General features: G+C 33.7%; 83 protein-coding genes. 48 read left to right on the top strand and 35 right to left on the bottom strand.

Features of this window, described 5'->3' with window-relative positions:
* The first annotated feature begins 85 nt into the window (after positions 1-85).
* The 3 genes from CSW08_RS10525 (at position 86) to CSW08_RS10515 (ending at position 3,095) form a co-directional block, all read left to right on the top strand.
* Positions 86-964 (top strand): IS982 family transposase, encoded by an 879-nt coding sequence (locus CSW08_RS10525; protein ID WP_106658080.1) that lies wholly within the window; start codon positions 86-88, stop codon positions 962-964.
* Positions 965-1,118: 154 nt separating this feature from the next.
* Positions 1,119-2,024, top strand: coding sequence for a T9SS type A sorting domain-containing protein (locus tag CSW08_RS10520; RefSeq protein ID WP_106659841.1), 906 nt, complete (start codon positions 1,119-1,121; stop codon positions 2,022-2,024).
* Positions 2,025-2,186: 162 nt separating this feature from the next.
* On the top strand, positions 2,187-3,095 hold the full coding sequence (locus CSW08_RS10515; RefSeq protein ID WP_106659840.1) for an ABC transporter ATP-binding protein: 909 nt from the start codon (positions 2,187-2,189) through the stop codon (positions 3,093-3,095).
* Here CSW08_RS10515 and CSW08_RS10510 read toward each other — a convergent pair.
* The 9 genes from CSW08_RS10510 to pdxA form a co-directional block, all read right to left on the bottom strand.
* A complete protein-coding gene (locus CSW08_RS10510) occupies positions 3,092-3,553 on the bottom strand; it encodes a 3-oxoacyl-ACP synthase (protein ID WP_394337029.1) in 462 nt (153 codons plus the stop codon). The two genes, CSW08_RS10515 and CSW08_RS10510, sit on opposite strands and share 4 nt — an antisense overlap.
* Positions 3,543-4,241, bottom strand: a complete 699-nt coding sequence (gene mtgA / locus CSW08_RS10505; RefSeq protein ID WP_106659838.1) for a monofunctional biosynthetic peptidoglycan transglycosylase — start codon at positions 4,239-4,241, stop codon at positions 3,543-3,545. Before mtgA ends, CSW08_RS10510 begins: the two co-directional genes overlap by 11 nt.
* 2 nt (positions 4,242-4,243) lie before the next feature.
* The gene (locus tag CSW08_RS10500) at positions 4,244-5,359 is read right to left on the bottom strand and encodes an NAD(P)/FAD-dependent oxidoreductase (protein WP_106659837.1); all 1,116 of its coding nucleotides are present in this window, start codon (positions 5,357-5,359) and stop codon (positions 4,244-4,246) included.
* 174 nt (positions 5,360-5,533) lie between these two features.
* Positions 5,534-6,889, bottom strand: coding sequence for an acetyl-CoA carboxylase biotin carboxylase subunit (gene accC / locus CSW08_RS10495; protein ID WP_106659836.1), 1,356 nt, complete (start codon positions 6,887-6,889; stop codon positions 5,534-5,536).
* A 95-nt stretch (positions 6,890-6,984) separates the two neighbouring features.
* The gene (gene accB, locus CSW08_RS10490; protein ID WP_106659835.1) at positions 6,985-7,470 is read right to left on the bottom strand and encodes an acetyl-CoA carboxylase biotin carboxyl carrier protein; all 486 of its coding nucleotides are present in this window, start codon (positions 7,468-7,470) and stop codon (positions 6,985-6,987) included.
* 30 nt (positions 7,471-7,500) lie between these two features.
* The gene (locus CSW08_RS10485) at positions 7,501-8,502 is read right to left on the bottom strand and encodes a beta-ketoacyl-ACP synthase III (RefSeq protein ID WP_106659834.1); all 1,002 of its coding nucleotides are present in this window, start codon (positions 8,500-8,502) and stop codon (positions 7,501-7,503) included.
* A gap of 181 nt (positions 8,503-8,683) precedes the next feature.
* Positions 8,684-8,887, bottom strand: a complete 204-nt coding sequence (rpmF, locus tag CSW08_RS10480) for a 50S ribosomal protein L32 (RefSeq protein WP_106659833.1) — start codon at positions 8,885-8,887, stop codon at positions 8,684-8,686.
* Between the two features lie 9 nt (positions 8,888-8,896).
* Positions 8,897-9,439 (bottom strand): YceD family protein, encoded by a 543-nt coding sequence (locus CSW08_RS10475; protein WP_106659832.1) that lies wholly within the window; start codon positions 9,437-9,439, stop codon positions 8,897-8,899.
* 142 nt (positions 9,440-9,581) lie between these two features.
* The gene (pdxA, locus tag CSW08_RS10470; protein WP_106659831.1) at positions 9,582-10,637 is read right to left on the bottom strand and encodes a 4-hydroxythreonine-4-phosphate dehydrogenase PdxA; all 1,056 of its coding nucleotides are present in this window, start codon (positions 10,635-10,637) and stop codon (positions 9,582-9,584) included.
* A gap of 61 nt (positions 10,638-10,698) precedes the next feature.
* Between pdxA and CSW08_RS10465 the strand changes: the two genes are divergently transcribed.
* Positions 10,699-11,298 carry a riboflavin synthase gene (locus CSW08_RS10465; protein WP_106659830.1) on the top strand — a complete coding sequence of 200 codons (600 nt, stop codon included), beginning with the start codon at positions 10,699-10,701 and terminating at the stop codon, positions 11,296-11,298.
* A 1-nt stretch (position 11,299) separates the two neighbouring features.
* Here CSW08_RS10465 and CSW08_RS18510 read toward each other — a convergent pair whose 3' ends face one another.
* Both CSW08_RS18510 and dinB read right to left on the bottom strand, forming a co-directional pair.
* Entirely contained in the window at positions 11,300-11,485 is a 186-nt protein-coding gene (locus CSW08_RS18510) for a PID-CTERM protein-sorting domain-containing protein (RefSeq protein ID WP_394337030.1), read from the bottom strand.
* A gap of 319 nt (positions 11,486-11,804) precedes the next feature.
* Positions 11,805-12,902, bottom strand: a complete 1,098-nt coding sequence (gene dinB / locus CSW08_RS10455; RefSeq protein ID WP_106659828.1) for a DNA polymerase IV — start codon at positions 12,900-12,902, stop codon at positions 11,805-11,807.
* 95 nt (positions 12,903-12,997) lie between these two features.
* Here dinB and CSW08_RS10450 point away from each other — a divergent pair, with 95 nt between their 5' ends.
* From CSW08_RS10450 to CSW08_RS10440, 3 genes are read left to right on the top strand one after another with little or no spacing between them, the layout of a single operon-like run.
* Positions 12,998-13,465, top strand: a complete 468-nt coding sequence (locus CSW08_RS10450) for a CYTH domain-containing protein (protein ID WP_106659849.1) — start codon at positions 12,998-13,000, stop codon at positions 13,463-13,465.
* Between the two features lie 17 nt (positions 13,466-13,482).
* Positions 13,483-14,022, top strand: coding sequence for a YciI family protein (locus tag CSW08_RS10445; protein ID WP_106659827.1), 540 nt, complete (start codon positions 13,483-13,485; stop codon positions 14,020-14,022).
* Positions 14,022-14,897 carry an endonuclease/exonuclease/phosphatase family protein gene (locus CSW08_RS10440; RefSeq protein ID WP_106659826.1) on the top strand — a complete coding sequence of 292 codons (876 nt, stop codon included), beginning with the start codon at positions 14,022-14,024 and terminating at the stop codon, positions 14,895-14,897. The genes CSW08_RS10445 and CSW08_RS10440 overlap by 1 nt, the downstream gene beginning before the upstream one ends.
* Here CSW08_RS10440 and CSW08_RS10435 read toward each other — a convergent pair.
* Positions 14,887-15,210 (bottom strand): antibiotic biosynthesis monooxygenase family protein, encoded by a 324-nt coding sequence (locus CSW08_RS10435; protein WP_106659825.1) that lies wholly within the window; start codon positions 15,208-15,210, stop codon positions 14,887-14,889. The genes CSW08_RS10440 and CSW08_RS10435 overlap by 11 nt on opposite strands.
* A 163-nt stretch (positions 15,211-15,373) precedes the next feature.
* On the opposite strand from CSW08_RS10435, the gene amaB reads away from it, so the two are divergent.
* Complete coding sequence (amaB, locus tag CSW08_RS10430; RefSeq protein ID WP_106659824.1) at positions 15,374-16,927, top strand: L-piperidine-6-carboxylate dehydrogenase; 1,554 nt, start codon at positions 15,374-15,376, stop codon at positions 16,925-16,927.
* Positions 16,928-16,992: 65 nt separating this feature from the next.
* Positions 16,993-19,425, top strand: a complete 2,433-nt coding sequence (locus CSW08_RS10425; RefSeq protein WP_106659823.1) for a helix-turn-helix domain-containing protein — start codon at positions 16,993-16,995, stop codon at positions 19,423-19,425.
* A gap of 160 nt (positions 19,426-19,585) precedes the next feature.
* On the opposite strand, the gene CSW08_RS10420 is transcribed toward CSW08_RS10425, so the two are convergent.
* From CSW08_RS10420 to CSW08_RS10410, 3 genes are read right to left on the bottom strand one after another with little or no spacing between them, the layout of a single operon-like run.
* A complete protein-coding gene (locus CSW08_RS10420; protein ID WP_106659822.1) occupies positions 19,586-20,719 on the bottom strand; it encodes an ATP-binding protein in 1,134 nt (377 codons plus the stop codon).
* Between the two features lie 41 nt (positions 20,720-20,760).
* Positions 20,761-21,150 (bottom strand): four helix bundle protein, encoded by a 390-nt coding sequence (locus CSW08_RS10415; RefSeq protein WP_106659848.1) that lies wholly within the window; start codon positions 21,148-21,150, stop codon positions 20,761-20,763.
* A 42-nt stretch (positions 21,151-21,192) separates the two neighbouring features.
* The gene (locus tag CSW08_RS10410) at positions 21,193-21,945 is read right to left on the bottom strand and encodes an SDR family NAD(P)-dependent oxidoreductase (RefSeq protein ID WP_106659821.1); all 753 of its coding nucleotides are present in this window, start codon (positions 21,943-21,945) and stop codon (positions 21,193-21,195) included.
* Positions 21,946-22,233: 288 nt separating this feature from the next.
* Here CSW08_RS10410 and CSW08_RS10405 point away from each other — a divergent pair, with 288 nt between their 5' ends.
* The 11 genes from CSW08_RS10405 (at position 22,234) to CSW08_RS10355 (ending at position 33,927) form a co-directional block, all read left to right on the top strand.
* Positions 22,234-23,340 (top strand): DUF4382 domain-containing protein, encoded by a 1,107-nt coding sequence (locus CSW08_RS10405; RefSeq protein WP_106659820.1) that lies wholly within the window; start codon positions 22,234-22,236, stop codon positions 23,338-23,340.
* Positions 23,341-23,525: 185 nt separating this feature from the next.
* The gene (locus CSW08_RS10400; RefSeq protein ID WP_106659847.1) at positions 23,526-24,527 is read left to right on the top strand and encodes an AAA family ATPase; all 1,002 of its coding nucleotides are present in this window, start codon (positions 23,526-23,528) and stop codon (positions 24,525-24,527) included.
* Between the two features lie 102 nt (positions 24,528-24,629).
* Positions 24,630-25,496 carry a DUF58 domain-containing protein gene (locus CSW08_RS10395; RefSeq protein WP_106659819.1) on the top strand — a complete coding sequence of 289 codons (867 nt, stop codon included), beginning with the start codon at positions 24,630-24,632 and terminating at the stop codon, positions 25,494-25,496.
* 36 nt (positions 25,497-25,532) lie between these two features.
* Positions 25,533-27,221, top strand: a complete 1,689-nt coding sequence (locus CSW08_RS10390; protein ID WP_238987244.1) for a BatD family protein — start codon at positions 25,533-25,535, stop codon at positions 27,219-27,221.
* Complete coding sequence (locus CSW08_RS10385; protein WP_106659818.1) at positions 27,221-28,228, top strand: vWA domain-containing protein; 1,008 nt, start codon at positions 27,221-27,223, stop codon at positions 28,226-28,228. The genes CSW08_RS10390 and CSW08_RS10385 overlap by 1 nt, the downstream gene beginning before the upstream one ends.
* Before the next feature lie 102 nt (positions 28,229-28,330).
* On the top strand, positions 28,331-29,368 hold the full coding sequence (locus CSW08_RS10380; RefSeq protein WP_106659817.1) for a vWA domain-containing protein: 1,038 nt from the start codon (positions 28,331-28,333) through the stop codon (positions 29,366-29,368).
* Between the two features lie 84 nt (positions 29,369-29,452).
* Positions 29,453-30,253, top strand: a complete 801-nt coding sequence (locus CSW08_RS10375; RefSeq protein ID WP_106659845.1) for a tetratricopeptide repeat protein — start codon at positions 29,453-29,455, stop codon at positions 30,251-30,253.
* Between the two features lie 28 nt (positions 30,254-30,281).
* The gene (locus CSW08_RS10370) at positions 30,282-30,584 is read left to right on the top strand and encodes a four helix bundle protein (RefSeq protein ID WP_238987243.1); all 303 of its coding nucleotides are present in this window, start codon (positions 30,282-30,284) and stop codon (positions 30,582-30,584) included.
* 111 nt (positions 30,585-30,695) lie between these two features.
* Positions 30,696-32,462 carry a BatD family protein gene (locus CSW08_RS10365; protein WP_106659816.1) on the top strand — a complete coding sequence of 589 codons (1,767 nt, stop codon included), beginning with the start codon at positions 30,696-30,698 and terminating at the stop codon, positions 32,460-32,462.
* 51 nt (positions 32,463-32,513) lie between these two features.
* Complete coding sequence (locus CSW08_RS10360) at positions 32,514-33,266, top strand: tetratricopeptide repeat protein (RefSeq protein WP_106659815.1); 753 nt, start codon at positions 32,514-32,516, stop codon at positions 33,264-33,266.
* A gap of 34 nt (positions 33,267-33,300) precedes the next feature.
* A complete protein-coding gene (locus tag CSW08_RS10355; protein ID WP_106659814.1) occupies positions 33,301-33,927 on the top strand; it encodes a carbonic anhydrase in 627 nt (208 codons plus the stop codon).
* A 17-nt stretch (positions 33,928-33,944) separates the two neighbouring features.
* Here the strand turns inward: CSW08_RS10355 and CSW08_RS10350 are convergent, their stop codons facing one another.
* Positions 33,945-34,475: a CvpA family protein gene (locus CSW08_RS10350; protein ID WP_106659813.1), complete on the bottom strand. Its 531-nt coding sequence runs from the start codon at positions 34,473-34,475 to the stop codon at positions 33,945-33,947.
* An 87-nt stretch (positions 34,476-34,562) separates the two neighbouring features.
* Between CSW08_RS10350 and CSW08_RS10345 the strand changes: the two genes are divergently transcribed.
* The 5 genes from CSW08_RS10345 to CSW08_RS10325 all read left to right on the top strand — a co-directional run bounded on the left by CSW08_RS10345 (position 34,563) and on the right by CSW08_RS10325 (position 40,938).
* Positions 34,563-34,919: a hypothetical protein gene (locus tag CSW08_RS10345; RefSeq protein WP_106659812.1), complete on the top strand. Its 357-nt coding sequence runs from the start codon at positions 34,563-34,565 to the stop codon at positions 34,917-34,919.
* Between the two features lie 178 nt (positions 34,920-35,097).
* The gene (pheS, locus tag CSW08_RS10340; protein ID WP_106659811.1) at positions 35,098-36,117 is read left to right on the top strand and encodes a phenylalanine--tRNA ligase subunit alpha; all 1,020 of its coding nucleotides are present in this window, start codon (positions 35,098-35,100) and stop codon (positions 36,115-36,117) included.
* A gap of 428 nt (positions 36,118-36,545) precedes the next feature.
* Positions 36,546-40,004 carry a PAS domain S-box protein gene (locus CSW08_RS10335; RefSeq protein WP_106659810.1) on the top strand — a complete coding sequence of 1,153 codons (3,459 nt, stop codon included), beginning with the start codon at positions 36,546-36,548 and terminating at the stop codon, positions 40,002-40,004.
* Entirely contained in the window at positions 39,994-40,392 is a 399-nt protein-coding gene (locus tag CSW08_RS10330; RefSeq protein ID WP_106659809.1) for a response regulator, read from the top strand. Before CSW08_RS10335 ends, CSW08_RS10330 begins: the two co-directional genes overlap by 11 nt.
* A gap of 150 nt (positions 40,393-40,542) precedes the next feature.
* On the top strand, positions 40,543-40,938 hold the full coding sequence (locus CSW08_RS10325) for a hypothetical protein (RefSeq protein WP_106659808.1): 396 nt from the start codon (positions 40,543-40,545) through the stop codon (positions 40,936-40,938).
* 84 nt (positions 40,939-41,022) lie between these two features.
* Here CSW08_RS10325 and CSW08_RS10320 read toward each other — a convergent pair whose 3' ends face one another.
* Positions 41,023-42,024 carry an NAD(P)H-dependent glycerol-3-phosphate dehydrogenase gene (locus CSW08_RS10320; protein ID WP_106659807.1) on the bottom strand — a complete coding sequence of 334 codons (1,002 nt, stop codon included), beginning with the start codon at positions 42,022-42,024 and terminating at the stop codon, positions 41,023-41,025.
* 131 nt (positions 42,025-42,155) lie between these two features.
* Between CSW08_RS10320 and CSW08_RS10315 the strand changes: the two genes are divergently transcribed.
* The 4 genes from CSW08_RS10315 (at position 42,156) to CSW08_RS10300 (ending at position 44,934) form a co-directional block, all read left to right on the top strand.
* The gene (locus tag CSW08_RS10315; protein WP_106659806.1) at positions 42,156-43,106 is read left to right on the top strand and encodes a nicotinic acid mononucleotide adenyltransferase; all 951 of its coding nucleotides are present in this window, start codon (positions 42,156-42,158) and stop codon (positions 43,104-43,106) included.
* Positions 43,107-43,278: 172 nt separating this feature from the next.
* A complete protein-coding gene (locus tag CSW08_RS10310; protein ID WP_106659805.1) occupies positions 43,279-43,737 on the top strand; it encodes a DUF1801 domain-containing protein in 459 nt (152 codons plus the stop codon).
* 9 nt (positions 43,738-43,746) lie between these two features.
* Positions 43,747-44,508, top strand: coding sequence for a sulfite exporter TauE/SafE family protein (locus tag CSW08_RS10305; protein ID WP_106659804.1), 762 nt, complete (start codon positions 43,747-43,749; stop codon positions 44,506-44,508).
* Positions 44,509-44,574: 66 nt separating this feature from the next.
* Complete coding sequence (locus CSW08_RS10300; protein ID WP_106659803.1) at positions 44,575-44,934, top strand: TM2 domain-containing protein; 360 nt, start codon at positions 44,575-44,577, stop codon at positions 44,932-44,934.
* Between the two features lie 313 nt (positions 44,935-45,247).
* Here CSW08_RS10300 and CSW08_RS10295 read toward each other — a convergent pair whose 3' ends face one another.
* The 3 genes from CSW08_RS10295 to CSW08_RS10285 form a co-directional block, all read right to left on the bottom strand.
* Complete coding sequence (locus tag CSW08_RS10295) at positions 45,248-47,077, bottom strand: GNAT family N-acyltransferase (RefSeq protein WP_106659802.1); 1,830 nt, start codon at positions 47,075-47,077, stop codon at positions 45,248-45,250.
* 112 nt (positions 47,078-47,189) lie between these two features.
* The gene (locus CSW08_RS10290) at positions 47,190-48,440 is read right to left on the bottom strand and encodes an aspartate kinase (protein WP_106659801.1); all 1,251 of its coding nucleotides are present in this window, start codon (positions 48,438-48,440) and stop codon (positions 47,190-47,192) included.
* A gap of 1 nt (position 48,441) precedes the next feature.
* Positions 48,442-48,921: a GNAT family N-acetyltransferase gene (locus CSW08_RS10285; protein WP_106659800.1), complete on the bottom strand. Its 480-nt coding sequence runs from the start codon at positions 48,919-48,921 to the stop codon at positions 48,442-48,444.
* A 120-nt stretch (positions 48,922-49,041) separates the two neighbouring features.
* Between CSW08_RS10285 and fbp the strand changes: the two genes are divergently transcribed.
* Positions 49,042-50,049 carry a class 1 fructose-bisphosphatase gene (gene fbp / locus CSW08_RS10280; RefSeq protein ID WP_106659844.1) on the top strand — a complete coding sequence of 336 codons (1,008 nt, stop codon included), beginning with the start codon at positions 49,042-49,044 and terminating at the stop codon, positions 50,047-50,049.
* A 35-nt stretch (positions 50,050-50,084) separates the two neighbouring features.
* Here fbp and CSW08_RS10275 read toward each other — a convergent pair whose 3' ends face one another.
* The 8 genes from CSW08_RS10275 to gltB form a co-directional block, all read right to left on the bottom strand.
* Entirely contained in the window at positions 50,085-51,950 is a 1,866-nt protein-coding gene (locus CSW08_RS10275; protein ID WP_106659799.1) for a SulP family inorganic anion transporter, read from the bottom strand.
* Between the two features lie 79 nt (positions 51,951-52,029).
* Positions 52,030-52,686: a DUF2490 domain-containing protein gene (locus CSW08_RS10270; RefSeq protein ID WP_106659798.1), complete on the bottom strand. Its 657-nt coding sequence runs from the start codon at positions 52,684-52,686 to the stop codon at positions 52,030-52,032.
* 25 nt (positions 52,687-52,711) lie between these two features.
* On the bottom strand, positions 52,712-53,341 hold the full coding sequence (locus tag CSW08_RS10265; protein WP_106659797.1) for a carbonic anhydrase family protein: 630 nt from the start codon (positions 53,339-53,341) through the stop codon (positions 52,712-52,714).
* 44 nt (positions 53,342-53,385) lie between these two features.
* Entirely contained in the window at positions 53,386-54,219 is an 834-nt protein-coding gene (locus CSW08_RS10260; RefSeq protein WP_106659796.1) for a universal stress protein, read from the bottom strand.
* Positions 54,220-54,232: 13 nt separating this feature from the next.
* Positions 54,233-55,825 carry a SulP family inorganic anion transporter gene (locus CSW08_RS10255; RefSeq protein ID WP_106659795.1) on the bottom strand — a complete coding sequence of 531 codons (1,593 nt, stop codon included), beginning with the start codon at positions 55,823-55,825 and terminating at the stop codon, positions 54,233-54,235.
* Between the two features lie 91 nt (positions 55,826-55,916).
* The gene (locus tag CSW08_RS10250; protein WP_106659794.1) at positions 55,917-56,210 is read right to left on the bottom strand and encodes a hypothetical protein; all 294 of its coding nucleotides are present in this window, start codon (positions 56,208-56,210) and stop codon (positions 55,917-55,919) included.
* Between the two features lie 106 nt (positions 56,211-56,316).
* On the bottom strand, positions 56,317-57,783 hold the full coding sequence (locus tag CSW08_RS10245; protein WP_106659793.1) for a glutamate synthase subunit beta: 1,467 nt from the start codon (positions 57,781-57,783) through the stop codon (positions 56,317-56,319).
* A 6-nt stretch (positions 57,784-57,789) separates the two neighbouring features.
* Positions 57,790-62,289 carry a glutamate synthase large subunit gene (gene gltB / locus CSW08_RS10240; protein ID WP_106659792.1) on the bottom strand — a complete coding sequence of 1,500 codons (4,500 nt, stop codon included), beginning with the start codon at positions 62,287-62,289 and terminating at the stop codon, positions 57,790-57,792.
* A 474-nt stretch (positions 62,290-62,763) separates the two neighbouring features.
* Here gltB and CSW08_RS10235 point away from each other — a divergent pair, with 474 nt between their 5' ends.
* From CSW08_RS10235 to CSW08_RS10220, 4 genes are all read left to right on the top strand, one after another.
* The gene (locus tag CSW08_RS10235; protein WP_106659791.1) at positions 62,764-63,783 is read left to right on the top strand and encodes a porin; all 1,020 of its coding nucleotides are present in this window, start codon (positions 62,764-62,766) and stop codon (positions 63,781-63,783) included.
* Positions 63,784-63,867: 84 nt separating this feature from the next.
* Positions 63,868-65,151, top strand: a complete 1,284-nt coding sequence (locus CSW08_RS10230; protein ID WP_106659790.1) for an ammonium transporter — start codon at positions 63,868-63,870, stop codon at positions 65,149-65,151.
* Positions 65,152-65,500: 349 nt separating this feature from the next.
* Complete coding sequence (locus CSW08_RS10225) at positions 65,501-65,839, top strand: P-II family nitrogen regulator (RefSeq protein ID WP_106659789.1); 339 nt, start codon at positions 65,501-65,503, stop codon at positions 65,837-65,839.
* Positions 65,840-65,862: 23 nt separating this feature from the next.
* Complete coding sequence (locus CSW08_RS10220; protein ID WP_106659788.1) at positions 65,863-67,086, top strand: ammonium transporter; 1,224 nt, start codon at positions 65,863-65,865, stop codon at positions 67,084-67,086.
* An 84-nt stretch (positions 67,087-67,170) separates the two neighbouring features.
* Here CSW08_RS10220 and CSW08_RS10215 read toward each other — a convergent pair whose 3' ends face one another.
* Positions 67,171-69,762 carry a phosphoenolpyruvate carboxylase gene (locus CSW08_RS10215; protein ID WP_106659787.1) on the bottom strand — a complete coding sequence of 864 codons (2,592 nt, stop codon included), beginning with the start codon at positions 69,760-69,762 and terminating at the stop codon, positions 67,171-67,173.
* A gap of 304 nt (positions 69,763-70,066) precedes the next feature.
* Here CSW08_RS10215 and CSW08_RS10210 point away from each other — a divergent pair, with 304 nt between their 5' ends.
* The 3 genes from CSW08_RS10210 to nadB all read left to right on the top strand — a co-directional run bounded on the left by CSW08_RS10210 (position 70,067) and on the right by nadB (position 74,574).
* Complete coding sequence (locus CSW08_RS10210; RefSeq protein ID WP_106659786.1) at positions 70,067-71,872, top strand: hypothetical protein; 1,806 nt, start codon at positions 70,067-70,069, stop codon at positions 71,870-71,872.
* A 199-nt stretch (positions 71,873-72,071) separates the two neighbouring features.
* Positions 72,072-72,998, top strand: coding sequence for a quinolinate synthase NadA (gene nadA, locus CSW08_RS10205; protein ID WP_106659785.1), 927 nt, complete (start codon positions 72,072-72,074; stop codon positions 72,996-72,998).
* A gap of 1 nt (position 72,999) precedes the next feature.
* Positions 73,000-74,574 carry an L-aspartate oxidase gene (gene nadB / locus CSW08_RS10200; RefSeq protein WP_203226876.1) on the top strand — a complete coding sequence of 525 codons (1,575 nt, stop codon included), beginning with the start codon at positions 73,000-73,002 and terminating at the stop codon, positions 74,572-74,574.
* A gap of 41 nt (positions 74,575-74,615) precedes the next feature.
* Here the strand turns inward: nadB and CSW08_RS10195 are convergent, their stop codons facing one another.
* Positions 74,616-74,948 carry a single-stranded DNA-binding protein gene (locus tag CSW08_RS10195; RefSeq protein ID WP_106659784.1) on the bottom strand — a complete coding sequence of 111 codons (333 nt, stop codon included), beginning with the start codon at positions 74,946-74,948 and terminating at the stop codon, positions 74,616-74,618.
* A gap of 184 nt (positions 74,949-75,132) precedes the next feature.
* Between CSW08_RS10195 and CSW08_RS10190 the strand changes: the two genes are divergently transcribed.
* Together CSW08_RS10190 and CSW08_RS10185 are read left to right on the top strand one after the other, a co-directional pair.
* Entirely contained in the window at positions 75,133-75,642 is a 510-nt protein-coding gene (locus tag CSW08_RS10190; RefSeq protein ID WP_106659783.1) for a DinB family protein, read from the top strand.
* A gap of 16 nt (positions 75,643-75,658) precedes the next feature.
* Positions 75,659-76,009: a DUF2116 family Zn-ribbon domain-containing protein gene (locus CSW08_RS10185; protein ID WP_106659842.1), complete on the top strand. Its 351-nt coding sequence runs from the start codon at positions 75,659-75,661 to the stop codon at positions 76,007-76,009.
* Between the two features lies 1 nt (position 76,010).
* On the opposite strand, the gene CSW08_RS10180 is transcribed toward CSW08_RS10185, so the two are convergent.
* Entirely contained in the window at positions 76,011-76,478 is a 468-nt protein-coding gene (locus CSW08_RS10180; protein WP_106659782.1) for a CBS domain-containing protein, read from the bottom strand.
* A gap of 274 nt (positions 76,479-76,752) precedes the next feature.
* Between CSW08_RS10180 and CSW08_RS10175 the strand changes: the two genes are divergently transcribed.
* Complete coding sequence (locus tag CSW08_RS10175; protein ID WP_106659781.1) at positions 76,753-77,463, top strand: hypothetical protein; 711 nt, start codon at positions 76,753-76,755, stop codon at positions 77,461-77,463.
* A 65-nt stretch (positions 77,464-77,528) separates the two neighbouring features.
* Here the strand turns inward: CSW08_RS10175 and CSW08_RS10170 are convergent, their stop codons facing one another.
* A complete protein-coding gene (locus CSW08_RS10170; protein ID WP_157831468.1) occupies positions 77,529-78,053 on the bottom strand; it encodes a hypothetical protein in 525 nt (174 codons plus the stop codon).
* A 104-nt stretch (positions 78,054-78,157) separates the two neighbouring features.
* Here CSW08_RS10170 and CSW08_RS10165 point away from each other — a divergent pair, with 104 nt between their 5' ends.
* From CSW08_RS10165 to CSW08_RS10150, 4 genes are all read left to right on the top strand, one after another.
* Entirely contained in the window at positions 78,158-78,748 is a 591-nt protein-coding gene (locus tag CSW08_RS10165) for a HupE/UreJ family protein (RefSeq protein WP_106659779.1), read from the top strand.
* A 117-nt stretch (positions 78,749-78,865) separates the two neighbouring features.
* A complete protein-coding gene (locus CSW08_RS10160; RefSeq protein WP_106659778.1) occupies positions 78,866-79,297 on the top strand; it encodes a deoxycytidylate deaminase in 432 nt (143 codons plus the stop codon).
* Positions 79,297-80,886: a S41 family peptidase gene (locus CSW08_RS10155; RefSeq protein ID WP_106659777.1), complete on the top strand. Its 1,590-nt coding sequence runs from the start codon at positions 79,297-79,299 to the stop codon at positions 80,884-80,886. The genes CSW08_RS10160 and CSW08_RS10155 overlap by 1 nt, the downstream gene beginning before the upstream one ends.
* An 86-nt stretch (positions 80,887-80,972) precedes the next feature.
* Positions 80,973-84,173, top strand: a complete 3,201-nt coding sequence (locus CSW08_RS10150) for a T9SS type B sorting domain-containing protein (RefSeq protein ID WP_162495552.1) — start codon at positions 80,973-80,975, stop codon at positions 84,171-84,173.
* A 113-nt stretch (positions 84,174-84,286) separates the two neighbouring features.
* Here the strand turns inward: CSW08_RS10150 and CSW08_RS10145 are convergent, their stop codons facing one another.
* Entirely contained in the window at positions 84,287-84,490 is a 204-nt protein-coding gene (locus tag CSW08_RS10145) for a hypothetical protein (RefSeq protein ID WP_106659775.1), read from the bottom strand.
* 16 nt (positions 84,491-84,506) lie between these two features.
* On the bottom strand, positions 84,507-85,094 hold the full coding sequence (locus tag CSW08_RS10140; protein ID WP_106659774.1) for a MarC family protein: 588 nt from the start codon (positions 85,092-85,094) through the stop codon (positions 84,507-84,509).
* Between the two features lie 107 nt (positions 85,095-85,201).
* Between CSW08_RS10140 and CSW08_RS10135 the strand changes: the two genes are divergently transcribed.
* From CSW08_RS10135 to CSW08_RS10120, 4 genes are all read left to right on the top strand, one after another.
* Complete coding sequence (locus tag CSW08_RS10135) at positions 85,202-85,768, top strand: DUF3109 family protein (RefSeq protein WP_106659773.1); 567 nt, start codon at positions 85,202-85,204, stop codon at positions 85,766-85,768.
* A 301-nt stretch (positions 85,769-86,069) separates the two neighbouring features.
* Complete coding sequence (locus CSW08_RS10130; protein ID WP_106659772.1) at positions 86,070-87,050, top strand: ribonucleotide-diphosphate reductase subunit beta; 981 nt, start codon at positions 86,070-86,072, stop codon at positions 87,048-87,050.
* Positions 87,051-87,321: 271 nt separating this feature from the next.
* The gene (locus tag CSW08_RS10125) at positions 87,322-89,793 is read left to right on the top strand and encodes a ribonucleoside-diphosphate reductase subunit alpha (protein ID WP_106659771.1); all 2,472 of its coding nucleotides are present in this window, start codon (positions 87,322-87,324) and stop codon (positions 89,791-89,793) included.
* Between the two features lie 95 nt (positions 89,794-89,888).
* A complete protein-coding gene (locus CSW08_RS10120) occupies positions 89,889-90,416 on the top strand; it encodes an RDD family protein (protein WP_157831467.1) in 528 nt (175 codons plus the stop codon).
* Between the two features lie 11 nt (positions 90,417-90,427).
* Here CSW08_RS10120 and ppnP read toward each other — a convergent pair whose 3' ends face one another.
* Positions 90,428-90,709, bottom strand: coding sequence for a pyrimidine/purine nucleoside phosphorylase (gene ppnP, locus CSW08_RS10115; RefSeq protein WP_106659769.1), 282 nt, complete (start codon positions 90,707-90,709; stop codon positions 90,428-90,430).
* Positions 90,710-90,931 lie beyond the last annotated feature (222 nt).

The following is a 90,931-nucleotide window of genomic DNA, read 5'->3' as shown; positions in this document are numbered from 1 at the left end:
ACCCGTTGTGCATTATGATTTAAAAGAAAAAAGTTGTCCATATTACTGATAATCAGTAAATTGTTTTAGCGATAAAACATTAATTATGAACAACTTAAATGCAAATTACGAAAGAATATTGGAAGTATTACAAAAAATATCAAAAGAACAACTTTTGGACTATCAAAGACGTCGACCGAAGCTGAGTGATTTGGAACTGATTTGTTTAAGCTTAACAGCTGAATTTATGGGAATAGATAGTGAGAATGATTTATTTAGAAAGCTCCCTGTCATTATTGCCTCAAAAATAGACAGGAGCGTCTACAATCGAAGAAGACGGAAATTAGTAGGTTACATGGATGATATCCGATTAAGATTAGCCTCTCATTTTAATGAATTTGAAGATTATTTTATAGTGGACAGTATGCCTTTAGAGGTTTGTAAATTATCACGAAGTTCCCGTTCGAGAGTCTGTAAAGAGGATGCCTATGCTTTTCCTGACAAAGGCTATTGTGCCTCCCAAGGTTCCAATTATTATGGTTATAAGCTGCACGCCGTCTGTTCTATTAAAGGTGTTTTTCAAAGTGTCGATTTGAGCCCTGCATCGGTACACGATGTCAATTACCTTAAGGACATTAAAGCACAAATGGGCGATTGCACTTTAATTGGAGATAGAGGGTATCTATCAGCAGAAATACAGCTCAATTTGTTTGAAACCTGTAACATAAAGCTAAATACACCTATGAGAAGCAATCAAAAAGATTATAAAAAACAACCTTACATTTTCAGAAAAAAGAGAAAAAGAATAGAGACATTGTTCTCACAATTATGTGACCAATTTATGATAAGACGTAATTATGCCAAGTCTTTTCGAGGATTTAAGACTAGGATCCTATCTAAAATAGCGGCCCTTACAACAATTCAATATATCAATAAGTTTATTTTTGATAGAAACATCAACAATATTAAAATTAGCATTATTTAAAATGCACAACGAGTTAATTCATTATTTTTGACATGTATTTGTTTAAAAACCAAATATTTTATTGTACTTTCGTATTAAATCTAGTACATTCAATTTAAAATCAATTAAAAAAACAAGTTTCAACAAATTTTCTAATCCTTAAATCAATTAAAATATGAAAAAAATTACTCTATTTTTACTTTTTATAGCACTTGGCTCGTTTTGCTTTGGCCAAGAAATTACCTTGTTTGATTTTGGGCAGAGTACCAATACTACTGCTGGTAATTGGAATAATGTCACAGACCCTGGAACAGTAAGTTCTACTACAAATCTAATTGATGATATGGGGGTAGCTACAGGCGAAGTATTATCCTTGACAGATGCTTTTGATCCCACTCCAAACAGTACAGGAACAGTAACTCCAGATCCAAGCTTGCCGTTTCCTGTTACTGCAACCGAAGATAATTTTTATGGTGATGATACTACGCCAACAGGAGGATTTACACTTTCTGGTTTAGAAGCAGGAAAGTATTACTCGTTTCAAATTTTTGCATCAAGAGAAAATCCAACCCCTGTTGATAATAGAGAAACATTATATACTATCACAGGTCTCGCTGCACCGCAAACAGCAACTTTAAACGCTACAAACAATACTGCTAATGTGGCTACCATACTTAATGTTCAACCTAATGGAAGTAACGAAATTACTATTCAGGTTCAAAAAGGACCTGCTAATGTTAACACTAATGGATTTTACTATATAGGTGCTATGGAGATGACGAAATCTGATACGACCTTATCCAACAAAAGAATTGGAATTAATGGAACTGTAAGTGTTTATCCTAATCCTTCATCAGATTCTGAATTTGTGAAAATAAACTTAAATCTTAATACCGCAGCTAGAGTTAAAATGGATGTTTACGATATCACAGGGAAACTGATTAAAACGTTGTTAAATGAAGAAAAATCAGCTGGATCTTTTGTTCAAACATGGGACAGATCTAATGTGGCTTCAGGGCTATACATACTTAAGATTGACGCTGATGGTAGAAATCAAAATTCAAAATTAATATTGAAATAGACTTTTTATTCGGTAGACTTTATAATTCCATTTACTGTTTAGAGATTTGATTTAAGAAAAGTCCTTTGGAAGGTTACTTCAAAGGACTTTTTTCATTTTCCAAATCAAAATATTAAAAAATCGCTTGAATTTTAACCGATTTTTTTATGCTATTTTTGCATCATGCTTCAAGTAAAAAACATATCCTTTCGTTATACCAAACAAGCGGTTCTTAATACTATTAGTTTTTCGGTTGACGCGGGCGGACATGTTTCTATTATTGGTGAAAGCGGTTCTGGAAAAAGTACTCTTTTGAAATTACTTTACGGGACTTACGATTTAAACCAAGGACATATATTTTGGAAGAACCATGAGATTTTGGGACCTAAACACAATCTTGTTGTTGGACCTGAATTCATGAAATACGTGGCACAAGAATTTGACTTGATGCCTTTTATATCCGTTTCAGAAAACGTTGGTGCTTTCTTATCTAATTTTTATCCCGAAGAAAAACAAGTACGTATTAATGAGCTTTTAGAGGTTGTAGAATTAATGGGTGACGCCAACACAAAGGTCAAGAATTTGAGTGGCGGACAAAAACAACGTGTAGCCTTAGCTAGAGCCATAGCAAAACAACCAGAGATTCTTCTTCTAGATGAACCTTTTAGCCACATAGATAATTTTAAAAAGCAATCATTAAGACGAAATTTGTTTAAGTATCTAAAAGAGAAAAATATCACCTGCATTGTTGCTACGCACGATAAAGATGATGTTTTGTCTTTTTCAGACCAGATGATTGTGTTGCATGAGACTAAAATCATGGCTAATAACACGCCGAAGCATTTATATGAAAACCCACAAAATAAATTAATTGCTTCTTTTTTTGGGGAATTCAACAGCCTTAAATCCCATGGCATTCTATACGCACATCAACTAAAAGTGGTAGATGCATCAGATTTAAAAGCCATTGTAAAAACATCTTATTATAAAGGAAACTACTATTTGATTGAAGCTGATTTGGATGGGGAAACGGTGTTTTTTGAACATCCAAACAAAATCGAAAACGGTGAGCAAATTTATCTTGCTATTTAGAAAATGGTTTCAACTTTAAACCTTTGCTCTCTAAAAGCAACCTCATTACCAACTGTTTTACCCAAAAGTAATTGCCCAATGGGTGTGCTAGGTGAAATAGCATAATATTTTTCGTTTTCAACAGTAAATTCACCTGCACTTATAGCAATAAAATAATTGTTTTGGGATGTGATTACAAGGCTTCCCAAACCAATCGTTTCAGAGGTTTTAAATATATCAATTTTAGAAAACGATTCTTTTAATTTTTGGATGTCTACTAATTGATTGCCCGCTTTTTCACGTTCCAATTGTAACATGGCTCTACCTGTTTCATGCTTGTCGCCCGCACTACTTTTGGTTTCAGATAGTAGTGATTTCTGAATATCGTTTATAGTGTTTTGAATGGTTTGAAATCTGTTTTCAATAAAGTTTAAGCATTGATTATATAAGGCTGCTTTGAGTTTTAAATTACTCATCATCTTTTTTATTATAATCTAATTTCCCAAAGAAACCCATTTGTCTCACGATCCAAACCTGTCGCCCTTGAATATAAGCAGAAGCAGGATTTGCTCTGTATCTCATTGGGCTTGGTAATACAGCTGCGATGGCCGCTGCTTGGTAGCTTGTTAATTTGGCAGCTGGTTTTTTAAACCAATGTTGAGCTGCCGCTTCTGCTCCATAAATGCCGTTACCCATTTCAATACTATTCAGATACACTTCCATAATGCGTTCTTTAGACCAAAAAAGTTCTATTAAAAAAGTAAAATAGGTTTCCAAACCTTTGCGTAACCAACTGCGCTGTGGCCATAAAAAAACATTTTTTGCGGTTTGTTGGCTAATGGTACTAGCACCTCTGGTGCGTTGGCTTTTTTTGTTATGTTCTATAGCTTTTTCTATGGCTTTCATATCAAAACCATAATGGTTTAAAAAGTTTTGATCTTCACTACAAATAACGGCTAATTGTAAATTTTTTGAAATATTGTCTATTGATTCCCAATCATGTTTCCAAACAATGTCTTCGCCACTTGTAGCTTGTTGAACGGTTCGGATTACCATTAAAGGGGTTGCAGGAACAGGAATCCATTTAAATACTATAACCAAAGCAATGGAAATGGCAAAAAACCATCCCATCATTTTTAATAAAAATTTAAATACTTTTTTAATCATAATCAATCTAATAATTGCACTAATTCTTTACCTATTAAACTCCCAATAGCAATACCCATACCACCAAGGCGTACACCGCAATATACATGATTTCCCAATGGTTTTACTATGGCTTTTTTTTGATTACCCAAACCCATAATACCACTCCACCGATGCTCTATTTCAAATGGGGTTTCTGGTAAAATAGTCGTTTTCAAAAGGGTTTCCAAAGCATTTTGGATACGTTCGGTTTCATTGAATTCGGTAGTTTCCTCACCTTTAAAATCTAAGTTTCTACCACCACCAAACAAAATCCGGTCATCAATATTCCTAAAATAATAATAGCCTTTATCTAAATGAAATGTGCCTTTTATATGTAAATGTTTTATTGGTTTTGTAATAAGAACTTGTGCCCGAGCCGGTTTTACATCTTCATTGATTAATTGCGAAGCAAATCCATTGGTCGCAATAAATAGCTTACAAGTTGAAAATTCTAATAAACTAGTTTTTATTTTTACTGAATTATTGGTTTCTTCAAAATGTTCAACGGTGATGTTATTAAGGATTTTTACGCCTTTTGATTGCACTTTTTTAAGTAAGGCCTCCAACATCCTCCCCGTATCAATTTGACCTTCAAACGGATTGAAAATATATTGATTTTTGATATTCTTAAAATTGAAAATATTGTTTTTTAAACTAAACACATCTGTTTTAAAAATGGGTTTAAGGAATTTATTAATCTCGCTTTTTTGAGCCAGGCAGGTTTCATAAAGTGTATCATCTGTGTTGTTGAACAATTCGAAACCACCATGATTTTTGTAGCCAATTGCTTTGTCTCCCAAAGTTTTTCGCAATAAATGCAATCCATGAAAGCGTTTTTCCACGAATTCTAAAACCTCATTTTCGGAATGTGATTTTAAGTCTTCAAGGGTTTCACTTAAACTACCAAAACAAGCAAAACCAGCATTTTTGGTGCTGGCGCCTTGTGGAAGTATGCCTTTTTCCAATATTAATATTTTTGATTTTGGAAAGCGTTCTTTTAAATGCCATGCACAACTCAAGCCTACAATGCCACTACCAACAATAGTGTAATCTATGTTAGTGAACCAGCTTTTTATTTCCCAATATGATAGGTTCAAGGTTATGTTTGTTAGTGGTTTGTAAAAGTAGTGAAATTGTACTTTGGTTGTTGTGTTAAGGATGGAAGTGACATCCTTTTTGTTTTTCACAAAAAGATATAGCGTACAGCCTGACCGCAGTAGCGGTAACACCCATAAAAAAAGTCCCAACTATTAATTGAGACTTTTCATTTGTTATTCTTCAGTTTTTGGTTTTTCAATGACAAAATCTTCCATAAACTTCGTGGTATAATTACCAGCTAAATAATCGGGGTGTTCCATCAATTGTCTGTGGAAAGGGATTGTGGTTTTTACACCTTCTATAACAAATTCATCTAAGGCCCGTTTCATTTTGCTAATAGCCTCATCTCTGGTTTGAGCGGTGGTTATTAACTTGGCAATCATAGAATCGTAATTTGGCGGAATGGTATATCCTGCATACACATGTGTATCTAAACGGACGCCATGGCCTCCTGGGGCATGTAATGTGGTAATCGTTCCGGGCGATGGTCTAAATCCATTAAATGGATCTTCAGCATTTATGCGGCACTCTATAGAATGTAACTTAGGGGTATAATTTTTACCAGAAATTGGCACACCAGCGGCTACCAATATTTGTTCGCGTATTAAATCGAAATCAATCACTTGTTCTGTAATGGGATGTTCTACTTGGATACGGGTATTCATTTCCATGAAGTAGAAATTACGGTGTTTATCTACCAAAAATTCAATAGTTCCGGCACCTTCGTATTTGATATATTCAGCAGCTTTTACAGCGGCATTCCCCATTTTTTCCCTAAGTTCATCTGTCATAAATGGCGAAGGGGTTTCTTCTGTTAATTTTTGATGACGACGTTGGATTGAGCAATCTCTTTCTGATAAATGACATGCTCTTCCTGTAGAATCTCCCACTATTTGAATTTCAATATGTCTTGGTTCTTCAATAAGTTTTTCCATGTACATATCGTCATTTCCAAAGGCGGCCTTACTTTCCTGTCTGGCAGAATCCCAAGCATCTTTAAGTTTTTCTGGTTTCCAAACGGCACGCATGCCCTTTCCACCACCACCAGCCGAAGCTTTAAGCATGACCGGGTATCCTGTTTTTTTAGCCACTTTTTCGCATTCTTCATAGGTAAGTATAATTCCATCACTACCGGGAACACAAGGAACCCCAGCTTCTTTCATGGTTGCCTTGGCATTGGATTTATCACCCATCCTATCAATCATTTCTGCCGTAGCACCTATGAATTTGATATTGTGTTCTTCACATATTTTTGAAAACCGGGCATTTTCAGATAAAAAGCCATAACCAGGATGAATGGCATCTGCGTTGGTAATTTCGGCAGCTGCGATAATATTCGAAATTTTAAGGTAAGAGTCTTTACTTGCTGCAGGGCCAATACATACGGCTTCGTCTGCAAATTTAACGTGTAAACTTTCTGCATCAACTGTAGAATACACAGCAACGGTTTTAATGCCCATTTCTTTACAAGTTCTAATAACACGTAGTGCTATTTCGCCTCTGTTGGCAACTAATATTTTTTTAAACATAACTTTTAAAATTAAAAATTACAAATTCCAATCTCCAGATATTGGATTTAGAGTCCCGAAAACTATCGGGAGGCGGTATTGGAATTTTTAACTGGTTATGATGGGTCTACTAAAAATAAAGGTTGATCAAATTCTACAGGTGAAGAATCATCAACTAATATTTTTACTACTTTTCCAGAAACTTCAGATTCTATTTCGTTGAAAAGCTTCATAGCTTCTATAATACAAAGTACATCACCTTCTGAAATAGTTTGCCCAACCTCAACAAACAAAGGTTTGTCTGGTGATGGTTTTCTATAGAAAGTTCCAATTATTGGCGATTTGATTGTTATGTATTTTGAATTTTCTGCTGGTGCGGTAGTTGCAGGAGCAGGAACATCAGTAACTGGTTTTACGTCACTTACTGAAGCAGCTGTTGCTTGAGGTGTTTGAGTTGGTACTGGAGCATAATGCACTGCAGCAGTATCTGGATCTGGTCCGGTTTTAATGGTGATTTTGATATCATCCATCTCCAATTTAACCTCACTTGCACCAGATTTGGCAACAAACTTGATTAAGTTTTGAATCTCTTTTATATCCATAATTTGCTAATTAATTAATTTTTGGTTTGGTTAGTTTACAGAATTATATGCCCATTTTAAATAAATAGATCCCCAATTAAATCCACCACCAAAGGCGGCAAATATTAAATTATCTCCTTTTTTTAGTTTTGATTCGTAATCGTGTAATAATAGAGGCAGCGTAGCAGAGGTCGTATTACCATATTTTTCTATATTGGTCATTACCTTTTCATCTTCTAATTCTATACGTTGAGCTGTAGCATCAACAATGCGTTTGTTTGCTTGATGTGCCACCAACCAAGTTAGATCATTTTTAGTCAAACCATTTCTTTCCATTATTTTTACTGTAGCATCCGCCATATTAAAAACAGCATTTTTAAAAACAGTTCGTCCTTCTTGAAAGGCATATTGCCCTCCTTTTTCTATAGCTTCAACAGATATAGGATATGATGATCCACCATAAGTAGCTTGCAAAAATTCCCTTCCTGTTCCATCACTTCTTAAATATTCGTCTTGTAAACCAAGCCCTTCTGTGTTGGGTTCAAATAAAACAGCACCAGCACCATCTCCAAAGATAATACAAGTTGCTCGATCTTTATAATTAATTATTGAAGACATTTTATCAGCTCCAATTAATAAGATGCTTTTATATCTGCCAGATTCTATATAACTAGCTGCAACAGACATGCCATATAAAAAACTTGAACATGCCGCATCCATATCAAAAGTAAACGCGTTTGTGGCTCCAATTTCTGAAGCGGTATATGACGCCGTAGATGCAGCTTTCATATCTGGTGTTGCAGTGGCAACAATAACAAGTTCTATTTCTTTGGGGTCTAAGCCTTTTTTGTCAATGAGATTTTGGGCGGCTTTTATAGCCAAATAGGAGGTTCCTTTGCCATCATCTTTAAGAATTCGACGCTCTTTAATTCCGGTTCGGGAAGTTATCCACTCGTCGTTTGTGTCAACCATGGTTTCAAGTATCTGATTGGTTAACACATATTCTGGCACATAAGCACCTACAGCTGTAATTGCCGCAGAGATTTTACTCATAACTTTATAGTTAATTTGACCAAAAAATCATAAGAAATTCATGAAAATGCTCAAAATTTCTTCAAATTAGTGAATTTTGGTCTAATATTATACAAATTAAGTGGTTTTTGAATTGCTATGAAAACATATCATAAAAAAAACGCTCACATGTGAGCGTTTTTTTTATATGCGCGCATAATAATTATGCTAAATTTTCTACAGTTTCAGAGTTGTCAATCAAAACTTGACCTCTATAATATAGTTTTCCTTCATGCCAATGTGCTCTGTGGTATAAGTGAACTTCGCCTGTTGTTGGGCATGTAGCAATTGTTGGCGCAGTTGCTTTGTAATGAGTTCTTCTTTTGTCTCTTCTTGTTTTAGAGATTTTTCTCTTAGGATGTGCCATTTTATATATTTATTTATCCGTTAATAGTTTTTTTAATGTATTCCAACGAGGATCTATATCCTCTTCTTTTATTTCTTTTTCTGGGTCCATTTTAGGACTCAATTCTTCTAATTTTTTAAGTATGTCCGAGTTTAATGTTCCATCTTTTACGCCTGGATGTACTCGTTTAATTGGTACAGTAAGCACAATTAATTCATAGATGTATTGTTGTATATTAATTTCATAAGCACCATGTGGAAGGATTAGAATATCTGTATCTTCATCATTATATTCATCTCCAAACTTAACCACTAAATCAAATTCATTTTTAATTTTTTGGTCGTAAGGCTCGTTAGTTAAATCACAATTTATATTAACTGTTCCAGAAATTTTAAAATGTAATTCCATTAAGGTTGTCTTTTTATTAAGATCAACTTTAACCTTAATAGCTACATCATTAAAATCTTCATACTCAAAATATTCAAAGAACGTTTTCTCAATATCATAATCAAAGTGATGTGAGGCTATTTTTAATCCAACAAATGGGATTGTGAACTCTTTTAATGGCTTCATTATCACATCTAATTTGAGCCTGCAAATATATAAATTTTTATTTAAGTGGCATTACTTGTAAACTTTTTTTTGTTTATAAGTTTTGTTAGATGATATTAGACCTTTTTAATAGTCTTAATTATCGCTTAAAGCTAGTGGTAAATTAATTGTCGTAGTCTTTTCTTTCTCCTTTTTTCAATGGATTTGAAGTGAGCTCCTTATAATCTAATCTGTTTTTAAATATTTGAATGGCCATAAAAACCGCTTCTTTAAATGAGTTCTCGTCTGCAATGCCTTTTCCTGCAATTTCATAAGCAGTGCCATGATCTGGTGAGGTTCTTACTTTGCTTAATCCAGCAGTATAATTAACACCTTGTCCAAATGACAAAGTTTTAAAAGGGATTAAACCTTGGTCGTGGTAAGAGGCTATTATGGCGTCGAAATTTTTATAGTTATTGGAGCCAAAAAAGCTATCGGCCGCATAGGGACCATAAACGAGTTTGCCACTTTCTTTAAGTTTATTAAGAGTGGGCCTCATAACGGTGTCGTCTTCATGGCCAATAACGCCATTGTCTCCTGTATGCGGATTGATACCCAAAACAGCAATTTTTGGCCTATTGATATTAAAATCTTTTTCAAGGGAATGATATACCGTGTTTATTTTTTTTTCAATCAATTGGGACGTAATGTGCTCTACGATGTCTTTAACAGGAACATGGTCTGTTAATAATCCTATTCTTAATGAGTCCGATACCATAAACATGAGGCTTTCACCTTCTAATTCTTTTGCTAGATAATCGGTATGACCAGGGAAATTAAAATCTTTAGATTGAATGTTATGTTTATTAATGGGTGCTGTTACTAAAACATCAACGTCTCCATGTTTTAAAGCTTTTGTGGCTGCTTGTAGCGATTTTATGGCGTATTCACCAATTTTTAAGTCTTCTTTTCCAAAATCGATGGTTACTGTTTCATTCCAACAGTTAAACACATTCACTTTTCCAAAAGCTACTTCATTTATTTTATTGATGTCATTAAAATTGATTTCATATTTGAAATGATTTTTTAAATAAGCTATCGTTTTAGACGATGCAAAAATAACAGGCGTACAAAACTCCAAGATTCTGTCATCTTCAAAAGTTTTCAAAACCACTTCTCCACCAATACCATTTAAATCGCCAATTGATATTCCTACAATTATATTTTCTGATTTCTTCATTAAGAATGATAACTTTTGTTCGTAATTTTATGCAAATTTAACTAAATAAACAGATAATAATATGTTTACTGGAATTATTGAAGAGTTGGGGGTTGTATCGAGTTTAAAACAAGAGTTTGATAATATTCACATAACCATTAAGAGTGGCTTAACCAATGAATTAAAAATAGACCAAAGCATTGCCCATAATGGTGTTTGCTTAACTATAGTTAATATAAACAATGACGAATATACCGTTACAGCCATAAGGGAAACTTTAGATAAAACGAATTTAAAATTTTTAAAAGTTAATGATAAAGTAAACCTTGAACGAGCCATGAAATTGGGGGATAGGCTTGACGGACATTTGGTGCAAGGACATGTGGACCAAACCGCTGTTTGTACCTATATAGAAGAAGTAAATGGCAGCTGGATGTTTACTTTTAAATATGACGCATCGCTCAATAATATAACTATTGAGAAAGGATCGATAACCTTAAATGGAACGAGTTTAACGGTCGTTAATTCTAAAACAGACAGCTTTAGTGTAGCAATAATACCGTATACTTATAACCACACAAATTTCAATTCATTTAAAATTGGTACTACAGTGAATTTAGAATTTGATGTTTTAGGAAAGTACGTGGCTAAACTTTTAAGCTTAAATCTACTAAATAAATAGTTTAATTGTTTTTTAAAAGTTTTTTAACTCCATATATTAAAGCAAGGCAAGCCCCTATTAATACACCGCCATCGATTGGAGTACCGGGTGGAGGAGGAGCTCCAGGTGGGGGTAATTCTTGAGCAAAGCATAAAACACTTATTAATACAAATAAGATTGAGGCAATTTTCCTTTTATTTTGTATCATCATGGGGTCACAAATGTATAAAAAAAAGAGAACTAACAAATATTATCTTACAATTAAACCCAAAAACATCCATTAAACGTATAAATTATCGATAAAATACACTTAAATGAGAGTTCACTACAAATGTGGTTAACGAATTTTTTTGATAAAAAAGTATGAAAACATAACAATTAATCCCTCAAATTTCTTTTTTATTTTCAAATATATTAAATCTAAGTTCTAATAAATCATCTAGTTAAAAGATTTTTGTAAATAATTCGAATATTTAAAAAAACAGAAATTTACTAGCCATTTTCTATAAAAGCATCATAAAGTAAGGCTAAAATTCGAATTTTAATTGGACGCTTATGCTTTTGCTTTCGGGAGTTTTAACGGTCTCTGTATTTAAATTTGAAATAGCAATACCTAACAATCGTACAGAATTATTTAATTTTTCTTGAAATAATAAATCTTTAGCAGTTTCAAGAATTATTGATTTATCACTAATGAAATAGGGTAATGTTTTGCTTCTGGTTTGAAGGGTAAAATCGCTATATTTTATTTTTAAAGTGATTGTTTTTCCGGATACTTTACTTTTTGATAAACGATTAGACACCTCATTTGCAATATGTTCAAGTTTTTCTAACATAAAAATTTCACTGGATAAGTTTTCTCCAAAAGTACGTTCAGCCGCTAATGATTTTCGGATTCTGTTTGGCTTAACCTCGCTATTATGAATGCCCCTAACCACATAATAATAGTATCTTCCGGATTTTCCAAAATGGGTATCTAAATAGTCGATGGTTTTTAATTTTAAATCCATTCCAGTAAAAATCCCCAATTGGTACATTTTTTCGGCAGTCACTTTGCCAACGCCATAAAATTTCCGAATATCCAATTGTTCCAAAAAGGGAATGACATCTTCTGGAGTCACTGTTTTTTGCCCGTTAGGCTTATTATGATCACTGGCAACTTTAGCAATAAACTTATTAATGGAAATACCAGCCGAGGCCGTTAAACCAATCTCCTTGTAAATACGTTCTCTTATTTCTTTAGCGATTAATGTGGCGCTCGGATTTCCTTTTTTATTTTCCGTAACATCTAAATAGGCTTCGTCAAGAGACAGCGGCTCCACCAAATCAGTATAATCATAAAATATTTTTTTTATTTTTTTAGATATTTCAGCATATCTTTCAAAATGAGGTCTTACAAAAATAAGTTCCGGACATAACTTGGCTGCTAAATTTCCTGACATGGCACTTTTAACACCAAATTTTCTGGCCTCATAACTCGCCGCACTTACAACGCCACGTTTTCCACCACCACCTACAGCAATGGGCTTTCCCTTTAGTTCTAGATTATCCATTTGTTCGACAGACGCAAAAAAGGCATCCATATCTATATGAATAATTTTTCTAATTGGTAAATTGGTAGACATACTGTAAATTTATGCATTCCTGCGAAGGCAGGAATATCGATTTATTAGATTTGTAAAAAAAAATTAATAAGATATCCACTTTCGTGGACATTATTATGATTGAAATAGAACGTAAATTTTTAGTAACTTCAGATAAGTATAAAACGGAAGCATTTAAACAATCAAGAATTGTCCAAGGCTTTTTAAATACAAAAAAAGAACGAACTGTAAGAGTTAGAATTAAAGGCGATAAAGGATTTTTAACAATTAAAGGGGAGTCCAACAGCAATGGATTGTCTAGATTTGAATGGGAAAGGGAAATATCCATAATTGAGGCTGAAAATCTTTTAAAGCTATGTGAAAAAGGGGTTATTGAAAAAATTCGTTATGAAGTGAAGGTAGGAAACCATATTTTTGAGGTAGATGAGTTTAATGGAGACAATACAGGTTTGGTTATGGCAGAAATTGAATTAGCAAGCGAAACAGAAATTTATGAAAAACCAAATTGGCTTGGCGAAGAGGTTACGGGAGATATACGCTATTATAATGCTCAATTAAGTAAACAGCCTTATAAAATTTGGTAGTAATTTAAAATATACATATGAAGAAATTAATTTTGTCAACTTTAATATTAGCCTTTCTTTTTTCTTGTAAAAAGGAATCTGATGGTAAACATTTAAATGAAAAAATGGATAGCTTGGAAGTAAATAGTAAACCTATGGACACTTTAGGTTTAGAAAAAACCAATAAAAAATCTACCAAAGAATTAAAAGCAGAACTTACTGCTAAAGGTTTTCAAACGTTTGATTATGTTGATGAAAAAACAAAAGACACCATTATAATGCAGCAATATTTCATAGTATTTTTAAAATCGGGACCAATTAGGTCACAAAATGAGGAAGAGGCAGAACTATTACAAACTCAACATTTAGCACATTTGTCTAAAATGTATGAGCTAGGTTATGCCGATATTTCTGGGCCTTTTGGAGATAATGGAGATATTCGTGGTATTACTATTTATAATGTGCCAACACTTAAAATGGCAGATAGTTTGGCAAAGTCCGATCCAATGGTTGAAAAAGGAAGATTAACAGTGGAAGTACATCCTTGGTGGGCAGCAAAAGGATATGCTTTAAGGTAATGCTAAAAATTTTAAGAGCCCTTTTTCTACTTATAAATGTTATAGTAATCTTGGCATTATTAACCATTCACTTTATTATAAGAGATAATGGTTTTTATGAACCCTTGTTTTTTTACATTTTTCCTTTACCCATAATTATTGGTATTATTTTGTTTTTTTCCTTATTTATTGGTAAAAAAAGAAGAAAATATAATTTAATTCTAGCTGGATCATTGTTACTTCTTTGGTTAGGGAGAAGCTTTAAAATTCATTTTTCAGATGACATAAGTAAAGCTGATTTAGAAGTTGTTTTTTGGAACGCGTCTCGTGATAATAGCTTTGAAGAGGCTTTTGTTGAAAATAAAGGAATTCCTGATGTTTTAGTTTTAGTTGAACCTAAAACAACCGATATTATAAGCTTAAAGCAGCAATTTGCCGATTATTACATCTATGATATGAAAGGTAACATATATTTATTCTCAAAAACACCTGTTACAATTGAAAAAGAAGCAACCTCTAAACGTAATTCAACAGTTGTAAACTTCAAATCCAGGGATATTGATTTTTATGCTGTTGATGCACAAGGCAGTCCAGATTTGCCAAGAAGAGGGGAGATGCAATTTATCGATTCACAGATTGATAAAAAAAGTAAAGCCATTATTTTAGGGGATTTTAATTTACCATACGAATCTGGTCTTTTCAAAAATATAAAGAAGAGTTTTAATCAAGCGTTTAACGAAAAAGGTAATGGGTTTAGAGAAACTTGGTTTTGGAACATCCCCTTACTTTCCATAGACCATATTTGGGTTTCCAAAGATTTAAAAATTCTTAAAACCGAAAAGATAGGAACTTTTAAATCAGATCACAGTATGCTTAAAACGTATATCAAGAGGTGACTTTATCTAAATAAGAATTGTATTCCCTTTCTACGTTACAAATTTTAACGTTATACCAATTATACCAATCTTTTTTCCCTTTCAATTGTGCTTGTAAATGATCACTTTGTTGCTTCCAGTTTTTTATGTCTTCTAAACTTTCCCAATAACTTACTGTTATTCCAATTTGATTTCTTGCACTATCCATACCTAAAAAACCGGGCTGCAATTTTGCTAATGTTTCCATTTTTTCTGCCATTTCATTATAGCCTGCAATATGGTCTTTTTGTATGGATGTAAAAATGACCGCGTAGTAAGGTTTAAAATCTTCCATTTTATATATTCTATTAAACCAAAATTAAAGCTTATACTTATTAATTTCAGTATATTTTATAATGATTTATTCACAATATGACTTTAATTGTAATCATAGGATTCGAACCTATTTTAATTGGTATCTTAGTAATAATTTATTTAGAACATTAAAATAAGCACCAATGAAAGAACCATTTACCCATTTTGATATAGATAAAACCCTGAAAAGTTTAGGCTTAAAAGATATAAATGAAGGCACTTCAACAGGGTCACACAATTTTTCTGGTAAGGAGTTATTAGAAAGCTATTCACCAGTTGATGGGCAATTAATTGGAAAAGTTGCAATCACAACTCAAGAAGATTATGACAAGGTAATGAATGCTGCTTCAAAAGCATTCAAAACCTGGAGAACGGTTCCAGCACCAAAACGAGGAGACATTATTCGCCAATTAGGGGATAAACTACGTGAAAAAAAAGAAGCTCTAGGAACGCTGGTCTCTTATGAAATGGGCAAGAGCCTGCAAGAAGGTTTGGGAGAAGTTCAAGAAATGATTGATATCTGCGATTTTGCTGTCGGGTTGTCTAGACAGCTTCACGGATTTACCATGCATTCTGAAAGACCTGGCCATCGTATGTACGAACAATATCATCCGTTAGGAGTTGTTGGTATTATTTCGGCATTCAATTTTCCGGTCGCAGTTTGGGCTTGGAATACTGCTTTGGCTTGGGTTTGTGGCGATGTATGTATTTGGAAACCCAGTGAAAAAACACCTTTGTGTGGAGTTGCTTGTCAAAATATCGTAACCGAAGTGTTATCTAACAATAATTTACCAGAAGGCATTTCAAACTTAATTAATGGGGATTATAAAGTTGGCGAATTTATAACAAAAGATAATCGAATTCCTTTGATTTCTGCTACTGGCTCCACGCGAATGGGAAAAATAGTGGCGCAAGAAGTGGCGGCCCGTTTAGGTAAATCGTTATTGGAATTGGGAGGAAATAATGCCATCATTGTGACACCGGATGCCGATATTAAAATGACTGTCGTTGGTGCTGTTTTTGGAGCTGTTGGTACGGCGGGTCAGCGTTGTACATCCACCAGACGCTTGATTATTCATGAAGATATTTACGAAAAAGTTAAAGCAGCTATTGTCGATGCTTACAAACAACTTCGAATAGGCAATCCGCTAGATGAAACCAATCATGTAGGACCACTAATTGATAAAGATGCTGTTAAAATGTATCAAAATGCCCTAAAGCAAGTTGTTGAAGAAGGCGGAAATATTGTGGTTGAAGGAGGTGTTTTTTCTGGGGAATCTTATAAAAGCGGTTGTTATGTAAAACCTGCAATCGCCGAAGCAAAACCAGCATTTAAAATAGTACAGCACGAAACTTTTGCACCTATTTTGTATTTATTAAAATATTCTGGAAGTGTGGATAATGCTATCGACATACAAAACAATGTTGCACAAGGGTTAAGTTCTGCGATAATGACTAATAATTTGCGTGAAGCAGAACTGTTTTTATCAGTTCAAGGGTCGGATTGTGGCATTGCCAATGTCAATATTGGCACATCGGGAGCAGAAATAGGAGGCGCTTTTGGGGGAGAGAAAGATACAGGTGGCGGACGAGAGTCGGGTTCTGATGCTTGGAAAGTATATATGCGCCGACAAACCAATACTATAAATTATACTACTGAAGTTCCTTTAGCACAAGGCATTAAATTCGATTTGTAAATTTACAGCAATATTAAAAATATTTAGTCAGTATTATCTTTCATTTCTTATACTAATTAAAAAAAATGCCCAAAAACATAGAACTTGAATTAGCCTGGGATTTTGTTGAAAAAACAGATAGAAATGTATTTTTAACAGGAAAAGCAGGTACAGGAAAAACGACGTTTTTACATAAATTAAAGGAAAAATCTTTTAAAAGATTGGTGGTAGTTGCTCCTACGGGAGTTGCAGCTATTAATGCCAAAGGGGTTACTATACATTCGTTTTTTCAAATGGCTTTTGGTCCCATTTTGCCTGAGGAAGCTGGATTTCATAATAAAGAGTCTGGGTTTCAAAGGAAATTTAATAAGACCAAAATTGATATTATAAAATCGCTAGACCTATTGATTATTGATGAAATCAGTATGGTTCGTGCAGATTTATTAGATGGCATAGACGCTGTTTTAAAACGCTACAAAGACAGAACAAAGGTCTTTGGGGGTGTGCAAGTACTCATGATTGGTGACTTACAACAACTTTCCCCAGTAGTGAAGGACAATGAATGGGATTTACTAAAACCATATTATGAAACGCCTTATTTTTTTAGTAGTAAGGTTTTCAAAAGTTGTAACCCAATTAGCATTGAATTAAAACATATTTACAGGCAAGATAATGAGGTGTTTATTAAAATTTTGAATGAAATCAGAAATAATAAACTCACAAACCAGTCGGCAACACTTTTAAATAAACGGTACATTGCCGATTTTGTTCCTGCTAAAAATGATGGCTATATAACACTTACCACCCATAATAATAGAGCCAACGAGATGAATAATCTGGAGTTGCAAAAAATTAAAGATTCAAGTTATTTCTATAAGGCTGAGGTTGATGGCAATTTCCCTGAATATTCGTATCCAACCCATGAAACACTCGAGTTAAAAAAGGGAGCGCAGGTCATGTTCGTAAAAAATGATAGCACGCCCGAAAAACGTTATTTTAATGGAAAAATAGGCAAGATTATTCATTTAGATAAAGAAGAAATTAAGGTAAGGTGCCAAGGAGATGATTTTGATATCGTGGTGACTCCAGAGCTTTGGGAAAATATTAATTATAGTATCGACCCAGAAACTAAAAAAATATCGGAAACCGTCGTAGGCGCTTTTTCGCAAATGCCGTTACGACTTGCTTGGGCGATAACCATTCATAAAAGCCAAGGGCTTACCTTTGAAAAAGCGATTATTGATGCACAAGCGTCTTTTGCGCATGGGCAGACTTATGTGGCATTAAGCAGATGCAAAACGCTTGAAGGTATTGTTTTAAAACATCCCATTAACAAGAACAGTATTATTAACGATTTGCGGGTAACATCGTTTACTGAAACGGTTGAAAATAACCCGCCAAGTGAGACAGTTTTAAATGAATCCCAAAAAAAATATCAACTTAGTTTAATTGAAGAATTGCTTAATTATTATGCGTTTTTACAACCTGTAAATAGGATTTTAGATGTGTATTATAAAAATTCCAGTAGTATAAAAGGCCATATTGTTGAACCATTAACAACCATTAAAGAAGAAGGTATAACCAAATTATTAAAACTAAATACCAGTTTTATGGCTCAACTAAAAGCATTGAGTGTTGATGTTATGGAACCAGAGAAAAATACTGTTATTCAAGAAAGAATCAATAAAGCTTTGGCATATTTCACAAAACATACAGAAGACTTTATAAAAACACCCTTAAACACCCTAACATTTGCCACAGAAAACAAAGACGTTGATAAAGAAATCAATAAACATTTAGATGAGATTGAAGAGCAATTAGCAACTAAATTATATTGTTTGAATGGTTTAAAAGAGTATTACAGTAGCTTAACTTATTTAGAGATAAGAGCCAAATCGGTTTTACAAAAGTCCAAAACAACACCCATTAAAATAGAACGTAAAGACACCACAGAACATCCTATTTTGTTTGAACAGTTAAAAGCCTTGCGAACATCATTTGCCGATGCAGAAAACGTGCCTCCTTATGTTATATTTACTCAAAAATCTTTGTACGATTTATGCGAAATGCTTCCCACAAACAATAAACAGTTGCTCGCTGTAAATGGCATGGGGAAAGTGAGAGTAGAAAAGTATGGAATGAAAATTTTGGATATAATTAAAGCATTTTGTGATGCTAATTCTATAGACTCGAATACCATTCTTGCCAAGAAAGAAAAACCTAAAAAAGAAGATACAAAAAAAGTGTCGCTTGACTTATTTAAAAGAGGATTATCTATTTCCGAAATTGCCAAAGAAAGAAATTTTGTAGAAACAACCATTCAAGGTCATTTGGTACATTTTATTCCAACGGGAGAAGTTAAAATAACAGATTTAATGCCTGAGGAAAAGTATGAGGAACTTAAAATAATCATACAGCAAACTACTTTTGATAGTTTAACGGAACTTAAAAATAAAATTGATGATAAATTCACGTATAATGAAATGAGAATGGTTGCTAATAATTTGGAGTTGTTGTAATAAAGATTTTAAAAAAAACCTTGTCTCCGATCCAGTTGTTTTAGGGGAAGACAAGGTATATATAAATGATTAATAGCTATACGAAGATAATTATTATTTGAATACTTTTGATATGTTGAGATGAATTTAAAGTTAAATAAATGTAAAATAAATTTTAGCTTTAACTATATTTCACTTTTCTCAAAATCCGCATAGACTCTTTGTGAATATTGTATAAACCCTCATTATAATTCTTTAAATATGGTTTCACTTCATTAAGTTTATCAATAGCTTCGTGAAATAAATTCAGGTAACAAATTAAGTAAGTGCCCGGTAAATTTTTTAAATCATTTTCTTCGCTAATAGTTAGTGTCAAACCTTTTTTAAGTTTTTCTAAGATAGCATTGTTACTATTATAAATATGGAATAGTGTTTTTTTATCAAATTGAGGCGGTTCAAATATTAAGGTTGTATCAATATTATAATTGGCATTGTTTTCAAAACGAATGATGGTTTCCTCTAAAGGGTAAAATTTATAATTATTATGAAATCCAAGTTGTACATATTCTATAATTTTAAAAGTGTCTTCATTATAAAAAATAGAAACTTCATCTAGGGTAGAAAAAAACAATCGTACCTGTTCATTTATAAGCTCAATATCTACTCTGGAATAATAAACCTCTTTTTTAACTACTTTTTTTTGTCCAGACCAACACAACACAAAATATTCTTTAAATACTTTGTATTTTGGGCTATAGTCCACGCGCTTTTTCAAAAAATCGAATACACCATTTAAGGTGTGTTCTATGTTATTTTGAGCGTTGTTTTCAATAGCTTCAACAATTTTAGAGTTGATGTCTTTAATCTCGATATCAAAGACTTTTGGCATGCTCATGCTGCCATCTCTTAGGAATACAGAGCCGCCATAATATTTCCAAATATTTTTTCGCAATGACGTTATTTTACCAGTTGGTCTAATGGTTACCAAACCAACAACCTTATCATCTGGTAAATGGGGGAAAGGAATATTCTCGTATTGCACGACGGGTGCATTGGTTAAATAGGCATTAATAAGGTTTTGTATTTTACTATCATCAAAAAAATCAACACCAACAATGTTGTTGCTTGAGTCGTCCACACCAATAACAATGTATGAGTTGTTTTTTGGATTGCTATTGGAGAGCGCACAAATATGCTTTAAAAACTTTGCCTTTCCTTCTTTTTGGCTAATATCAACTCTCAGTTTTTTATCGTAAAAACTATTTTCGTCATTATGGGCCAAAAGGTGTTTTATAAGTAGGCGTTTGTTAATCATCTGGAGATTGTCTATTCTTTATTTTTATTCTTTATTTGAGTTCAATCAAATTTTGAGCCCTTGCGTTCGGAGCTTTTAAGATAATTGATAAATTTTGATAATTGATTTATTAAATTTTCAGCATCATTATTAAGTTTGTTGAAAGTACTTTCATCTATATGATTCCGTCGAAAACATCTTAATAATTGCGACTTGCTTTCGCTACAAGACCCACGTGAATAACTCAAAAACATGATGAATTCTTTGTTTCCGCCTCTGCCAAACCCTTCGGCAATATTATCCATTATCGAACCAGAAGAGCCATTAATTTGTTCTCTTAATTTATAATCTTTATTCAAAGAAGTATTGCAGATAATTTCCAAAATAGCATCACTAAATAGGGTTGCTTCTTTATAAATCGCTAAACTTTCAAATGAACTGTGGTGCGCCATATTACTTGAATAAACAATAAAAATAAACAATGGCATTCATATTCATAATTCCTTTTTCAAAATAGTACAACTAGCCTGCGCCGTTGGAAACACCAACAAATCGGCAATATTAACATGGTTGGGCCTGGATACTACAAAGTAAATGATCTCTGCAATATCTTCGGCTTGCAAAGCTTCAAAACCTTTATAAACATCATCAGCTATTTTATCACCTTTAAATCGAACTTTTGAAAATTCTGTTTCTACCGCTCCAGGGTTTACTGCGGACACTTTAATGCCAAACGGATTTAAGTCTATGCGCATTCCTTCAGTAATAGCCAAAACCGCGTGTTTAGTGCCACAATATACATTCCCTTTTGGGTAGACTTCCTTGCCAGCAGATGAGCCAATATTAATAATGTGTCCAGACTTCCTGTCTATCATTTGAGGCATAATAGCTTTGCTTACATATAGCAATCCTTTTACATTAATATCTATCATAGCATCCCAATCATCCATATTTCCAGATTGTATGGGGTCTAAGCCATGGGCATTTCCTGCATTATTTATAAGGATATCAATGTGTTTAAAATCTTCGGGGAGTGATTCGATAACTTTAAACGTTTCAATTTTATTACTAACATCAAAATTTAGTATGTGAACTTTGGTAAGTTTTTCTAATTCCTTTTTTATAGCGATTAATCTGTCTTGTCTTCTTCCGCATAGAATTAGATTTATGTTATGTTTGGCAAACTCATAAGCTGTAGCCTTACCAATACCACTAGTTGCACCTGTTATAAGAGCGGTTCTTGTCATTTATTTAATATATACTTTTGTATAAAATCTTCTTAGAATAAGATGATTTATGTAATTCACATTATAAAAATACTTAAAACTGGTTAAATATTTTAAAATTGTTTGTTATTGTGAAGTTTATCTGTCAGAATGGATTTGGTTCATAATATTAATAGATTTTTTTTAAAATGTAAATAACTAAATATTAATGTATTGGCGGCTAAATGACAAAAGGATTCAAAAAATATAGTCTTCAACAGTTGGGTTAGACGTATATATAGTTACTATGAATTTAAAAAACAAAAACTTATGAAAGCATTTATGAAATTAAAACTGGTTGTTTTATCACTTTTATTAATAACATTTTTTTCGTGCGATAAAGAATCAGGCAATAGTCCTAATGCCTCAGATCCAACAATATCTGTAAGATTGGTTGATTCGCCTGGCGATTTCAAAGCAGTCAATGTTGAGGTAGTTGACGTGATGATTAAAATGGACGATGACAGTGATGATGAAAGTGGATGGATATCCCTTGAAGCACAAAACGAAACAGTAAACCTTTTGGATTTTACTGGAGGAGTTAGCAAAGTATTAGTTGATAGATTCCCTATACCAACGGGAACTTTAAAACAAATGAGATTGGTATTAGGTGATGGAAATACTATTGTTATTGAAAACGACCAAGCAATTGACGAGGAATTCGATCTTAAAACACCAAGTGCACAGCAATCTGGTTTAAAACTTAAAACGAATGCTGTTATAGAAGAAGGGTTTACCTATGACTTTGTTTTAGATTTTGATGTAGAAAAATCTATTGTATTGAGTGGGAATTCAGATAATATTATTTTAAAGCCCGTTTTATATGTAAGTACAGAGGTTAGTTCTGGAATCATTGAAGGAACGGTTACACCTACCGATGTGCCTTCTACAGCATCAGTATTAGTTGATGACAAAGGAACGCCTGAAACAGAGGATGATTTTGTTATATCTGCTTTAACAGACTCAACAGGTGCTTTTGCTTTATGGGGAGTTCCTGCAGGAACATATGAAGTTATGGTAACTCCTTTAGATGAAGAGTCCAATTATGCTTCAGGTAGTGCAATAGATGTTATTGTAGTTAATGGAGAAATCACAACAATTTCAGACCCAATAGAGCTAATGCTTAAACCAGGCTCAATAAGTGGAGATGTAACCAACGATATTGTGGTATCCGTTACTTTAAAAGATAAAGTTACAGAGGAAATAATAGCGACAATAGATTCAAATGAAAATGGTGAATTTCTTTTTGAAGATGTTACTGTTGGCACATATGTAGTAACTATTAGTGCAACTAATTTTGTTTCTCAAGATATAGATGTTACTGTAGAGACAGGTACCGAAACTACAATGGAAGTTGTTACTTTAGTAGCAGAATAATCATTAACAATTAAAATAAAATTAAAAGAGCATAACCTTAGGTTATGCTCTTTTTTTTAACCTATAATTAACGCTCCCAAATTTTAACATTTAACCAATTATTAACAGCAACCCAAGAAAAATTTTAACAATTTGCATGGCTCAAATAAGGTCTGTATATTCGGGCTTTAAAAAACTAAAAAATGATGGAAGATACAGGTACAATAGATATTAAGTCTATTAACGAAAAAATTGAAAGGGAGAGTGCTTTTGTTGATTTGCTTATGTTAGAGATGAACAAAGTTATTGTTGGACAAAAACATATGGTTGAACGATTACTTATTGGTTTATTGGGACAGGGACATATATTATTGGAAGGTGTTCCTGGTTTAGCAAAAACATTAGCTATTAACACCTTGGCACAAGCCGTTCATGGAAGTTTTAGTAGAATACAGTTTACCCCAGATTTATTGCCTGCAGATGTTACAGGAACATTAATCTACAACATGAAGCTCAATGATTTCTCTATAAAAAAAGGGCCTATTTTTGCCAATTTTGTGTTAGCAGATGAGATTAATCGTGCGCCAGCAAAAGTACAATCGGCATTATTAGAGGCCATGCAAGAAAAACAAGTGACTATTGGTGATGAAACCTTTAAACTTGACAAACCTTTTTTAGTAATGGCAACCATGAACCCTGTGGAGCAAGAAGGAACGTACCCGTTGCCAGAAGCACAAGTAGACCGTTTTATGCTAAAAACAGTGATTGATTATCCGAAAATTGCTGAAGAGCAGTTAATCATGAGAGCGAATATGAGAGGAACTTGGGATAAAGTAAATCCAGTAGTTTCAGCCGATCAAATTTTAAATGCTCAAAAAGCTGTTCGTGAGGTTTACATGGATGAGAAAATTGAAAAATACATACTAGATATTGTTTTCGCAACACGTTACCCAGAAAAGTATAAACTTGCCGATTTAAAACCATTAATTTCCTTTGGAGCATCACCTCGTGGAAGTATCAATTTAGGAACCGCAGCAAAATGCTATGCTTTTATTAAACGCCGTGGTTACGTCATTCCAGAAGATGTTCGTGCTATAGTTTATGATGTTTTAAGACATAGAATAGGGATTACTTACGAAGCTGAGGCCGAAAATGTGACTTCCGTAGATATCATCAATAAGATTATAAACGAGATAGAAGTACCTTAATCCCATCCTAAATCCTTCCCCAAGGGAAGGACTAGATTTAGATGGAGCTTAAAACTAAAAAAGCCCTCTTTCTTTTGGAGAGAGGGTTGGGAGAGAGGAAAAATGGATACTAAAGAATTACTAAAAAAAGTACGAAAAATAGAGATTAAGACACGCCGATTGTCTGATCATATTTTTGGGGGTGAATATCATTCTACCTTCAAAGGGCGTGGTATGACTTTTAGTGAAGTGCGCCAGTACCAGTTTGGTGACGATGTTAGAAATATAGATTGGAACGTAACGGCTAGATACAGCGAACCCTTTGTAAAGGTTTTTGAAGAAGAACGCGAGCTCACCATGATGCTTATGGTGGATGTTTCGGGTTCTGAGATGTTTGGTACTGTTGAACAATTTAAAAATGAAATAGTTACTGAAATAGCTGCAACTTTGGCGTTTTCTGCAACCCAGAATAATGATAAAATAGGGTTGATTTTGTTTTCAGATAAAGTAGAACTCTATATTCCGCCAAAAAAAGGTCGCTCCCACGTGCTTCGCATCATACGGGAACTTATTGAATTTAAACCGGAAAGTAAACGAACGAATTTAGTGGAAGCCTTAAAGTTTTTATCGAATGTGATGAAAAAAAAGGCAATTGTATTTGTGTTATCCGATTTTATTGCTGACGATTACCAACAAACCATGAAAATTGTTTCGGGCAAACATGATGTAACAGGCATTCGAGTTTACGACAAGCGAGAAGAAGAGATACCAAACTTAGGGATCGTACAAATGGAGGATGAAGAAACAGGCGAGTTCATGCTTGTAAACACCTCATCAAAGAAAATAAGGTTGAATTACGGGAAGTATTATCAAGAAAAAGTGAACTATTTCAAAGATAGTTTCACAAAATCAGGAGCAGGTACTATTGATTGTCGTGTGGACGAAAGCTACGTAAAAAAAATGTTGGGGTATTTTAAAAGAAGAGGATAATTTTAAGTTAAAAGTTAAAAGTTAAAAGTGAGAAGTTTGAAGTTTGAAAATGTTGTATTTTATTGGAAGAGGTCTTGGGTCTTGGGTCTTGGGTCATTGCACATCGGTCATCGGTCTTTGGTCTTTGGTCTTTGGTTTTTGGTCTTTGGTCTTTTCTCTATTTCCTCCTTTTCACAAGTAAAATCGTCTATAGATTCCACAAAAATCAAAATTGGTGAGCAAATTATCTATAAAATTGAAGTTGAAACCAATCCAGGTAATTTAGTAGTATTTCCAGAAGGTCAAACGTTCATGCCCTTAGAAATGATTGATTCGTATCCAATAGATACCATCAAAAATAAAGACAAGTATAACCTTATAAAAAAATATGGATTAACGCAGTTTGACTCTGGAACGTATACCATTCCGAGACAAAAAATTATCATCACCGACAAAACATTTTTAACCGATTCTTTAAAAGTTGAGGTTAATACCATAGTTGTAGACACCACAAAACAAGGATTGTATGATATAAAACCCATTATTGAGGTTAAAGAAATAGGAAGCGATTGGTGGAAATATTTGCTTTACACGTTGTTGGCTTTAGCCATTATCGGCGGTCTATTATATTGGTTCATATGGCGAAAAAAACCACTCACGGAAGCAGAACAAATAGCATTGCTTCCACCGTATGATAGAGCAAAATTAGCTTTAAAAAAATTAGATGAAGCTCATTATCTAGAAAATGAAGCGATAAAGGATTATTATTCTGAACTGACTTTTATCATTAGAAAATATCTGGATGAAAAGGTTTATGATAGAGCTTTAGAAAGTACTACAGACGAGCTTATATCCCGATTAAATTTATTAAAGGAAGGGAACCAAATAGATATCAGTAAAGAAGATATTAGAAATCTTGAAAGCATTTTAAAACGTGCCGATTTGGTTAAGTTCGCAAAATCTGCTCCAGATATTGAATTGGCAAAACTGGACAGAAACACGATTGATATAGAAATTGACCATGTTAAAAAAGCCCTGCCCGAACCCTCAGAGGAAGAAAAACTTTTAGATGCTAAATACAAAGAAGCCTTAGAACGTAAAGCCAAGCGTAAAAAGATTATCCTAACGGTGGCGATATGTGTTTTTCTACTATTGGCTACCATCACTGGATTTTCAATAAAATATGGTTTCAGTTATGTAAAAGATACCATCATTGGGCATGATACCAAAGAATTATTGGAAGGCGAATGGGTAACTAGCGAATATGGTTTTCCGCCCATAACAATTTCAACACCTGAAGTTCTAAAGCGTTTTGAAGTAACAATTCCTGATGATTATCAAGGAAAAATGAAACTTACAACGTTTGGTTTTGAAAAAATAGGTCAGTTTACCCTATTGGTCTCTACCAGCACACTTGCCCAAGCCCAAGATAGTTTAGATATAAATAATGCCATAGAAGGCAATTTAAAAACTTTGGAAAGTCAAGGCGCAAGAAACATTCTAACGCAAAATGACAAGTTTTCTACCCCAAATGGTGCCGATGGGGTTAAAACCTCAGGGACCATGCAATATCCATTACCTGGGACTCAAAATTTTATTGATGGTAAATATGTGTTGTTAAGCTTTGTTGCCAATAATCAAATCATTCAACAAGTTACGATAGCATGGCGACAAAATGATGTGTATGCAGATGATATGGTAGAGCGTATTTTAAATTCAGTCGAACTTAAAAAAGCTGAGGAATGATGTTTGAAGGAATAGACTTTGTAAATAAAGAATTTTTTTGGTTGTTGTTGGCTTTGCCTTTGGCTATACTGTGGTATATATTAAAGCATAAAAGCCAAACAGCCGAACTTAAAATATCGAGTTTAAAAGGTTTTAAAATAACTAGATCGGCTTTGCCAAAATTTAAGCATGCATTATTTGTGTTGCGTTTATTGGCATTGGCCTTATTAATTACGGCCCTTGCAAGACCCCAAAGGGTTGATACCTCTACCAAAACAAAAACAACTCGAGGTATAGATATCGTTATGGCAATTGATGTATCTGCCAGTATGCTTGCCAAAGACTTATCACCTAATAGATTAGACGCTTTAAAAGAAGTGGCTTCAGAATTTATAAAAGGAAGACCAAATGATAGAATAGGCTTGGTGGAATATGCAGGAGAAAGTTATACTAAAACGCCTATTACTAGCGATAAAGCAATCGTTTTGCGTTCTTTAAACGACATAAAATACAACACCGTTATTGAAGGTGGAACAGCGATTGGCATGGGTTTGGCAACCGCCGTTAACCGTTTAAAGGACAGTAAAGCTAAAAGTAGAATTATTATTTTGCTAACTGATGGGGTTAACAACTCTGGATTTATCGACCCAAAAATAGCCAGTGAACTAGCGGTTGAGTATGGCATTAAAGTTTATACGATCGGTTTAGGGTCTAACGGAATGGCGTTATCTCCAATAGGTATAAACTCCAGAACAGGTGATTTTGAATATGCCCGTATACAAGTAGAGATAGACGAAGCCTTATTGAAAGAGATAGCGAAAGTAACAGGAGGCACTTATTTTAGAGCAACTAATAATCAAAAGCTAGAAGACATTTATAATGAAATTAATAAATTGGAAAAAACAGAAATTGAAGAATTTAAATATTCAAATTATCAAGAGCTATATCGTCCATTAGTGCTTTTAGCATTAGGATTATTGTTTTTGGAATTTTTGTTAAGACACACGTTATTTAGAAGTTTTGTGTAGTAGAAAATAGATGAGAGACATTAGATAATAGAAGAAAGATAAAATTAGTGAATTCGTGGCAAAAGGCAACTAAACAACTCCACAAAAAACAAATAAACAACAATGTATCAGTTAGATGAAAAAATATGGTTTTGGGTGTTAGGGATCATTCCTGTAATAATCCTCATTTTTTTGATGCTTCAAATTTGGAAATATAGAACGCAAAGTAAATTTGCCGATAAGCAATTACTCAACAGGCTAAGCCCAAACAAGTCAGTATTCAAATCTATTTTAAAAATTAGTGTATTGTGTTTGGCTTTTGCATGCTTAGCGATGGCGCTTGTAAACCCAAAAATTGGAACAAAATTAGAAACCATTAAGCGCGAAGGTGTTGATATTGTTTTTGCTATTGATGTTTCTAAAAGTATGCTGGCAGAAGATATTGCCCCAAATAGATTGGATAAATCGAAGCAATTGGCTACACAAATCATAAATAATTTGGCAAGCGACCGTATTGGAATTATTGCTTATGCGGCTAAAGCATTTCCGCAATTGCCTATTACAACAGATTATGCAGCGGCAAAAATGTTTTTGAATAACATGAATACAGATATGATGTCGTCTCAAGGAACGGCCATAAATGAAGCCATTAAATTATCACAAACTTATTTTGATGATGAAGAGCAAACCAATAAAGTGCTCATCATTATTTCGGATGGTGAAGACCATAGTGAAGAAGCCGTTGCCATGGCAGAAGAAGCTAACGAGGAAGGGATTCGAATTTTTACAATAGGCGTAGGCGATGTAAAAGGAGGGCCAATTCCAGAAAAAAAGAATGGCATTGTTTTAAATTATAAAAAAGATGGTAATGGACAAACGGTCATTACAAAATTAAATGAAGAAACACTACAAGGTATTGCTGCGGTTGCAAATGGTGTTTATATTAATGGAAAAAACACCAGCGATGTTGTAAAAAGCATCGGAGATATATTAAATCAAATGGATAAAACCGAGTTTGAGACCAAACAATACGCCGATTTTAAAAGTCAGTTTCAGTGGTTTTTAGGCTTAGGAATTTTTCTTTTGTTTTTAGATGTTTTCTTGTTAGAACGAAAAACAGCTTGGTTAAAAAAATTAAATTTATTCAATGAGAATTTGTAGTTATGTTAATAAAATGAGAATTATAAATTTTTTAACTAACAAAAAACCAATGTTTTATATCTTGGTATGATGAACGAAAGAAACATGAACAAATCGATTTTTATATTAGTATTAATGATAGCGTCGTTTTCTTTTGCGCAAGAGAAGGAAGATGTGAAAGCGATAAGAAAGGCTAATAATTATGTCTATGAAGGCAATACATTATTGGCAGATAAAGATGATTTTGTTTCCGCCGAGATGGAATATAGAAAAGCTATTTCAGAACAACCTACTACAACGGCTGGAATCTATAATCTAGGAAATTCTTATTATAAAAGTAAAAACTATGAAGAGGCTTTGTATCGTCTAGAACAAGCTGCAAAAACAGCAACTTCCAAAGACGAAAAACACAAAGCTTTTCATAATATGGGAAACATTTTAATGGAAAACAAAAAGTGCAAGGAAGCTGTTGAAGCTTATAAAAGCGCTTTGAGAAATGATCCTACAGATGATGAAACTCGCTATAATTTAGCTTTAGCCAAAGAGTGTGCCGAGCAGCAAAAAGACCAAAATAAGGACGATCAAAACAAAGACGACAAAGAAGATAAAAAAGACCAAGACAAAAAGGACGATAATAAAGATAAAGGCGATAACAAAGAAGATAATAAGGATAAAGGCGATCAAGATAAAAAAGAAGGTGACGATAAAAAAGATGATCAAGGTCAGCCGAAAGATGAAAAAGACAATAAAGAACCTCAACAACCAAAGCCGCAACCTGGTCAATTATCTCCACAACAAATAAAAAATATTTTAGAGGCCATGAACAATCAAGAACAGAAAGTTCAGGAAAAAATAAATGCCGAAAAACAAAAAGGCGTTAAAGTAAAAACAGAAAAAGATTGGTAATTAGGAATGAAGATTAACGATTAATGAATTGAGAGATAAGAATCAAATGAAAACGAATGATTTAGAAGAAAGAATTATCGATTTTGCGGTGTTAATTATAAATCTAGTTGGAGAGTTAAAAAATGATTATTCAGGGAATTATTATGGCAATCAATTAATTAGGTCTTCAGGTTCGCCAGCTTTAAATTATGGAGAAGCAAGAAGTGCAGAATCTCATAAAGATTTCGTACATAAAATGGGGATTTCTTTAAAAGAATTAAGGGAAAGTTATAATTGCCTAAGAATAATCAAAAAGCCAATTTGTATAATGGAAATGAAGAAAATATTTTAAAGGCATTAGATGAGAACAATCAATTAATTTCAATTTTTGTTGCGAGCATTAAAACATCTAAAAGTAATAATTCAAGCATCAAAAATCGTTAATCGCTGTTCGTTAATTATTATGAAACTAATAAAATACATATCGTTATTAATAATACTACTTGCAACTAGCTTAGTTTCTGCTCAAATTAAATTTGAAGCAAAAGTTAGTAAAAACAGGCTTGGAGTTAATGAACGTTTGCGAATTGATTTTGAAATGAATCAAGACGGCGATAATTTTAATCCACCCAGTTTTTCAGATTTTACAATTATAGGTGGCCCAAATCAATCTGTTAGTAATTCTTGGATTAATGGCGTACGATCGTATCATAAAACCTATAGCTATTTTTTAGCGCCTAAAAAGCAAGGGAATTTCACCATAAGTCAAGCTACCATTAATATAGATGGAGAAACCTATAAAACCACTCCAATAAAAGTTGAGGTAACATCAGCGATTGAAATTCCTAAAGATCCAGACGATCCAGAATATTTGGCAAATGAAACCATTCACTTAGTAGCGGAGGTTTCAAAAACAAATCCGTATTTAAATGAAGCTATTACGGTAGTTTATAAATTATATGTTTCCCCAACAACAGGCGTTGATAACTGGCGTGAAATAGATAGCCCAAGATATAATGATTTTTGGAGTCAGAACATAGACACACAAGGCTTAAAAGTTCAAATGGGAACGTATAATGGCGAAGAATACCGTTATCTCGTATTGCGTAAAACCGTATTGTACCCTCAAAAAACAGGTAAGTTAGATATTGAACCTTTAAGTTTAGATATAGCCGTACAAGTGCCAACAAATAGGCGTAATATATTTGGTGGACAAATGATGGCAAGGGTTAATAAAACGGTATCTGCCGGCAATAAAACCATTAATGTTAGACCATTACCAGAAACTGGAAAACCGATTGATTTTACAGGAGCTGTGGGAAATTTTAATTTTAAAGTATCTACGACTAAAACCCAACTGGACGCTTCCGAATCTTTACAAGCAACCGTTGAGGTTACGGGAAATGGTAATTTAAAATTATTCAATGTACCCAAATTAACCTTGCCAAGTTCATTAGAGGTTTATGAACCCGAACACAATGAAAATGTTAAAACCGATTTGGCTGGTATGCAAGGAAGTATTGCAGATACCTACACTATAGTGCCTCAGTACAAAGGGAAATACCCCATTCCGAGTATTTCGTTTTCGTATTTCGATCCAAAAACAGAAACCTATAAAACATTAAATTCCAATGAAATCGTTATTGATGTTTTAGAGGGTCCGACTTCTGGCTCGGTAGCTAATTCAAATTCGGGAAACACAAAGCAACAAGTGGTTTTAAATAAAGACCAGTTTGCATTTATTAAAACAAAAACCAATTTTTCCTCTACAACATCCAGTTATTTCTTTAAAACGCCACTATTTTGGAGTGCATTATTGTTACCATTTTTAGCGATTCCGTTAGCTATTGTTATAAGAAGGAAAAAAGCAGATCGGGATGCCGATGTATATGGAAACAGAATACGAATGGCCGATAAATTGGCTAAAAAATATCTAAGCAATGCCAAAAAAGCACTCGGTAAAAAAGAAGAGTTTTACATTGCCATGGAAAAAGCATTGCACCATTATTTAAAAGCAAAACTACACATAGAAACTAGCGATTTAAGTAAAGATAAGATCAATAAATTGCTTTTAGAAAGAGGTGTTGAAGCCGAAACGATGACAGACTTCAACAATATTATGTTGAATTGTGATTTAGCGAGATATACACCTATTACCGCAGTGACCATGCAGGAAGATTATGAAAAAGCTGCAAAAACCATTTCATTAATTGATAAACAAGCCCGTTAAAATTTGTCATTCCTGCGAAAGCAGGAATCCATTTCGATAAAAAGAACAAAAATGAAACGACAAGTATTTATATTAATTTTTATTTTAACAAACTTTAGTTTTGCGCAAAACGATGCATTATTTGAAAAAGGCAATACCTTATATAATCAAGGAAAATATAACGAAGCCATTGATGCTTATCAAGCAGTTCTTCTTGATACAAAAAACCATTCGGCAGAATTATATTATAATTTAGGTAATGCCCATTATAAATTAAATAAAGTAGCGCCAAGTATTTATTACTTTGAAAAAGCGTTACAATTAGCACCTAATGATAGTGATATAAAAAACAATTTAGCATTTGCTAGAAACATGACGATTGATGCTATTGATGCGATCCCAGAGGCAGCATTGTCCAAACTTATAAAAAACATCACTAATTACATGACTTTTGATGGATGGGCAAAAACAGCAGTAGCCTTGGTTTTTTGTTTTGTTGTCTTATTTCTGTTCTACTATTTTGCCTATTCTACATTGAGGAAGCGAATGGCTTTTATAGGCAGTATGGCGTCTTTGTTTCTAGTAGTCATTACTTTAACACTAGCATTTCACAAATTTAATCTAGATAAAAATGATAAACCCGCTATAGTTTTTGTACAAGAAAGCAAAGTGAAAGCTGAACCTAATTTACGGAGCGAAGAATCGTTTACACTTCACGAAGGCACTAAAGTTCATGTTTTAGACACAGTTAAAAGTTGGAAAAAAATTAAATTGGCCGATGGGAAAACGGGATGGATTCCCGAAGAAGATATCAAGGCACTTTGATTTAATTAGGGTATCTTTAAACAAATAAATTTTAATGAACATAGACAGCATATTCGAAAACAACAAAAAATGGATTCAGGATAAATTAGATGTTGATGCTAATTATTTTGAAGATCTAGGAAAAGGACAAACCCCAGAGTTACTTTACATTGGGTGCTCAGACAGTCGTGTATCTACCGAAGAGCTTATGGGTGCAAAACCAGGTGAAGTTTTTGTGCATCGAAATATAGCGAATATGGTTATAAGCATCGATTTAAACGTCATGTCTGTTGTTAATTATGCTGTGGATTTTTTGAAAGTAAAGCATATAATAGTTTGTGGACATTACGCTTGTGGAGGCGTAAAAGCAGCGATGCAATCTGTAGATTTAGGACTTTTAAATCCGTGGTTACGGAATATTCGAGACGTCTATAGAATTCATAAAAAGGAACTGAACCATATCCCTGATGAGGAAAATAAATATGACAGACTTGTTGAGTTAAACGTTCAAGAACAATGTGTAAATCTTATTAAAACGGCAGCGGTACAAAAAGCAGTCAGAAATCGAGGCTTAACGGTACACGGTTGGGTTTTTGATGTACATACAGGAAAAATCATTGATTTAAAAATAGATTTCGATGATATTCTTAAAAACATCAGAGAGATTTATCATTTAGATTAAAGTCTTCTACATCTTTTTTATTCTTCATTTGCCTCATCATCAATGAGGTCTTCTCCTATCGGTTTGCCGTTCACAATAATGTTAGGAAAAATAGCTGGGATTATGGATTTCACTGGATTGTAAAGTACAGATTCCTCCGTGTCTTTGTCTGTCACGAATAAAATGTTGGCATTCATTTTATCCACCACAATTAAAAAAACACTTAGTATCAATGCGGTTTTCAATCCGCCAAAAATAGCACCTAAAAGTTTGTTAAAAAGCCCCAACATGGCAAAATCAGCTATTTTAGTGAGTGCTTTACCCGCCAAGCCAATAACCAACACAATAATCATAAAAGTGGCAACAATGGCCACGATATTAATTGTATTTTCTTCCCAATCAACTTTATCCTTTAAATAGGAAGTCGTGTAACTGCTAAAATGGAATGCCCCGTAAATACCAGCTATTAAAGCCACTACCGAAGCTAATTCCACAAAAAAACCATTTATAAAACCACGAACTAATCCTAAAATTAACAAGGCAAGTAAAACAAGATCCAAAATACTCATATAGCAACTATTTTTATCAAATATAACTTAACTTTGCAAAATTGCAAGTTTGAAACTTTGCAACTTTTTTACTCAGTAACTTATAAAATGGCTAGAGACGAACAATTAAAAGAACGCTGGGATTTGATAGTAAAAAAACTATCCAATCAATTTGCAGATGGGGAAACCTTAGATTTAGATGCTATTATTTACCTTATAGGCGTTCAAGAACTTGGGCAGTTGGATAAAACATTTAAAAAAGACCAAAAGCTGGATTTAATGCATATTGCCATTTGTAAAGTATTGAAGCCTTATGGTTATTATGAACTCGATTTTGTAGATAATGAAGGCTGGCCGCACTATAAAGCATTGGCAACCTTACCACACTTAAAAGCAGGTGAACAATCGGTTTTAATGAAAGAAGCCATTGTTAACTATTTTTTAGAAACGGAATATATTAATTAGTTTTAGGGCGTTCCTTTTTTGGGAAAATTCAAAAAAGTCAGGCTTTACGCTATATCTTTTATTTTTGTCACGACAAACGTAATCATTAAGCCGCAATCAAAAAATAAAAGGATGCCGCTCCAATCCTTAACGCAGTTACCGTAAAAAATAGTAAATTTGCCATCATTTTAAGGGTATTATGATAGATAAAATAAAAGAACTTATAGCCGAAGCCGAAGCTTTTACAGCACAATCCAAAGAAGAGATTGAAGCCTTCAGAATAAAATATTTAGGAAAAAAAGGGTTACTTAACGACTATTTCTCTGAGTTTAAAAATGTGGCAAACGACCAAAAAAAGGAATTCGGACAAGTCATAAATGCTCTAAAAAAAGCGGCCGAAGACAAAGTTAATGCCTTAAGGGAAGAGCTGGAAAGTAAAGAGGTTGTAAATGGTGTTTATAATGACTTATCTCGTCCAGGAGCACCCATTCACATTGGGGCACGTCACCCAATTTCCATCGTAAAAAATCAAATTATAGATATATTTTCAAATATTGGATTTAATGTAAGTGAAGGCCCAGAAATTGAAGATGATTGGCACAACTTTACCGCGTTAAACTTGCCAGAATACCATCCTGCACGCGATATGCAGGATACGTTTTTTATTCAAACCAACCCGGATATTTTATTGCGTACGCACACCAGTTCTGTGCAAGTACGTTATATGGAAAATAACCAACCGCCCATTCGCACCATTTCTCCAGGTCGCGTTTATAGAAATGAGGCTATTTCGGCACGGTCACATTGTTTTTTCCATCAGGTTGAAGGTTTGTACATTGATAAAGATGTAAGTTTTGCCGACTTAAAACAGACATTACAATATTTCACAACCCAAATGTTTGGCAAATCTAAAATCCGTTTACGCCCGTCCTACTTTCCATTTACAGAACCAAGCGCAGAAATTGATGTGTATTGGGGCTTGGCAACAGAAACAGATTACCGCATTACAAAAGGTACAGGTTGGTTGGAAATTGGAGGATGTGGTATGGTAGACCCCAATGTTTTGGAGAATTGCAACATAGATTCTAAGGCATACTCTGGTTTTGCTTTTGGTATGGGAATAGACCGTATTGCCATGTTACTTCATCAAATAGGGGATATTCGTTTACTAAGCGAAAACGATGTTAGGTTTCTGGAGCAGTTTAAGAACGCTTTGTAATCAAATCACCTTTTGTTTCCCAAACGGAAAAAATCAGTTCGCTTTGCTCGTGCCCAATTCACCTCATGGTAGAGGTAAGAAATGCCCTAAAAGGCAATTCTGGGTGTGCTGAAATTTAAAAAAATATTTTCTTCCATACTTGTTTTTTATATGTATTATGTAAATATTATCTTAAATAATGTAAAAATAATGACTACAAATAAATTATCTTGTGAGATAACAGTTCGCTCATATTAAATGCGACTTGATGATAAAATAATTATTTAATACTCTCGATAAATTATTTATTTTTTCACCTTATTCAAATTTCCCAGAAAGCGGATTCAAAATAATTTAAAAAATAAATATTGATCAATACCCCAACATTAGAGAAGTTAATCATTTCCAATCAGGAACTTGTTTTACAAAGTAAGGAGAAGGAAAAACAAATGGCTAAGTTAGTTATTGCTAATAATGGGCTTGCCTTGCAACACAAAAATATGGAGGAGCTTTTAGTGAATAACGAAAAACGATTTCGTGCACTAATTGAAAACAGTATTGAGATGAAAATACTTTCCGATGAGGATGGTGTGATATTGTATGGCAGTCCTTCCATTATCAAGATTCTTGGATATTCCGATAAAGAATTTCTAAGCATGCCTGAGCAAACCTTCATGCATCCCGATGATATCGCTGGCTACATAAACACCAGGAATAAAGTTTTGAGGATAAAGAACAATTCCGGCTACTTCCAAATTAGACTTCTTCATAAAAATGGCTACATGGTTTGGTGTGAAGGCACTGTTACCAATTTACTTGATGAGCCAGGAGTTCATGCCATAGTATCAAATTTTAGAGATATTTCAGATAAGAAAAAAACAGAACAACAGAAAGAGTTTGATAGCAATAATCTTTATGCCCTAATTAATAATACTAAGGATTTATTATGGAGTGTGGACAAAGATTTCAATTTGATTACTTCCAATGAGCGATTTGATGAGGTTATGAAGCTTAGGTCGGGCAATACAATTACTAAGGGAATTAATGTTCTTAACGTAACATTAAATCCGCAACAAAGAAAAAGATATAAAAAACGCTATGAGCGTGCATTTACAGGAGAGATATTCACAGATGTTGAATATACGAACGCCACGATTGAAATTTGGTCTGAAACTTCTTTTTACCCCATTCTTAAAGGAGAGGAGGTCATTGGAACGGCGTGCCATTCAAGGGACATAACGGATAGGAAAAGGGCAGAAAGATTACTTCGTAAAAGTGAGGCGTTTAATCTTGGTGTGCTTAATTCTTTAACGGCTCACATTGCTGTTATTGATAAGTATGGAAATATTGTTGCTATAAATGAAGCTTGGGAGCTATTTGCCAAGGAGAATGGGGAGACTGATATGCAACATACAGGTGTAGGAAGTAATTACTTTAAGGTTTGCAAGAAATCTGCTGACGATGGTAATGAGGTGGCTTCTGATGTTTTGAAGGGAATTATGGATGTGCAGCAAGGAAAGCAAAATGATTTCTATGTTGAATATCCCTGTCATTCACCAAATGAGCAGCGATGGTTCGGCATGAGTGCAAAAAAATTTGAAGGCGATGAAGGAATGGTGGTGGTTGCACACATTAGTATAACCGAACGCATACTTGCGAAAAACAAATTGATTGTTACTTCCAATGAACTTCAGGTTGCTTTAAGCGACATCACTAAAATAATGGACTCATCATTGGATGTTATTTGTGCTGTTGATGCAAAAGGAAATTTCTTGAAAGTAAGTGCTGCAAGTGAAGCCGTTTGGGGCTATAAGCCAGAAGAACTTATTGGCAAGCCTTTTATCAATTTTGTGTATCACGAAGACAGCGAAAAAACACAGTTAACTGCGGCTAAGGTAATGACAGGCAATAATCTCAACCATTTTGAGAACCGGTATATACGTAAAGATGGTTCATTGGTGCCGATAGAATGGACTGCCCGATGGGATAAAAAGGGCCAGGTAAGATATGGGATAGCAAGAGATGTTACCGAGAAAAAAAGATTGGAAAAAGCTTTTGAAATTGAGAGGCAGCAATTTTTTGATTTGTTCTCTGAAGCCCCTTCCAGTATGGGCGTATTAAGCGGATCTGGTCACAGGTTTGAAATGGCAAACCCTCCGTACTTAAAATTAATTGGTAAAAAGGATATCATTGGCAAATTTGTAAAAGACGTGTTGCCCGAAGTTGAAGAACAAGGATTTATTGAAATGTTAGACAAAGTTTATCAAACAGGTAAACCATTTTCTGCTAATGAAATGCTTGTAAAATTAGATATAGACAATAATGAAAAGCCTGTTGATAGGTATTTGAATTTTTTGTTTCGGCCGCACAAAGCTAGTGACGGAAAAACAGATGGCATTCTTTTCTTCGCCGTGGATGTATCAGAACAAGTACTGTCACGAAAAAAGATAGAGCGAAGTGAGTCAAGATTAAAAGAAGCACATAAGATTGCACAGATAGGTGATTGGCAAATTGACTTAACAACCAACAAGCATAGCTGGTCGGATGAATTTTATAGAATATTTGGCACAACACGTGATGAGATTGAACCTTCTGAAGATGCCTTTTTTTCCTTTATTCCTTCTGATGAAATGGCATACGTACACAGCAAAGTGGCAAAGGCATTTGTTGATTTAGAACCGTCATTCTTAGAATTTATTTTCATACGAGGTGATGGTGTTGAGCGGAATGCCTATAGCGAATGGAAATTTGAATTTGATGAAAATAACAAACCCATTCTGCTAAGTGGAATACTGCAAGATATTACGGAACGTAAAAAGGTAAAGAAGGATATGGAATTAACCCAATTTGTCTTCGATCATGCAAGTGACGCCATTTTTTGGATGTCATCTGATGCCCAGATTGTTAAAGTTAATGAAGCGGCATGTCATTCACTTGGCTATAGCCATCAGGAACTTCTAAGTCTATCAGTACCTGATATTGATCCCGATTTTAACATGTATGTGTGGTCAGTTTTTTTTCCAGAACTACGTGAAAAGCATTCTATTTCCATTGAAACGACACAACAAAAAAAAGACGGCTCTTTGCTACCCGTAGAAATAAGAGCTAACTATATAAAATTTGGAGATAAAGAATTTAGTTGTGCTTTTGTTCGCGACATCACAGAACGGAAAATAGTGGAACAAAATCTGGAACAACAATATAAAGAACTTCAAAAGACCAACACCGAATTAGATCGCTTTGTCTACAGTACATCACACGATCTGCGGGCTCCACTTGCTTCTTTACTTGGTTTGATAGAAATGACGACCGATGGTATTGATCCTGAAAACGAGTTGCAGATTGAATATCTGGAAATGATGAAACAAAGTGTTTTAAAACTGGACAATTTCATCGAGGATATTCTAAACTATTCGCGAAATGCAAGGACAGAATTAGAAAAAGATGATATAGTATTTGAAGATATGGTTCAGGAAGCATTTGTAAAACATGAATTTATGGAGGAAATTGACGGTTTTAAACTGAAGGCTAATATTAAACAAACAGCGGAATTCAGCTCTGACAAAAGAAGAATAAACGTCATTATTAATAATTTAATTTCCAATGCTATAAAATACAAAGATGTAGCAAAAGAAAAACCCTTCGTTGATATATCAATTCTATCAGACAAAAAAAGTGCAACAATTATAATAGAAGATAACGGCATAGGTATTGCAGAAAAGGACAAGACAAGGATATTTGACATGTTTTATCGGGCATCGGTACAGTCCACAGGCTCAGGGCTTGGTTTATATATTGTGAAGGAAACAATTAATAAGCTAGATGCAACCATTATAGTTGAATCAGAAATATCAGTTGGCTCAAAATTTACTGTCACTATTACTAATTTACATAACTATGAAAGTTAAAACAATATTACTGATTGATGACAATAAAATTGACAGTTACATCACAAGACATTTACTTTTGAAGAATAAAATTGGAGAAATTTTTATTATTCAGTCATCAGCCATTGAAGCTTTAAGATATCTGGACAGTATACGCAATGATCCAAAGCATTTTCCTGATTGTATTTTTCTTGACATTAGAATGCCTGAAATGGATGGGTTTGAGTTTTTGGATGAGTATGTGCTTTTACCGGATACTATTAAAAACAAGTGTGATATTTTTATGTTAAGCTCTTCGAACGACCAAAGGGATATTGACAGGGCAGCGCACTACTCTTATGTGAAGAGGTTTTTAATGAAGCCTCTGAATGTGGATATTCTTAAAATGCATATTCAAGAAGCTGGTTAAATAACAGACCAATTTGTAATAAGCCCAATAAATTTTTTATACCAATACCAAAAATGATAATAAAAAACAGTTAACTATTTATAATCTTAAAGAATCTCTAGAAAAGAATATTCAAATTCCTTTATTGAATAGTTTGTATACTTTTGCAGCATGAACAAAGACATCCAAATTCCTAAAGTTGAAGACGTGTATATTGCTGTGGTTTACGAGTACAACGACAGTTACAAAACAAACGATTGGAATGCCTATATAATAAACGATAAAGAAGTTGATTTAGAAATGGTACTTATTGTTACCAGTGGTTATAGTGAAGAAAAAGTCACCTCCACATTTAGAAAAAAGTTGGATGTATTGCCTAAAAAAAGCTATGCCAAAATTGAGTTGATGCAAGAAGACTTGTTTGCATTAAATAATACCTTTAAAGTTTCTTTTTTTGAAGGAAATAAGATGTTTGATAAAACGTATATATTCCGTAAAAACACCATTAATTTAAAAGCATTGCAATCAATTCCTTTAATGGAAGTGAGAGGTGTTTTGGTGAAATAATTCCCCATTGTCTTGCAGACATTTCCCCAAATGGGAAAGAAGGATTGCGTGTTCTCCTCCTTTGGAGGAGTTAGAGGAGGCTTTTTAATCCAGCTTATCAGTTAATTTTTTAAACACTTTTTTAGGATTTTTATTTTCATATAAAATCTCATAAACAGCATCTATTATAGGCAGTTTTGTTTTTTGTTTGTTCTTTTCATTAAGCAAATGGGCGCTTTTTGTAGCATAATACCCTTCAGCAACCATGCTCATTTCCATCATAGCCGATTTTACCGTATAGCCCTTCCCAATCATATTGCCAAACATGCGGTTTCTAGAAAATATGGAATAGCCCGTTACCAATAAATCGCCCAAATAAGCCGAATTATTAATGTTGCGCTTCATTTTATGCATTTTCCTAATAAAGCGTTTCATTTCTCGTATGGAGTTGCTCATCAGCACGCTTTGGAAATTATCTCCATAACCCAATCCGTGGGCTATACCCGCAGCTATAGCATAAATATTTTTTAGCATGACGGCATATTCTACGCCAATAATATCATCACTAATCTTGGTTTTTATATAATCGCTTGATAAGTTTTTGGCAATAGCTTTCGCTTTAGAGGCATCAGAACACGAAATCGTTAGATAGGATAAACGTTCTAATGCCACCTCTTCGGCATGGCAAGGGCCTGCAATAACCGCAATATTATCGTAAGGCACTTTATAAAATTCATGGAAATGCTCTCCAACCAACAATCCGGTTTCGGGCATAATCCCTTTAACAGCAGACACAATGGTTTTTTCGGAAATATCAACGGTTAGTTTTTCTAATTCACTGTGCATAAACGCAGAAGGAATCACAAAAATCAACACATCGGCATACTCAGCCATTTCATTAATGTCATTACTAAGTTTTAGCTGTTCTAAATGAAACTCCACCGAACTTAAATAATTAGGATTATGTTGTTCTCGCAATAAATGTTCTTTGGTAGACACACTGCGCATGTACCAACCGACTTCACTTAAATTTTCACAAAGCATTTTCACAATAGCTGTAGCCCAACTACCTGCACCAAAAACCGCATATTTTAAAGGAGTATCCATAAATAGTTTAATTGACTATGTTTCAAAAATACATAAAAAATTGTTGAAAGGCGGATGATGACATTATTAACGAAAATTTTTTGGCACGCGTTTTGAAAACCATAAGGTATTAACCCGAAAAATGTTTGATTATGAGGACTGTAAAATTACTTTTAAGCGTTGCTTTGGCAACAACAATCTTTACATCTTGTACTACCGATGTTATAGTTGATGATTATTATGCACCTCCACCTAGTATGTCTGTAAACCAATTATTGAATTCTTATGAATTATGGTATGTAGATATTAATAGCACACTAGGGTATGGTACCACACCTTTTTTACAAAAGGCATTTACTTTATCGTTTAGAAACGGCGTTCTTTTTGCCAATAATAATTTAGTGGGTATAGGGTCTAGTGGAAATGGTTTTGGTATTGATGTAGCTAGCTATGATGCCTATGATATGATTTTAGATATTTCCCATGATATTGATGGATTCGAAACCTTTGATGTATATCAAATAGATAATAATACCATAGAATTATATAACCCCAATAACGATACATCCTACTTTCTGGAGGGCTACCAACGTGGTAATTTTGATTACGATTTGGTGTTTTATGATAACATTCATTATTTCTTGCAAGAATACGAAGCTTGGGAAAAAACATACACCAGTGATTTTGGGGCCATCAATGAGTTTGACAATGAAAATTATTTGCAGTTTTTAGCTGGTGGAAACGACTCTGAGTTTAGAAGCTCACAAGATGCTAGCGGTACCAACTTTAATAATCTGTTTTGGGATTACACAGGGCTTTATGGAGTTGGAAACATTAGTGGCGACTTCTATTTAAAAACTTTAACATTAGATTATGATTTCTTCGACAATGAACATTTTGAATTGAGCGTTATTAATGATGGAAAGATAGAGTTATATCACCCAACTTCTGGAACGGTATATGAGTTTGTTGGTAGGGGGTATATACAATATTTAAAAGAAAGTAATACAAAAGGTAAAACAGCAACACAAAAAGAAAAGTTGCGTAAGTTTAGAAACGATAAAGTTGACAACCCTAGAGAGAGTACACGGGTTAAAGCATAAATTTTTGGTTGGTTATTTAGTTTGGAAACCGTTTAAAGGCACTTGCCATTAAGCGGTTTCTTATTTTGGGGTTCTATGATTTCTAGTTATTTGACGATTTTATATTTGCCACTTTTTGTAATACTAAGATTTGTTATACCTTAGTTGTGTAAAGACTTCAAATCAAAAAAGAATGCCATACCAAGCAGATTCACCAGACAATTATATCGGTCAGCTTCCAGAAGACAGAAAAGATCCTATTAGTAAACTAAGAAAGGCAATAAAAGATAATTTACCAAAAGGTTTTGAAGAAGGTATGAGTTATGGAATGATTGGTTATTATGTGCCACATACCATCTATCCAAACGGTTATCATTGCGACCCTAAATTGCCATTACCTTTTTTAAGTATTGCTTCACAAAAAAATTCAATTAATTTTTATCACATGGGCATATATGCCAAACCTGAAGTGCACGATTGGTTTGTGGCTGAATTTCCTAAACATACTAAGCGCAAATTGGATATGGGGAAAAGCTGTATTCGTTTTAAATATGTTGATGACATTCCTTATGAGCTGTTAGGAGAGTTATGCAAAAAAATGACCCCACAAGAATGGATTTCACTTTATGAAAAAACATTTAAAAAAGAATAAAAAAACCTATTGGAATATATACAAATTCTTCAATCCTTTCATTTGTCAATCTTTCAATGGTTAACCATTGGCTTAGCAGGCATTTTATTAGGGGCTTCAAAATCTGGTATTAAAGGCATTGGTATTGTCATCATTTTAATATTGGCATTTGTTTTTGGTGAAAAGGCATCCACTGGTGTTTTGCTTCCTATGTTGGTGTGCGCCGATATTTTAGCGGTTATTTATTACAATCGTCATGTTCAATGGAAATACATTGTTAAACTTATCCCGTTTATGATCATTGGCGTGTTGGTTGGTGTTTGGGTGGGGAATGACATTTCAGAGCTTGTCTTTAAAAGAATCATGGCCATTATTATCATACTTTCTGTGCTTGTTATGGTATATACGGAAAACCGAAAAACCAGTATACCAAATAATAGATTATTTGCTTATAGCTCTGGTTTTATGGCTGGTGTGGCAAGTATGATTGGTAATTTGGCAGGTCCTATTGCCGATATTTATTTTTTAGCTATCCGTTTACCAAAAAACGAGTTTATAGGCACTGGTGCGTGGTTATTTTTTATCATCAATGTATTTAAATTGCCTTTTCATATCTTTATTTGGAACACCATAAATGTAGAAACACTTGTGTTGAATTCGGTTTTGGTGCCAGCAGTCGTTATAGGGTTTTTTATAGGCGCTTACGTAGTTAAACTAATTTCGAATGTTAACTACAGACGTTTTATTTTCATTGTAACTGGTATTGGAGCTATTATTTTATTATTAAGATAATGAGTAGTTTATAAACCAATTTAATTTTTCATTATCTTTATATGTCTAACCAAAAAATTAAAAATCATGTCTGATGAAAAAAATTTAAACGACGATATCAACGAGATAGTAGATGATGCTAAGGAAAGTGCCAAGGAATTTGGTAATGAAGCTGAGAAAGTTGTTTCTTCAAGCGATAATAAAAAAGTATTAGCAGGAATTCTTGCTATTGTCCTGGGAGCTTTGGGAATTCACAAGTTTGTTTTAGGTTATACCAAAGAAGGGATCATTATGTTGGTAATAACGATTGTTATTGGAATTTTAACCTGTGGCATTGCAGTATCGGCGATGGGAATTGTAGGTCTAATAGAAGGCATAATTTATCTTACCAAATCTGATGAAGAATTTTATAGAACGTATCAAGTAGGTAAAAAACCTTGGTTTTAATGATTATACTAAAAGAGAAAAATAAACTTTAATGTCAGTTTGAACCTTTCGGCTTCGCTCAAGATAAACTAAAGTCGGAAACCTTATTATTCAGATTACCAATGCATTTCGACTACGCTCAATGTGACATTTACTTCTAAATTGACTTTTTCAGCAAACAGAATATTTAATTTGTTTTCATACTATTCTGAACGACTATAAGAATTTACCAAATTCAATTATTTTCCTAAATCATAATCTAATGGGACTAAATCTCCAACGCGTTGATTTGCCATATATCCAGCAAACTCTAAGCAATAGATGAGAGTTAAGATTAATCCCCATTGTTTTCCGCAAACTTGCGCTCCAATTCAGCTTGAAACTCTTCCATAACAGGTTTTACGGTGCTTTCGGGTAAGTCTGCAATTTTAATATACATCAAGCCATCTACTGAATTATTAAATAAAGGGTCCACATTAAAAGCTACCAAACGAGCGTTTTGTTTAATGTACTTTTTAAGTAATACCGGTAAGCGCAATGCGCCGGGTTCTATTTCGTCAATAATCTTGTCGAATTTATTTAAATCGGCCTCTGTTTCATCAAAAACAAAATCTTTATCGGCATCCTTAAGCTTTACTTTAAACTCTTTCTTTGGATGCACGTATTGGGCAATATATGGGTCGTAATAATGTGATTTCATAAACTCAATCATCAGCGATTTCGAGAAATTTGAAAACTGATTGCTAATGCTTACGCCGCCAATTAAAAATTTATGTTCTGGATGCCGCAATGTAATATGCACAATACCTTTCCAAAGTAAAAATAAAGGCATTGGTTTTTGTTGGTAATCTTTAATAATAAATGCACGACCCATTTCTATGGATTGGCTCATCATTTTGTAAAGCTCTGGTTCAAACCTAAACAAATCCTGCAAATAAAAGCCATCAATGCCATAGCGTTCAAAAATTTTGGAACCTAAGCCCATTCTGTAAGCACCGGCAATTAATTTATTGTCGTTATCCCAAAGGAACATGTGGTGATAATAGGTGTCAAATGCATCTAAATCTATAGATTCATTAGTACCTTCGCCAACCTCTCTAAACGTGATTTCACGTAACCTACCAATTTCCCTTAGAATATTTGGAATATCGTCAGGTTTGGCAAAAAACACCTCAAAGCTTTTACTTTGCAAAAGTCTAGAATCATTTTTACGGAGTCCTTCAACTTCTTTCTCCATAATGTCTACATTAACAGGGGTTACTATTCGTTTCGGGATTTTCGGTGTTTTTAGTGTCGAGGAAATATTGTTTAAAATTTTCGATTTGTCTTCAAAAATATTAGAAAGCATATAGGTTTTTCGTCTTAAAAACTCTGAGAACTCCTCAAGAGACGTGTATTCTTTTTGATCGGCGACCGAAATAGGCCTACCAATTCTAACCTTAATAACACGACGTTTTTGTGATAATACTTCCGAAGGTAATTTGGCAGTTCTTAAGGTGTCACTAATTTTGGAGAGTTTATAAAATAAGCGGCTGTTTTTAGCATGAAAATAAATAGGTACTACAGGAACCTCTGCTTTTTTTACAAGTTTCATGGCAGCTTCTTCCCAAGGTCTATCAATCACTAACTTGCCATCTCTGTATGTAGATACTTCTCCAGCAGGGAAAAGACCTAATGGATGTCCATTTTTTAAATGCAAAATGGCGTTTTTAAAACCAGAGATACTGGATTTTACATCCTTTCTATCTTCAAAAGGATTTACAGGCATAATATAAGGCTTCATGGGCTCTATACGATGCAGTAAAAAATTAGCAATGATTTTAAAATCCTTACGCTGTTCGAGCATTAATTTTAAAAGTAAAATGCCATCAATACCACCAAGGGGATGATTGGATACCGTAATGTAAGCACCATCTTTTGGCAAGCGTTTTAAATCTTCTTCGGGGATTTCAAATTTAATTTTAAACTCCTCTAAAATACTATCCAAAAATTCAACACCTTCAAGATGCATATTTCTCCTGTAGAATTTATTGATAGTAGATATTTTTAAAACCTTCATTAATATCCAACCAATAAACGTTCCTATAAAACCATAGTTATCAACGTTTATTACTTTGGCTATTTCTTTTGCCGAAACTAAACCTACATCTTCTTTTTTAGACATGTCACAAACCTAATCATTTTTTTTCATTTTTATCACTTTATGGAGGGCCACTACGTTCGTTTTAATTCTAAAAAACCAAGTTTGTTTTAGAGAATAAAAATCAACAAAAAACCTATTTAGTAACTATTTGAACAGTGCCTTCGGTTAGTTGTTTTAATAAGATGGTTTTGCCTTTTTCTAACTGATTGATGGCGTTTTCATTATAGTGCCTAATGGTGTAAAGCGATACATTTTCATGGCAGGTAACCTTAAATTTAGCTTTTAAATGTTGGAGCAAATTTTCAAGATTATTATAAATGTTATCTACACAAACAGAAAAACTAATCGCTGAATTTTGAATAACATCTACTTTCATTTTGTAAGTATGCAACAGACTAAAGATTTCGCTTATATTCTCTTCAACTATATATGAAAAATCTAATGATGATAATGAAATTAAAACTTGGTCTTTTTTAACAATAAAACAGGGTATGTTGGGTTCTAAAGTAATTTCTTTTCCAACCATGGTTCCGGGTTCTTCAGGTTTTAAAAACGACTTAACATACAACGGAATTTCCTTTTGTTGTAAAGGTTGTAATGTTTTTGGATGAATAACGGAAGCACCGTAAAAGGCTAATTCTATGGCTTCTCTATAGGATATTTTATTGAGTAATTGAGCGTTTTCGAAATAACGTGGGTCGGCATTTAAAACACCTGGTACGTCTTTCCAAATAGTAACGCTTTCGGCATTTAAGCAATAGGCATAAATGGCTGCTGTATAATCGCTACCTTCCCGACCCAATGTTGTGGTAAAATTGTTGGCATCGCTAGCTATAAACCCTTGGGTAATATTTAAAACAGATTTATTAAAATGTCTTGTAATTAGGCTTTGTGTATCTTCCCAATTTACGTTTCCTCTTCTATAATAATTATCAGTTTTAATATGCTCTCTAGCATCAATCCAATTATTTTTTATCCCAATATCGTTTAAATATTCACTTATAATGACTGTAGAAACCAATTCACCGTAACCTATAACTTGGTCGTAAACAAAATTGTAATCGGGAGATTTATTAATCTCTAAAAAGCTGCGCAATTCATCAAAAAATGTCGCTATTTTTTTAAAGGAATCATGTTTTTCATCATCAAATAAATCCAGAAAAATGGCATTATGGTATTTTTTTACGTCTTGAATGGCGCTTTGAAGTTCTTTTTTATTTTCAAAATAATTATTGATAACAACCTCAAGGGCATTGGTTGTTTTTCCCATGGCAGAAACCACAATCAATTTGTTTTTATAGCCTACTTTTTGTAGAACCGAAGCCATATTTTTTACACCACTTGCATCTTTTACAGAAGCACCACCAAATTTAAATACTTGCATACTATAATTTCGAAATATAATCTTTTATACCTTGTTCACTAAGTTGAACCACATCCCAATCGCGCATCACTTTAGCACCTTTTTTTTCATAAAAAGAGATGGCTGGTTCATTCCAATCCAATACTTCCCAGTTAATACGTTTTATGCCTAAATGATATCCATATTTAATAACTTCATTTAAAAGAGATGTCCCGAGCCCCATACCTCTTTTATCTTCTCTTACTATTAAATCTTCAAGATGTAAAGCTCTTCCTTTCCAAGTAGAATATCTGTTATAAAACAATGCAATGCCTTCAATTTTAGAGTCTATTTCACCAACAAAACATTCGAATTGAGGTGCTTTGCCAAAGCCATCATTTTCTAGTTCGTTAATTGTGATTTCTACGGCATCAGGTTCTTTTTCATATATAGCCAGCTCTTTAATGAGTTGGAATACTGCTGCCATATCTTTTTTTTTTGCCTTTCTTATTGTAAAACTCATAATATATTTTGATTATTTCAAAGATAGCTTAAAGTTCAATATTTAAAGTAATTTATCTACGGCGAAAACGTTGTAGTTAGCCAAAAATATTGGATATTTGTAAACATAAACACTTATATGATGGCTCATAAAAAACAAACTTTAGGAGAATTTATTATTGAAAACCAAACATCTTTTAAATATTCTTCAGGAGAGCTTTCCAGTCTCCTTAATTCAATAAGGTTAGCAGCAAAAGTAGTAAATCACGAGGTGAATAAAGCTGGTTTGGTTGATATTATTGGTGCTTCAGGGGATGTAAATATTCAAGGTGAAGACCAGCAGAAACTAGATGTTTATGCAAACATTAAATTTATTCAAACATTAATCAATAGAAATATTGTTTGTGGTATTGCGAGCGAGGAGGAAGACGATTTTATTTCGGTAAATAGCCAGGATGAAAACCATCAAAATAAGTACATAGTTTTGATAGATCCGTTGGATGGCTCATCCAATATTGACGTTAATGTTTCTGTAGGCACTATTTTTTCTATTTATAGAAGAAAAACACCTGTAGGAAGTCCAGTAACCCTAGATGATTTTTTACAAAAGGGAAGCCAACAAGTGGCTGCTGGTTATATTGTTTACGGTACTTCTACTATGTTGGTTTACACTACCGGAGATGGTGTTAACGGATTTACGTTAAACCCTGCTATAGGATCCTTTTACTTGTCGCACCCGAACATGAAATTTCCAATCGATGGGAAAATATATTCTGTAAACGAAGGTAATTACACTCATTTTCCGCAAGGTATAAAAAATTACATAAAATATTGCCAAAAAGAAGAAGGGGACAGACCCTATACATCCAGATACATAGGTTCTTTGGTGTCCGATTTTCATAGAAATATGATTAAAGGAGGCATTTATTTATACCCAAAATGTTCTTTGTTAGAACCAGGCAAACTTCGATTGTTATATGAGTGTAATCCAATAGCTTTTTTGGCAGAACAGGCCGATGGGAAAGCCAGTGATGGTTTAACCAGAATATTAGACATTCAACCAACCGAATTACACCAACGGGTCCCTTTTGTCTGTGGAAGCAAAAACATGGTTGATAAATGTGAAGCGTTTATACGCGAAGCCCAATAAAAAATCGAACTTTTCTAAGTTGTATTTTTATAATGTTAATCCAAATCTTTGACGTTGTTTTTAATCCAGATCATACATTCTTTAAATGTATTAAACATATGCTCTCTAGGGATTAAATCTGGAATAATATCGATACGTTCCATCATATATTTGGGTTGTTTTAACAAGCCCACAAATAATACATTAATATTCTTCTTTTTTAAATCCACCAGCACGTCTTCCATAGCATATAAACCAGACTGGTCCATATATTGCATTCTACCCAATCTAATAATTACAGCGGAAGCGGTATCAGGAATTTGAAGGGCTAATTGTTGGAAATCTGAAGTTGAACCAAAAAATAATGGCCCTTTAATATGCTTAATAAAAACTTCTTCCTTTAATTTATTAGGAAAATCAATTTCATCTTTCCAAGCCTCTTCTTCTTTTAGTGGTTTGACGTTAGAACGTTCAGCAGTCAAATCACCTATTTTTTTCATAAACATTAATGATGCAATTATCAACCCAATACCTACAGCATATACTAAATTCCAAAGAGTAGATAAAAGCAATACAACAATCATGACCAATACCTCAGAACTTAATTTGAATGGCCCAATTTTAATATCCTTTGGTAAACTTGGAATGGCTTTAAGTCCTTTATAATCCATAACGCCAATACCAACGGTGATTAAAATACCTGCAAGTACAGCCGCAGGAATTTTTGAAGCTACTGGACCCAGGCCCAGCAAAATAATGAGGAGCATAATACCTGCAATCATGCCAGAAAGTTTTGTTTTACCACCCGAATTAATATTTACTACCGTTCTTATGGTAGCACCAGCACCAGGAAGGCCACCAAATACGGCTCCAATACTATTACCAACTCCTTGACCAATCAATTCTTTATTGGGATTATGCTTGGTTTTTGTCATATTATCAGCAACAACACTTGTTAAAAGTGAATCTATCGCTCCCAACAAGGCCAATGTTAAGGCTGTAAATATATAAGGTGTTATGCTTGTTAGGTTGAAATTTGTGAAAATACCCAAATTTGGTATGGGAATCCCGCTAGGAATCTCCTCAATAGGTCTGTAATTTAACCCAAAAGCTATAGCTACACCCGATACAACAACAAGGGCTACTAATGTACTTGGCACTTTCGTTGTAATACGTTTAAAACCATAAATAATAAAAATGGTGGAAAGCGCTAAAACCAATTCTAACCAGTTAATTTGCTGCAATGCTCTTGGCAATACTTGGAGGGCGCCCAATACGCCTGAAGCTTCATTTTTTGCAAGTGTTTTAGATTCTTTTAAAATATCGTTTTCAGTAATAAGTTGTGCTCTATTTATAGTTTCTTTAAAGTCTTCTAATACTAAAATACCTTCTTCAGCTTCTTCTTTCAAAATGTTTTCTAGAATTAATTCTTCAGCTTGGGGTTTAAACTGACTTACAAATTCAGTATCTTCATTCGGATAATAACCTATCGATGGTAATATTTGTGTTACTAATATTATAACGCCAATTGCTGTCATAAAACCAGAAACCACAGGATATGGAATGTATTTTATATACTTGCCAAGACCTAAAGCTCCCAAACCAACTTGCATCAATCCAGATAGTAGAAATACCGTTAAAATTACAGGTAATGCTTTTTCAATATCACCATCATTTACAGCAATAATTCCAGCTATAACAACCATGCTTACAGCAGTCATTGGTGCTGTTGGACCAGAAATTTGGGTGTTGGTGCCTCCTAAAAGTGCAGCAAAGAAACTTAAAAAAATAGCACCATAGAGTCCCGCGCTTGGACCTAAACCGGAGGACACACCAAAAGCTAATGCTAATGGCAATGCAACTATTCCCGCAGTGATACCACCGAAGGCATCTCCTTTAATATTTGAAAATAGTTTTTTCAATTAAGTTTTGGATTAATTTATCTCGAATTTACTTTTAATATTTTAAAGAAAAAAATCTAAACTTAATATTAACTGATTTTTAGAAATTTATAAATGTCATCAAATTTAATTGATCTCGATTACTACTCTCAAATAACTGATTCATATAACCGACTTCGAATTTTATATTATCACTTAATTGATATCCAATGCCACCATAAAGTCTGTTTCTATCAAAAACAGCACTTTCCGTATTTATAAATAATTCATTATAAGCTGAAAAATAAAATGGGCTCGTGCTTTTGAAAGGAATATTTAAACTTAGGAAATAACGGAAACGCATTTTAAAATCATTTTCTATAAAGCGTTGTTCAAAACGGTATCTATGGCTTAACTTAACTGAGCCGATGTTTTGGACAGAAATAAATTGTTGAAAAATTCTATGCTCATTAACGCTTAATTTGTCATCTGTATTATTTATGTAATTTTCAGATAGAATATACCCATACCCTAATAAAACATTATTTTTTCCTTCGTTAAAAGTATATCCTAAACCTGTCCTTAAAAGTAATTGTTCTAAATCGCCTATAGCATTGTAGTTTCGGTATTGAACTTCATGATGGATATTCCATTTAGAGTCTAATTTCTTATTCCCAAAATAGATTAACCAGTTGCCAAAATTACTGTCTTGTGCCATTAAAAAGTTAGGTAGCGTTAAACATAACATTAACGCTACCGTACTTATTTCCTTTTTCATAATATTTTTAAAAAATCTTCTGTTTTTATTCAAAAAATGTTACTTCCCCAGTGTTGATATCATACATAGCTCCAATTATCATGATTTCTCCGTTCTTCTCCATTTCAGAAAGGATAGGGCTTTCAGCATGAATTCTATCTATGGTTAGTTTAACATTCATGTGGGATACATTATCTACAAACTCCAAATTTTTAGAGTTTCTCTTGCTAATATCCGATGGTTCGGTAACAGCGTTAACCGCTGGTTTTATTTTACTAAGCATGGCTGTTAAGTTGCCTAATTTAGCGTCGTCGCAAGCGCCTTTTACAGCCCCACAACTAGTATGTCCCAAAACAACAATTAGTTTTGTGCCCGCTAGTTTACTGGCAAATTCCATGCTTCCTAAAATATCTTCATTTACAAAATTCCCAGCTATCCTTACGCTAAAAATATCTCCCAAACCTTGGTCGAAAACCAATTCTGCCGATACTCTGGAATCTATACAACTTAAAATGGTTGCAAAAGGGAATTGACCATCACTTGTGTCGTTAACCTGCTCTAATAAATTGCGGTTGGCTTTTAAATTATTTTGAAATCTTTGATTACCTTCTTTTAAATATTGCAATGACTTTTGAGGTGTCATTGTTGCCTGAGTTTCTCTAGTATGTGCTTTCATAATATATTTTTATAATTAAATTAATTCTTTGTGTCAACCGTTGTTTAAGCAACGTTGTATTCTCTATTACCTGTTAGTAAGAGTGACACATTAAGGTTTTTTAGAACCTCATTAATTTCAGATTTTAATAATCTTTTTTTGCTTTTTGAATTTTTATTTCCTCTATCCATATATAATAAGTTAATATTATTTATTGATAAATAATTAGAAAGATTTTTGATGGTATTATCATTATGCTCAAATACATATTCAATGGTTTTTTTATCTGAAGTAATATCAGTTTCTTTAAATGTATTTGAGTTTTTAATGATTTTAAATGATTTTATTGGTTCTTGGGTATAACTTATCAAATGCTCTAACAAGTCCTTGTTAACCGATGGCTCTATATTATTAAGTAGGCCTAATGATAATTCTTTATTTGGTTCCAAATAATTTTGATTATCCGCTATCATAACAATACCAGGGTATTTTTTTAAAATGAAAGCAGTAATATTGTCTCCAATAAAACTTAATGAATTTGATTGTTTTTTTCCTAATACAATAATATCAGGTTGATGTTCCGTAATATATTTATCAATTTCATTTTTCACATTACCAAAAGAGTAACTGTAATTTATACTTACTCCATAATCTTTAGAAATAGGGTTTATTAAATTTTGGATTTTATTTTCTATTACATTGTGCTCTTGGTTAATAGCTCGGTTTGCGGATAGTTGATTATCCTTTTCTACAATTTCTGTAGGCTTTTTTACATAGAAAAATTGGATATCTCCATCAACCATTTTAGCTAAACTTATCGTACTTTTCAATATGTTAATAGTGGAGTTTTTTAAATTTGAAAGCACTAATATTTTGGGTTTATTTATATTTTTTTTCATGATGCCTGTAACTTTAACTTAAACTTAATTTTGATTTTGGTCTTTCTTTAAAGAATTGGATAAAACTAGATGGGTTTTCTACAACACCTCGTTTTGAAACTAGTTTAATATCGATGTTTCTTTCTCCTGCTTTAAAAAGAAAATCTTCTAGAATCTCTATAATATCGTAATCTAAATATCTGGTTTTAGTAAGATCAAGCTCTAAATAAGTATCTCTTGGTAAACTGTCTAGTTCTTTTAGAATAGCACCTTTATTAAAGAATGTTACCTCTTCAGCAAGTGACATTTTTATTTTGTGCTTGCCATTGCTTTTGTCTTCAATATGAAGAAAGTGCGAGTTTTGGTAGCTTTTTAGTAATATGACTACAATACCAACAGCTAAGCCCAAACCGATACCAACGAGTAAATCTGTAAAAACAATGCCTATTACGGTTGCAAAAAATGGCACAGATTGTTTCCAACCTAGATTGAACATTTTTTTGAACAATGCTGGTTTAGCAAGTTTGTAGCCCACAACTAATAAAATGGCAGCCAAAACAGATAACGGAATCATATTTAATAGGCGTGGTATTAATATCACAGAAATTAATAATAAGAACCCGTGTATAATCGCCGACATTTTACTTCTTCCACCAGATTGGATATTAGCTGAACTTCTTACAATTACTTGTGTAATGGGAAGGCCACCAATTAAACCTGATAATATGTTTCCTGTTCCTTGTGCTAGCAATTCTCTATTAGTAGGCGTTACATTTTTGTGAGGATCTATTTTATCAGTTGCCTCTACACATAATAGTGTTTCTAAACTAGCTACAAGTGCAATGGTAAACGCTGTAACCCAAACATCTGTATTTGTAATCGCCGAAAAATTTGGGAAACTAAATTGGTTTAAAAAGGAAGTTGCGTCTTCTGGTATGGGAACGGATACTAAGTGTTTTTGACTTATAGACAGCAAATCACTATTTTTAAAAAGTATAAAAAATATAATCCCTAAAACAACCACAGTAAATGGCCCTTGTATTATCTCAAATATTTTATGCTTTTTGCTTAATACTTTATCCCATAATATTAGGAGGGCTAAACTGATAATTCCAATTAGCGATGCCCCTGGATGTATATTGTTTACTATATTAAATAATTCTGAAAAGGTATTTCCCCCATCAATTTCAAAAAATCCAAAATCCCAAGCAGACTCTTCGTCATAACCAAAAAAGTTTGGGATTTGTTTTAAAATGATGATTATACCAATACCTGTTAGCATACCTTTAATTACTGAGGATGGGAAATAATACCCTATAATTCCTGCTTTTAAAACCCCAAAGAGTAATTGTATAATACCTCCTAAAACAACAGCAACCAAAAAGTTTTCGTAACCTCCCAAAGTGCCAATGGCAGTTAATACAATAGCAGCTAAACCTGCTGCAGGTCCACTAACTCCAACTTTGGAGCCACTAAGGCCTCCAACAACAATACCGCCAATTATACCGGCAATTAAACCTGAGAATAATGGGGCTCCACTTGCCAAAGCAATACCTAAGCATAAAGGTAAGGCAACAAAAAATACAACAATACTTGCTGGCAAGTCATTTTTAATAGTTTTAAACATATTATAATATTAATTTACTCTTGGTTGTATAACCAAAAGTTGTTAAACTTGATTAATAGACTTTTTAATAGTAAAGTCTGTAAAACAGAAATTATAATATGTTTTTGTCGGGAGGAGGAGAAATTAAATTAAGATGGGGTTTTGAATAGTTTTTAAACTGATAAGTAAAAAACTCATAATGATTTAAAGTAAAATCGCTTAAAGAATCATTATTATACAATGAGAAAGTGACTACTATTTTTGATTTGCAATTCTCTTCTTCTTCAGCTAAAGAATAAAAAATAGATGTATCAATAGAATCATCTAAAGTAGCAATTATAGATGGCCCGATAATAAGTGCCATAAATATTACTGTAAAGGATATTGCAATTGTTTTTTTAAACATCTAAGATTGGTTAGAAGACTCAAAGATAATATTTAACATTTCAAAAAATGTTAAATATTATCTAAATATGGTTCTACAAAATACATTAAGTATATTGGAAAGTGAATTATACTCTAGGTAAATCGTTGTCGTCTTTTAATGGTAAATCTGAATATCCCATGAGGTAAGTGTCGACATGGTGCGCAGCTTGCCTGCCTTCAGAAATGGCCCAAACAATTAACGATTGTCCGCGTCGCATATCTCCAGCGGCAAAAACACCGGGCACATTAGTTGCATAATCTTTAGTCGTAGCTTGGATGTTGGTTCTAAAATCCATTTCTATACCAAGTTGTTCTGAAATGGCTTTTTCAGCACCTGTAAAACCTAATGCCAACAACGCCAATTCACAATCCCAAGTTTTTTCTGTATTAGGAATTTCTTTTAATTCTGGTCTTTGTCCAGGTTTGAAGACCCATTCTACTTCCGTGGTAACTAAACCTGTTAGATTACCATTTTTATCTCCCAAAAATTCTTTCGTAGAAATACTAAAGAATCGCTCTACACCTTCTTTATGGGAAGAGCTAGTGCGTAAACGCATGGGCCAATAAGGCCAAGGTTGATTGGCTGGTCTTCCGGTGGTTGGTTTAGGTAGAATTTCAAAATTTACTACAGATTTTGCTCCATGTCTATTGGATGTCCCTATACAATCTGAACCAGTGTCTCCACCACCAATAACAATAACGTTTTTATCTTTTGCTGTTAAAATTTCATCAAAATTGGTAATTCCATCAACACGTTTATTGTTTTGTTTTAAGAAGTCCATAGCTTGATGTACGCCTTTTAGATCGGCACCTTTAACGGGCATGCCTCGTCTTACAGTAGCGCCACCACAAAGAACAATAGCATCAAAATCTTCCTTTAAGGTATTGGCATCAATATCTACACCAACATGTGTGTTTGTTTTAAAAGTAATGCCTTCTTCTTCTAAGACTGCAATTCTTCTATCAATAATATGCTTTTCCATTTTAAAATCTGGAATGCCATAACGTAATAAACCACCAACTTTAGCATCGCGCTCAAAAACAGTTACTAAATGACCAGCTCTATTTAATTGCTGAGCTGCAGCTAAACCAGAAGGCCCAGAACCTATAACAGCTACAGATTTTCCTGTTCTGGTTTGTGGTGGGTTTGCTGTAATCCAACCTTCTTTGAAAGCGACTTCAGCAATATATTTTTCAATATTTTCTATAGTTACAGGGTCTTCATTAATACCAAGCACACAAGCTTCCTCGCATGGAGCAGGACATAATCTACCTGTAAATTCTGGAAAATTATTGGTTGAATGTAATATTTTAGCAGCTTCTTTCCATTTGCCTTTGTAAACTTTGTCGTTAAAATCAGGAATTAAATTCCCTAACGGACAACCACTATGACAAAACGGAATACCGCAATCCATACAGCGAGCTCCTTGGTTTTTCAAGGCTTTCTCGTCCATAGGAATGGTAAATTCCTTATAATTTTTAAGTCTGTTATCTACAGCATCATACTGTTCAACCTCTCTTTCATATTCCAAAAATCCCGTGATTTTTCCCATAATTTATTAAAGTGTTATAAGGTTTTCTTTTTCTAATCTTATTAAAGCCTGTCTGTATTCTTCTGGAAGTACTTTTATGAATTTTGGTAATTCAGTTTCCCATTTTTCAAGAATGCGTTGTGCTTGAGGACTTAAAGTATAATTATAATGATTTTCAATCAGTCCTTTTAATGTTGCAATATCAGCTGGTTCTGTCACTGGATCTAAATTTAAACCTTCGATGTTACACTGTTTTTTGAATGTTGTTTTACAATCGTAGATGTAAGCAACACCACCACTCATACCAGCACCAAAGTTTCTTCCAACCTCTCCAAGAATGACGGCAACACCACCGGTCATGTACTCACAGCCATGGTCACCAATGCCTTCAACAACGGCTTTCGCTCCCGAGTTTCTCACACAAAAACGTTCTCCGGCTTTACCATTTATATAAATTTCTCCAGATGTTGCACCATATAAAGCAACGTTACCAATAATAACATTTTCTTCTGGAACAATAGTAGCTTCTTCTGGCACTTTAACAATTAACTTAGCACCAGAAAGTCCTTTACCAAGATAATCGTTCGTGTTTCCACTAACAACCAATGTTAATCCATTAGTTGCGAATGCTCCGAAACTTTGACCTGCAGATCCAGTGAAATTGACTTTTAAAGTGTTTTCCGGCAAGCCTTGTGCGCCATAAATTTTTGAAATTTCGTTACTTAAAATGGCACCAAAGGCACGATCCATATTATTGATTTTAGAATCTATAACGATCTTTTCCTTTCTGAAAATAGCTGGATGCGCTTGGTTTATAATTTTAAAATCCAATGCCTTCTCTAACTGATGATCCTGTTGCTCGGTATTATGAAGAACAGTCCCTTTTTTAACAGGAATTTGATAAAGAATAGGGGATAAATCGATTCCTAAAGCTTTATAATGATCTATCGTTTTATTTCTGTTAAGTTTTTGTACTTGACCAACCATTTCGTCAACTGTTCTAAAACCTAGTTGAGCCATGATTTCTCTTAATTCTTGAGCCACAAAATACATGAAGTTAACCACATGCTCTGGTTGCCCTGTAAATTTTTTGCGTAATTCTGCGTTTTGAGTTGCTATACCGACTGGGCATGTATTCAAGTGGCAAACACGCATCATAATACAACCTGATGCCACTAAAGGAGCGGTAGCAAAACCGAATTCTTCAGCACCAAGTAAGCATGCAATAGCAACGTCTCTTCCCGTTTTTAATTGACCGTCGCATTCAACAACAATACGGTTTCTTAAGTTATTCATTACCAAAGTTTGTTGCGCTTCGGCAAGACCTAGTTCCCAAGGTAATCCAGCATGTTTTAAAGATGTTAAAGGAGAGGCTCCCGTACCACCATCATGTCCAGAAATTAACACAACGTCGGCTTTGGCTTTTGCTACACCAGCAGCCACAGTACCAACACCGACTTCGGACACTAATTTTACATTAATGCGAGCTTCTCTATTAGCTGATTTTAAATCATATATCAATTGGGATAAATCTTCAATAGAGTAGATATCGTGATGAGGTGGCGGAGAAATTAATCCAACATAAGGGGTTGAATTTCTTGTTTTGGCAATACTTGGATTTACTTTAGGACCAGGTAATTGTCCACCTTCACCAGGTTTAGCTCCTTGAGCCATTTTAATTTGTATTTCAGAAGCGTTGGTAAGGTAATTTGAAGTTACTCCAAATCGGCCTGATGCTACTTGTTTAATAGCACTATTTTTCCAATCGCCATTGGCATCTTTATAAAATCGTTCTTCATCTTCTCCACCTTCACCAGAATTACTTTTTCCACCAATTCTATTCATGGCAATAGCCAAATTCTCATGCGCTTCTTTGCTTATGGAACCATAAGACATGGCACCCGTTTTGAACCGTTTTACAATATTGGTCCAAGGCTCTACTTCGTCGATAGATATGGGGTCGTAATTTGTAAATTCAAACAAGCCTCTAATGGTCATTAACTGTTTTGCTTGATTATTTACGAGATCTGAATATTCTTTATATGAACTAGGTTTGTTATCTCTTACGGATTCTTGAAGTTTGGCTATGGTTAATGGATTAAACATATGTGCTTCCCCATTTCGTCTCCATCGGTATTGTCCGCCAACTTCTAAATCTAAATCCGCAGCAATATCCCTTTCTTTAAAAGCGTTTGAATAACGTTTGTTAATTTCTTTTTCAATTTCGTGCAACCCAATACCCTGGATTCTGGTTGCCGTATTCGGGAAATATTTGTTTACAACGGTAGTATTAATACCAATACATTCAAATAATTGAGAACCTCTATATGAGTTAAGGGTTGAGATTCCTATTTTATTCATGACTTTTAAAATACCTTTTCCAACCGCTTTATTGTAGTTTTCAACAGCTTTTTCGGCATCTACAGTAGCATCAAACTCACTAATTTTATCCTCAATAATCTCATTAACCATATATGGGTTAATGGCACTAGCGCCGTAACCGAATAACAAGGCAAAGTGATGTACCTCGCGAGGTTCAGCAGATTCTACAATAATACTTACTTTTGATCGCTTTCCTAAAGTTCTCAATGCACTGTTTACAAATGAACAGGCTAATAACGCAGGAATAGGCGCTTTATCTTTATTGACATCTCTATCAGATAAAATCACGATGTTTGTGCCTTCATCAATCGCTTTTGACACCGCATCTAAAACATGTTCTAGAGCTTCTTCTAAACCATTATGACCTCTTTTTACATCGTATAAAATGGAGATGGATGTTGCTTTAAAACCATTTTTGGTAAAGCTTTTTATTTTATCTAAATCTTGTTTGGAAATAACAGGATTTTTAATTTTTAATTTTCTGGCGTGTTTTTCGTTAACATCAAAAATGTTGGTATCGCTACCTAATGTTAAACTAATATCTGTTATCAACTCTTCACGAATGCCATCCAACGGCGGATTGGTAACTTGAGCAAATAATTGTTTGAAATAGTTATAGATTAATTGAGGTTTTTCAGAAAGCACGGCAATGGGCGTATCTGTACCCATAGAACCAATGGGTTCGTAAGCACTTTTTGCCATTGGTAAAATAATCGTATTGATATCTTCTTCTGTATATCCAAAAATAACTTGTCTTTTTGTTAGGTGCTCTTCGTTGAAGAACACGGGACAGTCATTATAAGGGATATTTCTAAGGTGGACTAAATTATCGTCTATCCACTTTTTGTAAGGATGCTTAGAGGCAATGTTTTCTTTTATTTCTTCATCATTAACAATGCGGCCTTCGTTCATGTTTACCAAGAACATTTTTCCTGGTTCCAATCTGCCATGATGTTGTACGTTTTTAGGCTCAACTTCGATAACGCCGGTTTCAGATGACATGATAACATAACCATCTTTTGTTACGGTATATCTAGAAGGGCGAAGACCATTTCTATCTAATACTGCTCCAATATAGGTGCCGTCGGTAAAAGGTATTGAGGCTGGGCCATCCCAAGGTTCCATAAGGCAAGAGTTAAACTCGTAAAATGCTTTTTTAGCCTCAGACATATCTGGGTTTTTCTCCCAAGCTTCAGGAACAAGCATCATCATAACTTCTGGTAATGAACGTCCTGTCATTATCAATAGTTCAACAACCATATCCATAGAAGCTGAATCTGATTTACCAGGAAGTACAATAGGTAATATATTTTTTATTTCATTACCAAACCACTTGCTTTCCATTAATTCCTGACGCGAAAACATTCTAGCAACATTACCTCTTAAGGTGTTTATTTCACCATTATGGCACATGTATCTAAAAGGTTGTGCCAAATCCCAAGTAGGGAAGGTGTTGGTTGAAAAGCGTTGGTGAACCAATGCCAATCTCGTCACAAATGAAGGATCGTTTAAATCTTTATAGAAAAGCTTAATATCTTCAGGGACTAAGAGTCCTTTATATATAATAATCTTAGTTGATAAACTTGGCAAGTAGAAATAAGAGCTTTCCGAAAGTTTAGAGCTGTAAATTTCATGCTCTGCTTTTTTTCTGGCAATAAATATTTTTAAGTTAAATTGAAATTCGTCTTGGGCATCATTCTCTTTTCCAACAAATATCTGTTTAACAGCAGGCTGTGTTTTTGCGGCAATTTCTCCTAATACAGATTCATCAAGTGGCACATCTCTCCAGCCTATAACTTGTAGACCTTGCTCTTTAATATGCTTTTCAAGAATGCCAATAGAATATACTTGTTGATTTACTTTCTTGGGTAAAAACACATTGCTAACGGCATAACTGCCAGCTTTAGGAAGTTTAAATTTACAATTATTAACAAAGAAATCGTGAGGAATATCTATTAAAATACCAGCACCATCTCCAGTTTTTCCATCAGCACTTACAGCACCTCTATGTTCTAGTTTTTCAAGAATTTCTAATGCTTTGTGTATGATATCATTAGATTTAATTCCTTTAAGACTACAAATAAAACCCGCACCACAATTATCGTGTTCAAATTCAGGTAAATACATTCCTTGTTTCTTCAGCATAACCAACTAAATATTTGATTTAAAAAATTGACTTAATAAGCGAAGATAGGCACTAGATTTTAAATAATAACAATGGCTAATTGATTATTTCGATTTTAGAACCTAACTCATTATAAAAATGGTATAATATCAATTATTATGGGATATTTTAATAAATATTCAATCACTTACAGTTGCTATAAATTAAAGAATTATGCATTAATATCAACAAAATAGCATAATAACAAAAGATAATGCAATCAAACATAATATAATGCTGACAATAATTCAAATAATTGATTTGCTAAAAAATCAGAAAAAACAAAAATTACCAACATACCTATAAAAAAATAGGGGTAAAAATCAAATATTGATAAAAGTAATATAATTGACCCCCTTTTTTTTAGGGGGTAAAACTTTTTTATATAGTTTTACGACGTCTTAATGGCAAATTAACTCAAACTTTAAACATTTAATAACCAAAATTTAAACATTATGAAAAAATTTATTACCCTTTCAATGCTTTTTGTTGCAACGGCTTTATTTGCTCAAGAAGAACCAGCTCCGCCAACATTTACTCTTAGTGGTAGTATAGATGCTTATTATAGAGCTAATTTTACAGCTCCAAATGATGAAAATGCTATTGCGCCAGGATCATCATTTGCTAATTTACCTGGTTTTGCTTTAGGTATGGCTAATGTGGTTGCTTCTTACGAAGGCGAAAAAGTTGGTTTTGTTGCCGATTTAGTTTTTGGACCAAGAGGTACTGATGCTATATTTAATTCTCCAATGTATTCTGCAACAGGAGATATTGTTAACCAATTGTATGCTTATTGGAATGTTAGTGAATCTGTAAAACTTACTATGGGTAACTTTAATACCTTTTTAGGATATGAGGTAATATCGCCAACGGCAAATTTTAACTACAGTACATCTTATTTATTCTCTTGGGGACCTTTTAGCCACACAGGTTTAAAAGCTGATTTCGCTTTATCTGAAGATTTTAGCTTAATGGTTGGTGTTATGAATGATACAGATTTAACAGAGTTTAATCCAACTGGCGATTATGCATTTGGGGCTCAATTAGGGTTTGTAGGTCAGTACTTAAATGTATTGGTAGACCCATCATTCTTTGAAATCGATTATACAGGAGGCTTTGATGTATCTGATTCTTTCTATTTAGGAATTAATGCTGCTTATTTAAGCTTAGAGGATGATGCAGGTGGATTTATGGGCGCTGCTCTATATCCACAATATTCTGTATCTGATACATTCACGGTTGGTTTAAGAGGTGAGTATTTTGCAGAAGATGGTAACTTCGGTGCTATCGGTAGTGGTGTAGATGATACAAGTGTTCTTGCCTTAACTTTAACAGGAAGCTTTGCTATTGATAACTTAACGATTAAACCTGAGATAAGATTGGATAGTGCTTCTGATGATTCATTTATCGATAACGATTTAATGCCAACAAAAAGCTTAGGTTCTTTTGTGTTAGCTGCAATCTATTCTTTCTAAGAGTAAAATAAAATCCAAAAAGATAAAAAAGCAAGTCGCATTGCTTTTTTATCTTCATTTAACTAACCTTTAAAACAATTTATTATGTCATTATTTAACATGCCCCTTTTGATTCAAGACACTGCCGCCATTGAAGGCGACATGGGAATGCTATGGATGTTAATTTCAGGTATTCTAGTATTTTTTATGCAGGCAGGATTTTTCTTGGTAGAGTCTGGTATGACAGATTCAAAAAATGCTGTTAACATCGCCATGAAAAACTTTCTGGATATAGCAGTTGGCTCTCTTGCTTTCTGGTTCGTAGGTTATTCATTAATGTATGGAGCAGATATGGGTGGAGGTTTCTTCCATTGGGGAGGTTTTATCTTTTCTCAAGGTGCTGCTGATTTATTCTTTCAAACTGTGTTTGCTGCAACTGCTGCAACTATTGTATCGGGAGCGATTGCAGGAAGAACAAAATATACAACGTATGCTATATTTAGTATAGTAATGACTGCTATTATTTATCCTGTAGCTGGTGGTTGGGAATGGAACGGTGGTTGGTTAAATAATACAGATGGTATTATGCCTGCTGAGTTTATTGATTTTGCGGGGTCTTCTATTGTTCACTCTGTAGGTGGATGGGCTGCGCTTGTGGCTGCTTGGATGGTAGGTCCTAGAATTGGTAAATACCTTAATGGTAAACCAATTGAAATGCATGGTCATAACCAAATGTACGCAACCTTAGGCGTATTTATACTTTGGTTGGGATGGTTTGGTTTTAATGGAGGCTCTCAATTAGCTTGGGGTGGCGACGATGCTACTGCTGCTTCACAAGTTGTGCTTGTAACTAATTTAGCAGCTTCAGCGGGGGCTATTGCGGCCTTATTATTTACTTGGATTAAAAATGGAAAACCCAATTTAGGAATGACTTTAAACGGTGCGCTTGCTGGTTTGGTGAGTATTACCGCTGGTTGTGGTAATATGAGTGAGGGCGGTGCAGTATTAGCTGGCTTAGTAGGTGGTATCCTAGTAGTGCTATCTATTGGATTTATTGAAAAAACATTAAAAATTGATGATGCTGTTGGAGCCATATCTGTTCATGGTGTAGCTGGTGCTTGGGGGACTTTAGTTATAGGTCTTTGGGGAGTAGATGGCGATGCTGGTATTGGGATATTCAACGGAGGTGGAGCGGCTCAATTAGGTGCTCAAGCCATTGGGGTGTTGTCTTATGCCGCATGGGCTATTGTCACATCGTTTATATTCTTGTTTATTTTGAAAAAAATATGTGGGTTACGAGTGACTGAAGCAGAAGAGATTGCCGGTCTTGATATTTCTGAACATGGAACGATTGCTTACCCTGGTAAGAGACAACGAGAAATGGAATAACATTTTAAATAATATAAATTTAAAAAATGCCTTAGGGATATGGCCCTAAGGCATTTTTTTTGTCAATGCCAACGGAAGGGTTTTAAGATAATAAGCCCGAGTCTTAAATTTGAAATTTTATGCTCATTGCTCAAGGTTTCTGGAGTTGAGTATGGGACTGTATTTTACGATTTTGAAATGAGGATAATCAATATTGAAAATTAATAAAAAATCGTATAATTATATTAATATACCAAAATTAAAGGGGGTTATTTTGTCTTTTTGATATATATATAATTTCAACCCCTATAAATTTAGACACTATTAATTTTATTTTATATTTTTGAGCACTAATTATAAAAACAATATCATGAAAAAAATCGAAGCAATTATTAGAAAATCCAAATACCGTATTGTAAAGGAAGCTTTGCATGCTGTAGGGGTTAATTTCTTCTCATATTGGGATGTTACTGGTTTAGGAAATGAGAAAGAAGGGCATGTTTATCGAGGGGTGTCCTATAGTACAAGTGATATTCAACGTAGGTATTTATCTATTGTTGTAAACGATGATTTTGCTGAAGCAACAGTTAACGCTATTCTTAGTTCGGCAGGAACAGGAGAGGTTGGTGACGGTAAAATTTTTGTATCCGATATACAAGAATGTTATAGAATACGAACTGGAGAAAAAGGAGGGGAAACCTTAAAATAATAACCAACAAATAAAATAATATTATGGAATTACTAACAACTAACAATGTATGGATGATGATCTGTACAGCACTTGTATTTTTTATGCACCTTGGGTTTTCATTTTTAGAAATTGGATTAACAAGACAAAAAAATACAGTAAATATTCTTTTTAAAAATATTTTTATAATTACAATAGGCTTACTTCTATATTGTTTGGTAGGGTTTAATTTAATGTATCCAGGAGATTTTAATGGATTTTTAGGATTTACAGGATTTGGTTTAACTTCGCCTTTAACAGCAGAAGGAGCCTTAGACTTAACCTATAATGCAGGCTATACGTATTGGACAGATTTCTTATTTCAAGGCATGTTTGCTGCTACAGCAGCAACCATAGTTTCAGGAGCTGTGGCAGAACGTGTAAAAATCGTCCCTTTTATGATATTTACTGTTTTTTATGTAGGATTGGTATACCCAATTGCCGGTTCTTGGAAATGGGGTGGTGGTTTTTTACAAGACATGGGCTTTTATGATTTTGCAGGTTCAACATTAGTTCACTCAGTTGGTGGATGGGCAGCATTAGTAGCTGTTTGGTTGCTAGGCGCAAGAATAGGTAAATTTAAAGACGGAAAACCACAGGCTATTCCTGGGCATAATCTGCCTTTAGCAACAGCTGGGGTATTGATATTATGGTTAGGATGGTTTGGATTTAATGGAGGTTCTGTACTTTCAGCAGATCCTGCTTTAACATCTGTAGTATTGGTGACAACCTGTTTAGCCGCAGCCGCTGGAGGCGTGGTTGCTATGTTAACATCGGCCATTAAAGATAAAAATCTAGATCTTACCATGTTTTTAAATGGTATTCTTGGAGGCTTGGTAGGTATTACTGCAAGTGCGGACGTTGTAACTCCAACAAGTGCCGTAATAATAGGGGCCATTGCTGGGGCACTTATTGTTTTAGCTGTAGCATTAGTTGATAAAATTAAATTGGATGATCCTGTTGGAGCTATTGCAGTACATCTTTTTTGTGGTATATGGGGTACTTTAGCAGTGGGATTGTTTTCTACAAATCCTGAGCACAGTTTCCTAACACAATTAATAGGAGTCGTTTGTTATGCGGTATTTTGCATTGTATCTTCGTTTATTATACTGTACGTGCTTAAAATAACAATGGGAATTAGAGTATCTGAAAAAGAAGAAGTAGAAGGATTAGATGGTCATGAACACGGTATGGATGCTTATCCAGATTTTAGGTTAAATGAGCAATAATTTATTTATTATAGGACTAGTCCTAAAAAAAAGAGGCTTTATTAAATAAAGCCTCTTTTTTTATAATCACTTTTCAGTTAAATTTTATGCCGAGTTTCTACTAGCATTAATGTTTCCAAACAAAGAGCGTGTTACAATCTTTTCATAAATCTCAATCATTTCAGTGTCTTTAACAGCTTCTTTTTCAAGTTCCTGAATTTTCTTTAATGCATATTGTTGTATAGTAAGCAAGGGAAGTACAATTGATTCCCTAACTTCAATAGATGCTTTTCCAGAAGGTTCGTTTTCCATTAATTCTTTATACCCCGTTAGTTTTAATAATAAAGATTTGGTGGTGATGTATTCATTATAAATAATATTCCAAAAAGCTCCAAATTCCTCATCCTTAGACATGTATTTTGTTAAGTCGAAAAACGATTTTGTTAGAGACATCATACTATTTTCCAATAACGTTTTGAAGAATTTAGAATTATTATACAAATGTTCCACTTTATAAAACTCTCCTTTGTCCTCATAAGCTTTTAAAGCAGTTCCTACGCCATAAAAACCAGGGACGTTTTGCTTTAATTGACTCCATGAACCGACAAAAGGAATGGCTCTTAGATCTGAAAACACTAATTTATCTGAAGTACCTCGTTTTGAAGGACGGCTACCAATATTAGTTTTAGCATAGTATTTTAAAGTACTCATGCGTTCTAAATAAGGAATGAACATGGGGTGGCCTTTAAAATTTTTATAAGCCTCATAACTCGTTTCTGCCAAATCGTTCATAACAAACCTGTCTTCATCACTCATGGCAGATTGTTGTTTGGCCATGCGATTAGCAATACCAGAACTAATTAATTGTTCTAAATTATATTGAGAAGAATCATGTGTGCCAAAGTTAGAACTAATGGTTTGCCCTTGAATAGTAAGTTGTACTTCTTTGTCTTCAATTGTTGGTCCTAATGACGCATAAAATTGATGTGTTTTTCCACCGCCTCGTGCAGGTGGCCCACCGCGGCCATCAAAAAATATAGCTGAAATATCATATTTTCGGGATATTTCGGTAAGTTTTTCCTTGGCAGTATAAATTCCCCAGTTTGCCATTAAATAACCACCATCTTTTGTTCCGTCAGAGAATCCTAGCATAATGGTTTGCTTATTTCCACGACTTTTTAAGTGAGCCATGTAAACGGGGTTTGTGTATAACTGCTCCATAACAGCTGGCGCATTTTCTAAATCGGTAATAGTTTCAAAAAGCGGTACTACATCAACGGTTAACTCATCATCAAAAGCCACTATTTTAAGCATGGCAAATAATTGCATCATATTTAATGCCGTTTGGTTGTTGCTTATAATGTATCGGTTAGCACCAAGTTCACCATTTGTTCCTTGAATTTCCTTAATCGCTTTAATGGTTTTCAAGGTGTTACTTACCATTTCATCTTCAAAAACATCTATATCTATAAGGTTACTGCTATCAACTTTAGATAATATGTTGATTTGTTCTTCTTCAGGTACATCATGATAATTCTTCGGGAATGATGGATGTCCAATTTTTATTAAATTATCTATAACTGTTGTAAATACATTATGATGTATTCTACTGTCTTGTCTTATATCTAAAGTTGCAAAATTGTAACCAAACAAATGAATTCTATTAATCAGATTATTTATTTCGCTTAGGTATAAAGATTGGTGATTATTTATTATTATATCTCTAATTTCTATAAGCTCTTTTTTGAATTCCTCAACACTTATAGCTTCTTTATAACCTAAGTCAATGCTATAATTATACATGATGGTTTCTAAATTTATAATACGCTCTTCAACATTTCTAAAAGTAAGTTTTCTACGCAATGCTTTTAGGTCGTTGTAGTAACATTTTAAAATGGCTTGTTTTAAACGTTTAGCAACTTTTATAGTGGTTTTGGGTTTTACAAACGGATTTCCATCTCTATCACCTCCTGGCCAAAAGCCAATATTAATAATGTCGTTATGAACCTCAGTATCAATAAAAATATTTTGTTGAATATAATTATAGATTTCTCCAAACGATTTATAAAACACGTTTTCCAAATACCAAATAAGGCTAACAGCTTCATCGTAAGGCGTTGGTTTTTTATGTTTGAAGAAAGGTGTTTTACCAAGTTGACCAAATAGGTTGTTAATATCGTTTAGGTTATTGGTTTTAATGGCTTCTGTTAAATCGGTAATAATTCCTAATACAGATCCTGGATAAAATTGAGTAGGGTGTGCCGTTAATACAATACGCACTTTAAAATGCTCCAAATAATCCTTTAATTCGTCCAATTTATTTTGAGAAACGGTCGATTCTTTAAGGTTTCTTAACGTGCCAATTCCCTCCATGTTATTTACAATTGGGAAAGCAGCATCTTCAATGGCATCAAACAAAACCACTTGTCTTTCAATGTATTGAATAAACCTAAAAAGTAAATTTATTTGACTTTCCCTGTTGCGTCTTGCTTGGTATTTTTTAAAGAATGTATCAACTATGGTTGTAGGGTCATCACCACTAGCAAAGCCTTTTTTACACGTTTCATGAAATAAAGGGAGTAGCACGCCGGTTTTTGATATGGCATCAAAAGGCAGCGTCATAAATATACTATTGTAAATTTGATATTTAGATAGGACGTTTTGTTTGAAACGGGTTAATTTAGGCTCTACAGGCATAATTCTTACAGTTAAAATTAGTCATAAATGTACTAAAGCTATAATTAACCTTGGCAAGCTTTCAAAAGATTTATTAATTTTTATTGTTTGATGAATACAAATTGTGAATTATTAAATAAAACTGCTTTTATTGTTGAATCTTTTTAATAGGAATAATCTTTTAAAATCAGGATTTTATTGCGGCCAAAAAAGGCACCAAGGATTTTCAAGAGAAGAATCCTTTTTTAATATGATATATGTCATATTCTATATTACTACAACACGATACATTTACAAATTATTTTCAAAAATAACCTAAACATATATGAAAAAATTACACGCATTCCATATCCCAGTAATGGGTATTGGATTCACCATAGATACCCCTTTAAAAGTGGCTCAATATGGTATAGATTCTGTGATTTCTTTAGTAGATGATATATTGCTTGAGAAACTTAGAAAAATGTATAGTGATACCTTTGAGGTTCCGTACCAAGAAATTACAGATAAGATCGATGATTTTAGAGCAAAAAGAATTACATCTTATTTAGATTTAATACACGATTTAGTTCAAAAGAAATTTGACGCTTTAAAAAATGTTAGTGCCGAAAAAATGGACGCCCTTTATACATACATAAATATGCTTCCTGAAAACTCGCCTATTAAAGACGATTTTAAAAGAATAACCTTGGGAGGACATAATTTCACGGAAATTAAAAATTGGGTTAATAAAAACTTGAAGTTAGGAAGCATAGATGTTAACATCATGACTAAAGTTGATAAAGACAACTATTTGAAAGACGAAAAATTACCTGTGGAATATAATGATGCCCATGCTGCTTTAAGAGGTTTTGCAAATAGTAAATTAAATTCATCAGTCGTGTTATCAGCAGGTTTAAATCCAAGACTTTATAGTTATATGGCTCAGTTTGAGGATTTTTATCCGAATGAGAATGGAGCCTTTAAAAAGAAAATTATTTTAAAGGTAAGTGATTATAGGTCTGCATTAATTCAAGGTAAATTTTTGGCTAAAAAGGGATTATGGGTTTCAGAATTTAGAATAGAATCCGGTCTTAATTGTGGTGGTCATGCTTTTGCAACTGATGGGTATTTGTTAGGGCCTGTCTTGGCAGAGTTTAAGGAAAAAAGGGAAGAGCTAAAAATTGTACTTCAAGAATTGGTACAGCAAGAATTTTTGAATCAAAACCGTGCATTTCCAGAGAATTTATCAATAAAAATATCTGCTCAAGGAGGCGTTGGCACCCATGAAGAACATGAGTTTTTAGTTAATGAGTACAATTTGGATTCTATAGGTTGGGGAACGCCCTTTTTATTGGTTCCAGAAGCAACAACGGTGGATGAAAAAACATTAAATAGACTAGTTGACGCCAAAGAAGAGGACTTATATTTAAGTAATATTTCTCCATTAGGAGTGCCATTTAACAACCTCAGAAATAATACAAAAGATGCCGAAAGAGATGTATTGATTAACAAAGGAAGGCCAGGAAGTTCTTGCCCTAAAAAATTTGTAGAATTAAACAAAGAATTTAAAGATAAAGGAATTTGTATTGCTTCCCGGGAATACCAATATTTAAAAATAAAGGAATTGGATGCCAAAAATTTAACTTTAGAAGATTATCAAACCGGATTTAATCAAATAACCGAAAAATCATGCGTTTGTGTTGGTTTAGGCACCTCGGCTATGTTAGCATATAATCTGGATACTAAATCCTTGGGAGACGGTGTGTCTATTTGTCCTGGACCCAATATGGCTTATTATTCTAAGATTATGAGTTTAAAGAATATTACAGACCATATTTATGGAAGGGATAGTATGATAACGAGAACAGATCGTCCAAATATATTCATAAAAGAACTTTATATTTATATAGATTATTTGAAAAATAAACTAGAAAGCTCTAAAGTTTCCATGAATAAAAAAGATGAAAAATACCTCTTAACTTTTACTAATAACCTTAATGAGGGGATTTTATATTACAGGCGTTTATTTCAAGATGCCAAGAATGCCTTTCAAGACGTTAAAGACATTGTTTTAAAAGAATTAGATAAGAGCGAAAGGATTTTATGCACCATTAATTTAGAAATTCAGAATATGGCAGTTTTAAATTAAAATTATAAAGCGTATTGTCAATTTATGTAGAATCCGATTTTAAGCACTTTTTCTTTATAAAACACAATAGTTTTAAATCGCATGGTATTTTTTATGATAATCTCATTTCAATAAAATTTTAATTAAGATATTTGTAATAAATAACAAAATTATGTTGGCATAAGTTTTGCTTATTTATTTGTAAAATATTCTGGTTGAAATGGATTTAGTAAAAGAAATAAAAAGATTAAAGAAAGAGAAAAACGCTGTTATTTTGGCGCATTATTATCAGGTTGCCGAAATACAAGATATAGCAGATTATGTAGGTGATAGTTTAGGCTTATCTCAAAAAGCCGCAGAAACCGATGCCGATATTATAGTATTTGCTGGAGTTCATTTTATGGCAGAAACTGCCAAAATATTAAACCCAACAAAAACCGTGGTGCTCCCAGATTTAAAAGCTGGTTGTTCGTTGGCAGATTCTTGTCCGCCAGATTTGTTTGAAAAATTCACAAAAGCACATCCAGATCATGTGGTTATTACCTATGTAAACTGTTCGGCAGAAATTAAAGCATTGAGTGATATTGTTTGCACGTCTTCCAATGCCGTTAAAATTGTAGAATCCATTCCTAAAGAGACACCTATTATTTTCGCGCCAGATAAAAATCTTGGAAGGTATATCATTAAAAAAACAGGCAGGGATATGTTACTTTGGGATGGCAGTTGTATTGTACATGAAGCTTTTTCTATTGATAAACTTATAGAATTGCATAAAAAACATCCAGATTATAAAATTATAGCTCACCCAGAATCTGAGGAACATATTTTGAATACAGCTACTTACATTGGTTCTACCTCTGGGATGATAAATTATGTAAAAACACATCCAAAAGATAAATTTATTGTAGCTACCGAAGCAGGGATTTTACATAAAATGCAACAAGAAATGCCAGAAACAGAATTATTACCTGCGCCTGCTGTTGAAGACAATACCTGTGCGTGTAGCGAATGTCATTTTATGAAAATGAACACACTTCAAAAACTATACAATTGCTTGCTTAATGAAAGTCCGCAAATTGAAGTGCCAGAACATATAAGAATAAAAGCGTTAGTGCCAATTGAACGTATGTTAGAACTATCTAAATAATATGATTTCTACAAACTATCTGGTTATTGGGTCTGGTATTGCTGGACTAACATTTGCTGTTAAAATAGCTGAAAAATTCCCTGACAGAAGGGTCATCGTCATTACTAAGGCCAACGAAGATGAGTCTAATACTAAGTATGCACAAGGAGGTGTGGCGATTGTTCTAGATGATAAGGACTCCTTTAAAAAGCATGTTAAAGATACGCTGATTGCTGGCGATGGACTTTGTGACGAAGCCGTCGTAAAAATGGTTGTAAGGGAAGGGCCTAAAAGACTTGAAGAGCTATTGCTTTGGGGGGCCAATTTTGATACCGATGCCAGTGGCGATTTTAATTTAGGTAAAGAAGGCGGACATTCAGAATATAGAATCGTTCATCATAAAGATATTACGGGTTACGAAATTGAACGCGCATTACTTAAAAAAGTGCATGAATTAAAAAATGTAACCTTGTGGTCACATCATTTTGCAATAGATTTAATAACCAAACATCATATTATAGATTCCCAAGCGAAAGATAATACGTGTTATGGTGCTTATGTTTTCGACCAAAAAAAAGGCACTATTTTCACCATTAAAGCAGATAGCACCTTATTGGCGGCAGGTGGAATAGGTAGGGTTTATGGACATACTACCAATCCTGTTATAGCTACGGGCGACGGCATAGCGATGGCTTATAGGGCGAAAGCAAGGATTACCGATATGGAATTTATCCAATTTCATCCAACGGCTCTTTATGATGCCAGAGGCGACCAATCGTCTTTTTTAATTTCTGAAGCTGTAAGAGGTATGGGGGCTTACCTAAGAAACAAAATCGGTTATAGGTTTATGCTTGGTTATGATGAACGTGCAGAATTGGCTTCTAGGGATATTGTCTCGCAAAGCATAGATAGTGAATTGAAGAAAACCGGAGATACTCATGTGTTTTTAGATTGTACCCATTTAGATATTGAAGAATTTAAAAAGCATTTTCCCAACATATATAAAAAGTGCAAACAAAGCCATATTGATGTTGCAACCGATTGGATTCCAGTGGTACCTGCGTCCCATTATTTATGTGGTGGTATAGATGTAGACATGGATGGCAAAACATCCATTAATAATTTATTTGCTTGTGGCGAATGTACAAGAACCGGTTTGCATGGCGCCAATAGATTAGCGTCAAATTCGTTATTGGAGGCCTTGGTATATGCCCATAATATTTTTAAATACCATTCTGAACATACTTATGAAACTTTGGAATTAGAAATTCCAGAATGGAATGATGAAGGCACAACTGTACCAAGAGAGCATGTTATCATTCAGTATAATTTAAAGCAATTACAGGCTTTAATGCGTGATTATGTTGGGATTGTGAGAAGCAATAGCCGATTAACAAAAGCTATTAAACATTTGGATTTAATGTCTGCTGAAGTTGAAGAATTTTACAAGCAAGCTAAAGTTTCCACCTCGCTATGCGAATTAAGAAACATGATTAATGTGGCGCATTTAATTATTAATCAATCTATTGCCAGAAAAGAAAATAAAGGCGGTTTTTATAAACTGGATAATATAAAAGAAAATGAGACTGAAGCTTAATTTTTTGCTTCAGTCCCATTAAAAATAAATAGACTACCTATTTATTTTCCTAACATAAGTAATTCATTGCAAACTACTTCAGTGATATAACGTTTTTCCCCTTCTTTGGTTTCATAACTTCTAGAGGTTAGTTTCCCTTCAATAGCAACTTCTTTGCCCTTTGTTAGATATTTTTCAATGATTTCTGCCGTTTTCCCCCAAGCAATTACATTGTGCCATTGGGTGTCGGTTACTTTTTCACCTTTATTGTTTTTATAACTTTCATTAGTTGCTATGGTGAATTTAGCAAGCATTTTTCCTGATTCTAAATTGATGATTTCTGGGTCATTACCTAAGTTACCAATCAACTGTACTTTGTTTTTAATTGCGCTCATAATTTTAATTTTTAATGTTAAACAGTTAATACTATCGAGTTCTTATGTTTCGACATGGCAAAGATGCAACAGCCTCCAAATGTTATTCGGTTATTAAATATTTAAAATCGTTTGTAAATGTTTGTAGTCGTTTGTAAACGAATAAAATTCCCCGTATATTAGCGCCTATATAAAATTACATAATATGACTATTAGCCAGATTATTAATCAATTAGAAATAAACCAAGGAGTGTTTAGGGATTTATTATTAAACAAAGTAGAGGATGAATATTTTTGGCGACCAGAACCAAATAAATGGTGTCTTCTGGAAATTGTTTGCCATTTATTAGATGAAGAGCAAGACGATTTTAGATCCAGAGTAAAGCACACTCTTGAAACACCGTCGATAGAAATGTCTTCAATTAATCCAGAAGGTTGGGTTTTAGAGCGTGATTATATATCACAAAACTATAAAGATATGCTACAGGCTTTTTTAAGTGAACGAAGTAAATCTGTTATTTGGTTAAAAAAGAATATTGATGCCCAATGGGATAATGTTTACCAACATCCAAAATTAGGAGAACTATCGGCAAAACTATTCTTAAGTAATTGGTTGGCTCATGACTATTTACATTTTAGGCAAATAAATAGGTATCAATATATTTATCTAAAAGAAAAAACAAATATGAACTTGCAATATGCAGGTAATTGGTAAATTTAAAAAACTGATTATGGCAAAACAATGTTTAGAATGTGGCGATCCTATTGTAGGCAGAATTGATAAAAAGTTCTGTAGCGATGCTTGTAGAAATGCCTACAATAATAATGTAAATAAGGATAGTAAAAACCTAATTCGCAATACCAATAACAGGTTACGTAAAAACCACCGCATTCTGGAAGCCGTTAACCCAGACAAAAAAACGACTATTTCCAGAGCAAAACTTATTGAAAAGGGTTTCGATTTTAATTACTTCACAAGTATTTACACCACAAAAGCAGGAACTGTGTATTACTTTGTGTACGACCAAGGATACTTGCCTATTGAGGGCGATTATTTTGCTTTGGTAAAACGAGAAAGCTAGTCTATTTCCAGTCTTGCCCTTTTAAAGCTAAAGCAGCTTTAAGGATGTCTTTCTGACTTATTTGACCAACCAATTTACCGTCTTGTAGAATGGGGAAACGACGACGCTTAGATTCCAAAAACTTATTGGCAGCATCAAAAATATTCATATTGCCATCAATGGTTTCAACATTTTTTACCATACATTTTTCAACCGTATTATTGATCATAGGTAAATTATGATACCTGCTTTCGCTTATTTGTTTTATACAATCACCTTCTGAAATGACACCTATTAACTCATTTTTACTGTTTACCACTGGTCCGCCAGAAATTCGATACTTAATTAGGATGTCTATGACGGTTTCAATCTTATCCTCAGATTTAAAAGTTATCAGTTTTGTACTCATATAATCACTAACCTTAATAGGGATGTCGGTGGTCATCTTCTTTTGATTTTTCCGTGCGGCTAAAAAACTTTTAATTCCCATAATGTTAAAATTTTAAGATTACTAAATGTAATTAATTTTTTTCATTTTTCCTATAATCATATTTTTAATAATTAAAAAGCATTAAACTTTGTGTATTCTTATATTATTAACAGGATTTTTTACAATACATTAAATATTTGAAATTAATTACGATAGTTATAAATGCATTCTTATCTTAATATTTATATGATTTTTGAAAGAATTAAGGAAGTTTTAATATAATAAATGTTAAAATTTTATAGTTTTAGCCCGTAAATAAATTAAACACATAAAAATGAAACAATTATTACTATTGGTTTTATTAATTAGCGGAATTCAATTAGATGCGCAGAGCAATTCTGAATTAATAAAACATTTTGAAGCTTATAGCAAGCAAATGAGAGCGCAAGGTGATATTCAAGGTATAATTAATGGGATGACGCATTTAAACGTATTGTCCCCATCTGCAGCCAGAACAGATACATTGGCTTATATTTACATGACAGAAGGTAAATATGTTCAAGCTTTAAATACTATTGGAATAGATAAAAAGGTAGACGATTCTGATATTGCTGTTCAGGTAAAAGCGATATCATTAAAATCTGTTAACGAACCAGAATTGTCACTTATACAATTTGAAGAACTTTTTAAGCGTGAACCGAATGCATCTGTTGCTTATGAATTAGCAGAACTTACTTTGCAGTTAAAAAAGTTAGATGAAGCAGAGAAGCATATTAACTACGGATTGGTAAATTCCAAAGCCGACATGAAACATACGTATTATGAACAACAATCGCCTTATCAAGTAGCATTAAAAAGTGGTTTTATGTATTTGAATGCCTTGTTGGTTTATAATAAAGACAACAAAGGAAATATTGATGCCGCCGTAGATATATTAGATGCAGCTTTAAAAGCATCGCCTAATTTTAACTTAACACAGTTAACTAAAAGCGAGTTGTTAAGACAAAAACAAGCATTACAGGCACAGTCAGCACAAGGCAATTAATATTACAGAAAATAAAAAAAGGGCTTTTTCTAGAATGAAAAGCCCTTTTTATTTTGAACGAACATCTAGCTGGGCTTTTCAATGTTTTGAGAATCATTTTCCATTTTCTTGTTTAATTGAAAACTGAGGTTGGAAAATGATACCAGAAGTTCTTCTAAAGTATTTAATAACTCTTGTTTTTTTGTAGTAGAAAGATTTGATAAGCTTTCTGTTTTATAAAGTTTGGTTTCTAATACCGTTATTCTGGCCAAAATAGCAGGAGTATTTATAGTGTCTGGAATGGTCTCCCTAATATCTCTAAATAAGGCTTGTAAGTTTTTTTTGGCATCCGTCTTAAAATAAGACAAATCACCTTTTTTTGTGTTTTCAATAATATTTTCTAACTGATTGAATTCTTGCCACGATCCAATAATCGGTTCAACTCTATCGTCTATCGCAAAATCCAAATAATTTAATTTAGAAATATCTTTTTCGGTAATAACTTGGCTCTTGTTGGTAGCATCATCACTATTTTCGGAGCTGGTTTGGGTTGTTTTTTTGCAAGACAAACACATTAGTAATATACACGCACATAAAAACTTTATAATCATTTCATATATTTTAAAAACCTACCACAAATATATGGCAATAGTTTATTTTTAATATCATTTCAAATAATTGTATATATTTGAACCGATCCCTAAATCTAATTAAAATGCTTGAAAACATCTGGTTCAACATACAGTATGGCATTAATCATGTTCTTGATATTAACGCCTACGACCATGTTTTATTTCTAATTGCCCTAACCGTTCCCTATGTTTTTAAAGATTGGAAACGGGTATTTTTGTTAGTTACAATGTTTACCCTCGGCCATACACTCTCTTTAGTTTTGGCTGTTTATAATATTGTTAGTATAAAAGTATCATTAGTTGAATTTTTAATTCCCATAACTATTTTAATTGTTGCCATTTTTAATGTGTTTACCGCAGGCAAAGGTCCACAAAAGGGAAAGGTCGGCGTTTTGTTTCTATCTGCTTTATTTTTTGGTTTAATTCATGGTTTGGGTTTTGCCAGGGAGTTTAAAATGTTAGTAGGAGATACCGATAATAAATTAGTTTTATTAATAGAATTTGCTTTAGGCATAGAAATTGCTCAAGTTATTATTGTGTTTATTGTTTTGTTTTTGGGCTATTTGGTCCAAACCTTATTTAGGTTCTCTAAACGCGATTGGGCCATGGTTATTTCGGCGGTGGTTATTGGTCTTGTAATACCAATGATACTTAAAAGTGATTATTTGGTTTAAAAAAGAAGCCAATCATAAGAAATTTGGTAAAACTTTAACGAACTTGCGTTGTGATTAAAATACCAACCATTTATATTCGTTATACAATTTTTTAATAGATTATATTGAATTTCATTAATGTCGGAAACCAAACAATTAAAATACGATAAAGCTTACTTACGGATAGCACAAGAGTGGGGTAAGTTATCATATTGTAAGCGTAGACAAGTAGGTGCGCTTATTGTTAAAGACCGAATGATAATTTCTGACGGATATAATGGTACACCATCTGGATTTGAGAATTTTTGTGAAGACGAAGACGGATATACCAAATGGTACGTGTTACATGCAGAAGCGAACGCTATTTTAAAAGTAGCAGCTTCTACACAATCCTGTAAAGGTGCAACGCTTTATATAACCATGTCACCTTGTAAGGAGTGTAGCAAGCTTATTCATCAAGCAGGTATTTTAAAAGTAGTTTATAACCAAGCTTATAAAGATGATTCTGGTTTGCGGTTTTTAGAAAAAGCCGGAATAAAACTTAAATTAATAGAAGATTTGAACCCATAATGCAGTTTCAAAAAAAATATTTGCCCATTATTTTAGGTGTTGCCATTGCAGCAGGCATCTATATTGGGGGAAAATTAAATTTTATGGATTCGTCCGATAGGTTGTTTACCAAGAATAGCAAGAAGGATAAAATCAACAGACTTATAGATTATATAGATTACGATTATGTTGATGATATAAATACCGATAGCATTGTAGATGTTACGGTTAACGGGATTTTAGATAATCTGGATCCACACTCGGTGTATATTCCAAAAGAAGACATGGATCGCGTTACCGAAAATATGAAAGGCGATTTTGTTGGCATTGGTATCAGTTTTTACACTTATAAAGACACTATTGTGGTTATTAGATCCATTGAAAATGGCCCCAGTGAAAGAGCGGGAATAAAAGGAGGAGACAGAATCGTTATGGCAAATAATGATTCTTTGACAGGTAAGCGATTACAGGACAGAGAAATTTTAGAGAAGCTAAAAGGCGAAATCAATTCCAAAGTAAATCTTAAGGTTTATAGAAAAGGTGAGCCAAAACTTCTAAACTTCACGGTAAAGCGCTCCAACATCCCAATAAAAAGTGTTGATGCCGCTTATATGCTTACAGAAAAACTAGGGTATATAAAAGTAAATCGGTTTGCTGAAACGACCTATCGCGAATTTAAAATGGGATTAGACAAACTTATAGCTTTTGGCGCAACAGAAATTGCACTCGATTTAAGGGATAACCCTGGCGGATTTCTTGGTATTGCGGAGCAAATGGTTGATGAGTTTTTAGAAGACGATAAACTTATTTTATTCACTAAAAACAAGCGCGGAAATACCGAGAAAAGTTATGCAACAGATAAAGGCGATTTTGAAGATGGTAAAGTGTATGTCCTTATAAACGAAAATTCAGCTTCTGCCAGTGAAATAGTGGCAGGCGCACTTCAAGATCATGATAAGGGAACTATTGTGGGTCGCCGTTCTTATGGTAAAGGACTTGTTCAGCGAGAAATGGATTTGGGAGATGGTAGCGCTGTGCGTTTAACAGTATCACGTTATTATACACCAACCGGGCGTTCCATACAACGGCCTTATAAAAATGGACATAAAGATTACTACGATGATTATTTTTCGAGATTGGAAAGCGGCGAATTATTGGATCCAGAAAAAATAAAAGTACATGACTCCTTAAAGTTTAAAACACCAGGAGGAAAAATTGTCTATGGCGGCGGCGGGATTATTCCAGATGTATTTGTGCCTATTGATAACAGTATGCAAAACGAAACCTTGACCTATATACAATATCGCGGATATATAGCAAACTTTGCTTTTGAAATGTTGGATAGAGATAGAAGGGCTTATGAAGGCATGCCTAAACAAGACTTTATAGAAAATTTTGAAGTTACAGATGATATGGTTCTCAAATTTCAAGAGTACTTGAATGTGAGGACGGGTTCTAAAATCACGTTTGTGGCTTATAACGAAGAAGTCAAACAATATATCAAGGCCACCTTGGCCGATCAACTTTATGGTGAAGGTTCCTTTGCTGAAATCATCAATCAAAAAGATATTATGATTGAAGAGGTTATTAAGTTGAGTGAGGGGGAGTAACTAACATCTTTTACCATACATCTAAAAAATCTTTTTCTCACAAAATTTTTAAGTACATTTAATTTTTAATTTAAAATTAAGAATTGGTGTTAAAGTACATTTACTTCATTTTTATATTTTTAACATTTCAATCTTTTTATTCTCAATGTCCTGTTGGGGATGTTACGTTAGGCACACAATCAGATGTTGATAATTTTATATCTACTTATCCAGCTTGCGAAATTATAGATGGAGATTTAATAATTGGATTTTCAGTGACTGATATTTCAGGGATAACTTCAATAAAAAGAATTGAAGGTTCTTTAAGAATACTTTATTCAGGTATAACAACGGTTTCCAATTTTAGTAATTTAGAGTTTATTGGTGGTGATTTTGAATTAAAGGAAAATACTAATTTGACAGTAATTGAAAATATCAATCAGTTACAAACCATAGGAGGAGGATTAAAAATATACACTAACTACGGGGGATTAAATACTATAAAAGGGTTTAATAGCTTAGATATTGTAGTTGGTGAGTTTACAATTGAACAAAACCCCAGTTTAGAAATTATTTCAGGATTTGATAAATTGAAGAAAGTAGGAGATTTTCAAATTAGTAATAATGATTCACTTATAGGTATTCCAAAGTTTAATCAATTAGTTGACGTAGGATGGGATTTGGATATATCGGGAAACGATTTGTTAAACACAATAGATGGATTTAATTCATTGACAGAAGTATTTCTAGCAATGAATATAAAATTCAATGCCAGCTTAGTTACAATTTTAGGATTTGATAGTTTAAATAAAATACAAAATTTAAACATTGGTGAAGGCCCAATTACAAATATACCTTCCTTTAGCAACATCATAAATATTAATTCAATTAACATCACAGGAACGAAATTAGCCTACCTTGATGGATTTAACAATCTTCAGGTCATTCAAGGTATAGACCCGCATTTTGGGATATTATACTTAAATGGCAACGATGAGCTTTTAGAGATATCAGGTTTTAAAGAGCTTAAAAATGTCGATGGTCAATTTAGTATTACTAATAATGGCAATTTAAATAGTTTGATTGGATTTAATAATTTAATTGAAACTAGGAACATAAATGTAACGGCTAATGAATCTTTAGCTAGCTTAAATGGTTTGGAGAATTTAATGAACTTAGGCACTATATCTGGTTCTAGCTTATTTATCACAAGTAATCCATCACTAACGGATTGTACAGCTTTATGTAATTTAGTAACAATTGGAAATATTTTGGGGACCGTTAATTTTTCAAATAACCCTTCAAAATGTAGTAGTGAATATGAAGTGAAAGCTGAATGCATCCCCGATTTTGATAAAGATGGAATTTTAGATGATGATGATTTAGATGATGATAATGATGGAATTCTTGATACGGTTGAACAAAACGGCAATCCAAATAGAGATACTGATTTAGATGGTTATCCAGACCACCAAGATTTAGATAGTGATGGTGATGGTTGTTTTGATGTTATTGAGGCTGGGTTTACAGATGGTGATGCAAATGGTACTTTAGGAAGTCTGCCTGATACTGTTGATACAAACGGTTTAATCGTTGGAGAGCTTGATGGTTATACAGTTCCTCTAGATAGCGATGGTGATAATATTTTTGATTTTCAACAATTTAATATATTAAATGCAGGAGAGGATGGAAGTCTGGAACTATGTGTAAATAGCATTTCGGTAAATCTTTTCGATAGTCTAGGTGGAACACCAGATTCTGGAGGTGTTTGGTCACCAAGTTTGGCAAGTGGCACAGGAATTTTTGATCCTTCAGTCGATGTTCCTGGTATTTATACTTATACTGTTGCCAATGGAGTTTGTGGTTTGGACATTTCGCAGGTTGAAGTTGTATTAGATCAATTGCCAAATGCAGGATTAGATGGTAATTTACTAATATGTGAAAATGCTACTCCTGTCAATCTTTTTGATAGTCTTGGCGGAACACCAAATAATGGTGGTATTTGGACACCAAGTTTGGCAAGTGGGACAGGGATTTTTGATCCTTTGGTTGATCTATCTGGTATTTACACCTACACTGTTACTAATGGAGTTTGTGGTTCGGATATGTCAGAGGTAAATGTTGTTGTTGAGGAACTGCCAAATGCAGGAGTTAATGGCAGTTTGGAGATTTGTGCAAACAGTATCCCCATAGACCTTTTTGATAGTCTAGGCGGACTACCTGATGCTTTGGGCGTGTGGTCACCAAGTTTGGCAAGTGGCACAGGTTTTTTCGACCCATCAATAGATGTTCCTGGCATTTATTCTTATACGGTTACTAACGGAGTTTGTGGTGCAGATACTTCACAGGTAAATGTTATTGTTGTCCAATTAACAAATGCAGGATTAGATGGGGGTTTAGAAATATGTAAAAATGCTACTCCTGTCAATCTTTTCGATAGCCTTGGTGGAACACCAGATTCTGGAGGCATTTGGTCTCCCAGTTTAATCAGTGGCACAGGGGTTTTTGACCCTTCTGTTGATGCATCCGGCATCTACCTATACACCGTTGCTAATGGAGTTTGTGGTTCGGATACTTCGGAGGTAAATGTTGTTGTTGACGAACTACCAAATGCAGGATTAGATGGGAGTTTGGAGATTTGTATAAATAGTAATTCCATAGACCTCTTTGATAGCCTAAATGGAATACCAGATTCTGGAGGCATTTGGTTACCAAGTTTAACAAGTGGCACGGGAGTTTTTGATCCTTTGGTTGATTCTTCTGGAACTTATACTTATACAGTTACCAATGGAGTTTGTGGTTCAGATACTTCAGAAGTCATTGTAAATATAACTAATGTTACTCCAATTCAAGAATATGTGGTTAAAACAACGGAGTTCAGTGGTAATAATTTGATTGAAATTATAATTAATTCTAATTTACAATATGAATATTCTTTAGATAATGTAAACTTTCAATCAAGCAATGTGTTTAATAATTTATCAGGAGGTGAATATATTCTTTATGTTAAGGAAGTTAGTGGATGTGGTATTTTAGAAGTGTTAGTATCTATTTTAGATTATCCAAAATATTTTACTCCTAATAATGATGGATTTAATGATACCTGGAAACTTAAAGGAATAACAAACCAAGAGTATTCTATATATATTTATGATAGATATGGTAAGCTTTTAAAACATCTGGTATCATTTGAAAACGGTTGGGACGGAACATTTAACGGGGAGGCTCTTCCAACCAGCGATTATTGGTTTAAAGTTGTTTTTAACAATGGGATAGTGAAAAACGGGCATTTTACACTTAAGAGATAATAATTTTAATTTATCACGCACTTAGCATAATCCACTTCATCCCAAAGGGTTAACCAATTATAAACTGATTATGCATACCAATGGCCTGTTATTAATAATTAAAGCGTCAAACATCAACGGCGTTGTTTTACTTTTTCCTCAATCTGTTTGGAAATTCTTAATATAAGCATTAAAAAGATAGCGCAAACTCCTGCCAGAATAGTTATTAAAGCGGTAACGCTTTCACCTTCAAGAGGTGCATTAAAGTCCACTTTAGTAAAGTTAAATACAATTAATACAAAGGCAAGTAAACTGATAATGATGGTTATGATTTTCATATGTAGATAATATTTTTTAAATGATTTCAAATAAAGCTTTAACGTTATGGGCAAATAGCTTAACAGCAATAGCTAACAACACAACCCCAAACACTTTTCTAACAATGTTGATGCCATTTTGACCCAAAAAGCGTTCAATGGTTTTAGAGGTTTTTAAGACTATAAAAATAACAATAACGTTTAAAATAATAGCGACAATAATGTTTTCTGTTCTAAATTCAGCTCTTAAAGACAATAAGGTTGTTAAGCTTCCAGGGCCAGCTATTAAAGGAAACGCTAAGGGAAATACAGAAGCGGTATTGGCAGTGTGTTCTTCTTGTTTGTAAAGGGTGATGCCCAAAATCATTTCTAAAGCAATAAAAAATAAAATAAAAGAACCAGCAACGGCAAAAGAGTTTACGTCGATGCCTATAAGATTTAAAATACTTTTTCCAAGAAATAAAAAGGCGACCATAATGATTCCAGATATAATGGCTGCTTTTCTGCTATTTATGTGGCCTACTTTTTTTCGTAGATCTATCACAATGGGAATATTGCCAACAATATCCACGACTGCAAATAAAATCATAAATGCCGTAAATATTTCTCTAAAAACGAGTTGCATAACGCTGAGTTTAAATTTTGATGCAAAGTTCGATAATAATTGCAAAACTTACAGCTTAATAAATTTAAAGTTTATCTATTTTTGTGCACTTAATAATATTGGTATTTATGTTTCAATTAGGGAAAACAATAGTTTCAGAAGACATTATAAAAAAGGACTTTGTTTGCAATTTATCAGCATGCAAAGGCGCTTGCTGCGTTGATGGTGATGCCGGCGCGCCTTTAGAAGAGGAAGAAACTAAGATATTGCAGGATATATATCCTAAAGTAAAACCATTTTTACGCCAGGTAAGTATTGACGCTATTGAAGACCAAGGTACTTTTATAACAACAAAAGATGGCGATTTTGAAACGCCATTGCTTGATGGGGCAGACTGTACTTACGTTATTTATGATGAAAAAAAAGTGGCACTTTGCGCTATTGAAGAAGCTTACAACCAAGGAGAAATTACCTGGAAAAAACCAGTATCCTGTCATTTGTATCCCATCAGGGTAACAGATTACACAGAATTTTCGGCAATAAATTATCATAAATGGGAAATATGTGATGATGCTTGTACACTTGGGAAGGAACTTCAAGTACCCATTTACAAATTTGTAAAACAAGCACTCATTAGAAAATTTGGGGAAGATTGGTATATGGAGTTGGAGAAAATTGCCAAAACTTACACTTAAAATAAACCTCAAAACATATTTTACCATTACTGCATTTTCATATTAATTTCACCTTAGTTTATTAAATTTAAGAACCCTTGTTTTACAGTGCCTAAGCAAGTTTTTAATTTTTAAATAATTGATTTTCAACAACTTAAAATTTAAGTAATTATCTGTATTTTTTGAGTTCATGTTATAATTTGTTAAAAACTTGTTGACAATGTTTATAACTATACCTTTCATTTTAACGCTCTTTTTTGAATCTTTGTTAATCCCAAGTTGAAACTAATTTTCGCTTAAATTTTCACAAAAAACAAAAAGAATGTCGCAGGCTATTGAACCCATTTTACAAGAAAACAAAGATCGTTTCGTTATTTTTCCAATTAAACATCATGATATCTGGGAATGGTATAAAAAGCAAGAAGCAAGTATTTGGACCGCTGAAGAAATTGATTTGCACCAAGACCTATCAGATTGGAACATCAAACTAACAGATGACGAGCGTTATTTTATCAAGCATGTTTTAGCATTTTTCGCCGCCAGTGATGGTATTGTAAATGAAAACTTAGCCGAAAACTTTGTGTCTGAAGTACAATATACAGAGGCGAAATTCTTTTATGGCTTTCAAATTATGATGGAGAACATTCATTCTGAAGTATATTCGTTGTTGATTGACACCTATGTAAAAGATGATAAAGAGAAAGATGAATTGTTTAAAGCCATTGAAGTGTTTCCTGCCATTAAAGAAAAAGCAGACTGGGCCTTAAAATGGATAGATTCGCCAAGTTTTGCAGAACGTTTGATTGCGTTTGCAGCTGTGGAAGGCATCTTTTTCTCAGGAAGTTTTTGCTCTATTTTCTGGCTTAAAAAACGAGGATTATTACCTGGATTAACATTCTCAAACGAATTGATTTCCAGAGATGAAGGAATGCATTGCGATTTTGCGGTGCACCTACATAACAACCACATAGTAAATAAAGTTTCAAAAGAACGTATTACAGAAATATTAACGAACGCCTTAGATATTGAGCGCATGTTTATCACCGAATCGCTTCCAGTAAGTTTAATAGGTATGAACGCCAAATTAATGACACAATATTTAGAGTTTGTAACCGATAGATTATTAGGAGAATTTGGTTGTGACAAAGTTTACAATTCCACTAATCCTTTTGATTTTATGGATATGATTTCATTACAAGGGAAAACCAACTTCTTCGAAAAACGAGTATCTGAATATCAAAAAGCAGGTGTTCTTAATAAAGAAGAGGATAAGGACAAGTTTACCTTTGACGCCGATTTTTAATTGGGTTCTAAATTTTCAAAAGTTCAATTTTTTGAAAATTCAATTAAAATGATATTTCCATAAATATTGGAAAATTAATTAAGTTTTTTATTAAGTATAAGTTTAAAAATATTCTGCTAAACCTTGCGTTTCAGAACTCCTTTTTTAGGCTTATTAAAACAACCAATACCAACTAAGTTTATCTAACTGACCATTAGAGCCCAAACTTGGAATAACTAATCAACCCATTTTCTGAAGGTGTATCAGAAAAACTAAAAAAACGTGTAAAGCAATGTATGTACTAAAAAGAGACGGAAGAAAAGAACAAGTCATGTTCGACAAAATTACAGCAAGAGTTAGAAAATTATGCTATGGATTAAATGAATTGGTAGATCCATTAAAAGTAGCCATGAGAGTTATTGAAGGGTTATACGATGGTGTTACCACCAGCGAACTTGATAATCTTGCGGCGGAAATTGCTGCAACCATGACTACGGCACATCCAGATTATGCCCGTCTTGCTGCAAGAATTTCAGTGTCTAACTTACATAAAAACACTAAAAAGACTTTTAGCGAAGTGATGCACGATTTGTATACCTATATAAATCCAAGAACAGGAAAAGAAGCGCCTCTTTTAGCAGATGATGTGTATGAAGTGATAATGGCCAACAAAGATGTTTTGGATTCTACCATTATTTACAATCGCGATTTTGGTTATGATTATTTTGGGTTTAAAACTTTAGAACGTTCGTATCTTTTGAAATTGAACGGTCAAATTGCGGAACGTCCACAACACATGCTCATGCGTGTTGCTGTCGGCATTCATTTAAATGATATGGAATCGGTTATTGAGACGTATGAGCTCATGTCTAAAAAATACTTTACACACGCTACACCAACGCTTTTTAACGCTGGTACTCCAAAGCCACAAATGTCGTCTTGTTTCTTATTAACTATGAAAGAAGACAGTATAGATGGTATATACGATACATTAAAACAAACAGCTAAAATATCTCAATCGGCGGGGGGTATTGGTCTAGCAATTCATAATATACGTGCCACAGGAAGTTATATAGGTGGTACCAATGGGACTAGTAATGGTATTGTGCCCATGTTACAAGTGTTTAATGATACGGCCCGTTATGTAGACCAAGGGGGCGGAAAACGTAAAGGAAGTTTTGCTATTTATATTGAAACCTGGCATGCCGATATTTTTCAATTTTTAGAGTTGAAGAAAAACCACGGTAAAGAAGAAATGCGTGCGCGAGATTTATTTTATGCGATGTGGATTTCAGATTTATTTATGAAACGTGTACAGGAAGATGGCCATTGGACTTTGATGTGCCCTAACGAATGCCCAGGTTTGGATGAGGTACATAGTGAAGCCTTTGAAACCTTATACATAAAATACGAAACCGAAGGTAAAGGACGTAAAACCATTAAAGCGAGAGAGCTTTGGGAAAAAATATTGGAATCTCAAATTGAAACAGGGACGCCTTATATGTTGTATAAGGATGCAGCAAATCGTAAATCTAATCAACAGAATTTAGGAACCATCCGTTCGTCTAATTTATGTACAGAGATTTTAGAATATACGTCTCCAGATGAGGTGGCGGTATGTAACTTAGCATCCATTGCGTTACCAATGTTTGTGAAAAATGGTGAGTTCGACCATAAAGAACTTTTCCGTATCACAAAACGTGTTACCAAAAACTTAAACAGGGTTATTGATAGAAACTACTATCCAGTAAAGGAAGCAGAAAACTCTAATATACGCCATAGACCCATAGGTTTGGGTGTGCAAGGATTGGCAGATACGTTTATACAATTACGTATGCCATTTACCAGTGATGACGCTAAAAAATTAAACCAAGATATTTTTGAAACCCTTTATTTTGCAGCTGTTACTGCGAGTATGGAAGAAGCCAAAGAAGATGGGCCTTACCAAACTTTTAAAGGATCTCCAATAAGCAAAGGTGAATTTCAGCATAATCTTTGGGGCTTAAAAGACGAAGAATTAAGTGGAAATTGGGATTGGGATAAATTACGTAAACAAGTAATGAAACACGGTGTGCGTAACTCATTATTGGTAGCACCAATGCCAACAGCTTCCACGTCCCAAATTCTTGGAAACAATGAATGTTTTGAACCTTACACCTCTAACATTTATACACGTCGCGTATTATCTGGTGAATTTATTGTTGTGAATAAGCATCTATTGGAAGATTTAGTAGAATTAGGTCTTTGGGATGATAGTTTAAAACAAGAAATTATGCGTGCCAATGGTTCCGTACAACATGTAGATATCATTCCCCAACACATTAAAGAGTTATACAAAACCGTTTGGGAATTAAGCATGAAAGATATTATTGATATGTCTCGCCAAAGAGGTTATTTTATTGATCAATCACAATCACTTAACTTGTTTTTAGAAGGTGCTACGATGGCGAAATTAACGTCTATGCATTTTTATGCTTGGAAAAGTGGTTTAAAAACAGGTATGTACTATTTGCGTACTAAGAGTGCTGTGGACGCTATTAAGTTCACTTTAGATAAAGCTCAAAAATTAGAGCCTAATGCGCAAGTAGAAGAAGTGATAGATGAAGCACATTTAGAGCAACAAAAAAAATTAGCTGTTAAAGCAGCAAACAAATTTGCCCAACAAAATACAGAAGCCGAACCCATGTCTGCCGAAGAAATGAAAGCCTTAATTGCCCAAGCTAAAGCCGCTGAAGGCGACGATTGCTTAATGTGTGGGTCTTAATTTTTATTTAAGTGTTTAAAGTAAAAAGCATCTCGAAAGAGATGCTTTTTTGTTTCAAAAGACTATATTTATTTTTTTAAACTAAATAATATATTGTGGCATTTGAAAATTTCATAGTAACTCCAGACTTGTATGCAAGTAAAGGAAGTCGATTTACAAACTATATAATAGACTTAATAATTTTTATGTTGATTGCTTTTGGAACATTATTCCTTTTAGCAACTTTGTTTTATGCATTAGCTGAAGATACTTCCCCTATGGATAATTTTATTAATGGTCTAGAAAACATAAATCCGCTATTAGATAGGCTATTAACAGCTATAGTACTTGCACTTCTTTATTTTTCAACTGAGACTTTATTGAAGGGAAGGACAGTGGGTAAATACATTACAAAAACTAAAGTTGTACTCGTTGATGGCACGAATCCAAATGCTTTAGAGTATTTAAAACGAAGCTTTTCTAGAGTGATACCTTTTGAGGCACTTTCATTTTTGGGTGCAGAGGGAAGAGGCTGGCATGATACCATATCTAAAACCTATGTTGTTGATATTCAAAAATACCAAGCTAAGCTAAAAGCTCACGATAGCTTAGAACAAATTGGAAAAAATATTGAAAATGAATAATTAAAGGATTATTATTTATACTGGCATAAATAAGACGTTTGCCCAGATACTTTTACCAAAAACTTTTTATTGGCATCAATTTGGTATGATTCTCCAGTTTTGTAAGTTGTCCACTTAGAATCCCCCGGTAATTTAACAGTCATGGCGCCTTCTACAACAATCATGGTTTCGTGCGTCGAAGTTCCGAATTCATATTCTCCTGCTTCCATAACGCCTATGGTAGATTTCCCTGTTGAAGACGTGTATCCTAAAGATTTAACGTTGCCTCCAAAATATTCGTTTGTTGAAATCATATGTTTTATATTTTTTTTGCGAAAATAGAGAACTTAGCTGAAGTAATAAAAAAATGAGTGAAAGATTGTTGTTTGAATGTGACTAGTCCTAAAAAATCGATACAGGTTATTAGACAAAAATAGATTAATTAAACAGCATCAAAAACGTTTTTGATGCTGTATTTAGTTTTATAGGTTTTCATTTTAAGTTTGTTTTGCTGGTGCATTAGATTTGGAGTCAGC

The organism is Confluentibacter flavum, from assembly GCF_002843175.1.
Taxonomy (GTDB): Bacteria; Bacteroidota; Bacteroidia; order Flavobacteriales; family Flavobacteriaceae; genus Confluentibacter; species Confluentibacter flavum.
Note: the sequence above shows the minus strand (reverse complement) of the source record. Positions and strands in the feature narration are given on the sequence as shown.

Coding starts and splice junctions, on each gene's coding strand:
- amaB (WP_106659824.1), top strand. CDS start 15,374: ATGAAAGAACCATTTACCCATTTTGATATAGATAAAACCCTGAAAAGT.
- CSW08_RS10175 (WP_106659781.1), top strand. CDS start 76,753: ATGAAACAATTATTACTATTGGTTTTATTAATTAGCGGAATTCAATTA.
- CSW08_RS10260 (WP_106659796.1), bottom strand. CDS start 54,219: ATGAAAAAAAATATAAATAAACCCAAAATATTAGTGCTTTCAAATTTA.
- CSW08_RS10325 (WP_106659808.1), top strand. CDS start 40,543: ATGAACAAAGACATCCAAATTCCTAAAGTTGAAGACGTGTATATTGCT.
- CSW08_RS10465 (WP_106659830.1), top strand. CDS start 10,699: ATGTTTACTGGAATTATTGAAGAGTTGGGGGTTGTATCGAGTTTAAAA.
- pdxA (WP_106659831.1), bottom strand. CDS start 10,637: ATGAAGAAATCAGAAAATATAATTGTAGGAATATCAATTGGCGATTTA.
- CSW08_RS10165 (WP_106659779.1), top strand. CDS start 78,158: ATGCTTGAAAACATCTGGTTCAACATACAGTATGGCATTAATCATGTT.
- fbp (WP_106659844.1), top strand. CDS start 49,042: ATGGCTCATAAAAAACAAACTTTAGGAGAATTTATTATTGAAAACCAA.
- CSW08_RS10450 (WP_106659849.1), top strand. CDS start 12,998: ATGATTGAAATAGAACGTAAATTTTTAGTAACTTCAGATAAGTATAAA.
- CSW08_RS10195 (WP_106659784.1), bottom strand. CDS start 74,948: ATGAGCGCAATTAAAAACAAAGTACAGTTGATTGGTAACTTAGGTAAT.
- CSW08_RS10310 (WP_106659805.1), top strand. CDS start 43,279: ATGCCATACCAAGCAGATTCACCAGACAATTATATCGGTCAGCTTCCA.
- CSW08_RS10420 (WP_106659822.1), bottom strand. CDS start 20,719: ATGATTAACAAACGCCTACTTATAAAACACCTTTTGGCCCATAATGAC.
- CSW08_RS10445 (WP_106659827.1), top strand. CDS start 13,483: ATGAAGAAATTAATTTTGTCAACTTTAATATTAGCCTTTCTTTTTTCT.
- CSW08_RS10190 (WP_106659783.1), top strand. CDS start 75,133: ATGACTATTAGCCAGATTATTAATCAATTAGAAATAAACCAAGGAGTG.
- CSW08_RS10135 (WP_106659773.1), top strand. CDS start 85,202: ATGTTTCAATTAGGGAAAACAATAGTTTCAGAAGACATTATAAAAAAG.
- CSW08_RS10515 (WP_106659840.1), top strand. CDS start 2,187: ATGCTTCAAGTAAAAAACATATCCTTTCGTTATACCAAACAAGCGGTT.
- CSW08_RS10410 (WP_106659821.1), bottom strand. CDS start 21,945: ATGACAAGAACCGCTCTTATAACAGGTGCAACTAGTGGTATTGGTAAG.
- CSW08_RS10365 (WP_106659816.1), top strand. CDS start 30,696: ATGAAACTAATAAAATACATATCGTTATTAATAATACTACTTGCAACT.
- CSW08_RS10270 (WP_106659798.1), bottom strand. CDS start 52,686: ATGAAAAAGGAAATAAGTACGGTAGCGTTAATGTTATGTTTAACGCTA.
- accC (WP_106659836.1), bottom strand. CDS start 6,889: ATGTTTAAAAAAATATTAGTTGCCAACAGAGGCGAAATAGCACTACGT.
- CSW08_RS10350 (WP_106659813.1), bottom strand. CDS start 34,475: ATGAGTATTTTGGATCTTGTTTTACTTGCCTTGTTAATTTTAGGATTA.
- CSW08_RS10180 (WP_106659782.1), bottom strand. CDS start 76,478: ATGGGAATTAAAAGTTTTTTAGCCGCACGGAAAAATCAAAAGAAGATG.
- CSW08_RS10170 (WP_157831468.1), bottom strand. CDS start 78,053: ATGATTATAAAGTTTTTATGTGCGTGTATATTACTAATGTGTTTGTCT.
- nadB (WP_203226876.1), top strand. CDS start 73,000: ATGATTTCTACAAACTATCTGGTTATTGGGTCTGGTATTGCTGGACTA.
- CSW08_RS10415 (WP_106659848.1), bottom strand. CDS start 21,150: ATGGCGCACCACAGTTCATTTGAAAGTTTAGCGATTTATAAAGAAGCA.
- accB (WP_106659835.1), bottom strand. CDS start 7,470: ATGGATATAAAAGAGATTCAAAACTTAATCAAGTTTGTTGCCAAATCT.
- CSW08_RS10125 (WP_106659771.1), top strand. CDS start 87,322: ATGTATGTACTAAAAAGAGACGGAAGAAAAGAACAAGTCATGTTCGAC.
- CSW08_RS10355 (WP_106659814.1), top strand. CDS start 33,301: ATGAACATAGACAGCATATTCGAAAACAACAAAAAATGGATTCAGGAT.
- CSW08_RS10440 (WP_106659826.1), top strand. CDS start 14,022: ATGCTAAAAATTTTAAGAGCCCTTTTTCTACTTATAAATGTTATAGTA.
- rpmF (WP_106659833.1), bottom strand. CDS start 8,887: ATGGCACATCCTAAGAGAAAAATCTCTAAAACAAGAAGAGACAAAAGA.
- CSW08_RS10385 (WP_106659818.1), top strand. CDS start 27,221: ATGTTTGAAGGAATAGACTTTGTAAATAAAGAATTTTTTTGGTTGTTG.
- CSW08_RS10300 (WP_106659803.1), top strand. CDS start 44,575: ATGTCTGATGAAAAAAATTTAAACGACGATATCAACGAGATAGTAGAT.
- CSW08_RS10525 (WP_106658080.1), top strand. CDS start 86: ATGAACAACTTAAATGCAAATTACGAAAGAATATTGGAAGTATTACAA.
- CSW08_RS10140 (WP_106659774.1), bottom strand. CDS start 85,094: ATGCAACTCGTTTTTAGAGAAATATTTACGGCATTTATGATTTTATTT.
- CSW08_RS10210 (WP_106659786.1), top strand. CDS start 70,067: ATGAAAAAATTACACGCATTCCATATCCCAGTAATGGGTATTGGATTC.
- CSW08_RS10250 (WP_106659794.1), bottom strand. CDS start 56,210: ATGTTTAAAAAAACAATTGCAATATCCTTTACAGTAATATTTATGGCA.
- CSW08_RS18510 (WP_394337030.1), bottom strand. CDS start 11,485: ATGATACAAAATAAAAGGAAAATTGCCTCAATCTTATTTGTATTAATA.
- CSW08_RS10520 (WP_106659841.1), top strand. CDS start 1,119: ATGAAAAAAATTACTCTATTTTTACTTTTTATAGCACTTGGCTCGTTT.
- dinB (WP_106659828.1), bottom strand. CDS start 12,902: ATGTCTACCAATTTACCAATTAGAAAAATTATTCATATAGATATGGAT.
- nadA (WP_106659785.1), top strand. CDS start 72,072: ATGGATTTAGTAAAAGAAATAAAAAGATTAAAGAAAGAGAAAAACGCT.
- CSW08_RS10235 (WP_106659791.1), top strand. CDS start 62,764: ATGAAAAAATTTATTACCCTTTCAATGCTTTTTGTTGCAACGGCTTTA.
- CSW08_RS10155 (WP_106659777.1), top strand. CDS start 79,297: ATGCAGTTTCAAAAAAAATATTTGCCCATTATTTTAGGTGTTGCCATT.
- CSW08_RS10435 (WP_106659825.1), bottom strand. CDS start 15,210: ATGGAAGATTTTAAACCTTACTACGCGGTCATTTTTACATCCATACAA.
- CSW08_RS10130 (WP_106659772.1), top strand. CDS start 86,070: ATGTCGCAGGCTATTGAACCCATTTTACAAGAAAACAAAGATCGTTTC.
- CSW08_RS10220 (WP_106659788.1), top strand. CDS start 65,863: ATGGAATTACTAACAACTAACAATGTATGGATGATGATCTGTACAGCA.
- mtgA (WP_106659838.1), bottom strand. CDS start 4,241: ATGATTAAAAAAGTATTTAAATTTTTATTAAAAATGATGGGATGGTTT.
- CSW08_RS10485 (WP_106659834.1), bottom strand. CDS start 8,502: ATGAGTAAAATCTCTGCGGCAATTACAGCTGTAGGTGCTTATGTGCCA.
- CSW08_RS10215 (WP_106659787.1), bottom strand. CDS start 69,762: ATGCCTGTAGAGCCTAAATTAACCCGTTTCAAACAAAACGTCCTATCT.
- pheS (WP_106659811.1), top strand. CDS start 35,098: ATGATAGATAAAATAAAAGAACTTATAGCCGAAGCCGAAGCTTTTACA.
- CSW08_RS10285 (WP_106659800.1), bottom strand. CDS start 48,921: ATGAGTTTTACAATAAGAAAGGCAAAAAAAAAAGATATGGCAGCAGTA.
- CSW08_RS10335 (WP_106659810.1), top strand. CDS start 36,546: ATGGCTAAGTTAGTTATTGCTAATAATGGGCTTGCCTTGCAACACAAA.
- CSW08_RS10290 (WP_106659801.1), bottom strand. CDS start 48,440: ATGCAAGTATTTAAATTTGGTGGTGCTTCTGTAAAAGATGCAAGTGGT.
- CSW08_RS10265 (WP_106659797.1), bottom strand. CDS start 53,341: ATGAAAGCACATACTAGAGAAACTCAGGCAACAATGACACCTCAAAAG.
- CSW08_RS10160 (WP_106659778.1), top strand. CDS start 78,866: ATGTCGGAAACCAAACAATTAAAATACGATAAAGCTTACTTACGGATA.
- CSW08_RS10345 (WP_106659812.1), top strand. CDS start 34,563: ATGGCTAGAGACGAACAATTAAAAGAACGCTGGGATTTGATAGTAAAA.
- CSW08_RS10395 (WP_106659819.1), top strand. CDS start 24,630: ATGGATACTAAAGAATTACTAAAAAAAGTACGAAAAATAGAGATTAAG.
- CSW08_RS10295 (WP_106659802.1), bottom strand. CDS start 47,077: ATGTCTAAAAAAGAAGATGTAGGTTTAGTTTCGGCAAAAGAAATAGCC.
- gltB (WP_106659792.1), bottom strand. CDS start 62,289: ATGCTGAAGAAACAAGGAATGTATTTACCTGAATTTGAACACGATAAT.
- CSW08_RS10255 (WP_106659795.1), bottom strand. CDS start 55,825: ATGTTTAAAACTATTAAAAATGACTTGCCAGCAAGTATTGTTGTATTT.
- CSW08_RS10400 (WP_106659847.1), top strand. CDS start 23,526: ATGGAAGATACAGGTACAATAGATATTAAGTCTATTAACGAAAAAATT.
- CSW08_RS10245 (WP_106659793.1), bottom strand. CDS start 57,783: ATGGGAAAAATCACGGGATTTTTGGAATATGAAAGAGAGGTTGAACAG.
- CSW08_RS10425 (WP_106659823.1), top strand. CDS start 16,993: ATGCCCAAAAACATAGAACTTGAATTAGCCTGGGATTTTGTTGAAAAA.
- CSW08_RS10145 (WP_106659775.1), bottom strand. CDS start 84,490: ATGAAAATCATAACCATCATTATCAGTTTACTTGCCTTTGTATTAATT.
- CSW08_RS10375 (WP_106659845.1), top strand. CDS start 29,453: ATGAACAAATCGATTTTTATATTAGTATTAATGATAGCGTCGTTTTCT.
- ppnP (WP_106659769.1), bottom strand. CDS start 90,709: ATGATTTCAACAAACGAATATTTTGGAGGCAACGTTAAATCTTTAGGA.
- CSW08_RS10405 (WP_106659820.1), top strand. CDS start 22,234: ATGAAAGCATTTATGAAATTAAAACTGGTTGTTTTATCACTTTTATTA.
- CSW08_RS10320 (WP_106659807.1), bottom strand. CDS start 42,024: ATGGATACTCCTTTAAAATATGCGGTTTTTGGTGCAGGTAGTTGGGCT.
- CSW08_RS10315 (WP_106659806.1), top strand. CDS start 42,156: ATGAGGACTGTAAAATTACTTTTAAGCGTTGCTTTGGCAACAACAATC.
- CSW08_RS10330 (WP_106659809.1), top strand. CDS start 39,994: ATGAAAGTTAAAACAATATTACTGATTGATGACAATAAAATTGACAGT.
- CSW08_RS10225 (WP_106659789.1), top strand. CDS start 65,501: ATGAAAAAAATCGAAGCAATTATTAGAAAATCCAAATACCGTATTGTA.
- CSW08_RS10230 (WP_106659790.1), top strand. CDS start 63,868: ATGTCATTATTTAACATGCCCCTTTTGATTCAAGACACTGCCGCCATT.
- CSW08_RS10360 (WP_106659815.1), top strand. CDS start 32,514: ATGAAACGACAAGTATTTATATTAATTTTTATTTTAACAAACTTTAGT.
- CSW08_RS10185 (WP_106659842.1), top strand. CDS start 75,659: ATGGCAAAACAATGTTTAGAATGTGGCGATCCTATTGTAGGCAGAATT.
- CSW08_RS10475 (WP_106659832.1), bottom strand. CDS start 9,439: ATGAAGCCATTAAAAGAGTTCACAATCCCATTTGTTGGATTAAAAATA.
- CSW08_RS10380 (WP_106659817.1), top strand. CDS start 28,331: ATGTATCAGTTAGATGAAAAAATATGGTTTTGGGTGTTAGGGATCATT.
- CSW08_RS10510 (WP_394337029.1), bottom strand. CDS start 3,553: ATGATGAGTAATTTAAAACTCAAAGCAGCCTTATATAATCAATGCTTA.